Below are 109,980 nucleotides of genomic sequence, written 5' to 3'. Positions count from 1 at the left end.
CCGGGCTGTGGTGGCTGCTGCTGACCCCGCGCCAGGACCGGGTATGGGCCGACGATGTTGCCCAGCGCCTGCATGTGGTGTCTTTCGACGGCCGCCATGTGGTGCTGGACAACGTGCGTGACTTCACCTGGCGCAGCGAGACCGACTACGACGCGCGCTGGGTGCGCCGCGAGTACGATCTTGACCAGCTGCGCTCGGCCGACCTGGTGCTGTCGTACTGGATGGGCCCGGCCATTGCCCACACGCTGATCTCGTTCGGCTTCGACGACGGTCGCCATGTGGTGTTCTCGCTGGAGATCCGCAAGGAACGCGGTGAATCGTTCTCGGCGCTGGGCGGCTTCTTCCGCAAATTCGAGATGACCCTGGTCGCCTCGGAGGAGACCGACATCATCCGCACCCGCACCAACGCGCGTGGCGAGGATGTCTACCTGTACCGCCTGCATGGCATGGACCGCGCGCAGCTGAAGGAACTGTTCGCGGCCTACATCGCGCAGGCGCGCGAGCTGGATGCGAAGCCGGGCTTCTACAACACGCTGACCAGCAACTGCACCACCATCGTCTTCGACCTGGCCCGGCATATCGCGCCGCGTCTGCCGCTGGACTACCGCCTGCTCCTGTCCGGCTATCTGGCCGAGTACGCGCAGGAGGTCGGCGCGCTGACCCCGGGGGTGACGTATGCCGAACTGCATGACAAGGCCCGCATCACCCAGCGTGCGCTGGACCTGGGCGACGGCGCTCATTTCTCCACCGTGATCCGCCAGGGCGTGCCCGGCACCGAGCAGGACCCGCAGTAATGACACCATTCTTCCCCTTCCGCTGGCAGCGCCTGCTGCCGGCGTTGTTCGCCGCCTTCCTGCTGCTGGGCAGCAGTGGCTGTGCGATGGTCACCGTCAAGCAGGTCACCTCCAGCGATTCGCTGGTCAACAAGCGTGCCGACGTACTCAACACCGGCAAGCTCAGCCCCGCCGCGCGCGAGACGCTCAGCGCGGCGGGCCTGGATGAATCGCAGTGCGAGAAGGACTTCCTGGTCTGCCGCAGCACGCTGCTGATGACCGATGACCTCAACGTCGAGCAGCGGCTGTCGGCGCTGTCCGAGCTGTGGGTGAAGGCGGCGCTGGCACTGACCCCGAAGAAGACCGCCGCCGGCGATCCACCGATGAGCGACGCGGCGCTGGATGCCTGGCTGGAAGCGGCGCGTTACGCGTATGCCTACCTGTTCTACAGCGGCCGATCACCGTCCGACCGCGCCTTCGAGGATCGGCAGACCCAGGTGCGCGACTACTACAACTATGCGGCCGAGAAGGCCGCGGTGGTGCTGTTCGTGCGCGCGCGTGCGGCGGCATTGGCCGGCGAGGACTATACGAAGCCGCTCTCGGTCGGCAGCTGGTCATTGGCCTCCAACTATCAGCAGTTGAACCTGAAGAGCATCCCGGCGCAGCTGGTGCCGGCCGGCACGGTGAGCTTCGTTGGCCTGCGCAGCACCTATCGCCGCGACGGCTTCGGTGCCGAGCTGGTGATGGTGATGGATCCGCCGAAGCTGGTGGCACCGGTGATCGCACCCGATGGCCCCAAGGCCGATAGCGCGCCGGATGACCAAGACGATTCGCGCCGCGGTCGCCGCCATCGGCATGACGACTCGGTACCCGAGTTCAGCGAGATGTCTTCGATCAATGTCACCGCGCTGCTGCGCTTCGAGGGCAGCAACCTGGACGATGTGATGCGCACGCGCCGGGTCGAGCTGGATGCTTATTCGCCCGAAGCCACCGAGCGCATCACCCTGCATGGCGAACAGGTGCCGCTGGCCGGCAACTTCACCGCTGCCTACGGCCTGTGGCTGGCGCAGAGTGGCTTCGCCCGGCAGTCGCTGCGCACCCTGTTCGGCATGAGCGAGGGCATCGGCGAACCGCATATCTACCTGATGCAGCCGTGGGACCCGAACCGCCGCATCATCTTCATGCTGCACGGCCTGGCCAGCAGCCCCGAAGCGTGGGTGAACCTGGCCAACGAGATCATGGGCGACCCCGAGCTGCGCCAGCAGTTCCAGGTGTGGCAGGTCTATTACCCGACCAATGCGCCGATCGCACTGAACCGCTACGAGATCGCCAATGCGTTCAACGACACGCTGAAGCATTTCGATCCCAACGGCAGCACGCGTGCATCAAAGGACATGGTCTATATCGGCCACAGCATGGGCGGCGTGCTCGCGCGCCTGCTGGTCAGTGATTCCGGAGACGTGCTGTGGAATGACCTGCTGGCCAACTACGACCTGAAGGGCGAGCGCCTGAAGCGCGTGCAGAACAAGCTGGGGCCGCTGCTGCATTTCAAGGCGCAGCCGAACGTGGAGCGTGCGATCTTCATCGCTGCACCGCACCAGGGCACCGATATTGCCGGCAACAAGGTCGGGCGCCTGATCGGCCGCCTGGTGCGCCTGCCGCTGACCATCCTCGGCAAGTTCGAGGATGTGTTCCTGGCGCTGGCGCAGGCCGAACAGCAGGTCGACGGCACAGCCAAGCCGAAGATCCCCAACAGCATCGACAACCTCAAGGCCAGCGATCCGTTCGTGAAGGCGGCCGCACAGCTGCCGATCGAGGCCGGCCTGAAGTACCACTCGATCATCGCCCAGCGCAAGCCGGAATTGCCGGTGCAGAAGTCCGACGATGGGCTGGTGCCGTACTGGAGTGCGCACCTGCCGGGCGCGCTGTCGGAGAAGGTGATCATCTCCGGGCACAGCGTGCAGGAGACGCCGCAGGCGGTGCTTGAAGTGCGCCGCATCCTGCATCGGGACATTGATGATGTAGGCGCCGCCAGCACACCCTGACCGCTGCGTTCGCTGGGCGTGGCTCGCCTTCCGGTAGCGCAGGACCACGTCCGGCGGCGCTACACCCGTCTTGCGATCAGCGTGGCCAGCACCGCCAGGCCGAAGGTGATCGCCAGGCACAGCAGGTAACCGGTGTGCGGTGCGCTGTCCACGAACAACGCGAACAGCGCGCCGGAGACCGCCAGCGCGGTGGTCACCGACAATGCCTCGCTGAGTTGCAGCGCGGAAGTGTTGGCACCTTGCTCATGCGGCGCCGACAGCGAAAGCGTCAGCACCGACAGGCTGGCGTAGATCATGCCCATGCCGAAGCCGGTCACGGCCCAGCCAAGCAGCGACACCGGCAGGGGCACCACGTTGAACAGCACCGCCAGCGTGGCGGCGATGCCGACGGTCATCAATGACGTACCCGTGCGCAGCAGCTGCTGGCGCGACCAGCCGCGCTGCTGGTGGCCCTGCAGCCATGAACCGGCGAACCAGCCCAGCGCACCGAGGCTGAGCACGGCGCCGGCCCAGCTGGGCGACAGCCCGCGTTCGCGCTGCAGCAGCAGCGGCAGATAGGCCTCGCAGGCAAAGAACGCTGCAGCCGCGATGCCACGCAGCGCAATCACGCTGGGCAGGCCACGGCGCAGCATCAATGTGCCGGCCGGCAGCAGACGGTGCACGCAGAACAGCAGCGCCAGCATCGCCACGCCGATGCAGAGCAGGGCCGCTGATCCCTGCTGCTGGCCGCCGAAATACAGCAACAACGCCGCCAGCGAGGCACCGCTGGCCCAGCGCACCACCTTGCCGCCTCCATCATCGGCGCTGCCGGCAGGACTGGGCTGCATGCGTGCCAGCGCCGGGCGCAGCAGCAGGGCCGCCGGAACCGCCAGCAACGGCACCGCCAGGAACACCCAGCGCCAGCCAAGGTGCTGCACGATCAGGCCGCTCAGTGCCGGGCCGATCATCGACGGCACTACCCAGCCGGCGGAGAACGCCGCGAATACCTTCGGTCGCAGGTGTTCGGGGTAGCTGCGGCCCACCATCACGTACAGCGATACCGAGATCGCACCGGCGCCCAGGCCCTGCAGCAGGCGCCCGGCCACCAGCACGCCCATGCGCATCGCGAAGCCGGCCAGCAGCAGGCCCAGCACGAAGCAGGCCAGGCCGTACCACAGCGGGCGCGCCGGCCCATGGCGGTCAACCCAGCGCCCGGCCAGGGTCATGCCGATCACGCTGGTGGCCAGCGTGCCGCCAAAGGCCAGCGCGTACAGGCGCAGGCCGTCCAGCGCCTCGGCCACGGTCGGCATCGCTGCGGCCACCGCCAGCGCCTCGAACGCATGCAGTGCAACCAGCGCCACCATGCCGAGGGTGGTGGCGCGGTAGCGGGAGGACAGGATCGACATGGCGGCCGGCGGGTGCGTGTCGGCGGGCGAGAGTGTTGTGTTCATACCAGGCAGGGGCGGGCCGCGCTTGTCAACGAGCGGCGAAGATAGCAGCATGACACCTCAACCGTAGTTGAGGTCAAGGCATGGCATCCCAGGAATTGAGCGTGGGAGAGGTTTCCCAGCGCAGTGGCGTGGCCATTTCCGCGTTGCACTTCTACGAGCGCAAGGGCCTGATCAGCAGCCTGCGCACCTCCGGCAACCAGCGCCGCTACAACCGCGACGTGCTGCGCCGGCTGGCGGTGATCCGTGTGGCGCAGCGGGTGGGCATGCCGCTGGAGGCGGTCGCGCGGGCATTCGAGAGCCTGCCCGAGGGACGGACACCGACCAAGGCCGACTGGGCCAAGCTGTCCGCACGCTGGCGCACCGAACTGGAACAGCGCATCCATATGCTGCAGCTGCTGCGCGATGAACTGACCGGCTGCATCGGCTGCGGTTGCCTGTCGCTGAAGCGCTGCCGGCTGGCCAACCCCGAAGACATCCTCGGCGAACGCGGCGACGGCCCGATGCGCTGGGAATGAGCGAAGAAGAGGCCGGTTCCCGTTAGCGCCATGCCCGGCGGATCACCAGACGGTGAGGGTCTCGCCGCTCTGGATACCTTCCACCGCGCGCTGGTAACCCAGTGCCGCGCGCTGCGCGCTGACCGGTTCGAAACCGGGGAAATAGGGCGCGTAGTCGGCCATCGACTCGACCAGCACGTTGGGGCTGATCACGTTGATACGCAGGCCGCGCGGCAGCAGCTCCAGCGCGGCGGCACGCACGAAGCCTTCCAGTGCGGCATTCACCGCCGTGGCGTTGACGCCATCGCGGATCGGATGAGCACTGATGATGCCGCTGGTCAGGGTGATCGAGCCGCCGGCGCTGAGGTGATGCTGCGCGGCCAGCGCCAATCGCACCTGCCCCAGCAGCTTGTCCTGCAGGCCAAGGTTGAACTGCGCTGGCGTCATCTCCTGCAGCGGGCCGAAGTGCACTGCGCCGGTGGTGGAAATCACCGCATCGACCGTACCGGTGCGCGCGAACAGATCAGCGACGCTGGCATCGTCGGTCAGGTCGACGCGCAGTTCGCCGCTGTGGCGGCCGGCAGACAGGATCTGGTGCTGCTGGCCGAGCTGGCGCGCGACTGCCTGGCCGAGGGTGCCGTTCGCGCCGACGAGGAGGATCTTCATGGCCGTTCCTTGCGAGTGGGATGGGCGCAGTCTGCGCCGTCACAGCCAGGTTAGGTAAGTGGCGTATGCTTCGCAGATTCCTAACGGTGGGTTAGTAATGGATACCTTGCGCTGCATGCACGCGTTTGTCGCCGTGGCCGAGTGCGGCAGCTTTGCCGGTGCCGCCGAGCAGCTGCAGGTGTCGGCGGTGATGGTGGGCAAATACATCCAGCAGCTGGAAGCACACCTGGGCACCGCGTTGCTGCAACGGAACACCCGCCGCCAGCGCCTGACCGAAGCCGGTAGCGCCTACCTGGCCGGGTGCCGGCAGGTGCTGGAGCAGGTGCAGCAGGCCGAGGCCGATGTGGCCGGCCTGCAGGTGCAGCCGCGCGGCCTGCTGCGGGTCAGCGCGCCGACCACCTGGGGCAGCTGCGTACTGGCGCCGCGACTGGCCGGGCTGTTGCGCGCGCAGCCGCAGTTGAACATCGAGCTGGATCTGAGCAACCGGCGCGTGGACCTGATCGAGGATGGGTTCGATGTGGCGATCCGGGTGGGTCCGCTGCCGTCGCAGGAGGTGGTGGCGCGGCCGCTGCCGCCGTATGCGATGAGCCTGTGCGCGGCGCCGTCGTACCTGCGCCGGCGCGGCACCCCGCGCACACCTGCCGATCTGGAAGGGCACGATTGCCTGAGTCATCTGGCCTGGCGCGGTGGCCATGGCTGGCAGCTGGCCAATGGCGAGCTGGTCGACTGGGAAGCGCGGCTGACCTGCAATGATGGGTTCGCGTTGCGCGAAGCGGCCGTGGCCGGAGCGGGACTGGTGCTGCAACCGACCGCGCTGCTGGCGGGCGATATCGCCGCCGGGCGCCTGAAGCCGCTGCTGCGCGACTACCTGCCCGAACCGCGGCCGATGCATCTGATCTACCTGCCCGACCGCAGGCCGCGCCCGCGATTGCAGTGCTTCGTGGATTTCGTCATGACCACCTTGGGGCGGTAGATCGGGTCAATCATTGGCCGCAGACAGTTCCTGCCCACGCACCTGCGCGGCGCGCAGGGCGTTGTCCACCAGCGCCTCGAAACCTCCGGCCTGGAAGCTCTCGATCGCGGCCTGCGTGGTGCCGTTCGGCGAAGTGACGCGGCGGCGTAGTTCCGAGGGGCTTTCGCCGGCCTCATCGAGCATGCGCGAGGCGCCCAGCAGGGTCTGCACCACCAGCGTGCGTGCCGCCTCGGCCGGCAGTCCCTGGGCGATGCCCGCCGCTTCCATCGCTTCGGCCAGCAGGAACACATAGGCTGGGCCGCTGCCGGAGACCGCGGTGACCGAATCCATCAGCGCTTCGTTGTCGATCCACACGGTGCGCCCGGCACTGGCCAGCATCTGTTCGGCCTGGCCGTGCTGCGCCGCATCCACCGCCGGCGTGGCGAACAGGCCGGTGACGCCGGCGCCAAGCAGGGCAGGGGTGTTGGGCATCGCACGCACCACCGGCAGCTGGCCACCCAGCCAGCGCTGCAGCTGCGCGCTGGTGATGCCGGCGGCAATCGAAACCACCAGCGGGCGGTTGTCCTGCGCCAGCGCCTGCAGCGACTGGCAGACCTCGCGCAGCACCTGCGGCTTGACCGCCAGCAGCCAGGTGCTGCCCTGCGCGGCCGCGTCGGCGGCGTTGTCGTGCACCCGCACGCCGAAGTCGGCGGCCAGCGCCTGGCGCAAGGCCGCCACCGGCTCGGCCACATGGATGCGCGCAGCAGGCACGCCCTGGCGGATCAGGCCGGCGATCAGGCTGCGCGCCATGTTGCCGCCGCCGATGAAGGTGATGGAATCAGTTGCCATGGAGGTCTCCTTCGAATGTCAGGCCGGGCGCGGGCGTGCGCCGAACAGGGCGGTGCCGATGCGCACCAGGGTGGCGCCCTCGGCGATGGCTTCGGCGTAGTCACTGCTCATGCCCATCGACAGCGTGTCCAGCTGCGGGTGCTGGGCAGCCAGTGACTGGAAAAGTGTGCGCATGCGCACGAACGCGTCGCGGCGGCGCTCGGCCTCGGGCCACGGCGCGGGAATGGCCATCAGGCCACGCAGGCGCAGGCGGGGTTCGGCGGCAATCGCGGTGGCCAGTGCCGCCACGTCCTCCGGTGCGCAGCCGTGCTTGCTGGATTCGTCGTCGATGTTGACCTGGATCAGCACGTTCAGCGGGCCACGCGTCTCGGGGCGGTGCCGTGCCAGCGCGGTCACCAGCTTGGGCCGGTCCACGCTCTGCACCCAGTCGAAGTGGGCGGCGACAGCGTCGGCCTTGTTCGACTGCAGATGGCCGATCAGGTGCCATTCCAGCGCCAGGTGCTGCAGCGCCTGCATCTTGGCCAGCGCTTCCTGCACGTAATTCTCGCCGAACGCCTGCTGGCCCTGGTCGGCCAGCGCGGCCACGGCTTCGGCCGGTTGGGTCTTGGACACCGCCAGCAGGCGCGGGTCGGGCCGGCCGGCCGCTGCGGCGGCGGCATGCAGGTTGCTCAGGATCTGGGGCAGGGGAGTGGCCACGTAACGCGTTCCATTGAATCAGGAGGCTATACTGCCGCCCGGGGAAAGATCCTTCCAGTCGAAGCCGTTATTGGGGAGTAGCCGCTCATGGATATCGCCGAACTGCTGGCGTTTTCCGTAAAGAACAAAGCGTCCGACCTGCACCTGTCCGCAGGCCTGCCGCCGATGATCCGCGTGGACGGCGACGTGCGCCGGATCAACATTCCAGCCCTGGACCACAAGCAGGTCCATGCGCTGGTGTACGACATCATGTCCGACAAGCAGCGCCGCGATTACGAAGAATTCCTCGAAGTGGATTTCTCGTTCGAGATCCCGTCGCTGGCGCGCTTCCGAGTGAACGCGTTCAACCAGAACCGTGGTGCCGGTGCGGTGTTCCGTACCATTCCCTCCGAGGTGCTCACGCTTGAGGACCTGGCCTGCCCGCCGCTGTTCCGCGAGGTGATCCAGCAGCCGCAGGGCCTGATCCTGGTGACCGGTCCGACCGGCTCGGGCAAGTCGACCACGCTGGCGGCGATGATCGACTACATCAACAAGAACGAATACGGCCACATCCTCACCGTCGAGGATCCGATCGAATTCGTGCACACCTCGCAGAAGTGCCTGATCAACCAGCGCGAAGTGCATCGCGATACGCACGGCTTCAACGAAGCGTTGCGTTCGGCGCTGCGCGAAGACCCGGACATCATCCTGGTCGGCGAACTGCGTGACCTGGAAACCATCCGCCTGGCGCTGACCGCCGCGGAAACCGGCCACCTGGTGTTTGGCACCCTGCACACCAGTTCGGCGGCCAAGACCATCGACCGCATCATCGACGTGTTCCCGGCCGGCGAGAAGCCGATGGTGCGCTCGATGCTGTCCGAATCGCTGCGCGCGGTGATCTCGCAGGCGCTGCTGAAGAAGGTCGGCGGCGGTCGTACCGCAGCGTGGGAAATCATGGTGGGCACCCCGGCCATCCGCAACCTGATCCGCGAGGACAAGGTGGCGCAGATGTACTCGGCCATCCAGACCGGCCAGCAGTACGGCATGATGACCCTGGACCAGCACCTGCAGGACCTGGTCAAGCGCAGCCTGATCACCCGCAATCAGGCCCGCGAGTACGCCAAGGACAAGCGCCTGTTCGAGTAAGGCGGGACGACCACGGGCGGCGTGCGCCACCGCGCCGCCGTTGCCGTGCTGTTTCCTCCACCGACCGTTTCCTGGTCCATGCCCCATTGGGAGCCCGCCGTGAACACCACCGCGACCACCATCGATTTCACTTCGTTCCTCAAGCTGATGGCGCACCAGCGCGCCTCGGACCTGTTCATCACCGCCGGCATGCCGCCGGCGATGAAGGTCAACGGCAAGATCTCGCCGATCACGCAGACGCCGCTGACGCCGCAGCAGAGCCGCGACCTGGTCCTCAATGTGATGACCCCGGCGCAGCGCGAGGAGTTCGAGAAGACCCACGAGTGCAACTTCGCCATCGGCCTGTCCGGTGTCGGCCGCTTCCGTGTCAGCTGCTTCTACCAGCGCAACCAGGTCGGCATGGTGCTGCGTCGCATCGAGACGCGCATCCCGACCGTGGAAGAGCTGAGCCTGCCGCCGATCATCAAGACGCTGGCGATGACCAAGCGCGGCATCATCCTGTTCGTCGGTGCTACCGGTACCGGCAAGTCGACGTCGCTGGCGGCGATGATCGGCTATCGCAACCATAATTCGACCGGCCATATCATCACCATCGAAGACCCGATCGAATTCGTGCACAAGCACGAAGGCTGCATCATCACCCAGCGCGAAGTGGGCATTGATACCGACAGCTGGGAAGCGGCGTTGAAGAACACCCTGCGCCAGGCGCCGGACGTGATCATGATCGGCGAGGTGCGCACCCGCGAGGGCATGGACCATGCCATCGCCTTCGCCGAAACCGGCCATCTGGTGCTGTGCACGCTGCATGCCAACAACGCCAACCAGGCGATGGACCGCATCATCAACTTCTTCCCGGAAGACCGCCGCAACCAGCTGCTGATGGATCTTTCGCTGAACCTCAAGGGTGTGGTGGCGCAGCAGCTGGTGCCTTCGCCCGATGGTCGTTCGCGCAAGGTGGCGATGGAGATCCTGCTGGGCACGCCGCTGGTGCAGGATTACATCCGCGATGGCGAGATCCACAAGCTGAAGGAAGTGATGAAGGATTCGGTCCAGCTGGGCATGAAGACCTTCGACCAGAGCCTGTTCGAGCTGTACCAGGCCGGCGAGATCAGCTACGAGGACGCATTGCGCTACGCCGATTCGCAGAACGAGGTACGCCTGCGCATCAAGCTCAGCCAGGGCGGCGACGCGCGCACCCTGTCGCAGGGGCTGGACGGCGTGGAGATTTCCGAGATCCGGTGACCGCCAGGGCGCCTGCGGGCGCCTTCTGCTTCGTGATGACCACAACGCCGGCTGTATTCCGGCGTGAACCTGCCAGGAAGGTGTGCATGCGTGAAACGGCGCGCGTGATGTTGGCAATGGCCGTGCTGTTGCAGGTCGGTTGTGCGCGTACTCCCGAGTCCGCCGCCCCGGCCGGGGACTGCGACGATCCGCAGGCGCATGCCTGGTATCTACTGCCACCGCCTGCACAGAGGCGCAGCAGGGACCCGCTTCCGTTCATCGATTTCACCGGGTTTGCAAGGGCGTCATACCGCGACCGGTTGCGGGATCTCGATGGCTTGCCGGAGCCGTCGTTCCGCTGCGGCAGCGTACCGGTCCAGGCGTATCGCTTCGTCTGGGAACCCGCGTTCTTCCCGGGTGTGGTCATACGCGCGCAGCGCAACGCAGCGGGCCAGGCGTGGATCGTCGGGCGCAGTGCACGCGATTTCGAGATTCCCGCATCGCCGTCCGACGGCCCAGCCACCCTCATCAAGGGCGGGGCGTGTCCTCCACCGCGCGCGCTGAGTGCGGAAGAATGGAAGGCCATTGCCAGCGCGTTTGCGCTGCTGCAGGGCGAAGATTCGAGCGCTGGACTTGATGGCTCATCGTGGATTTTCGAGTCTGTGGTGGACGGCGAGCAGCGCTGGTTCGCGCGGTGGGTGCCGCGGGATCCGACGTTCCGCAATGCTGGCAGGATGATGGTGGAACTGGCGGGATGCGCCGATACCCTGCAGGCGATGGAATGACGGGCACCGCGGCTGATTGATGAATTCCAGTCATGACCGACTGCCATCCTGTCGGTTCAATCCGCCGCCCTTGCAGGCGTATCGTCAGCGCTCCCCCTCTGGAGCACGACGATGCAGACACGTGAACTCGGCCGCAGCGGCCTGAAGGTTTCCGCCCTGGGCCTGGGCTGCATGGGCCTGAGCCATGGCTACGGCCAGCCGGTCGAGCGCAGCCAGGGCATCGCCCTGCTGCACGCCGCTGTCGAGCGCGGCGTGACCTTCTTCGATACCGCCGAAGTGTATGGGCCGTACACCAATGAAGACCTGCTCGGCGAGGCGCTGGCGCCGTACCGCGACAAACTGGTGATCGCCACCAAGTTCGGCTTCAAGGATGCGCGGGTGGATACCGGCCTGGACAGCCGTCCCGAGAACATCCGCGCGGTGGCCGAGGCCAGCCTCAAGCGGCTGCGTACCGACCATATCGACCTGTTCTACCAGCACCGCGTTGACCCGAACGTGCCGATCGAGGATGTGGCCGGCACGGTGCGCGACCTGATCGCCGAGGGCAAGGTCGGCCACTTCGGCCTGTCCGAGGCCAGTGCCGCCACCGTGCGCCGCGCGCATGCAGTACAGCCGGTGGCGGCGGTGCAGAGCGAGTACTCGCTCTGGTGGCGTGAGCCGGAGCGCGAGCTGCTGCCGACCCTGCAGGAACTGGGCATCGGCTTTGTGCCGTTCAGCCCGCTCGGCCGCGGCTTCCTGACCGGTGCGATCAACGCCGACACCACCTTCGACGCCAACGACTTCCGCAACACCGTGCCGCGTTTCGAAGTGGAAGCGCGTCGCGCCAACCAGGCGCTGGTGGACCGCATCAGCACGATTGCGGCCGCACGCGCTGCGACCCCGGCGCAGGTGGCGCTGGCCTGGCTGCTGGCGCAGGCACCGTGGATCGTGCCGATTCCGGGCACCACCAAAGTCCATCGCCTGGAAGAGAACCTGGGCGCGGCCGCGCTGCAGCTGGCGCCGGAAGAATTGCAGCGCATCGCGCAGGCGCTGGAGGAAGTCTCGATCGTCGGCGAGCGCTACAACGCGCAGCGTGCTGCACAGGCCAAGGGCTGACCGCCCGGTGGGTGCAGAGTGTGGTGGGTGCGGACCGTTGGTCCGCACTCCTTGACCCTCACCCCATTGGCCCGCGCAGCGCATCCAGCACCGTGCGCATCGCCACCGTTACATGCCGGCGGGACGGGTAGTACGCGTAGTACCCATCGAAGTGCGGGCACCAATTGTCCAGCACCGACAGCAGCCGTCCATCATCAAGCATCGGTTGTACCTGGTCCTCCGGCAGCCAGGCCAGGCCGCTGCCGGCCAGTGCGGCGGCGCGGGTCATGCCCATGCTGTTGAAGATCCACTGGCCACTGACGCGTACGCTCAGTTCATTGCCGTCCTTGCCGAAATCCCAGGGCATCAGCCCACCGTGGGTCGGCAGGCGCAGAGTGACGCAGTTGTGCGCGGCCAGCTCGTCCGGATGCTGCGGCACCGCGTGCTGGCGGAAATAGCTGGGCGCACCGACCACGCGCATGCGCAGCGGTGGGCTGACCGGCACGGCGATCATGTCCCGGGCCAGCCGCTCGCCCAGACGGATGCCGATGTCGTAGCGCTCGGCGACGATGTCGGCCAGGCCGTAGTCGGCGGTCAGTTCCACCTTCAGGTCCGGGTACTGCTGCAGCAGGGGCGCCAGTCGCGGCCAGGCGATGTACTCGGCGGCATGGCCGGTCGCGTTGATGCGGATGGTGCCGGCCGGGCGCTCGCGGTATTCGGCCAGCGCGGCCAGCCCGTCCTCGATCTCGGCCAGGCGCGGAACCAGTGTGTCGAGCAGGCGGGCGCCGGCTTCGGTGGTGGATACGCTGCGCGTGGTGCGGGTCAGCAGGCGCACACCCAGGCGCTGTTCCAGCCCGCGCATGGCATGGCTGAGCGCGGACTGGGAAACGCCCAGCTGCGCGGCCGCCCGGGTGAAGCTGCCCTCGCGGGCGACGTGGACGAAGGCCTGCAGGTCGTTGAGGTTTTCACGGGGCATGCGCGAATGATACGGCCGGGCTGCGCCCGGCACCTGCCGAAACAACGTCAACGGCCACGTCAACTTCAAATGCTGGCTATCCCTTGGGGGGGCGGGGTGGGTCCGGTTGCAGGGGACGCCGTAAACCCGTCCATGGGGGCTTGGCCGCGGCATCCATGCCGCGGACACCCCTGCAATCGGACCCATCCCGCCTTCGACAGCTGGCTGCGGTCTGTCGGGCGAAGCGGGGGTCGGATCCCGTTGCTGCGCGACGGGCTCCGACCCCATTCTGTGTAGAGGTGTGGGGATGTCGATTTCAGGGACTGTGGTTCGTCGAATGAATGACTTCAACCGGAGCTGCACATGAGCACTGACACCAAGCCGAAAGGCCCGGCCTCGTACTTCCCCTCCATCGAGAAGACCTACGGCCAGCCGGTGGCGCACTGGTTCGGCCTGCTGTCGAAGCAGAAAGGGCGCAAGCACATGGAGCTGGTCAGCTTCCTGAAGAGCGAGCACGGCTTGGGCCACGGCCACGCCAACGCGCTGGTGGCGCATCATCTGGCCGGGAAAGGCTGATCGGCGGCCGGGACAGGATGGGGTGGGGCGCATTCAGCTGAACGATTTCATCTGCAACTGTCATGCAGATCGTGTCTAATACCGCTCCCCACCTGCTGTTCCCCCGCCCGTATGTCCCTTCCCTCCCATGGCCCCGCGCCGTGCGACGACGCTGACGGCCACCTGGTCACCGCCGGTCCGCTGACCCCGCCGCCGGACAGCGCCGGTACCACCGCCGATGAAAAAGCCTTGCGCCACTCGATCGCCGAGGATGTGCAGGGCATGGTGTTGGCCACCATGGTGGCCTCGCTGGGGCTGGCCATCTTTGCCAAGAGCGGGCTGATGATCGGCGGCATGGCCGGCATGGCCTTCCTGCTGCACTACGCGCTGGACTGGAACTTCGGCGTGGTGTTCGTGCTGGTCAACCTGCCGTTCTACTGGGTGGCGGTGCGGCGCATGGGCTGGGAATTCACCCTGAAGACCTTTGCCGCGGTCACCGCCTGTGGCGTACTGACCGACCTGCTGCCGCGCTGGATCGACTTCTCGCACATCCACCCGCTGTATTCGGCGATCGTCGGTGGCGCGCTGTCCGGCCTGGGCATCCTGTTCTTCATCCGCCACCGCGCCAGCCTCGGCGGCATCGGCATCCTGGCGGTGTACCTGCAGCGCACCCGTGGCTGGAGCGCGGGCAAGGTGCAGATGTCCTACGACGCCTGCCTGATGGTGGCCGCGTTCTTCGTGTTGTCGCCGTCGAAAGTGCTGTACTCGGCCATCGGCGCGGTGGTGCTCAGCCTGGTGCTGATGTTCAACCACCGCCCTGGCCGTTACATGGGGGTGTGATCGCGTTCGCCGGGCCATGCCCGGCGGATTTGCCTCAGCGGCCAGCCACCTGCACCCACGGCGGCGACAGCTTCAGCAGCCGCGCCTGCACCGGGCAGTCCTCGGCATGCGCGCCGGGCAGGTAGCCCAGGCTCATCAGGAATTCGCCGGTGATCTCGCCACCGGTGAAGCGGAACGTCTTCTTGAACAGCTTCACCCAGTCGGCCTTGCTGCGCGGATGGTGCGCGTCCAGCCAGCCGGCAAAGCTGCCGTGGCTGGCCCGCAGCTGCTGGATCACCTGCGCGTTGTGGATCGCGGCCAGTACCTTCAGCCGGTTGCGGATGATGCCGGCATCGGACAGCAGCCGCTCGATGTCCTGCTCGGCATAGGCGGCCACGCGGTCCACGTCGAAACCGTCGTAGGCCGCGCGGAAACCCTCGCGCTTCTTCAGGATCGTCTCCCAGCTCAGCCCGGCCTGGTTGATCTCCAGCACCAGCCGCTCGAACAGTTCGCGCTCGTCACGCTGCGGGAAGCCGTACTCGTTGGCGTGGTAGTAGTCGTGCACCGGATGGCCCGGGGCGATGAGGCAGTATCCACTCATGGTGCAGCCGCCTCCTCGCGGCCTTCGTCTTCATCAAGGGAAAGCTGTGCCGGAATGCCCTCCAGGCGCATTTCGGGCCAGCGTGATGGCCGTGTTTCCAGCCCGCCGCCGCGCAGTGCACGGGTCAGCGTCTGCGCCTGTGCGCTGCTGTGTCGTGGGAACGATACGCTTCCCGCCGAATGCCATGCACCCTCGTGCCGCACGTGCAATGTGCAGTCGGGCGGCAGATAGGGCGAAATCCGGCACAGCAGCACCTCGTCTTCGCCGTCCTGGTCGAGATCACGACGCACCGAGATGCATTCCTCATCGATGTCCAGGCAGCCATCGGCACCGATCCGGCGGGCATGCAGCAGCGCCTGCCACCAGTCGTCGGCAGGCATCGGGCTGCCCTTGGCCACGATGATGCGTGCGTGCAGCTGGTCCAGCGAACGTGGGGCGGAGGGCGCAGGCACATCGTGTCCTCCGGTGGGACGCGGCAATGCCTCGGCCAGCACGCTGCGCGCGTGCGGGTCGGCGATGACGCCCGGCTGCTGCTGCAGATTGTTCAGCGCGCGCACGCCGCGTATCCCCAGCTGGAAGCGCAGCATGCTGGCATCGCCACCGGTGATCTGGTCGGGCTGCGCGGTGAACCGCGGTACCTGGCTGGCCAGGGTCAGCCGGATGGGGTCGATCAGCGGCGAGCTGCCGAGTATCGCCATCGCCAGCACCAGCCCGCACATCCAACGGTTGACCGCTTCCAGGCCCTGCAGCCAGCGGCCCTGCCGGCGCAGCACGGCCAGCGCATATCCCAGCGCGTAGCCTGCCACCAGCAGTGCGGTCGCCAGGCCCCAGAACCGATCCACGGTCATGCCGTGCTGGCCCAGGCGCAGACCGATGGCAAACAGCGCCAGCGCCGCGTACACCGGCAGAGTCAGCAGGCCGGCGTCCACCAGGCGGCGCACCCCGCGCGGATACACCGCAGTATCGCTGTCGTGCTGGTAGACCGCGTTGGCGAACGCGACCAGCAGCAGGGCCATGGCCAGCAGCAGGCTGGCCGCAGAACGGGTGCCCCACAGCGGCGCCAGGCCGGTGAACGGCAGCGCAGAGACGAACAGCAGCGCAATCAGCGCCAGCAGCGGCAGCAACCCGCGGCAGACGGCAAACAGCACCTGGCGGGTGATCTGGATGGCACGGTGCTGGGTGCGGCCGATCAACAGGCCGAACCCGGCCAGCAGTCCGGTCGCCAGGGCCACAAAGGCCGGGTGCAGGAACAACTGCTGGAAAAAATCCACGCGCAGCAGGCTGAACAATGCGGCGCACAGCCACAGCAAGGCCCAGGTCAACCCGGTGAACGCGCCCGCCAGCGCCAGCGTGAGCCCGTTCTGCCAGGCGTGCTCGAACAGGGCCGTGTAGCTGGCATTCCAGTGCCCCTGCTGCAGGCGGAACTGCCACCACGGCAGCGCAATGAAGACGCCGATGCCCAGGCAAACGGACAGCGGCATCAGCACCGGTGTGGGGTTGAGTCCGGAGGCTCCCTGTAGATTCCAGGCGGCCCAGGCCCCCAGCCCGAGTACCAGCAGCGACGCCAGCCCGGCATGCTGCCAGAGGCGGCGGTCCTTCACCTCGACCACGGTCAGGGCCAGTGCGGTGGGAATGGTCAGCAGCCACGCATACGCGCAGTAGCGCCAGACGCCATCGCGGACCTGCCAGCGCTCGGCCAGTTCCTGCATCGCATACAACGCCAGGCCCTGCAGCAGCGCGATCAGCACGATCATGCGGCGCGTGCCCCGGGCCAACGGCACTTCCTGTTGCATTGTCCAACCTCCTTGCAAGGGCGCCATCCTAGCCGATCCCTTCGCGCCCGCGTCCCGGCCCCAGCGGGTAGAATGGGGCCATGCCTGTAACGCCGACCTCCCTTGCCGATCACCTGCTCGTCGCGCTGCCGTCGCTGCTCGACGCGACCTTTGCCCGCAGCGTCGCGCTGATCTGCCAGCACGACGAGAACGGGGCGATGGGCGTGCTGGTCAACCAGCCGTCCGAGTACACCCTGGGCGAAGTGCTCGCGCAGATGGACATCAGCACCGGTGATGGCGATCTGCAGGCACGCATGGTGCTCAACGGCGGCCCGGTGCATCCCGAACGCGGCTTCGTCATCCACGACGACGCACGGGCATGGGATTCCAGCCTGATCGTGGGCGAAGGCCTTTACCTGACCACCTCGCGCGACATCCTTGAAGCGATGGCACGTGGCGAAGGCCCGGCCAACGCCGTGGTCACCCTCGGTTGTGCGGGGTGGGGCGCTGGCCAGCTGGAAAGCGAGCTGGCCGAGAACAGCTGGCTGACCGTGCCGGCCGATGCCGAACTGGTGTTCCAGCTGCCGCTGGAGCAGCGCTGGCAGGGCGCGGCCTCGCGCATCGGCGTGGACCTGTTCCGGCTGACGGACTACAGCGGCCATGTCTGAGCCGGCCGTCATCCGCCGTGATGGCACCGTACTCGGCTTCGATGTGGGCTCGCGGCGGATCGGCGTGGCCATCGGCAGTGCTTTCGCCGCGCATGCGCGCGCGGTGGCCGTGGTTGATGTGCATGGCAACGGTCCGGACTGGACCGCGATCGAACGGCTGCTCAAGGAATGGAAGCCCGATGGCCTGGTGGTGGGCGACCCGCTCACCCTCGATGGCCAGGATCAGCCCAACCGCAAGCGCGCGCAGGGCTTTGCCCGCCAGCTGCGGGAACGTTTCAAGCTGCCGGTGGTGATGATCGACGAGCGCTCCAGCTCGGTCGAGGCTGCCCGCCGCTTCGCTGTCGAGCGCGCCGAAGGGCGCAGGCGCCGCCGTGACGCGGCCGCCCTCGATGCGGTGGCCGCGGCGGTGATCATCGACCGCTGGCTGTCGTCACCGGACGACGCCACTCCCATTCCCTGACTGCACGACTCCCGCCATGACCGCCCAGCAACTCGATGCCTCCGGACGCCTGCGCCACCTGCTGACCCTTGAGGGCCTGCCGCGCGAAACCCTGCTGCAGCTGCTCGACCGTGCCGGGCAGATCCGCGATGCCGCAGTCGGCCGCGTCGGCAACAAGCGCCACGTGCTGGCCGGTTCGGCGGTGTGCACGCTGTTCTTCGAGCCGTCCACGCGCACCCGCAGCTCGTTCCAGCTGGCGGCGCAGCGGCTGGGCGCCGACGTGCTGAACTTCGACGCCTCCACTTCGTCCACGCGCAAGGGCGAAACCGCCTGCGACACGCTGCGCAACCTGGAAGCGATGGGCGTGCGCGGCTTCGTGGTGCGCCACCCCGATGACGGCGCCGTGGCCGCACTGGCCGAGGCGGCGGGCGAGGGCACGGCGTTGATCAACGCCGGCGACGGCCGCAGTTCGCACCCGACCCAAGGCCTGCTGGACATGCTGACCCTGCGCCAGGCCAAGGGCCCGGATTTCTCGAAGCTGAAGGTGGTGATCGTCGGCGACGTGAAGCACTCGCGCGTGGCCCGCACCGACCTGCACGCGCTGCGCACGCTGGGCGTGGGTGAGATCCGCGTATGCGGCCCGCAGTCGCTGCTGCCCGACGATGAGACCCTGAAGGGCTGCGTGGTTGGCGATGACTTCGACGCGATGCTGGAAGGCGTCGATGCGCTGATGATGCTGCGCCTGCAGCGCGAACGCATGGAAGAAGGCCTGGTGCCGTCGCTGGAGCAGTACCACGCGCAGTACGGCCTGACCAACGCGCGCCTGGCACGTGCCGGCAAGGATGCGGCGGTGCTGCACCCCGGCCCGATCAACCGCGGCGTGGAAGTGACCGACGAGGTGGCCGACGGCCCGCAGTCGTGGGTGCTGCGCCAGGTCGCCAACGGCGTCGCCGTGCGCATGGCCGTGCTGGAAACCCTGCTGGGCTGATCCCCCGCTTGGTAGGTGTCAACCTTGGTTGACCCCCACTGCTTGGGTAGATGCCAACCTTGGTTGGCACTATCCACCGGTGCTCACGTCATCTGGCCGCTCACACAAGGCCCCGAGCTCCCATTCGCACCATGCATGGGGATACTGCCCCAGCCGAGTCGTCAGTCCGGCCCTGATCGGATTTCCCATCAGGTACATCGCATGCTGGTGCAACGATTCGTCAGAGCGGATCGCATGATCGTGATAGCAGGCCTGCCAGAAGCGACCGACTCGCCCCAGCAACCGGTTTGCCTGCAGGGCTGTGCGCGACTTGAAACGCTTCATGATGGTTTCCAGTGTCCCCGCGCGCAGTTCGACCAGCCAGTGGATGTGGTCGGGCATGACCACGTGCGCGATTGAGTGGGTGAAACCTTCCCGATCGAGTTGTTGGAATTCCTGGATCGCGAGGACGGCGACGGCGTCGATGGCAAACAGGGGAGCGCGACCGGTCACAACTGTGGTGAGGATGTAGCTGAGGCCGACGCTGGAATTGCGGCCGATCAGGAGTCTGGTGTTTTGCATGGAGCAAGCATGGGCGTGCCTGCCAGCTGTGAACATCGGGGAATGGTCTGGTTTTGGGTAGGTCTGTGCCAACCAAGGTTGGCATCTACCAGGCAGCGTGTGCCAACCAAGGTTGGCATCTACCAGGCAGCGTGTGCCAACCAAGGTTGGCATCTACCGGAAGCGGTGGCTCAGCGCTTCTGCGCGAACAACCACGCCCACATCGCCGGGTCGGCGTAGGTGGCGTCCCAAGCGTTGTGGTTGCCGTCGGGGTATTCGGTGTAGCGCACGTCGCGCGCGCCGGCGGCCTGGAAGGCGGTGTGCAGGCGACGGTCATCGGCAGGCGGCACCACGTCGTCCAGCGCGCCGTGGAAGATCCAGATCGGGGTGTGCCGCAGGCGTTGAGCGATGGTCGCGTACGGGTCGGCCTCGTGGGCGACCTGTTCGACGAACAGGGTCGGGCGCACCGCACGCGGGGCCAGTACCGCGCCGCATACCGGCACGATCGCCGCGAAGCGGCGTGGGTCGTCCAGCGCGATGTTCCAGCTGCCATAGCCGCCCATCGACATGCCGGTCAGGTACTGGCGCGCCGGGTCGGCGCCGAACTCGGCAATGGCGGCGTCCAGCGCGGCCAGCGCCACGCGGTTGTTGCGTCCGCTCCATTCCTCGCGTCCCGGCACCTGCGGAAACACCGCCAGCGCCGGAAAATCGGCCGCATGCGCACGCAGGTACGGCCCCAGTCCAGCGTGGGTCTGCTTGACGCCATCGCCGCCGCGCTCGCCGGATCCGTGCAGGAACAGCACCACCGGCAGCGAGCCGGGTGTGCGCGCCGAGGCCGCCGGAACGAACACCTGGTAGTAGGCCGTTTCGCCGTCCACCTTCACCGCGCGCGCCTCGAAATGTCCACGCGCGCTGTCCGGCATCGAGGTGCAGCCGGTCAACATCAGAACGGCCAGCGCTGGCAGCCAGCGCGAGATTGAACGGAGCATGCGGCTTCCCGAAGCGGCGAGGTCACTGCATGGTAGTCCGCTGCCGTCAGCGCGGCATCGTGCGCCGCGTCACTGCGGGCGTGGAAAGCTGGCGATGATCTCCAGCTGTTCCTGGGCTTCGGCATTGCCGTCGGCGGCCGCGGCCTGCACCTGCGCCAGGTCCGGGTGCAGGACCACCAGCAGCGGGTTCTCGCAGACCGGGCAGTCGTACTCGGTGGCATCCTCGTCCAGTTCCATTTCCATGGCGCGCGAGCTGCCTTTCCATTCGCAGGCCGGGCAGGTGTGCTGCTGGTCGCGCCAGCCGGGCTGGAAGTAGTTTTCGATCGTGGTTGCCATGAGAGGATCCAGTGGGGGTCGGGTCAGAGCCCCGCGCAGCGGGGATCGGACCCTGGGTTTGGAGCAGGTCGGGGATCTGACCCTGCAGGGATCAGTGCAGCAGCACCAGGGTGGCCAGGCCGAGGAAGGTGAAGAACCCCATCGAGTCGGTCACGGCGGTGAGGAAGATGCCACTGGCCAGCGCTGGGTCGAAACCGAAGCGCTTCAGGGTCAGCGGTACCAGCACGCCGGCCAGCGCGGCGAACAGCAGGTTGCAGGTCAGTGCGATGGCGATCACCGCCGACAGCCCCGGCGAGTGGAACCAGGCCAGCACGATCAGGCCCAGCACCGAACCGAGCATCACGCCGTTCAACAGCGCGACCCGGACTTCTTTCCACAGCAGGGTGCGGGCGTTGGAGGCGCCCACCTGGCCCAGCGCCAGGCCGCGCACCATCAGTGCCAGCACCTGGGTACCGGCGTTGCCACCAAGGCCGGCCACGATCGGCATCAGCACCGCCAGCGCCACCAGCTTGTCGATGGTGCCTTCGAAATGGCCGACCACGCTGGAGGCCAGGAAGGCGGTACACAGATTCACCGACAGCCACATCAGGCGGCGGCGCATCGCGCGCCAGACCGGGCTGAACAGATCCTCGTCCTCGTCCAGACCGGCGGCGCCCAGCGCCTGGTGCTCGGCCTGGCCGCGGATGATGTCGACCACGTCATCGATGGTGATGCGGCCGATCAGGATGTTGTTGTCGTCCACCACCGGCGCGGAGATCCAGTCATGGTCGGAGAACTGGCGGGCGACTTCCTGATCGCTCTCGCCGACGTCGATGGCCGGCTGCTCGTCGTCGATCAGGCGGTTGATCGGGGTGGTGTCCTCGTGGGTCACCAGTGCCGCCAGTGACACCCGGCCCAGGTACTGATGGCGGCGGCTGACCACGAACAGATGATCGGTGTGGTCAGGCAGTTCACCGCGCAGGCGCAGGTAGCGCAGCACCACGTCGACGTTGACGTCGGCGCGCACGGTCACCACGTCCGGGTTCATCAGGCGCCCGGCGCTGTCCTCGGGATAGGACAGCACCTGTTCCAGGCGCTCGCGGTTCTCCCGGTCCATCGACTTGAGGACCTCGTCGATGACCGTGTCCGGCAGGTCTTCGACCAGGTCGGCCAGATCGTCGATGTCGAGGTCTTCGACCGCGGCGATGATCTCGTCCGGGTCCATGTCGGCCAGCAGGCTCTCGCGCACGTCGTCGCCGACGTGGACCAGCACCTCGCCGTCATCTTCCGGATCGACCAGGCCCCACACCACCTCGCGCTTGCCGGGCGGCAGCGATTCGAGCAGGTTGCCGATCTCGGCCGGAGCCAGAGTGTTGACCAGGCGGCGCACCGGACCCAGGCGGCCACTGTCCAGTGCATCGGACAGCATCCGCAGTTGGCGCGCAGTCTTGTCGTGGCGTACAGCTTCAGCCATCGCAGCTCCCGCGGGGATAAGAAAAGCCGCGATCCCGGCAAGGATGCGGCAACAGGGGTGTTCAGCGCGTCATTATCGCAAGGGGATGTTTCAGCGCATACCCCGCTGGCCTGCGGCCACCGGGGGCCACGCATTCAACCTCATCCCCCGCCTGTCGACGCGCCCCTTGAACAACAAGGGGCAGTTTCTGCGGATCGAATCTGCGTCGGGCCAGCGGTCAGCGAGGTCCACATATTCCTCCGGGCCATGCCCGGCGGGCGCGTAGCGCGGAAATCAGGGCGTGTCGGCCACCAGCGCCAGCCAGCGCTCGATGGCACGGCGGTCGCGGGCGGCCAGCAACTTCGGTGCGCGCGCGCGCAGCGTGGCCAGATCAGCCTCGCGGATCGCGCGGCGCACTTCCAGCAGGGTGCCCGGATGCAGGCTGAACTCGGTCAGGCCCAGCGCCAGCAGCAGGGGCGTCATCCGTGCATCGCCGGCCATCTCGCCACACACCGCTACCGGAATGCGATGGCGCGCGCCGGTCTCGATCACCATCTGCAGCAGGCGCAGCACCGCCGGGTGCAGGGGCGAATACAACTCGCCGAGCGCTTCGTTGTTGCGGTCGGCGGCCAGCAGGTACTGCACCAGATCGTTGGTGCCAACCGACAGGAAGTCGACCAGATCGATGAAACTCTCCAGCGCCAGCGCGGCGGCGGGTACTTCGATCATCGCGCCCAGCGGCACATGCTCGGACACCATGTGGCCTTCGCCGCGCAGCTGCTCGGTCAGCTTCAGCATGCGCCGGCGCACCGCCAGCAGTTCCTCGCGGGTGCTGATCATCGGCAGCAGCACGCGCAGCTTGCCGTAGGCCGATGCACGCAGGATCGCACGCAGCTGGGTATCGGCTACCTTCGGCCGCGCCAGCGACAGGCGTACGCCACGCAGGCCCAGCGCCGGATTCTCCTCGTTGCTCAGGGTCAGGCCAGTGCGGTCGGCCTTGTCCGCACCCAGGTCCAGCGTACGGATGGTCACCGGCCGCCCGCTCATGCCCAGCGCGGCGTCGCGGTAGGTCTGGAACTGTTCTTCCTCGTCCGGCAGCTCGTTACGCTGCAGGAACAGGAATTCGGTGCGGTACAGGCCCAGGCCCTGGGCGCCCAGCGCATGGGCCTGGGTCACATCTTCCAGCGATTCGGCATTGGCCAGCAGGGCGATGTCGACCTGGTCGCGGGTGCGGCTGGGCTTGCTGCGCAGGCGCCCGAGCTCGCGCTGTTCGCGTGCGTGTTCCTTCAGGCGCGCGCGGTAGTCGCGCAGGTTGTCGGCCAGCGGGTTGGCGGTGATGCTGCCGTCGGCGCCATCGATGATCAGCACATCGCCATCGGCGACGCGGCTCAGCAGCTGCGGCACGTTCACGATCAACGGCAGATGCAGGCTGCGCGCCAGGATGGCGCTGTGTGACAGCGCGCTGCCGGCCGCCGTGACGATGCCGACCACGCCCTGTGCCTGCAGCTGGGCCAGCTCGGACGGGGCGATGTTGTCGCAGACCAGGATCTCGCCGGCCAGGCCCTTCACCACCGGCGCGCGCTCGGGTTGCAGGAAGGCATGGATGCGGCCGATCACGTGGTCCAGATCGTCCATGCGGCTCTTCAGATAGGCATCGTCCATGCCATCGAAGACCTTGGCCAGGCGGTCGCGCTGCACGCGCAGGGCATAGCCGGCGCTGTACGGACCGCTGCGGATCAGCTCATCCAGCCCGTGCAGCAGCTCGGGGTCGTCCAGCAGCAGGGCGTGCAGGTCGAGGAATTCGCCCACTTCCTGGCTCAGGGCACCGTGCAGGCGCTGGCGCAGCTCGTGCATTTCGGTGCGCGCGGCGGCCACTGCGTGGTGCAGGCGGGCCAGTTCGGCCTCCACCTGGCTGGGCGCCACCCGTTGTTCGGCTACCTCCAGCGCATGCGGCAGGCGCACCCGGGCGCGGCCCATCGCCGTGCCGCGTGCGGCGCCGTGGCCGGCCAACAGCTGTACCGGCCGCAGGCCGGAAGAAGGCTGGCCGGCGCGCGCGCGTGGCACGCTCAGCTGTCCTCGTCGAAGCGGCGTTCGAACAGGTCCACCACCGCATCCATCGCGGCCGACTCGTCCTCGCCGGTGATGCGCACGGTAACCGGAGTGCCCTGGCCGGCGGCCAGCAGCATCACGCCCATGATGCTCTTGGCGTTGATCTCACGGCCCTTGGCGGCCATGGTCACGTTGCAGCGGAAAGGCGCCAGGGTCTGCACCAGCTTGGCGGTGGCCCGGGCATGCAGGCCCAGGCGGTTGCTCACGGTGAGTTCTCGTTCAAGCATCGTCGACTATCGCTCCATTACGGGTACCCGCCGCGGCTGTGGCGGGCAGTTGATCCAGTCCCTGTTCCGGATAATTCATCACCCGCAGCAACATCGGCAGGCTCAGCGCCGACACCCGGCGAACCGGGGTCCCCAGCCGGGCCAGCTGCCCGGCAAGATTGGCGGGGCTGGCACCGTACAGGTCGGTCAGGATCAGCACGCCTGCACCACCATCGACCCGCCGCAGGGCGGCCGAGGCGAGCGGGAGCAGGGCGTCCAGGTCTGCGTCGAACGGTACTTCGAAAGCTTCGGTCTTCAGCGGCAATTGCCGCAGGAGCCGGGTCGCCACATCAAGCAGGGCGGTCCCGACCCCAGGGTGTGTTACGAGGAGAATGCCACAGGTCATTACTGCACGTTAACAGGTCAAGGTGAATCGGCGATAGCAGCAGGAGAGGGGCACTGTGTCCCGTATTCAGCGATGCCGGGGCCGGATCCCTTTTCCACGGGAAATGGGCTCTGACCCACCCCTGGGTTCCGATCCATCCACGCATGGTGTGGATCCACCGTGTCGACCAAGGTCGACACCTACCATCAGCGGCAGAACGCCGTCCCGACAGATGGCGGGAATCTGTCGAAGGCGGGGTGGGGCAGCAAGCGGGGGCGTGAGCCGCATGGATGCGGCGACCGAGCTTACAGGGATGTACTTGCAGCGTCCCCCGCTTGCTGGCCCGCCCCGCCATCCCACCAAATGCTGCTGTTGCTGTTGCTGTTGCCGGCCAGCGGCCGGCACCACCAGCGGGTGCCGGGCGCAGCCCGGCCGACGCCCTCAATCCTGTTCGCGGTGATAGGTCGCCACGTCTTCCCAGCCCATCTCGCGCGCATGCCGCGCCATGCGCTCGGCCAGGAACACCGAGCGGTGCTTGCCACCGGTGCAGCCGAAGGCCACGGTCACGTAGCTGCGGGTGCCGTCGCCCAGCTTCGGCAGCCAGGTATCGAGAAAATCCATCAGCTGGGCCAGATAGCGCTGCACATCCGGCTGCGCCTCCAGGTAGTCGCGCACGCCGGGTTCGCGCCCGCTGAGCGCGCGCAGGTCGGGATCCCAGTGCGGGTTGGGCAGCACCCGTGCGTCGAATACGAAGTCTGCTTCGGCCGGCACGCCACGCTTGTAGGCAAACGATTCGAACAACAGCGACAGACTGGTGGCATGGCCCATCGCGAACTCGGTGATGATGCGACGGCGCAGCTGATGCACATTGAGGCTGCTGGTATCGATCACCGCGTCGGCTTCGCGCCGCAGCGGCGCGGTCAGTTCGCGTTCGCGGGCGATCGCCTCGGGCAGGGAAAGTCCGAGCTGGCTCAGCGGATGCCGGCGGCGGGTGTCGGCATAGCGCTTGAGGACGGTCTCGTCGCTGGCCTCGAAGAACAGCACCTTCACTTCAACGCCGGCGTCGGTGGCCAGCTGCCGCCAGTCGCCCAGCTGGCTCAGGTCGGCCTGGCCGCGCACGTCGATACCCACCGCCAAGCGGCGCGGCGCGCGGCCGTCGTGGTTGTCCAGCAGGCTGCGCACGAAGTCCGGCAACAGGTGGATCGGCAGGTTGTCCGAGCAGTAGTAGTCCTGGTCCTCGAAGGTCTTCAGGGCGACGGATTTACCCGAGCCGGACAGGCCGCTGACGATGATCAGGGTCGGGGCGGTGGGAGTGACGGTGCTCATGGACAGGCTCTTGGCAGGGCAGGGCAGGGGGTCAGGGCGTTCGCCGTTCCAGCAGGTTGCTGTGGCGGGCGATGAACATCGCCGCCGGGTCGATGCCCTTGGTACGCAGGATGTGCAGACGGGTGGCCGCCTCGGTCAGCACGGCCAGGTTGCGGCCCGGCATCACCGGCAGGGTGATCAGCGGCACGTCCAGGTCCAGCACATGGCGGGTGCCCGAATCACCGGTCAGGCGTTCGTAGCCGTGCGGCGTGGGTTCGGTCATCGGCTTGGTCAGGTGGACGATCAACCGAAGGTACTTGTTCTTCTTTACAGCCGTGTCGCCGAACATCTCGCGCACGTTCAGCACGCCCAGACCGCGCACTTCCAGCAGGTCCTGCAGCAGCTCAGGGCAGGTGCCATCAAGCACGTCGGGGGCGATCTGGGTGAACTCGGGGGCGTCGTCGGCCACCAGCCGGTGGCCACGGCTGAGCAGCTCCAGCGCCAGCTCGCTCTTGCCCGAGCCTGCCTCACCGGTGATCAGCACGCCGATGGAGTAGATCTCCATGAACACGCCATGCAGGATCACCCGTGGCGCCAGCGTGCGCGCCAGGTGGTAGGACAGATGGTTGAGCAGCTCGTGGCCGCGCTTGGGTGACAGCCACAGCGGCGTGCCGGATTCATCGGCGGCGGCGCGCAGGTCTTCCGGACAGGGCTGGTTGCGGGTCAGCACCAGCGCCAGCGGATGCGACTGCATGATCTTCTCGATCGTTTCCCAGCGCTGGCGCGGTTCCAGCGCATCCAGCCAGGACAGCTCTTCGGTGCCCAGGATCTGCACCTTGTTGGGGTAGATCGCATTGAGGTAGCCGGCCAGCGACGGGCGCCGCGAGACCGTATTGCCGGCCTCCAGCTCGCGCTTTTCGCCGGACTGGCCGGCGGCCCAGCGCAGGCCGAGCCGCTCGCGCTGCTGTTCGAACAGTTCGCGTGCGGTGATGCTGGTATTCATGCGGCGCTCGCAGGTGGGGGCAGGTCCAGCGCCTGGCGCAGCGCCCGGGCGTCGCCGGCGTCACGCAGCGCCTGGCGGATGGCCGGCGCGGAGAACAGTTCGGCCAGCTCGGACAGCAGCATCAGGTGCTGGTGCGTGTAATGGGCGGGGACGGCGATCGCAAATACCAGGTCGACCGGTTCGTCGCCGCCGAAGTCGACCGGGGTGGCCAACCGCAGCAGGGCGCCGCGTGGGCGGTCCAGGGTCGGCGCGCGGCCGTGGGGGATGGCGATGCCGTGACCGATCGCCGTGCTGCCCAGCGCTTCACGCTGGCACAGGTTCAGGTAGATCTGTTCGGCGTTGGCCTGGCGGCAGGCCAGCAACCCGGCGGCGGCCTGCAGGACGCTGTCGCGGTCGGTGGCCGTGCAGAGCTGGGTCTGCACGGCCGCCAGGAGGTCATTCAGGGGCATGTCTGCGGGAAACGGTGGCGATCAGCCGCCATTGTCGCCCACCGGCAGCGGTGCGTGCTGCTGTTTTTTCTCCTTGTGCTTGATCACCAGACGGTCAAGCTTGTCCGCAAGCACGTCGATCGCGGCATACATGGTCTGGCCGCCGGCCTCGGCGTGCAGGGTCTGCCCCGGAATGTTGAGGCTGGCGTCGACGTGGTGCTCGGTCTTCTGCAGCTTGAGGGTCACCCGCGCTTCGCAGTGCTGGTCGAAGTGTTTTCCGATCCGGGCCAGCTTCTCCTCTACATAGGACTGCAGGGCCGGGGTGACTTCGACGTCTTTGCCAAACGTTTCGATGCGCATCGGGTTTCTCCTGTGTTCGGATGTGCCAATGAACCTCTCCGCCGGGCGCGGCGGTGCGTCAAGCGATTCTGACCCTTTCGTGCGAGGCGGAGATGTTCATGGCTTCACGATACTTCGCCACGGTGCGCCGCGCTACTGGAATTCCCGACGATTTGAGCAGGTCAGCCAGCTTGGCGTCAGAAAGCGGCTTGCGCGGGTTCTCATCGTCGATCAGGCGCCGGATCATCGCCTGGATGGCGGTGCTGGAGGCCTCGCCGCCGCCGTCGGTATCGATGCCGGAGGCGAAGAAGGCACGCAGCGGCAGGGTGCCGCGCGGGGTGCGCACATGCTTGCGGGCGATCGCGCGCGACACCGTCGATTCGTGCAGGCCCAGTTCGGCGGCGATCTCGCGCAGGGTCAGCGGGCGCAGCGCCTGTTCGCCGAACTCGAGGAATCCGGCCTGTTGCAGGATCAGGCTGCGCACTACCCGCAGCAGGGTCTCGCCACGCTGCTGCAGGCCCTTGAGCAGCCAGCGCGCTTCCTGCAGCTGGGCGCGCAGATAGCCTGCATCGGCGTCGCCACAGCGGCGGATCAACTGTTCATAGCCACGGTGGATCACCACCTTCGGCCCGGCATGCCCGGCCAATGCCGCGCGCCAGACACCGTTCTGCCGCCACACCACGACGTCCGGCACCACGTAGGTGTCCTGCGACAGCGGCGCGATCTGCGTGCCCGGGCGTGGGTCCAGCGAGCGCAACAGGGCCACGGCGGTCTCGACCTCGGCCAGCGGCTGCTTGAGTTCGTGGGCAAGCCCGGACACGCCACTACGCGGCAGTCGTTCCAGCGGGCCTGCGGCAATCTGCCGCGCCAGCGCCAGGCCGGGCGTGTCCTCGTCCAGCACCTCCAGCTGTAGCTGCAGGCATTCGCCCAGCGTACGCGCGGCCGCGCCCACCGGATCGAAACGCTGGATGCGGTGCAGTACCGCCAGGATCTCATCCTCGTCGGCATGGATCGCCGGCAGCAGGGTTTCGGCGATGGTTGCCAGCGGCTCGCGCAGGTAGCCGTCGTCGTCCAGTGCATCGATCAGCGCCGCGCCGATGCTGCGGTCACGCGCCGACAGATGCGACAGGTGCAGCTGCCACAGCAGATGGTCGGCCAGGGTTTCGATTTCGGCCACGCGCTCGGCGGCGCTGCCGGTGTCGTCATCGTCATCGAAGCTGCCGCCGCTGCCGGCGGCACTCCAGTCCAGCTCGGCCGGCGCCCAGTCGTCGCCGCTGTCGCTGCGTTCGGCCGGGGCCTCGCTGTCGCTGCCGTCGCTGCCCTCGTTGCCGTCGCTGCCGTCGCTGCCGTCGGCCCAGTCCAGCAGCGGATTGCTTTCCACCGCCTGGGCGATCTCCAGCTCCAGCTCGGTGGTGGACATCTGCAGCAGCTTGATCGCCTGCTGCAACTGGGGCGTGAGCACCAGGTGCTGTCCCAACGATGTCTGCAGCCGAGTCTTCATGCCTGTGCCGAACGGAAGGAAAGGGACCCGGCGCCTGCGATCACAGCTTGAAGGAATCCCCAAGGTAAACGCGACGTACGTCGGCGTTGTCCAGGATCGCCTCCGGCGACCCCTGCGCGAGCACGCTGCCCTCGGCGAGGATATACGCGCGGTCACAGATTCCCAAGGTCTCGCGCACGTTGTGGTCGGTGATCAACACACCGATGCCGCGCTGCTTGAGATGGGTGACGATGCGCTGGATCTCGCCGACCGAGATCGGGTCGACACCGGCGAACGGTTCATCGAGCAGGATCAGGCGCGGCTGTGCGGCCAGGGCGCGGGCGATCTCGCAACGGCGGCGCTCGCCACCGGACAGGCTGGCGCCGAGCTGGTCGGCGACGTGGCCCAGCTGCAGCTCGTCGAGCAGGCTGTTCAATTCGCGCTCGCGGCCGGCCGAATCCAGGTCTTCGCGCAGTTCCAGCACCAGGCGGATGTTGTCGGCCACGGTCAGCTTGCGGAACACCGACGGTTCCTGCGGCAGGTAGCCCACGCCCTGCTTGGCGCGGGTGTACATCGGGTCGCCGGTGATGTCCTTGCCGTCGAGCACGATGCTGCCGGCATCGGCGGCGACCAGGCCGACGATCATGTAGAAGCAGGTGGTCTTGCCGGCACCGTTGGGGCCCAGCAGGCCGACCACTTCGCCGGCGTCGAGGGTCAGCCCGAAGTCCTTGACGACTTCGCGCTGCTTGTACTTCTTGCGCAGGCCCTGGGCGACGAGCATTACTTCTTGCTCCCGGCCGGCGCCGCCGGCGTCTTGTTCTTGGGCGGGATGACGGTACGCACGCGGCTGCCGTCGCCACCGGAGTTCATCTCGCCGCTGCGGGTGTTGTACACCATGCGCTGGCCGGCATTGGTGCCGCGCGCGCTGGTGACCTTGTAGTTGCCGGTCAGGGTAATGATCTCGGTCTTGATGTCGTAGTCGATGCGGTCGGCCAGCGCGTCCATCCAGGTGCCGTCATCGAGCTGCTGCTTCATCTTGGCCTGCTTGCCGGTGAACACCACGCGTACCGCTTCACCGTCCTTGAGGTAGATCTCGGCCTCGGACGAGCGCAGGTCCAGCGTGCCCTGGGTGATGATCACGCCCTGCGACAGCACGGTCTTGCCGTCGCCGGTGAGCATGCCCGACTGTGCGCCGGAATCGATGTGCATGTCTTCGTTGCGGTCGGTGGACTTGGCGAAGGCAGCGCTGGGCACAAGAAGACCGAGCGCGAGTACGGCTGCAAAGGGAATCTTCATCGGGGTCCGTTCTACCGGTGGGGCCTCCCGGCGGACCGGGGGCGGGTGGGTGGGCTGTCCGCCTCGCGCCGGTCCGGAGACGTCGCAGGCGGGCGGCGGAATCAGCGTCGGGGCGTGTAACGGCCCTTGGACTGGCTGAGGAAATGATACGTGTTGTTCTTCGAATCCACCTCGAAACCCACACCGGACTGTTCCATGCCCGGACGGGTCATGGTGACCAGGGCATCGGTGCGGGCGCGGCTGTCCTTGGGGAACACGTCCAGGTGGTCGGTGCGGAAGGTGGTGGGCACCACGCCCGGGCCGGCCGGGCTGTCGCCGGCGACGTTGCCGCGCAGCTTCATTTCATCGCCCTTGGCGCTGAGCCAACCGGTTTCGGCACGCAGGGTCCAGTGCTTGCCATCCTTGTCGGGCATCTCGAACAACGGGGTTGCGATGGAGATGGTCTGGTCACCGCGCTGGCGCTCCAGCAGCGGCGCCCGCAGGGTGGTCGATTCCTTGCCCTGGTCATCCAGTGCCACGATCTGGAAATCGTGCAGCACGTAGTCCACGCCCAGTTCCTGGCTGTCGTTGGCCGGGCCCTTGTCGCGGTTGCGCAGGGCGGCCCAGCTGCTGAGCAGCGCCGCCAGCAGCAGGCCGATGCCCAGCACGGTGCGCCAGTTCAGTGTCGGCAGGTTCATGCGCCGAACCTCGCCAGTGCGGCGTCCACGTGGCCCTGTGCGGCCAGCAGGATGTCGCACAGTTCACGGGCCGCGCCACGACCGCCCTCGGCCCGGGTCTGCCAGTGCACGCGTTCGGCAATCCACGGGTGGGCATTGGCCGGGGCCACCGCCAGGCCCACCGCGCCCAGCGGCGCCAGGTCGGGCAGATCGTCGCCCATGAACGCCACCTGCCCCAGCCCGATGCCGTGCTTGGCGCACAACGTCTGCACGCTGGCCAGCTTGTCGCCCACCGCGATCTGGGTATCGATACCCAGGTCGGCGCCGCGCTTGAGCGCGGACTGGCTGTTGCGCGCGGTGATCAGCACAGGGTGGATGCCGTGCTGTTGCAGCAGTTTCAGGCCCAGGCCATCCTGCACGAAGTACGCCTTGCTCTCGTTGCCGTCCTTGTCGTAGTACAGCCGACCGTCGGTGAGGGTGCCGTCCACGTCGAAGCAGGCCAGGCGGATGCCGGCCGCCGTGGCGTGCAGGGGAGCGGGAAAGGCGGACAGGGGGGACCAGGGCATCAGGGCGACAGACTCGGTGGCGGCAGGAAGGGCATTACAGACTGAATGGGGTCTACGGACTGTCGGTTAAACCACCCGGGCCCGCAACAGGTCATGAATGTTCAGGGCGCCGACCGCCCGGCCCTGGCCATCGACCACGATCAGGCCGTTGATTTTCTGGGTTTCCATCTGCCGGGCGGCTTCCACGGCCAGCTGGTCGGCACCGATGGTGCGTGGGTTGCGGGTCATCACATCGGCGATCCTGGCGGTACGCACATCCAGCTCACTGTCCAGCGCACGGCGCAGGTCGCCGTCGGTGAACAGGCCGATCAGCACGCCATCGGCGTCCACCACGGCGGTCATGCCGAGCCGTTTGCGGCTCATTTCCACCAGCGCTTCGCTGAGGCTGGCGTCGGCCGGGACCTTGGGCAGGTCCTCGCCGCTGTGCATGACGTCGGTGATGTGCAGCAGCAGGCGGCGGCCGAGGCTGCCGGCCGGATGCGAGCGGGCGAAATCATCGGCGGTGAAGCCGCGGGCGTCGAGCAGGGCCACCGCCAGCGCATCGCCCATCGCCAGCGAGGCGGTGGTGCTGGAGGTGGGGGCCAGTGCCAGCGGGCAGGCCTCGGCCGGCACGCTGACGTCCAGGTGCACGTCGGCCGCAGTGGCCAGGCTCGACTGCGCGCGGCCGGTCATGGAAATCAGCACGTTGCCCTGGCGCTTGAGCACCGGCAGCAGCATCAGCACCTCGTCCGACTCGCCCGAATAGGACAGGGCCAGCACCACGTCGTCCTCGGTGATCATGCCCAGGTCGCCGTGGCCGGCCTCGCCCGGGTGCACGTAGAACGCCGGAGTGCCGGTGGAGGCCAGGGTGGCGGCGATCTTGCGCGCGATATGGCCGGACTTGCCCATGCCGGTGGCGACCACCCGGCCGCGGCTGGCCAGGATCGCCTGGCAGGCCTGCTGGAAGGCCTCGCCGAGGCGGTCGGCGACGGCATCCAGGGCCTGCTGCTCGATCTCGAAGACACGGCGGCCACTGGCGACCAGGCTGGCCGGATCGACGGAACGGGGGGGCAGGAGGGACTCGGCCATGCGGACGCCACGCAGCGGAAGTAGAATGAGCGCTCATTTTATTAGGAAAGCCCGTTGGACGCCGACACCATCCGCAACCTGATCGAAACCGGCCTGCCCGGCGCCCGCGCCGATGTGCGTGGCGACGATGGCGTGCATTTCGAAGCGACCGTGGTCTGCGAGGCCTTTGCCGGCAAGATGCCGCTGGCCCGCCACCGGATGGTCTATGCCACCCTGGGCGACCTGATGGGCGGCGCGATCCACGCGCTGGCGCTGAAAACCGTGACCCCGGCCGAAGCCGGCTGAACCGCAGAAGATCCCCAATACATGGCCAAGATCGTTGTGACCGGCGGCGCTGCGCTGCACGGTGAAGTGAGCATCTCCGGCGCCAAGAACGCCGTCCTCCCCATTCTCTGCGCGACCCTGCTGGCCGATGCGCCGGTGGAGATCACCAACGTGCCGCACCTGCACGATGTGGTCACCACGGTGAAGCTGCTGGGCGAACTGGGCGCCAAGGTCACCATCGACCAGGGCACCCTGTCGCGTGGCAGTGCGATCGTGGTCGATCCGCGCTCGGTGAACCAGCACGTCGCGCCGTATGAGCTGGTCAAGACCATGCGCGCCTCGATCCTGGTGCTGGGCCCGCTGCTGGCCCGCTTCGGCGCCGCCGAAGTGTCGCTGCCGGGTGGCTGCGCGATCGGTTCGCGCCCGGTGGACCAGCACATCAAGGGCCTGCAGGCGCTGGGTGCGGACATCGTGGTCGAGAACGGCTTCATCAAGGCCACCGCCAAGCGTCTGAAGGGCGGCCATTTCACCTTCGACATGGTCAGCGTTACCGGTACCGAGAACGTGCTGATGGGCGCGGTGCTGGCTGAAGGCACCACCATCCTCGACAACTGCGCGATGGAACCGGAAGTGACCGATCTGGCGCATTGCCTGATCGCCCTTGGCGCGAAGATCGAAGGCCTGGGCACTGCGCGCCTGGTCATCGAAGGCGTCGAGCGCCTGTCCGGTGGCCGCCACGAAGTGCTGCCCGACCGCATCGAGACCGGCACCTTCCTGGTGGCCGCGGCGATGACCGGCGGCAAGGTCACGGTCAACCGTGCGCGCCCGAACACCATGGACGCGGTGCTGTCCAAGCTGGTCGAGGCCGGTGCGAAGATCGACACCACCGAAGACACCATCACCCTGGACATGCAGGGCAAGCGGCCCAAGGCGGTGAACCTGACCACCGCGCCGTACCCGGCGTTCCCCACCGACATGCAGGCGCAGTTCATGGCGCTCAACTGCGTGGCCGACGGTGTCGGCGTGATCAACGAAACGATCTTCGAGAACCGTTTCATGCACGTCAACGAACTGCTGCGCCTCGGCGCGGACATCCAGGTCGAAGGTCATACCGCCATCGTGCGGGGCAGCGAACACCTGAGTGGTGCGCCGGTGATGGCCACCGATCTGCGTGCGTCGGCGTCGCTGATCCTGGCCGGCCTGATGGCCAGCGGCGATACCACCATCGACCGCATCTACCACCTTGACCGTGGCTACGAGAACATCGAAGAGAAGCTGTCTTCGCTCGGTGCCACCATCCGGCGCGTGCCATGATCCTGCGCGGGAAATTCAGCCCGCGTCGCAAGGCGCTGCTGGCGCTGGTGCTGATCGTGCTGGCGTGGCTGGGCTATGCCTGGTACGCCAACCTGGCCATCACCCAGGGCATCGAGCAGAAGGACATGGACTGGAATGGCGATGGCACGGTCAGCCGTGACGAGATCATCCAGTCGTTCTACGCGGTGGCGGTGAATGACAGCCAGGACGGCAACCGCCATTGCCGCACCTTCGTCTGGCGCAGCACCGGTGAGCAGATCCGCGTGGACTGCCGCACCGAGTTCACGCCGGCCGAAGCGAAACCGGCCGAACAGAAGAAATAAGGAAACGCCCGCGAAAGCGGGCGTTTTTCTGTGCGGGGTCCGGGGTCGGATCCCTTTCCATCGGAAAGGGCTCCGACCCCTGCGGTCAGTTCATCGCCTTGATGGTCAGGTCCAGCGCATCACGGCCACTCTCACGCTGCAGCATGCGCGCCGGCACCGGGAACTCCGGCACGATCCAGGCAATCAGCTCCTTGTTGCCGTCGGCACGCGAGACCTTGGTGGCGTCGTAGCTCTTGCCGCCCACGGTGATCGCTTCCTTGCCGATCACACGGTAGGTCATGTTCTTGATCCGTCCTTCGTCGACCATGCGGTAGGTCAGCGGCTTGCCGGCGGCCAGGTCGCGGGCGATCGCCAGGTTGATCAGCAGCGCATCCATGTCACCGCTCTTCAGCGCGATCGGGCCGGCGCGGTCCGGCTTGATGTCGCCGGTCCAGGTGGCCTGGTTGCTGGTCCAGTTGTAGTTGGCCTGCACGTTGCGCTTCTTCACCAGCAGGGCCGAACGGTCCTGGCTGCTGAGCGGGCGCAGCTGGCCGCGCACTTCCTCGAACACGGTGCTCTGGCTGAGGTCGGCCAGCTGGTTCTTCACCTGCAGGGTGTAGCGCCACTTGTTGGCGCCTTCGCTGCTCAGGGTCATGCTGCCGTTGGCCTGCATGCCCATGTAGCTGGCCAGGTAATCGGCCTTGAACGGCTGCAGGGCCATGGCCGGCAGGCTGGCCATCGACAGCGCGGCGGCCGCGATCCAGGTGAGGGGGCGGGTCAGGGTGCTCATGCTCAGACTCCTTGGTATTCGATCAGTCGAAGGTCGACGCGGTCTTCGCCGTCTTCGCGTTGCAGGATACGCACCGGGGTGGGAACACCGTTGGCGATCCAGAGAATGGTTTCATTGTTGCCGCCGTTGGTGCGGTACACCTTCAGCGCGTTGTAGGACAGGTCGCCGACCTCGACGTTCTCGGTCTGCGCTGCCGCCTGGTAGTCATGCTGGCGGACCTTGCCCATGTCCACGTAGCGGTAGTGCATGGCCGCGCCCGGACGCGCATCGCGCATGATCGCCAGGTTGATCAGCAGTGCGCTCTGGTCGCCCGGCTGCAGCGGGATCGGTTGCGCGCGGTCCTTCTTCACATCGCCGCTCCACTGCGCGGTGCCGGCCTGCCAGTTGTAGGTGCCGACTGCCTTCTTGCCCAGGAACAGGCCCTTGCGCACGGTGCTCTGGCTGAGCGGCGCGTAGGTGCCGCCGCGTTCCTCGAACACGGTGCTCTGCTCGATGTTCAGGCCCAGCACGCTGGCAAAGCCGCGGCGGCCGACCACCTGCATGTCCACCCGCCATTGGCTGCCGCCGGTGTGGGTGACCTGCATGCTGGCGTCGCCGGCCTCCTTGCCCTTGTAGAAGGCCTGGTAGGTGGCGCTGAACGGCTGCAACGGCGGCGGCTCCCAGGCCAGGGCCGGAGGCATCGGCACCGGCGGTTCGGCCGGCGCCTGCACCACGGGCACCGCAGCTGGTGCTGTGGCGGGCGCTTGCGCCTGTCCCCAGCCCGGGCCGGGGAACGCGGCAAGCGACAGCAACAATGAAGTGGACAGCAGGGTCGTGGTCTTCATGAAGGGCAGGGACCGCAGGAGGGGGCAGGATGCCAGCCGCGCAGTCAGCGGGGCGTGTGCAAGCCGGTTACCGGTTCAGGTTCCCGGCGGAATCTAGAGCCAACGGGTTAAACAGGGGGTGACCATCCAGCCAGGGTTGCCCGTCCCGTTCAGCCAGGCGGCCACTGCACAGCAGCTGCAGCGTGGCGATCAGCAGCGGATGCTCCACCGCCAGCACGCGTGCAGCCAGGCTGTTCGCGTCATCGCCTGGCAGCACCGGCACCCGCACCTGGGCCAGCACGGCACCGGCATCCAGCTCGGGAACCACCAGGTGCACGCTGGCGCCATGCTCGGCGTCACCGGCCTGCAGCGCCCGCGCGTGCGTGTCCAGGCCCTTGTGCAGCGGCAGCAGCGAGGGATGGATGTTGACCAGGCGGCCAGCAAAGCGCTGCACGAAGATCGCGCCGAGGATGCGCATGTAGCCGGCGCAGATGATCCAGTCCGGCTGCGCTGCGGCCAGCGCATCGCCCAGGGTCTGTTCGTAGGTGGCGCGGTCGCTGAATTCCTTCGGTGCGTGCGCCCAGCGCAGGCCCGGATCGACGCGTTGCAGCGCCTCGGCCGCGGGGCGATCGGAGAACACACCGACCACCTCGGCGCGCAGCCGGCCGCTGCCGATGGCGTCGAGGATGGCCTGCAGGTTGCTGCCACGGCCCGAGGCAAGCACGGCGATACGGGGGAGGGAAGCACTCATTACGGGGAACTCCGGCGGATCAGCGGCCCGGTGAGCAGGCTGCCCACGGTGGCCATCAGCATGTCGGCGTGGGCATCCCACAGGTCGCCCTGCTGGCCGTTGTAGGCCTCGGCGGCATCGGGGGAGAGGGCCAGCGCGATGGCCCATTCAAACCACTCGTAGACCAGGCTGGAGCACATGATGGTCATCACCGCCAGGGTGAAGGCGTGGCCCCGGCGCAGTGCCGGCCAGGCGTGGCGGGCCAGCTGCAGCAGTGCCGGGGTGAAGCAGACGCCGTACAGGAAGTGGATGAGGCGATCGAAATGGTTGCGCTGCCAGCCGAACGCCGCATTGGGCGACCAACCGGTCAGCGTCTGCATCCACGCGTCGTAGGGCACGTTGGAGTACAGCCAGCGCGCCGCCACGCAATGCAGGGCGATGAAGCCGCAGATGGCGATGAAGGCGCCATTGCCCAGCCAGCCACGGCGATCCACCCACAGCAGGACGACCAGCCCGAGCACGGTCAGCGTGCTGTGCAGGGCCTGTTCGGTGGGCCACAGCGGGCGGAACCAGCTGATCGCGAACACCGCCACCACGGCGGCGAACGCCAGCTTCTTGGCGCCCGATGCACGGTAGGCGGAGGCAGGGGGGGCGAGGGCAGGCGAGGACATGTCGGGTCGATCGGGAAGGGACGGGTATTCGCCGGTCGGCTCAGACGCTGAGATGGTCGCCGCGGTCGAACAGGACAGCCATCTCCGGTTTGGACAGGAACACCAGCGCATAGGCGGTCAACGCCATGCCCAGCGGCCCGGCCAGCACGGCCAGCCAGGCCGCACGCCGGCATGCGGCCAGACCGGTGCGGCGCGACAGCAGGCGGGCGGTATGCAGCTGCACCAAGCCCAGCACCGCGGCCAGCACGGCGATTGCCGCATAGACCGTGGCCAGCACGGCGCCGTCGTCGAGCCCGCGCGAACTGGCCACCAGGCCGATGAAGGCGGTGAAGGCCAGTGCGGCCAGCCAGTGGAACCCCGCCAGCGCGTAGAACAGCACTTTCAGCGTCTGCAGATGGCTGGCCAGCTGCAGCTGGGCCAGGGTCTGCTGCGGCAGCGGTGGCGGATTGCCTGCGGCGTTCACAGGGCAGCGCCCGGTGCATCGAAGGCGGCCTTGACCTGCGGGCGCAGCAGGGTGATCAGGCTCAACACGCCCAGCGCGGTGCCGATCGGGGCGACCAGACAGGCCAGGCCGGCCACGATCAGGCACAGCAGATGACGGCGACGGCGTGCCAGGCAGCGCCCGGCATAGGCGACGAACGCGCCCAGCGTGACGCCCCCGAACACCATGACGCAGCCGAGGATGGTGAACACCCAGCCCATCAGCTGCTGTTCGGCCAGCGAGGAGGGCTCGCCGCCAGACTTCATCGGCAGGCTGCCGGTCAGGGCGGCGATACCGATCACGATGTGCAGGATGAAGATCAGCGAGAACAGTGCGATCAGGCCACCGACCACGTAGTGCGCGATGGCCAGCATGCGCAGGTGGTCGGCATCCTGGGCGCTGAACGCCGGTACCGCCGCCAAGGGCGGCGGCATCGGCGCGGGCGATACGGGGGGCGTTGCGTCCATGCGGGCTCCTGGTTGCCGGGCTCAGCCGATGTGAACGCGCTCGGCGCCTTCGGCGCTGACCACCTGGCCGATGGTCCAGTGTTCCAGGCCCTGCGCCTTGACCGCCTCGGACACGGCCGCCACCTGATCCGGAGCGACGATCAGCACAAAGCCGATGCCACAGTTGAAGGTGCGCCACATCTCGCTGTCGGCCACCGCGCCTTCCTTCTGCAGCCACTGGAAGACCGGCGGCAGGGTCCAGGACGAAGCCTGGATGTCCAGGCCGAGGCCGTCGGGCACCACGCGGATGATGTTCTCGGTCAGGCCGCCACCGGTGATGTGGGCCATGCCGTGGATGGCCGCACCGTGCGACTTCAGCAGCGACAGGATCGGCTTGACGTACAGCCGGGTCGGCGCCATCAGCGCATCGACCAGCTTCACGCCGCCTTCCAGTTCCAGATCGGCCGGGCGGCCGGCGCGGTCGTAGATGCGGCGCACCAGCGAATAGCCGTTGGAGTGCGGGCCGGAAGAGGCGATACCGATCAGCACGTCGCCGTTGGCCACGCTGGCGCCGTCCTTCAGCTCGCTCTTCTCGACCGCCGCCACGGTGAAGCCGGCCAGGTCGTACTCGCCCGGGGCGTACATGTCGGGCATTTCAGCGGTTTCCCCACCGATCAGCGCGCAACCGGCCTCGGTGCAGCCGTTGGCGATGCCACCCACCACGGCCGCGGCGGTGTCGATGTCCAGCTTGCCGGTGGCGAAATAGTCCAGGAAGAACAGCGGCTCGGCGCCCTGCACCAGCACGTCGTTCACGCACATGGCGACCAGGTCGATGCCGATCGTATCGTGGCGGTTCAGCTGGTGGGCCAGCTTCAGCTTGGTGCCCACGCCGTCGGTACCCGACACCAGCACCGGCTCGCGGTACTTGTTGGACAGGTCGAACAGGGCGCCGAAGCCGCCCAGGCCGCCCATCACTTCCGGCCGGAAGCTGCGCTTGACCAGGGGCTTGATGCGCTCGACCAGTTCGTTGCCGGCGTCGATGTCGACACCCGCGTCTCGGTAGGTAAGGGGGGAGGGGGCGGAAGACGGGGTGTTGGTCACGGGCGTCGGCGCTGGCAGGGGTTGAACGGGCGATTTTAACAGGCCGCATTGGCGCAAAGTCCGTATTCGGGCAACAATTCCCCCCGGATACGTCGAGCCAATGGATGTCCTGATGCGCCGCAGCCTGATTCTGACCCTGCTCATTGCACTGAGCCTGCCGGTGGCCACGATGGCCCAGAGCGGCCTGCGCACCGAGGGTGATGTCGCCACCGCCACCGGCGCGTACGAGGCCGAAGTGCCCGTCAACAGCCAGGCCGAAGCCGATCGCAACGGCGCCCTGGCCCGCGCGTTGAGCGTGGTGCTGGGCAAGTTGTCCGGCGATCGCAGCGTGATGTCCCGCCCCGGCGTGGTGCAGGCGCTGCGCAACGCCAAGGATTACGTGGCCAGTTACGACTACAAACAGGACCAGAGCGTGGGCGCCAGTGGCGCGCCGAGCTTCCGCACCCTGCTGGTGGCCCGTTTCCGCGAGGATGACGTCGATTCGCTGGTCTCCGCCCTGGGGCTGCCGCTGTGGCCGCAGCCGCGACCGAAGCCGGTGCTGTGGCTGGCGGTGGATGACGGCAGCGGCCCGCGCTTGGTCAGCGTGCAGCAGGCCAATGCGGCCCGCCCGCTGCTGAACCGCGCCATCGAACGCGGTTACAAGCTGGGCCTGCCCAGTGGCGGTGCCGCCGAACAGGCGCTGGCTGGCGCCATCTGGCGCCAGGACAGCGCTGCGGTGGCCCGTGCCTCGTCGCGCTATTCGCCACCGATGCAGCTGATCGGCAAGCTGTACCGCGCCAATGGCGGCTGGCAGGCGGACTGGGTGTTCGTCGACAACGGCCGTGAACTGAACAAGTGGACCAGCAAGGACGCCAACGCCATGCGTGCGATGGCCGCCGGTGCCGATGGCGCCGCCGATGCGCTGGTCAAGCGCTATGCCAAGGCCGGCGTGGCTACCGGCCAGGCCGGGACCTACCGCGTGGTGGTAACCGGCATCAACAGCGCCGACGATTACCTGCGCCTGGCCGCTGGCCTGCGCGAGGTGCCGGTGGTGCGCAATGTCACCCCGCTGCACGCCTCGGCCGGCCAGCTGGAGCTGAGCCTGGAGATGACCACCGGCCTGGCCGGCTTCAACCGCATGCTGGGCGACAACGGTGTGCTGGTGCCGAGTGCCACGCTGCCGGCGCTGCCGACCCCGATCGATGAGACCAGCGGCGCCCCCGTGGCCGCGCCGGTCAGCAACGAGTACCGCCTGCGATGACTCTGACCCCGGAAGCGGAAATCGCGCAGTTCCTGCGGCGGATGAAGTACATCCTGTTCGCCGGCCTGATCGGCTGGATCGTCTGGCTGCTGGCGCCGATCCTGACCCCCTTCGTACTGGCGCTGGCGCTGGCCTGGCTGGGTGACCCGCTGGTGGACCGCATCGAGGCCACCGGCCGCTCGCGCATGACCGGCGTGGTGCTGGTGTTTGCGGCCATGGTGCTGGTGATCGTGGCCCTGCTGCTGGTGCTGGTGCCGATGATCGAACGCCAGATCACCACCCTGATCGCGGTCGCGCCGCAGGCGCAGGCGTGGCTGATGGAAAAGGGCATTCCCTGGTTTGAGCAGAAGACCGGCCTGGAAGTGATGCAGTGGCTGGACCCGGATCGTCTGATCGACTGGGTGCGCAGCCACTGGCAGCAGGCCGGCGGCTTTGCCACCACGTTCATGGGTTATGTCTCGCGCTCGGGCTTTGCGATGGTGACCTGGGTGGTCAACATCCTGCTGCTGCCGATCCTGGCGTTCTACTTCCTGCGCGACTGGGACAAGCTGGTGGAGCGGGTGGCGTCGGTGATCCCGCGCAACCACATCGGCACCATCAGCGCGCTGGCGCGCGAGTCCAACGACGTTCTGGGCGCGTTCATCCGCGGCCAGTTCCTGGTGATGCTGGCGCTGGGCGTGATCTACGCCGGCGGTCTATCGCTGGTGGGCCTCAAGCTGGGCCTGCTGATCGGCCTGATTGCCGGCCTGATCAGCTTCATCCCGTACCTGGGCGCGACCACCGGCATTGTGATGGCGATCGTGGCCGCGCTGGTGCAGTCACAGGGCTTCGACCTGAAGCTGCTGATCCTGGTCGGCGTGGTGTTCACCGTCGGCCAGCTGCTGGAGAGCTACGTGCTGACCCCGCGCATCGTCGGCGACAAGATCGGCCTGCACCCGGTGGCGGTGATCTTCGCGGTGATGGCCGGTGGCCAGCTGTTCGGTTTCCTCGGCATGCTGTTGGCGCTGCCGGTGGCGGCGGTGACCAACGTGCTGCTGCGCTACGCCCACCAGCGTTATCGGCAGAGCGAGCTGTACGTGGGCGAGAAGCCGGCAATCGTGCTTGATGGCGTGGTCGACCAGCCCCATATCATCATCCCGAATGACAAGGGCCCCGACCTGAAGTGATGGGTGTGCCGCAACTGCCGCTGGCCCTGCATTACCCGCGGGACCAGCGCCTGGAGACCTTCATCGGCGCGCCGGATGGCGCGCTGGCGCAGCTGCGCGCGATCGCAGTGGGTGCCAGCCACGATTGGGTCTACCTGGAAGGGGCGGCGGGGACCGGCAAGACCCATCAGGCGCTGGCGATGTGTTCCAGCGCCGAGCAGGCCGGGCGCCTGCCGACCTACGTGCCGCTGGCCAGCGCCGCCGGCCGCGTGCGCGCGGCGCTGGACGGGCTGGAGTCGCGCGAACTGGTGGCGCTGGACGGCCTGGATGAGGTGGCCGGCCACCGCGAGGACGAGATCGCGCTGTTCGACTTCCACAATCGCGCGCGCGCTGCCGGGGTGACCGTGCTGTACACGGCGCAGAAGGCGCCCGAAGCGCTGGGCCTGGTGCTGCCGGACCTGCGTTCGCGGCTGGGCCAGTGCGTGCGCGTGCTGCTGCAGCCGCTGGATGAGGAAGGCCGCGCGGCGGTGCTGCGCGAGCGCGCGCTGCGGCGTGGGTTGGCGATCGACGAGGCCGCCATCGAGTGGCTGCTGTCGCACACCGGGCGTGAACTGGGTGGACTGATCACGCTGCTGGACTGGCTGGACCGCGAATCGCTGGCAGCCAAGCGGCGGATCACCGTGCCGTTCCTGCGCCAGGTGCTGGAAGAAGGCCGGCCTCGATACTGAGGGTGGGGTTGTTTGCAGGGCTGCGCCCTGCACCCGCCGAAGCAACGTCAACTTCAAAAGCTGGCTTCCTGAGGGGAGGCGGGGCGCTGTGGGCTTGCGGGGCCGCCGTAAACCCGTCCATGGGGGCTTGGTCGCCGCATCCATGCGGCTCACACCCCGCAAGCCCACAGCGCCCCGCCTTCGATAGGTTCCCGCGGCTGTTGGTGGGTGTCGACCTTGGTCGACACCAGAGCAAGCGCAGCGCAGCGACCCGCTTTTGCTTTTCTTTCTTTCTTCCGTGGCTGGACGCGCACGGAAACTGTCAGAGGCCGGGCGGGGTGGGTTCGCGGGGGTGTCCGCGGCATGGATGCCGCGGCCAAGCCCCCATGGACGGGTTCACGGCGTCCCCCGCGAACCCACCCCGCCCGGCCAAGCGCGGCTTTTGATTGGAGCGCCCAGCCACGAGGGGCTCAGCCGTTCGCCGCCAACTCCGCGTCCAGCGCACGCAGGCGATCCACGGTGCCGACATCGGTCCAGCGCCCGCGATGGTGCTGCCCGGTCATCAATCCCTGCGCCATGAAGTGCTTCTGCAGCGGCACCACCGAAAATTTCGGCGGCACCCGCTCACTGCCCGGCGCATCGCCGATCACCGCGCGCCAGTCGGTCACGATCGAAGGGCGGTACACGCCGATGCCCGCATACGTCAGGCACGGTCCTTCGCGGTCGTGATGCAGCCCGCCCTGCGTGTCCAGCCGGTAATCTCCGTGTGGGTGCTGTGCCGGGTTGTCGACCAGCACCAGGTGCGCTTGGCCCTGCGGCTCGCGCGGCAGCGTGGCGAAATCGAAATCGGTCCAGATGTCGCCGTTCACCACCAGGAACGGCGCCTCGCCCAACACCGGCAGCGCGTTGAGGATGCCGCCGCCGGTTTCCAGCGGGGTCGCCCCTTCGTGGAGGAAATGCAGGTGCAGTCCCCATTGGCTGCCATCGCCCAGCACCGCCGGAAACTGCTCGGCCAGCCAGGCGGTGTTGATCACCACCTCGCGCACGCCAAGCGCGGCCAGGCGCTCCAGGTGCCACACGATCAGCGGCTTGCCGGCAACCTCCAGCAACGGTTTGGGCGTGTGCAGGGTCAGCGGGCGCATGCGCTCGCCCAGGCCCGCAGCAAAGATCAGCGCTTTCATCGTGTCACGCGCATCGGTGCAGCCAGTTCGGCCAGCGCCGGCTTGATGCGTGTCTCCAGCAGCTGCTGCAGCGGTGCCAGCTCGCGGTAACGCGGCAGTACCTCGTCCAGATAGGCGATGAAGCGCGGCACGTCGTCCAGATAGTGGCCCTTGTTGTCGCGGTAGCGCAGGCGGCTGAAGATGCCCAGGCACTTCAGGTGGCGCTGCACGCCCATCCAGTCGGCATCGCGCAGGAAGGTGGCGCGGTCGGGCACCGGCAGGCCGGCATCCAGCGCGCGCTGGTGGTACTGCGCCAGCCATTCGTCCACGCGCTGCAGCGGCCAGCTCAGGAACGCATCCTTGAACAGGCTCACCGCATCGTAGGCGATCGGGCCACGCACCAGATCCTGGAAATCCAGCACCGCGGGGCCGTTGTCGACCGGCATCAGGTTGCGCGGCATGTAGTCGCGGTGGGTCATCAGCTGGGCCTGGCCCAATGCGTTGTCCATCAACCGGCGATGTACCAGCTGCAGGCCTTCGATGTCGCCGCAGTCCAGTTCCAGGTTCAGATGGCGCTGCAGGAACCATTCGTCGAACAGCCCGGCATCGCGTTGCAGCAGTGCTTCACCGAACTGGCCGAAATCAGCTGGCACCGGGATCGCCTGCAGGCGCAGCAGCTGTTCGATCGAACGGTCGAACCATTCATCGGCATTGCGTTCGTCGAGGATCTTGGCCAGCGTCGGGCCACCGAGATCCTCCAGCAGCAGGAAACCGGCGTCGAGATCCTGTGCAAGCAAGGCGGGCACGCGCAGGCCATGGTCATGCAGCAGGCCACGCATGCGCAGCCACGGCCGCGGATCCTCCAGCCCCGGCGGCGCGTCCATCACGATGTGGCTGCCGCGCGTGCTGGTGGTGCGCCAGTAGCTGCGCATGCCGGCATCGACCGAGGCGCGCTCGGCCACCGCGTTGGCATCATCAAGCTGGGTACGGGCCCACTGCAGGCGCTGCGCGCTGCGCTGGGGGTCGGAGGCGGGTTCGGTCATGCAGGCAGTTCCGGGCGCGCCAGGCGCGCCACGCTCAGGAGAGAGAAAAGGGGGTGTCAGCGGCGTGGGCTGAACAGGCGCATCAAGGCCAGCACGGCCACCGCGCCGACCACCGCGCCGAGGAAACCGGCCGGCTCGCCGGGCCGGTACCAGCCCATGTACTGGCCAAACCAGCCGGCCACCAGCGCGCCGACGATGCCCAGCACGATGGTCAGCAGGCAGCCCATGCGGTTGTTGCCGGGCATGAAGAAGCGTCCGAGCAGGCCGACGAAGAAGCCGACCAGCAGGATGTACAGCCAGCTGCTGCTGCCGAACAGACCATTCATGCGCGCGGATTCCGCTTGAGTGTGGACGCAGCCTAGCAAGGCCAGGCTGCGTCCGTCACGGGTGCCGGATCAGCAGCAGCCGTGGTCGCCGTGGCGGGTGCCGCTGTCGGCAGCCACCGGCGAACCGCTGGTCTCGCCGCGCAGGCTGGCGGCGTAGTGCTCGCTGATCACCTTGGACACGCAGGCGGTGACCTTCTTGCCCATCGGGATGTGCAGGAACTCGTTCGGGCCGTGCGCGTTGGAGTGCGGGCCGAGCACGCCGGTGATCATGAACTGCGCACCCGGGAACTTCTCACCCAGCATGCCCATGAACGGGATCGAGCCGCCTTCGCCCATGTACATCGCCGGCTTGCCGAAGAAGGCCTGGCTGGCGTCGTCGATGGCCTGGGTCAGCCACGGCGCCATGGCCGGAGCGTTCCAGCCGGTGGAGGCCTTTTCCAGGTCCAGGGTGACCTGCGCGCCGTTCGGCGGGTCGCGCAGCAGCGCTTCCTTCAGCAGTTCGCTGCAGGTCTTGCCATCGGCGGTGGGCGGCAGGCGCAGCGACAGCTTCACCGAGGTCTGCGGGCGCAGCACGTTGCCGGCCGATTCCAGTGGGGGCATGCCACCGATGCCGGTGACCGACAGCGCCGGGCGCCAGGTGCGGTTGAGCACCAGCTCGGTCAGGTCTTCGTTCATCGGGCGCAGGCCGTCGACCATCGGGAACTTCTCGAAGATCTCGGTATCGACCACTTCGGCAGCACGCTTGGCCTGCTCCTGGCGCTCGGCGGGGATCTCCACGTTCATGCCGTCGATCAGGATGCGGCCGGTGTCCTGGTCCTCGATGCGCGAAAGGATCTGGCGCAGCAGGCGGAAGCTGGACGGGATCACGCCGGAGGCATCGCCGGAATGCACGCCTTCGTTGAGCACCTTCACGGTGAAGTTGCCGCCGGTCAGGCCGCGCAGCGAGGTGGTGCACCACAGCTGGTCGTAGTTGGCGCAGCCCGAATCCAGGCAGACCACCAGCGACGGCCTGCCGATGCGGTCGGCCAAGTGGTCGACGTAGGCCGGCAGGTCGTAGCTGCCCGATTCTTCACAGGCTTCGATCAGCACCACGCAGCGGGCGTGCGGCAGGCCCTGGGCCTGCAGCGCCAGCACCGCGGCCAGCGAGCCGAAAATGGCGTAGCCGTCGTCGGCGCCACCGCGGCCGTACAGCTTGTCGCCGCGCAGCACCGGGGTCCACGGGCCGAGGTCGTCGTCCCAGCCGGTCATTTCCGGCTGCTTGTCCAGGTGGCCGTAGAGCAGGATGGTGTCGTCGCCGGTCTCGGCGCCGGTAGCCGGAATTTCCAGGAAGATCAGCGGGGTACGGCCTTCCAGGCGCACCACCTCGACCTTCAGGCCGGGCAGCTGCTGGGCCTTGGCCCAGTTCTCCATCAGCGTGACTGCCTGTTCCATATAGCCGTTCTGCACCCAATTGGCGTCGAACATCGGCGACTTGTTGGGAATGCGGATGTAGTCGACCAATTGCGGGACGATCTCGCTGTCCCACTTGTCATTGACGAATTGGCCGAGCTTGGCGCTGTCCATCTGAAACTCCGGTTGCATGGGCTGTGATCCGGCCATTCTACGCCTGTGCCGAGGGTAGGGTTTTTCCTACATCACGTCGGGTATTTGGCTGGCTTACTGGAACGCGGGAAACCGATAGGCTGTGCACATGTGGAGACGGACACTGTTCCTGCCGGCGGGATTGCCGGAAGGGGCCACCCGAACCACAAGGAGATACACGTCGTGCCTTGGTTTGTCGTGTTGAGGGCACTGGTACTGGGAATGTGGATCGCAGGGGCGCACGCCGCCGCTCCGATCGACATCAACCGGGCCGATGCCCAGGCGCTGCAGCAGGGACTGACGATGGTCGGAGCCGTCAAGGCCGAGGCGATCGTCGAGCACCGGCGCAGACACGGCCCGTTTCACCGCGTCGAGGACCTGACGCAGGTGAAGGGGATAGGGAAAGCAATCGTCGAACGGAATCGACAGCGGATCACCGTTGGCAACAGGGCGTTGCCGGCGGATCCGGTACCCGGATCGGTACCGGTGCGAACCGTACCCAGGCGCTGACAGCAGGATCGTCGGAACCGGCAGGAGGCTGGTTCATCGGGCACGGGCAGGAAGGCCGTGCCCACCGACCGCCGCAGGACGCGGCACCAATCACCAGGACGGTGGCATCACAGACCTGTGGAAGGGGCTGAGATACAAGCAGGACGAACGCGGCCGCGTGCAGGATGCAACGCTGTCCCCACAGCGCAGGAAGCGAGGGGATGGCAGCAGGCCGACAGGGATGTAACGATTGCCCGGTACGACACAAGGCTGTGTCGCCGGGCAATTTCATTTGTGGCGTCCGTTCTTGCCGCGGCCACCACGCGCCGATGCGGTACGGTAACCGCCTCGCATGGAAAGGATCGCCGCTGGATGCCTCTGTACCGCCCCACGACGCTGATGTTCGCCCTGGCCCTGGCCCTGCCGCTCATGGCCCGTGCCGCCGCGCCCGCCAAACCTGTGGCTGTGTCCGCCAGCACGGCGGAGGTACGCGGTCCGACCGACCTCAAGCCGGGCGAGTACCTGTGGCATCCGGAAATCTCGCCCACCGGCCCGATCGTGCTGGTGGTCAGCCTCGACGAGCAGCGTGCCTACGTCTACCGCAACGGCATCGCCATCGGCCTGACCACGATCAGCTCGGGCAAGGCCGGGCATGAAACGCCCACCGGGGTGTTCACCATCCTGCAGAAGGACAAGGACCACAAATCCAACCTCTACAACAGCGCGCCGATGCCCTACATGCAGCGGCTGACCTGGGACGGCATCGCCCTGCACGGCGGCAGCCTGCCCGGGCATCCGGCCTCGCATGGCTGCGTGCGCCTGCCACAGGCCTTCGCGCAGAAGCTGTTCAGCGAAACCCAGCGCGGCGACACGGTGGTCGTGGCTGATGCCAAGAGCTCGCCGATGACGCTGGCCTACCCGTCGGTGCTGGCGCCGGTGAACGCGCGCGGCCAGGCGCTGCCGGAAACCGAGGGCGGCGCCAGCGCGCAGGCCTGGTGGAACGACAGCGCGGCCCCGGCCGGGCAGGTCGGCATCCTGGTCAGCCTGCACGACCAGCGTCTGTACGTGCTGCGTGATGGCGTGATGATCGGCGAGTCGCCACTGAAAGCTGACGCGCTGCCGGCGTTCCAGGGCACCACCCTGTTCGTGATGGGGCAGGGTTACAGCGACACGCCCAGCCCGCTGGATGTGAACCAGCGCCTGCACCAGTGGACGGCCTATCCGCTGCTGGGCCAGGACCGTGCCCAGGCCACCCCGGACCTGCTGGCCACGCCGTCGTTGCCGATGGCGCTGCCGGTCGATTTCGCCCGCCAGCTGTACCAGGTGCTGGTGCCGGGCACGACCCTGCTGGTGACCTCGCTGCCGGCGGTCCGCCCAAGCCCGGCTGAATCCGGAATGCAGCCGGTCTTGGAATCCGAGCCGCCAGGGTCCACCCTCAAGGGCAACTGAGCCCCCTCGTTGTGCCCATGACTGCATCCCGCCTGTGCCGGCTGGCCGCGTTCGGCCTGCTGGCGACCTCGGCCAGCGCCCCGGCGCTGGCACAGACGCCCGCCCTCGCCACCTCTGCCGATGATCTGGCTGCGCTGCTGTCGCGTAGTGCGCCCAAGGCCGACCGCCACGTGTTGCAGCTGGCGGCGCACGCCATGCGCTGCGCATTGCAGCGGCCCGAGCTGGGCATCAGCGGTGATCGCCTCAGCGTGATCGATTATTCGCGGCCGTCCACCGAGCCGCGCCTGTGGGTGTTCGACCTGGCCCACCAGCGCCTGCTGTTCGAGGAATGGGTGGCACATGGGCGCAACAGCGGCGAGAACCGCACCGAGCACTTCTCCAACCGCGATGGCAGTTTCATGTCCAGTCTCGGCGCGTTCACCGCGCAGGAGACCTACATGGGCGGCAACGGCTATTCGCTGCGCCTGGCCGGGCTGGAACCGGGCTTCAACGACCGCGCGCGCGAGCGTGCGATCGTCATCCACGGCGCGCCCTACGTGAACCCGGCGACCGCGCAGCTGCAGGGGCGGCTGGGTCGCAGCCTGGGTTGCCCGGCGGTGCGCCTGTCGGTGGCCAAGCCCCTCATCGACGCGTTGCGCGGTGGCACGATGGTGTTCGCGTATTACCCCGATCAGGACTGGCTGAAGCACTCGCAGCTGCTGGGCGGCGAGTGTGGTGGCCAGGGCACGCTCGCCACGCGGTGATGCACGACGGCGCGCGGCATGATGCAATGCGCCGATGAACGTCGACTCCCTGCTGCACACTCCGAGCCAGGTCATCTCCCGCCTGGACTACCGCCGCGAACGCTGGCGCAACGGCCTGGGCTGGACGCGCGAGATCCTGCGCCTGCCCGCGCAGGGCGACGACTGGGCGCTGCGCCTGTCGGTGGCCGAGATCGAACAGGATGCCGCGTTCTCCGCCTTCCCCGGTGTGGAGCGTGAACTGGTGCTGTTGCAGGGCAATGGCGTGCGCCTGCGCTTTGAAGACGGCCGCGTGGCCGAGGTGCTGCCGCCACATGGGCGCGTGCGCTTTGCCGGCGAGGAAACGCTGCAGGGCGAACTGGTCGATGGCACCACCCACGACTTCAACCTGATGTGGAAGCGCGATCTGCTGCAGGCCGAACTGCTGCATCGGCCGCTGGTGGGCTCGATGTTTTTCTTCTGCGAACCGGGCGTGGCCTGGGCATTGCACCTGTTGGCCGGGCATGCGGAGTTCGGTGCCGACAGTGGCCTGCCGCCGCTGCAGGCCGGCGATACCGCGTGGCTGTCGGCGGGTGAACGGCAGCGGCATGCGTTGCAGGGCGGTGGCCAGTTGTTGGCGATCCGGGTGAGTGCGGCGGCGTGATGATTCGTTGGCGCCGGTGGGCACGGCCAGCCGAGCATGGCTCGGCTCTACAGTAGATCCACGCCATGCGTGGATGCGGCGACCTCAATACACATCCCGCCGGTAACGCCCGCCCAGCAGCAACGCTTCCTTGCCGTCCGCTCCCAGCACCTGCTCGATCACTGCATCCACCGCCGGGGCCATGCCCTGCAGGCTGCCGCAGACCAGGATCGTCGCGCCTTCATCCACCCATTGCCGCAGCGTCGCCGCCTCGGCCAGCAACCGGTCCTGCACGTAACGGTGCGCGCCGCCGTCGCGGCTGAACACCGCGTCCAATCGCGCCAGCGTGCCGTCAGCCTGCATCGCCTGCAGTTCTTCGCCGAAGTGGAAGTCGTGCGCTGCGGTGCGCTCGCCGAACAGCAGCCAGGTACGGCGCGCACCACCGCGGGCACGTTCGTGCAGGTGCGCGCGCAGGCCGGCGATGCCGGTGCCGTTGCCGATCAGCAGCAGGGGCACCTCGGGCGCCACGCCATGGAAGTTGTCATTGCGGCGCAGGCGCAGCTGCACCGGCTCGCCGATCACGGCGTGGTCGCACAGCCAGCCGCTGCCGATGCCGGGCGTGCCATCGCTGCGCAGCTGGCGCCGTAGCAGCAGTTCAAGCGCGCCGTCGGCCATCACCGAGGCGATCGAGTATTCGCGATGCGGCAGCGGCTGTAGCGTCGCCAGCAACGCCGATAGATCTCCGGGGGGAACCAGCGAGGGCAGGTGCGAGCGTTCGACACGGGCCAGCAGTGTCTGTCCATCGTCCAGCACCGCATCTGCATCCAAGCCCTGCGCCACCAGCCACGCGCGCGCGGTGTGGCGTGCATGCTGCGGGCCGATCTCGGCGATGTCACCGGCCTGCCACTGCACATCGGCCGTACCCGGCGGTTGCAGGCGCAGCCAATACACCGCGCCACCGGGGCTGCCGGGATTCAGATGCGCGCGCTGCTGCAGCGTCCATGGCTGGTACTCGGCCGGGCTCCAGTCGGGCAGCTCGCTGGCGCCGCCACCGAGCTGGCCGAGCAGTTGCTGCCAGTGGCGCAGTGCGGCCGGATCGGCGTTGTCGACTTCGATCGCATCGAACAGGGGATGCGCGCCCTGCTGGCGCAACCACTGGTCGAGGTGATGGCCGAACCCGCAGAAGTGGCCATAGCTGCGGTCGCCCAGTGCGAGCACGCCGTAGTGCAGGTGCTGCAGCGAAGGCGGCGCGGCCATCACCCCGCGCAGGAACGGCAGCGCATGATCGGGTGGGTCGCCTTCGCCAGTGGTGCTGGCGATGAACAAGGCTCGCTGGCTGTCGGCCAGCAGTGCGGCGTCCACCTCATGCAGACCGCGCACACGCACCGGCACGCCGGCACCACGCAGAGCCTCGGCACTGCGTTCGGCCAGTTCGCGGGCAAAGCCGGTCTGGCTGGACCAGACCAGCAGCAGCGGCAGGGTATCGCCGGATGCGGCGTCGTCGCGCGGGCGGCCCCGCCACCACAGTGCGGCGCAGGCCAGCGCATACAGCGTGGACGCGGCCGCGGCGATCAACTGCTGCCGTCCCGGCGGCGCGCCCTGCCACCAGGATTCGCCGAGGTGCAGGCGCAGCAGCGCCCAGCCGATCACCGCCAGCGCGATCAGTACAAGCGTGTTGCCGAGCAGCGCGCGCGACGGCCGTGCGCTCATGCGTCCTGCTCGTCGAGCAGGCGCTGGAAGGCGCTGCTGAGGAACTCGCGCGGGCCTTCGACGGCCCGTTGCAGGTAACGCACGGCCAGGCCCTCGCGCTCGGCCAACGCCAGGCCCTGATCGTGGCCGAGCACGGTCAAGGCGGTGGCCCAGGCATCGGCGTGCATCGCGTCGTCGGCCACTACGGTCACGGCGGCGGCGACCTGGCGTACCGGCATGCCGCTGCGCGGGTCGAGGCTGTGGCTGAAAGCCTGGCCATCGGCCTGGTACTGGTGCCAGCGATCACCAGAGGTGGCGACGGCCTTGCCGTCCAGCGCCAGCACCCGTGGTGGTGTCTCGGTGTGTGCGTCTTCTTCCGGCGCCGATTCCACCAGCACGCGCCAGGGCTGGCCGTCCGGCTTGCGGCCGTAACCGGCCAGTTCGCCACCGACTTCGATCAGTGCAGCAGTGATGCCTTGGCTGCGCAGCCAGTCGGCCACGTGATCGACACCGAAGCCCTTGGCGATCGCCGACAGGTCCAGTTCCAGTCCGCCCGGCTGCAGCAGTGCGTCGTCCTGCCAGTGCAGGTGCTGCCAGCCGCAGCGTTTACGCGTGGCTTGCAGCGTCGCCGCGTCGGGCTGGCGGCGTTTACCGGCATGCGCACCGAAGCCCCACAGCGCAACCAGGGGGCCGACGGTGGGATCGAAGGCGCCGTCACTGGCGGCGGCGATGGCCTGTGCGCAGGCCAGCACCCGGCGCGTCTCGGCCGGCAGCATGCACCACTGGCCGGCGGCGGCCAGATTGAAGCGGCTGAGGTCCGAGCCGGCCTCCCACGTACTCATCTGCGCGACCACCTCATCCAGTCGCGCCTGGATGCCGGCGTGCAGCGGGTGCAGGTCGCGCTGGCGCGTTGCCACCAGCGACACGCTCCAGGTGGTGCCCATGGTGGTGCCACCGAGGCGGGCGATGTCGTGCAGGGAATCGGTCATGGCGGGGCGGGCGGGCGCGATGCCGGGATGTGCCCGGCATCGCGGTCCACATTACTGCGGCAGCACTTCCAGCGTGGCCACGTAGCTCAGGCGACGCTTGGCAGCTTGCTTGACCGAGGTCTTGTTGTCTTCGGTGCCGGTTTCCAGCCAGTACATGCCGGCTTCCGGCCAGGTCACCTTGATCTCGCCCTTGGCGTCGCTGGTCAGCTTCAGCTCGTCCTGCGCGTTGCGGTAGCGGGTGGCGCCACGCACGATCTCGAATTCCAGGCCGGCGGTCGGCTTGCCATCGACCAGCACGCGGAAGGTGGCTTCCTCGCCGGCGAACAGGTCGTTCGGATGGCCCACGGCGACCAGCTCGATGCCGTGGTTGGTCGGCTTCAGCGCGGTGGCGTTCGGCGCACCGTTGGTGACGAAGGTCTCCACGCGGCCAACCGACTGGCTCACTTCCAGCTTCTTCGCGTCCTTGGGCAGTTCGCCGAAGGTGGCGGCGGTACCGCGCCAGCGCTTGCGCTCGCCGTCCTGTTCGTAGGTGGCGAACAGGCCGTCGTTGACCGAGGCGATGCGGTAGGTGCCCGCCTGCTTCAGTTCGAGGTCGAACACGCTGCGGTACTTGCCGGTTGCCGCGTTCTGCGGCTGCACGCTGCTGCCGTCCGGCGCGGTGATCACCAGCGATTCCAGGCGCAGCGGCACGTGGTTGAAGTAGAACAGGTCGTTGGAGACCGCACCGTCGACGGTGATCCACGGCGCGTTGCCGGCGATCACGGTCTGCGAGGGCAGCAGCCAGGCCTTGTGGGCCAGGGCGGAGAAGGGAAGGGCAGCGGCCAGGGCGGCGGCGAGGACGAGCGTGCGCTTCATGCGGAAGACTCCAGGGACGTTGGGTGGGTGGGGTCAGAGCCCTTTCCAACGGAAAGGGATCCGACCCCCGCTCAGGCAGTTACGGCTTTACGGCGAGGGTGACCTGGCCCAGTTCGGTGGCGCCCTGCGCCTTGCCGTTCTGCGCGGCGGTGGCCGGCCAGGTGAAGGGGATCTTCAGCAGTTCGCGGCCGCCGACTTCGCGCACCGCTTCCACCACCAGGGTGTAGTTGCCCGGTGCCAGCCGCTTCAGCGCCGGCTGCTTGTCGTTGAACGACAGCGCGTGCTTGCCGGCCGGGCGGGTCGGACCGGTCACGCCGTCCACCGGCACCTGCAGGGTGCGGCCGCTCTTGCGCCACCACTGGCGCAGATCGGGCAGCCACTTGGTGCCATGGCCTTCGCTGTTGCTGGTCTGCTGGTACCAGACCGACAGGTTGGCCGCGACCTTCTGGTCGGCACCTTCCAGCCACACCGCCACATACGGGCGGTGGTATTCGGCCACGTTGAGCTTGGGCACTTCGACATTGATGTCGAGGGTGGTGGCATAGGCCGGCGAGGTGGCCAGCAGGCCGCTGAGGGCGATGGTCAGGGTGACGCGCATGGGGCGGCTCCGGAAACGAGGGAAAGTCAGTGGATCAGCAGCAGGGCGATCAGCAGCGGGATCATCAGGCCCAGGCCGACCAGCGGCCAGGTCATGCGCCGTTGCCGCGCATGCAGATGCAGCAGGAACAGGCCGGTGATGCAGAACACCAGGCAGGCCACGGCGAACAGGTCCAGGAACCAGCCCCACGCGGGGCCCGCATTGCGGCCCTTGTGCAGGTCGTTGAGGTAGGACACCACGCCGCGCGAGGTTGATTCGTACTCCACCGCGCCGGTTTCGCGATCGATGCTCAGCCAGGCGTCGCCGCCGGGGCGTGGCAGCGACAGGTAGATCTCCTCGGCCGACCACTCGGCGGGGCGGCCGCCGATGGCGATGCCCAGCTGTGCATCCAGCCATTGCCGCGCCGGGCGCGGGATCGGTGCGTTGCCGTCCTCGTGCGTGCCGAGCTGGCCGAGCAGTTCGGGCGGCAGTTCCAGGTGCTGGTTCTGCACCTGGGGCTTGGCTTCGATCTTCGCCGCGTGGTTGAGGGTCAGGCCGGTCACCGCGAACAGCAGCATGCCGATCAGGCAGACCGCCGAGCTGATCCAGTGCCACTGGTGCAGCGTCCGCAGCCAGAAGCCACGGCTCTGTTGCTGCTGCACGGTGGAGGAGGCGGGACGGCTCACGGCACGGTTCGGGGCGGACGGGGACTGCCCATTACATCATTGATGAGAATAGCTCGCAATTGCGTATCTTTCTGTATCCCGTGCAGGGGAGCCCGGGTAGTGCCGGCCGCTGGCCGGCAAACCCGCAATGCCGGCCAGCGGCCGGCACTACCAGAACGTGGTCAGAACTTCGCGTTGAGCGAGATCCAGTAGCTGCGGCGCTGATCCTTGGTCGCGTAGTCGTCCACGCAGTTGAACTCGCTCGGGCTGATCAGCAGGCACGACTGCGAGACGAAGTCCTTGTCGAACAGGTTGTTGACCCGCGCGTTCACCGTCAGCCAGGGCGTGGCCTTCCAGCTGCCACCGAGATGGAAGATCGTGTAGTCCTCGTAGTAGCGGGTCTGGCTGACGCCGTTGGCGTCCAGCAGCGTGTCGCGGTAGCGGTCGTAGCGGCCCTCGCCGATCAGCGACAGGCTGATGGCCTCGTTGAGCTGCCAGTTCAGGCTGGCGTTGGCCATGTGCTTGGCCGGGGTGGTGCCGGTGATCGGCAGTCCCTTCTGCGGGCCGCTGGTCTGCTCACTCTTGGTCCAGGTGTAGTTGCCGCGCAGCTGCAGGTTGTCGAGCAGGTCGACGTGGCCGGCCAGTTCGGCACCACGGGTCTCGGCCTTTTCGATGTTCACGCTCTGGGTGAAGGTGCTGTAGCCCAGCGCGGCCCAGCCCGGGCCGATGTCCACGCAGTAACCGCTGCCGGCCGGCGCCACTTCGCAGTTCGGGAAGGTGCCGCCGCTGGCGATCTTGTCTTCGAACTTGTTGATGAAACCGGTGACGTTGAAGCCCCAGCGCTGGCCTTCGTAGTAGGCGGCCAGCTCGTAGTTGGTGCTGGTTTCCGGCTTCAGGTTGGGCGAGCCCACCAGCGGCAGCACGCCCTGGCCACCGAAGCCGGTGATGCCCGGGAACAGCTGGTCCGGGCGCGGGGTCTTGTAGCCGGTGCTGACGCCGCCCTTGAAGGTCCACGCATCGCTGGCGTTCCACACCAGGTAGCCGCGCGGGCTGAGATGGCTGCCGAAGATGTTGTGGTCGTCGTAGCGCAGGCCGAAGGTGGCGGTGAGGGTGTCGGTCAGCGCCCAGTTGTCCTCGGCGAACAGCGCCCACATGCGGTGCTTCTGCTTGGTGTTGCTGCGGTAGCCGGCGCCGTCCATGCCGAACACGCCGTCGATCATGTCGGTGTCGTTGTACTGGCCGCCGACGGTGAGCTTGTGCGCGCCGAAGTCGAGGTCGAGCATCGTGTCGAGCACGTAGCCTTCCAGTTCCATGGTGCGCAGCGGACGCGGCAGGAACGCCTGCAGGCGGGCCTGTTCACTGGCGTTGAGTGCGGTGAGGGCATTGTTGCGGCCGGCGGCGCAGTTGTTGGCCGCGCCGGTGCGGCGGCACACGTCGTTCCACAGTGTCTGCAGGTTGGCGCGCTCGTCCAGGGTCAGCGGCAGCGAGCGGCCCAGGTTGCTGCTCTTGCTGTGGGTCAGCGAGGTCTGCCAGGTGCCGAAGCTGTAGCGGCCCTGGTGGGTCAGCGACAGTTGGTCGCGCTCGTAGCGCTGGTAGGCGGTGTAGCCCACGCGCGGCTGCACCACGCGGCGTGTGACCGTGCCGCTGCCGTTCGGGTTCGGAATGACCGCATTGCCGACGCGCCACAGGCTGGCCAGGCTGTCCAGGGTGCCGGTCTGGCCTTGGCTGTTGTCGTACTTCTGCCGCGACACGTCGTAGTCCAGCCACAGTTCGTGGTCATCGTTGACGTGGAAGTCCAGGCGCACGCCGGTGTTCCAGTTGGTGTTGGCCACCGACTTGCCGCCGCCACCGAAGCCGATGCTGCGCTCCCACAGCGTGCCGTCGGGCAGAGTCAGTGCATCCCATTCCGGGTTCGATGCCTTGGCGTCGTAGTAGCTGCCGCGCACCGCCAGGCTCAGGCGATCCTTCAGCAGCGGGCCGCTGAGATACAGGTCGGTGGTGCGTGCATCGCCGAACTGGTCGTCCTGCTGCACCGTGAAGCCCTGGGTCAGCGCGCCGTGCCAGCTGTCCTGGTTGCGGCGGGTGATGATGTTGATGACGCCGCCCATGGCGTCCGAGCCGTACAGGGTGGACATCGGGCCGCGCACCACTTCGATGCGTTCGATGGCATCCAGCGGCGGCAGGTAGGCGAACTGGCCGCCACCGAAGTTGTTCGGGTACAGCTGGCCGACGTTGCTCTGGCGGCGGCCGTCGATCAGCACCAGGGTGTACTCGGAGGGCAGGCCGCGCATCGAGATGGTGGCGCGGCCGTTCTTGTCGGTGGCTTCCAGGCCGACGTCGATGCCTTCGACATCGCGCAGCGCGTCGACCAGGTTGGTGTACGGGCGCTTGCTCAGTTCCTCGCGGCTGACCACGCTGATGCTGGCCGGTGCATCGACCACCTTCTGTTCGAAGCCGGAGGCGGTGACCACCACCTTGTCCAGCGTTTGCGGGGCGCCGGCGATCTCTCCATGTGCGAAAGCAGGGGCCGCCATCGCCGCCAGCACGGCGCTGGTCAGCAGGCGGCGGGACAGGGACGAACGGACACGATGGCGCTGGGCCATGGCAGTTACCTCGAAAGATGCAGAGAGGTGCGATGCCGGGCGAGAAGGGCGCGGCATGCACGGGAAGCCCGGTCAGGGGCGGCAGGGATGAAGCAGGCAGCGGCGTGCGGGCGCGACCGCGCAGGCGGTCACGTCGGGCCGTGGATCAGGCGAGCGGCGGCGCCTGGCCGCGTTGCTGGCGACGCCCGGGCGCATCGACCCAGGGCGTGTCCGGAGCGGCCAGCGGCCAGTCCGGGCGCACGCCGGGCATGGCCGGCGTGGCGGGTACGAGTTCAAGTTCGGTGCGCAGCCACTGGTTGGCCAGCAACAGCGGCGGCGGCGCCTTCTCGGCCGCTTTCACCGGGGTGGAGGCGCAGCGGCGCAGTTTGGCCGGGGCCTCTTCCTGCAACGGGCCTTCGCCACCACGTTCTTCCAGCGGTACCTGCACGGTCATCGCTGTGGCCGGATGCGGCAGCAGCGGCAGCGTGCCCAGCAGCAACGCCAGCATCGCCACCCACGCCAGCAGGCTGGCCAGCGCGGGACGCTGACCGCGCATGGCGGTGCCCATCTTGCGATGGATCAGTGGGCGAGGGCGGAGCGGGCGCAGCAAGCAGGAATCCCCGGGCGGTCGCCGGCAGTGGCCGGCATCAACGGGGCGTGATTGTAATGAGAGCTGTTAGCCGTTGCAAATGAGAATGATTGCCAAAAGATCGCGGGGCCGTCGGAAGCAGCTCAGACCTCGCTCCAGCGCCGCAGCAGGTTGTGGTACACGCCGGTCAGCTGCAGCACCGCCTCGGCGTCGCCACCGGTCTGGCGCAGGCGCTCGATCGAGCCGTCCATCTCCCACAGCAGGCGCCGCTGCACGTCGTCGCGGATCATGCTCTGCACCCAGAAGAACGAGGCCACGCGCGCGCCTTTGGTGACCGGCCGCACCTGGTGCAGGCTGCTGGACGGGTACACGATCAGGTCGCCGGCGGGCAGCTTCACTTCATGCTCGCCGTAGGTGTCGCTGATGATCAGCTCGCCACCCTCGTACTCGTCCGGATCGGACAGGAACAGGGTGCAGGAGATGTCCGAGCGTAGCTGTTCGCCGTTGCCCAGGTTCATCACCGCGCCGTCGACATGGAAGCCGTAGGTGCCGCCGCCGCTGTAGCGGTTGAAGCGTGGCGGCAGGTACTTCAGCGGCAGTGCCGCGCTGAAGAACAGCGGGTGCCGGGCCAGCGCGACCAGGATGATCTCGCCCAGCTCGCGGCGCAGCGGCGAGGCTTCCGGCAGCTGCTGGTTGTGCTTGGCCTGGGCGCCCAGATGGCCGACGGTTTGGCGGCCATCAGTCCAGTCGGCCGCGTCGAGGTGGCGACGGAACTCGGCCACCTGCGCGGCGCTGAGGATGTCGGGGATGTGCAGCAGCATGCGGAACTCCTCAGTGGGATGACGGCGCGACCAGCGCGCGCACCTGCGGATGCGGGGACGCCGCCAGCTGCGGCACGATGTGCGCCATGAACGCCGGGCTGCCGTGGGCCAGCGCCAGCTGCAGCCATTGCACGGCCTGGTCGACCTGGCCGGCCTGCAGCAGGATCGATGCGTAGTTGGCCTGGCCGCGGAAATCGCCGGTCTCGGCGGCGCGCCGGTACCAGTCCAGCGCGGCCTGCAGATCGCGCTCGATCTCCAGGCCGTCCTCGAGATGGCGGGCCAGCAGGTTCATCGATTTTGCGTGACCCAGGTGCGCGGCGCGGGTGTACAGCGCCAGCGCCTGCGCGCGGTCCTGCGGCACACCGCGGCCGGTGGCCAGCAGGTTGGCCAGGTTGTACAGGCCCCAATCCAGGCCGGTGTCGGCCGCGCGCCGGTACCAGACTGCGGCCAGCGTCGGGTCGGCGACGGTGCCCTGGCCCAGTTCATGGCAGCGGCCGAGCATGTTCATCGCCATCGGTGCGCCGTTGTTGGCGGCGGTTTCGTACCAGAGCAGCGCGGCCGAGGCATCCTGCGCGGTGCCTTTGCCTTCCATGTGCATCTGCGCGAGCAGCAGTTGTGCATCGACCTGGCCGGCCTGTGCGGCATCGCGGATGTGCGCGAACGCCGCTGCCGGGTCGTGCTGCAGCAGCTCGGCCAGGGCGTCGCTGTCGATGGGGGGGCGGTTGGCCATGCAGTGAGTATCGCCGGAAACAAAAACGGCGGCAGGAGATCCTGCCGCCGTGGTGGAGCAACGCTGGATCAGAACTTCACGTTCAGTGCCAGGGTGGCCGAGCGCCCCGGGGCGATGCTCGCGTAGTGCGAGGCATAGGCCTTGGTGAAATAGGTCTTGTCAGTCAGGTTCTGTACGTTCAGCTGCAGGCTGATGTTGTCCTGGATCGCGTAGCTGGCCATCGCGTCGAAGCGGGTGTAGCTGGCGATCCACTTGGTGTTGGCCACATCACCGTACTGCTTGTCCGAGTAGAACGCACCGGCGCCGACGGTCAGGCCGATCGGGAAGCGGTAGGTGGTCCACAGGTTGGCGCTGTGCTTGGCGGTGTTCGGGAACACGTTGCCGTTGTACGGCGAGGGCACGTACACGTTGGACGGGCAGGTACGGCCCGACACGGCGCACACAAAGCCGTTGTCCTTCAGTTCCGAGTCCAGGTAGGTGTAGCCGCCGTACAGGCTCCAGGCATCGGTCAGCTGGCCGTTGAAGCCCAGCTCGAAGCCGTTGATCTCCTTCTTGCCCGCGTTCTGGCTGGTGCCGTTGTCCACGGTCACGCGTGCGTTGTTCATCACGGTGTGGAAGATCGCCGCGGTCAGGTTCAGGCGGTTGTCCAGCAGGTCCCACTTGGTACCCAGTTCCAGGTTCTTGGTGTCCTGCGGCTTGAGGTCGGCCACCGCTGCGCTCAGGCCGTCCGAGCCGTCGCCACCGTCCATGCCCGGCGGGGTCGAGGAGGTGCCCCAGGACAGGTAGATGCTGCCGTTGGCCGCCGGCTTGAACACGACGCCGGCCTGGTAGTTCAGGAAGTCGTTGTCATTGCGCACGCGGGTCGGGGCCTTGCCCGCCACCGGGGTGGTCAGGGTGGTGCTGTAGTCGTCGTAACGCAGGCCGACGTTGAAGCTCCACTGTGCGTTGAGCTCGAGGGTGTCGAACAGGTAGGCCGACTTGGTCTTGGTGCGCTGTTCGACGTCCAGCGCCTTGTCGCTGCGGTACACCGAGTGGGTGGCCGCCCACGGATCGTTCGGGTTCGGGTTGGTGAAGCTGGTGCAGTTGTAGCCGGTGGCCGCGCCGGTGGTCGGGCACTTGCTGTTGCCGGTCAGCGGGTTGCTGGTGCCCGGGGTCATCAGGTAGCTGCCGCGGGTCATCTTCTCGTCGCTGTACTCCACACCCGCGCTGTAGCTGTGCTTGAGCGCGCCGGTCTGGAAGGCACCGGTCAGGCCCAGCTGGTCGGCGAAGCTCTTGACGTCGACCGCGCGGCTGTTGGTACGGCGCCACAAGGTGCCGTAGTTGTTCGGGTTGCCCTGGCTGTCGTCCGGCTGGGTCCACAGATAATCGTTGCTGGTGTTGCCCAGGCGCGCGATGTTGCGCAGCTTGTGGCCGCCGAAGTCGTAGCTGGCGTCCAGGGTGCTGATGTCGGCGCGGGTGCGCTGGAAGTCACGATCAACCAGGCCGTAGTAGTTGTTGCGGTCCGGCACCATCGGGCGGCCATCGACCCACTTCGCGGCCGGCGCGCCGTTCGGGTTGCCGTACGGGAAGCCACCCGCGTCCGGCAGGTCATCGCTCTGCATGTGGTAGTGGCTGGCGATCAGCTGCGCCGGGCCGTTCAGGCCGAACGCGATCGACGGCGCGATGCCCCAGCGGCTGACGTTGGCCGCATCACGACCGGCGATGTCCGACTCGTGCTTCATCAGGTTCAGGCGGGCAGCGATGCCATCGCCCAGCACGTAGTTGGCGTCCACGGTGCCGCGGGCGTAGCTGTCGGTGCCGATGCCCATGCTGGCGCTGGTCTCGTCCTTCAGCTTCGGCGTCTTGCTCACCAGGTTCAGGCTGCCACCACCGGAGTCACGGCCGCCGTAGGCCGAGCTCGGGCCCTTGACCACTTCCACCTGCTCCAGATCGAAGATTTCGCGGGTCTGCGAGCCGACGTCGCGCAGGCCGTCGACGAACACGTTGCTCTGCGAATCGAAGCCACGGATGAACGGGCGGTCGCCGGTCGGGTTGCCGCCTTCGCCGGCGCCGAAGGTGATGCCCGGCACCATGCGCAGCGCATCCTGCAGGTTGGTCGCGCCGGTCTCGGCGATCAGCTTCTCCGAGACGATCGACACCGACTTCGGGGTGTCCAGCAGTTCGGCGGTGAACTTCGGCGAGGACGGATTGAACCAGCTGCCGCGCACCTGCACCTTGTCCAGGTCGGTGGCCTTGTTGGCGCCGGAGGCGGCGCCGTCGGCGGCCTGTGCGGCCAGCGGTGCGAAGCCGGCGGCCAGGGTGGCCGAGGCGAGCAGGGAAACGCGCGGGGCGTACTTGCGGGTCTTGATATGGGTCATGGCGGTGGGTGGTGGCTTGGATCGGGAAAGGGCGCGGGCCGGCACGCAGGGGTGGCGGCAGGCAGGAAACGGGTGCTGTAGAGCCGAGCCGATGCTCGGCTACACGGTGAACGACTTCAGGCGCACGGCAACAGCCGCAGGGCGCCTCAGATGGCGTGCGGTGCGGGCGGTGCGTGGCCGGGGTTCAAGCGCAGCGCAGGATCGTGCAGCTGCCAACGCAGGGCGTCGGAGCGCCACAGCGGAATGTGCGCGACCAGGATGGCGCGCGGAGACGGTGTGCCGGTGCAGGACGTACCGGCCTCGCCATCGAGCGGCGGCTCGGGGGCAGGCGCGGCGTGCTGCGGGCAGTCATCGGCCGGTGAGTCCGGCAGCGGCATGGCCTGCAGCAGAACGTCCGCGTGTGCCTGCCAGCCGTGCGCGGCCGGGTTGCTGCCACGTCCTTCGTGCAGTGCCGACCAGCCCAGCAGCAGCGTCAGCAACCCGGCCACGAGCAGCGGCCACCCGTGGCGGGCGAGCTGGCACAACGTGGCGGTGGGCGCGGGCGAAGCCATGGCGCAGGGGCGGAGTCGTTACGAAGATGTTACGTAGAATAACATCAACGATAATGATTCGCATGTACGGAATGTGGCGGGCCGTCGGGGTGGCCCCGAAGCGCCCTGGGAAGGCCCTCACGGCATTTCTGTAGATCCACCCCACGGGTGGATGCCCACGGCTACGGGCGCGGCCTCAATCGCGGTCGTCGCGCGTCCAGACCGCGTCGTGCTCGCGCTTGACCGGGAACTTGGGCACCGGGGTATAGGCCGGGGCGCACAGGGCGCGGCCATCGCGCACGTCGAAGCGCGCGCCGTGCAGCACACACTCCACGCTGCCCTCAGTGGTGTTGAACTCGCCCGAGGACAGCTCGAACTCTTCATGCGTGCACTGGTCCTCCAGCGCGTACAGCTCGCCATCGAGGTTGAACACCACGATCGGGGTGCCGGTCACCTCGTCGAACACGCTCTTCATTTCACCCGGCAGCAGCTCGTTGCGGGCACAGACGAAGGTCCAGGTATCGCTCACGCAGCGGCTCCTGCCAGCGGCTTTTCCAGGATCTCGAAGCGCAGGTCGTCGCGCTTGGGGATGCCGAAGCGCTCATCGCCATATGGGAACGGCTTCTTGATGCCGGTGCGGCGGTAGCCGCGGCGTTCGTAGAAGGCGATCAGTTCGTCGCGCACGTCGATCACCGTCATCTGCATCACCGGCACGTTCCACTCGCGCGCGGCGTGCGCTTCGGCCGCGTCCATCAGCTGCTTGCCGACGCCGCCGCCCTGCTGGGCCGGGTCGACCGAGAACATGCCGAAGTAGCCCTTGCCGTCGACATCGGCGACGTGGGCGCAGGCCACCAGTTGGCCCTCGCGTTCGGCCAGCAGGATGGTGGAGCGCGGGCGGTCGAGGTCGCCCTGGATGCCTTCGGCGTCGATGCGGGCGCCGTCCAGCAGGTCGGCTTCGGTGGTCCAGCCAACGCGGCTGGCGTCGCCCCGGTAGGCCGAGGTGACCAGGGTGATCAGGGCGGGGATGTCGGCCGACGTGGCGGCGCGGAAGGTCAGGGTGCTCATCGGCCCATTCTAGGTGGGCGGTGGGCGGGCGCAAATGGGGGAGCGGCGTGGGGTCAGATCCCTTTCGCGGGGCAAAAGGGATCTGACCCCGTCTGCCGGGCTCAGCCCAGCAGCTTGCGCACCTTGGTCAGCGCGGTCATGAAGCGCTCGATCTCGGCGTGGGTGTTGTAGAACGCCAGCGAGGCACGGCAGGTGGCCGCCACCCCGAAGTACTGCAGCAACGGGTGCGCGCAGTGCTGGCCCGAGCGCACGGCCACGCCTTCCAGGTCGAGCAGGGTGGCCAGATCGTGCGCATGCGCGCCGTCGATCAGGAACGAGACCACCGCCGCCTTCTCCGGCGCTTCGCCGATGATGCGCAGGCCGTCAACGCGGCGCAGTTCTTCGGTGAAGTGCGCCAGCAGTTCGGCTTCGCGCGCTTCCACGTTGTCCTGGCCCAGCTGCTGCAGGTAGTCGGCGGCCACGCCCAGGCCGATGAAGCCGGCGATGTTCGGGGTGCCGGCTTCGAACTTGTGCGGGGCATCGTTGAACACGGTGCCGTCGAAGCTGACTTCCTTGATCATCTCGCCACCGCCGAGGAACGGCGGCATCGCGTCCAGGTGCTCGCGACGCGCCCACAGCGCACCGGTACCGGTCGGGCCGCACATCTTGTGGCCGGTGATGGCGTAGAAGTCGCAGCCGATCGCGGCGACGTCGACCTTGCGGTGCGGCACTGCCTGCGAGCCATCGACCACGGTGATGATGCCGCGCTTGCGCGCTTCACGGCAGATCTCGCGCACCGGGTTGACCGTGCCCAGCACATTGGACACATGGGTGACCGCCAGCAGCTTGACCTCGGGGGTCATCGCCGCACGCAGCGCATCCAGGTCCAGCGCGCCATCGGGGGTGATCTCGGCCACGCGGATGGTGGCGCCGGTGCGCTGCGCGACCAGCTGCCACGGCACGATGTTGGCGTGGTGCTCCATGCGCGAGACCAGGATCACGTCACCGGCCTTCAGTCGTGGCAGGGCCCACGAATACGCCACCAGATTGATGGCGAAGGTGGTGCCGCTGCACAGCACCAGGTCGCTGGGGCGCACGTTGAGGAAACGCGCCAGCTTGTTGCGTGCACCTTCGTAGGCGTCGGTGGCTTCGCTGCCCAGCGCATGCACCGCGCGGCTGACGTTGGCGTTGTAGCGGCGGTAGAACTCGTCCACCGCGCCGATCACCTGCACCGGCTTCTGGCCGGTGTTGGCATTGTCGAAATAGACCAGCGGCTTGCCGTGCACTTCGCGCATCAGCAGCGGGAAGTCGAGGCGGACGCGGTCCCAGTCGGGGGCGCCGCTGGGGGTTTCGATCGGGCGCGGGGTGGACAGGTTCATGCCACACCCGCCTCGGCCAGGGCCTTGTCCAGGCGGCGTGCCAGCTGCTCGCGCAGCGCGTCGGGCAGCACCTTCAGCGGTTCGTGGCAGAACGCGGCGCTCAGCAGCGCCTGCGCCTGGGCCTGCGGCAGGCCACGCGAACGCAGGTAGAACAGCGCATTGGCATCGAGCTGGCCGACGGTGGCGCCATGGGCGGCCTTCACTTCATCGGCGTCGATCACCAGCGTCGGCTGGGTATCGATCTCGGCGTCTGCCGACAGCAGCAGGTTCTTGTTGGACAGGTTCGCATCGGTGCCGTCGGCGCCTTCGCGGATCTGGATGCCACCATGGAACACCACGCGGCTGCGGTTGGCGGCGACGCCGCGCCACAGCAGTTCGCAGCTCGTATCGCGGGCGATGTGATCGATACCCAGGCGGGTCTCGACGTGGCGGCGGCCAGTGCCGAGCAGCACGCCATTGGCGGTCAGCTGGGCGTTGTCGCCTTCCAGGCGCACGTTCAGTTCATGGCGGCTGAGCGCGGCGCCCAGTTCCAGATCGACACGGTGGTACTGGGCATCGCGTGCCAGCACCGCGTCGGTACGCAGGAAGCTGGTCTGGCGCGCGCTTCCGGCCTGCACGCGGGCATGCTTGAGCACGGCATCGCGGGCGACATGGGCGTGCAGCACGGTGTTGTCCAGGTGCGCCGAATCGCCCACGCTGAAGCGGTGTTCGACCACGCCCAGGCTGGCGCCGGCACGCAGTTCGATCAGGTGGCGGTGGTGCCAGGCCAGGTCGGTATCGCCAGCCACGCTGGCGAACACCAGTTGCAGCGGCGTTTCGACCTGCACGCCTTCGTCCACGCGCAGTACAACGCCTTCATCGGCCAGTGCGGCGTTGAGGCGGGCGAAGATCTCCTCACTGCGCTCGTAGCGGCGACCGAGGAAACGCACGGCATCCTCGCCAGCAGCCAGCGCAGCCGACAGCGGCTGCAGCTGCACGCCGGCCGGCAGTGCCTGCACATCGCTCAGCGCGGCATCCAGGCGGCCGTTGACGAACACCAGGCGCGGCGCCGGGATGTCCTCCAGCAGTGCGGCATCCAGTGCCGGCGCGGCCAGCGGTGCGGCGGCGAATGCGCGGCGCTCCAGCTGGCGCAGCGAGGTGTACTTCCAGGCTTCGTTGCGGGCGGCCGGCAGGCCGTCACGCAGGGCCGCGTCGAGCACTTCGCGGCGCGCATCGCTGCCGCAGAAGGCCTGGGCCATCGAGTCGAGCAGCGCGCTCATCAGACCGCCGCCTCGCGCACCACGCGATCCTTGAGGAAATCGTAGCCGTGCGCTTCCAGTTCCAGCGCCAGTTCCGGGCCGCCGGTCTTGACGATGCGGCCATCGGCCAGCACGTGCACTACGTCCGGCTTGATGTAGTCCAGCAGGCGCTGGTAATGGGTGATGACCAGGAACGAGCGGTCGGCGGCACGCAGTGCGTTGACGCCGTCGGCCACGCTCTTCAGCGCGTCGATGTCCAGGCCCGAATCGGTTTCGTCGAGGATCGCCAGCTTCGGCTCGAGCACGGCCAGCTGGAAGATCTCGTTGCGCTTCTTCTCGCCACCGGAGAAGCCTTCGTTGACGCCACGGTGCAGCAGTTCGTCCTTCAGGTGCAGCACGGCCAGCTTCTGCCGTACCAGCTTGAGGAACTGCATGGAATCCAGTTCGTCTTCGCCACGCGCCTTGCGCTGCGCGTTCAGTGCGGCACGCAGGAAGTAGGTGTTGTTCACGCCCGGGATTTCCACCGGGTACTGGAACGCCAGGAACAGGCCGGCGGCGGCGCGCGCTTCCGGGTCCTGGTCGAGCAGGTCCTTGCCTTCGAACTGCACGCTGCCTTCGGTCACTTCATAGCCGTCACGGCCGGCCAGGACATTGCCCAGGGTGGACTTGCCGGCGCCGTTGGGGCCCATGATGGCGTGCACCTGGCCGGGCTTCACGTCCAGCGACAGGCCCTTGAGGATTTCCTTGTCGCCGATGCGGGCGTGGAGGTTTTCGATCTTCAGCATGGTGGGGGTTCCGTGGGGCGGGCCGTGGCCCGCCGGTAAAGAGAATGCGTTTGCGAGGGGGCAGGGGGCGGGCGATCAGCCCACCGAACCTTCCAGCGAGACTTCCAGCAGCTTCTTGGCTTCCACCGCGAATTCCATCGGCAGTTCGCGGAACACCTGCTTGCAGAAGCCGTCGACGATCATCGACACCGCGTCTTCCTGGCTGATGCCACGGGCGCGGCAGTAGAACAGCTGGTCGTCGGAAATCTTGGAGGTGGTGGCCTCGTGCTCGACGGTGGCGCCGGGGTTCTTCACCTCGATGTAGGGGAAGGTGTGGGCACCGCACTGCTTGCCGATCAGCAGCGAATCGCACTGGGTGTAGTTGCGCGCGCCATCGGCATTGCGGTCCACCTTGACCAGGCCACGGTAGGTGTTCTGGCCGCGGCCGGCGCTGATGCCCTTGCTGACGATCTTGCTCTTGGTGCGCTTGCCGACGTGGATCATCTTGGTGCCGGTGTCGGCCTGCTGGCGGTGGTGGGTCAGTGCCACCGAGTGGAATTCGCCCACCGAATCGTCGCCCAGCAGCACACAGGACGGGTACTTCCAGGTGATCGCCGAGCCGGTCTCGACCTGGGTCCAGGTGACCTTGCTGCGCGCGCCGCGGCATTCGGCACGCTTGGTGACGAAGTTGTAGATGCCGCCCACGCCGTTCTCGTCGCCCGGGTACCAGTTCTGCACGGTGGAGTACTTGATCTCCGCATCTTCCAGCGCGACCAGTTCCACCACCGCCGCATGCAGCTGGTTCTCATCGCGCATCGGCGCGGTGCAGCCTTCCAGGTAGGACACGTAGGCCTTGTCCTCGCACACGATCAGGGTGCGCTCGAACTGGCCGGTGTGGCCGGCGTTGATGCGGAAATAGGTGCTCAGTTCCATCGGGCAACGCACGCCCTTGGGAATGAACACGAAGCTGCCATCGGAGAACACCGCCGAGTTGAGCGCGGCGAAGTAGTTGTCGCCGACCGGCACCACGGTGCCCAGGTACTGGCGCACCAGTTCGGGGTGCTCCTTGATGGCCTCGGACATCGAGCAGAAGATCACGCCCTTCTCGGCCAGCTCCTTGCGGAAGGTGGTGCCGACGGAGACCGAGTCGAACACCGCATCCACCGCCACCCCGGCCAGCTTGGCGCGCTCATGCAGCGGCACGCCCAGCTTGTCGTAGGTGTCGAGCAGTTCCTTGGGCACGTCGTCCAGCGAGGCGTACTTCGGGCCCTTCGGCGCGGAGTAGTAGCTGAGCGCCTGCAGGTCGATCGGCGCGATCTCCAGCTTGGCCCAGTCCGGCATCGGCATGGTCAGGAAGTGGCGGTAGGCGTCCAGGCGCCACTGCGTCATCCACTCCGGCTCTTCCTTCTTGGCCGACAGGGCACGGATGGTGTCCTCGTCCAGGCCGGCCGGAAGCGAGTCCGATTCGATCTCGGTGATGAAGCCGGCCGAATACTTGCGGCCGAGCTGCTCGTGGATCTCGCGGTTGGGGGCGTCGTCGTGGGCGACGTTTTCGATGGTTTCGGTGGCCATGGGGGGGCTGCCTACGGATCAGGAGACGACGTCGACAGCGATGGTGCGGCGCTGTTCGTCATCGACAAGGGGAAGGGGGGGCAGAATCTGGGCCAGGCTGACATCGCGCAGGGCCTCGGATACCACGTCGTTGATCAGCCGCCAGCTGCTGCGCGCGCCGCACTTGGGCGCCATGCCGCACTGGTGGTGGTCGTGGCTGCATTCGGTCAGGGCCAGCGGCCCTTCCATCGCCTCGACCACTTCAAACAGCGAGATCTCCAGGGCCGGGCGGGTCAGGCGGTAGCCGCCACGCACACCCCGCAGGCCCTCGACCAGGCCGGCCTGGGCCAGCGGCTTGAGCACCTTGCTGACGGTGGGCGGTTCCAGACCGGTGAATTCGGCCAGTTCAGTGGCACTGAGCACCTCGCCCGGTCGGGCGGCGAGCACGGTCAGCACGACGGTGGCGTAATCGGTGAGCTTGGTGACGCGCAACATGGGGATGCGAGTGGTTCTTAAAGCGGACTGAAATTGTACGCTTTTCTTCGCCGCCATCCAACCCGGGTATTCAGCCGGCGCTGGGGCCTGGCCGGGAGTACACGCCGGGGCCGTTGCCGGGGGCGCAATGCTGCGCTACCGGGGTGATTTTCGCAATCACCCGGAATGGGCGAGAATCCCCCTTCCTTTCGCTGCAAACAGCCCGTGCCGATGCCGAAGAAGATCCAAGCCCGCAAGTCCGCCATCCATGGCAACGGCGTGTTCGCCGTGGCCCCGATCAAGCAGGGCGAGCGCGTGATCCAGTACAAGGGCCTGCTGCGCAGCCACGGCGACGTCGATGCCGATGACAGCGGCGATGTTGAAAGCGGTCATACCTTCCTGTTCACCCTCAATGACGACTGGGTGATCGATGCCAACTACAAGGGCAATGATGCGCGCTGGATCAACCACAGCTGCGACCCGAACTGCGAGGCGGTGATCGAGGAGGACGAGGATGGTGACAGCCGCGGTGACAAGGTGTTCATTGAGGCGCTGCGCGATATCAAGGCCGGCGAAGAGCTGACCTACAACTACGGCATCGTGCTGGCCGAGCGCCACACCGCGAAGCTGAAGAAGATCTGGGAGTGCCGTTGCGGCTCGCCCAAGTGCACCGGCACCATGCTGCAGCCCAAGCGCTGAGACCCCTGGTAGTGCCGGCCGCTGGCCGGCATGGGGCACACGTGATGCCGGCCAGCGGCCGGCACTACCCGTCGGCATCTGCACCTGCCGTGCACGGTCGGGTCACCCGCGTTCAATGGCGGATCGGCCACTCTGCGCACTCCCCCCGAACTGGAGTGCACCCATGGCAGAGCGGCTCAAGGGCAGGAACATCGCCATCCTCGCCACCCACGGTTTTGAACAGTCCGAACTGACCGAGCCCAAGCGCCTGCTGGAAGCGGAAGGGGCGCGGGTGAGCGTGGTGTCGCCGGCCAAGGAGGCCACCATCAAGGGCTGGAAGGACAAGAACTGGGGCGATGTGGTGGCCGTGGATATCCCACTGGACGAGGCCGATCCGGCGCGCTTCGATGCGCTGGTACTGCCTGGCGGCGTAATCAATCCCGATACGCTGCGCACTCACGAAACCGCGCTGGCCTTCATCCGCGCGCTGGATGAGGCCGGCAAGCCTGTGGCGGCGATCTGCCATGGCCCCTGGCTGCTGATCAACAGTGGGCTGGCCAAGGGCCGCGAACTGACGTCCTGGCCGTCGCTGCAGCAGGATCTGGCCAACGCTGGTGCGAGCTGGCGCGATGCCGAAGTGGTGGTGGATGGCAATCTCATCACCAGCCGCAAGCCGGACGACATTCCCGCCTTCAGCGAGGCGGTGGTGAGCGCATTGGCTGCATGATGGTGGGCGGCGGTGCCGGCCAGCGGCCGGCGCTACCTCATTTGCCGAGGATGCCGGCCGGGACCAGGTTGCCCAGGTTCTGGTTGAAGGTCACCACCAGCTTGCCGTTCTTGACCTGCGCCGACTGCACCTGCAGGGCGCCCAGCACCCCGGCCACGGCCGGGTCCAGCTTGTAGATCGGTTCGCGCTGGGCGTAGTCGCTCAGCCATGCGTTGAGCAGGCCGCGGGTGCGCGAGTCGAGGCGGCCGCCCTGGTTGGCCGGGGTGAAGTCATCCACGCTCGGCTGCTGCAGGTGGAAGCCCTGGGTCTGCGCGTCGTAGCGCAGGCCGCTGCTGAGCTTGACCGTGCCGAGCTTGGCCGGATTGCCGCCGGCGGTGGCCAGCGCCACGTCCATGCCCAGGTTCAAGCGTTCGCCGGCCGGCAGGCTCAGCTGCGGGTGGCTCATGGTCAGCGCGATCAGCCCCCCCAACGCGTCCTGGGTGCGCGGGAAGCTGCCGTCGAGGTACTGCTGCACATCGCTGGCGCCGACCGACAGTTCGCGGCCGGAAATCGAGGGCGCCGCCTGCGCGCCGATCGCCGCGGCGATCAGTACGGTGGACGCGGCGAGGCGGGTCATCAGGGAACGCAGGCGCATGGTGGTGACCGATGGCGGAATGGATGATGGACAGAGTAGTCCTGCTGGCTGAATCGTGCGTGCATGCCGTTGCAACGGTTCAGTCCAGCGATGGCCGCAGTTGCGCCGACTGGATCTGCCAGGCGCGCCCATCGGCGCTGGGCTGCACGCGGTACCAGCCGCCGAAGCGGAAGGTGCCGTTGGCGGTGAGTGCGCGCACCTGCACTGGAACTTCCAGCAGCCGCGATGGCTGCTGGCCGTCGCGGGCGATCGGCAGTTCGGTGCTCAGGCGCATGCTGCGCACGCCCTCCAGCTGGCGCAGCGCGGCATCGTCGGCACGGGCGTCGTCGCTGGGAGGGAACGTCCACGCGGCGTCGGCGGTGGCACGGTCGCGGTTGAGCAGCGCCATCACGTAGCGGTCCAGCAGCGCGGCCGGTGCCTCGGCATCCGCATCGACGGCGGCGAACAACGGCGCGACGGCCGGCGTCTGCAGCGCAGGCGGATCGGCTTCTGCGGGCGCGATGGCGCTGCCCGCGTCGGTGGCGGTGGCAGGTTTGCCCGCGGGATCCTGTGTGGTGGCGGGCCGGGAACAGCCCAGCAGCAACAGGGGTACGACCAGCAGCAGTTGACGGTACATGCCTGCCTCCTCCCCGAGGCAACCTGGAGGGCGGCAGTGTATCGATTCCCTGGCCGTCAGCGGGAGGAGGGCAGTTGCTCCAGCGCGTCCAGCGCGGCCAGCGTCTGCGCGGCAACGGCGGCCAGTGCGTGGCCTTCGCTGCCGGCATGGCGCTGCACGATGTCGCGCAGCAGCTGTGCTGCGATCACCAGGGTGGCGCGTTCGTCGCCGCCCAGCCCGGCCGCGCGCGGCGCGGCTTCCAGCAGGCGCATCAGGTCGCGGCTGGCGCGATGCTCCAGTTCGATGGTGCAGCGCCCGGTGCACTGCACGCCGTCTTTTTCGATGGGCGTCACCGAGATGCGGTAGCGGGTGGAGGGGCTGGCCATGGGGGATGCTCGCCGTAGCTGTGGAGGATGTGCCCACCATAGGCAAGCGCGCAGCCGGCGGCGACGACCGGCGCTGCACGCAGTGTTCCACCCGGTACGTTCCGCAGCTGCGGCAGGTGGGGCGCGGCCAGCAGTGGCGGGCCTGAGCAGGGGATGGCGCAGGCCGGGAAACGCTGTGTTGCGGCCGATGGAGCCACGCGCGGCGGGGTTCTGCGCAGCCGGGGCGCGGGCAAAAAAAAACGGGACGGCCAAGGCCGTCCCGTCGCGAACCAGCAGAAGGGTACGCGCTTACAGCGCGGCGTCCTTCAGCTTCTTCAGCGGGCGCACCTTCAGCTTGGTGGTGGCCGGCTTGGCGGCGAACCACTGCTCTTCCTTGGTGAACGGGTTGATGCCCTTGCGCTTCGGCTTGGCCGGCACATTGACGGTGGTGATCTTCAGCAGGCCCGGCAGGGTGAAGGAGCCAGCGCCCTTCTTGTGCACCGAGGAGGCGACTGCGCCTTCCAGCGAGGCCAGCACCGCGCGGACGTCCTTGGCGACAACGCCGGACGCTTCAGCGATGTGTGCAACCAGGCCCGACTTGGTCAGCACTTCCTTGATCGGCTTCGGAGCGGCCGGCTTGGCGGCTGCCTTCGTCGCGACTTTCTTCACTGCCTTCTTCGGGGCAGCCTTCTTAGCGGTCTTTGCCATGGTTTCCTGTTCCGTGAACGGTTGGTTGTTTGGTCGGCGCCGAACCCCGTCGGCAAGCGCAATGTAGGGCAACTCTCGGGCGCCGCCAATAGCCCGAAGTGCGGAAAGTGCATGTTTTTTCATATCCAGGCCGATTCAGTACATGGCCGGTGGTGGGGAATGGGGGCGCCCGGGTACGCCCGGCGGCTGCAGCCCGGAGCCGGGTGAAGTGCGCGAAACCACTGAAAACAAGGGGGAAATACGTGGCGGCCTGGTGAGCAGACGTCCATCCGCAGCGCGCGCGCCGGACGCCCTGACTGCGGCGGAGCGACGCAGGGCTAACGCGCCGCGTGCGAGGGTGAGTGTTCATTACCACCACGCAGGAGCCGCACGAATGGGAATCTCACGACACGCCACCGCGCACTGGGAAGGCGATCTGAAGTCGGGAAAGGGCCAGTTGAGCACGCCGCAGAGTGGCCTGCTGGACAAGACCCGCTACGGCTTCAACAGTCGTTTCGGTGAGGAAAAGGGCACCAATCCCGAAGAGCTGATCGCCGCCGCGCACGCCGGCTGCTTCACCATGGCGCTGTCGGCCAAGCTCGGCGAAGCCGGGTTCACCCCGACCTCGCTGGATACCGAGGCCAAGGTCGATCTGTCGCTGGAAGGGGGGCCGCAACTGTCGCAGATCCGGCTGAAGGTGAAAGCGGTGGTGCCGGGCATCGACGCGGCCGCGTTCCGTGCCATCGCCGATGACGCCAAGCAGAACTGCCCGGTGTCCAAGGCACTGAGCGCGGTGCCGATCAGCCTGGAGGCTGAGCTGGGTTGATAGACGGTAGCGCCGGGCCATGCCCGGCGAACGCAGCGGGAAGACGCCGGGCATGGCCCGGCGCTACCGCATACGGGCGATCACCAATCAAGGGTGCCGGTAATCACCGTCTGCACCTGGCCACCGGACCAGACCTCACCGTCCTCATCCACCAGAAGGGTCAGTCGCGCATCGTGGCCGACCTCGCGGCCCTGGCTGACTTCGAACGGCACGCGGCCGCGCGGCAAGGCATCGCGCAGATCCAGCCACGCGGCCAGCACGGCGTTGGCAGCGCCTGAGGCGGCGTCCTCGAAGCGGCGTCCGTTGCCGACGAAGGCGCGTACCGCCAGATCGAAGCCTTCTCGGCCATCGCAGAAGGCATAGGCGAACACGCCCATGCTGTCGGTTGATTCGGCCAGCGAGGCCACCGCGTCCCAGTCCGGGCGCAGCGCGCGCAATGCCGCTTCATCGGCCACCTGCACCACCCACCAGCTGCGGCCGCCCTGCATGCGTGCCGGTGGCAGTGGGCCCAGCGGCCAGCCCTTCAACGCCGCCTGCAGGCGCGGATCGCTGGCCTCGGCGGTCTCGGCCAACTGCGCGCGCGGGGTGCGGATGGCGATGCGCTGCTGGGCGCCTTCGCCACTGACGCGCAGCGGCAGCGCGCCGGCGATGCCGTCCTGCACCAGCACACCGTCCACCGGCATCGCCAGGCCCGCCTTAAGCACCGCATGCGCGGTGCCGACGCTGGGATGGCCGGCAAACGGCACTTCCTTCTGCGGGCTGAACATGCGCAGCCGGTAGCTGGCGCCGGGCGCCTGCGGCGGGAACACGAAGGTGGTCTCGGGCAGCCGCGTCCAGCGGGCGATGGCCTGCATCGCCGCATCGTCCAGGCCTTCGGCATCCAGCACCACGGCCAGCGGATTGCCGGCGCCGGCGCGCGGGGAGAACACATCGAGCTGCAGGAAACGGCGTGCGGACATCAGGGATAGCTCCAGCGAAATGGGGAAATGGTAGCGCGGGGCCATGCCCCGCGAGCGCGCAGCGCGGCGCGGTGATGCCGCCGGTCATGGCCCGGCGCTACCAGTGGATGTGGCCTTCGATGACCGGCTGCACCTGGCCGCCGATCCACACGCTGCCCTGCGCATCCACCTGCACCTGCACGCGGCCATCGCGGCCGACTTCGCGGCCCTGGCTGGCCACGTAGCGGCCCTCCTGGCCGGGCAGGGCATGGCGCTGCCGCAGCCAGGCGCCGATCAGCGCATTGGCGCTGCCGGTCACCGGGTCCTCAGGTACGTTCACCGCGTCGCCCGGGCAGAACGCGCGCACCACGCGGGAGTGGCCGCTGCCGGCTTCGTCGGCGAACACAGCTACGCCGGTGGCATCGGTGGCGAGGCTCCAGTCGCGCAGGGCGGCCATGTCCGGCACCAGGTCGCGCACGGCGGCGGCGTCGCGCAGCGGCAGCAGCCACCAGCGTGCGCCGTTGTCCCACAGTTCGGGCGGCTGCCCACCGGCGGCCAGTGCCAGCAGTGCTTCCGGTGCCGAATCCGCGGGCGTCGCCAGCTGCCGCGCCTGTGGGCTGGCCAGCTGGATCTCCGGTGCCTCGACCGGGCCGCTGACCCGCACGGGCAGCAATCCCGCCGCGCACTGCTGCAGCAGGGCGCCGTCGCGTGGTTGCGCCAAGCCGCAGCTCACTGCTGCCCAGGCCGCGCCGACGCTGGGGTGGCCGGCGAACGCCAGCTCGCGGGTCGGGGTGAAGATGCGGATGTGGTAGTCGGCGCCGGGTGCGCTGGGGCGCAGGAAGAACACCGTCTCGGACAGGTTCAGCCAGGCGGCCAGGGCCTGCATCTGGTAGCTGGAGAGCGTGTCGGCGTCCAGGAGGGCGCCCAGCGGATTGCCGGTGCCGGGGCGGGGGGCGAAGACATCGAGCTGCAGGTAACGAAGGACGGCCATCTACGGGGATATTGCGCTTAGAATCAAAGGTTCCGCCCCTGAGGGCGGCTTCCCCACATTCTACATAGCCAATCCATGTCAGCTTCCCCCCTTGTCGATCGTTGGATCGTACTGAAGTTCGGCGGCACTTCGGTGTCGCGTCGTCACCGCTGGGACACGATCGGGAAGCTGGCAAAAAAACGCGCGGAAGAGACCGGCTCGCGCGTGCTGGTGGTGGTTTCGGCGCTGTCCGGGGTCACCAACGAACTGACCGCGATCGCCGACGGTGCGCCGGACAGCCGTGATCGCGTGGCGGCGCTGGTCGAACGCCATGAAGGCTTCCTGGACGAACTGGGCCTGGGCCGCGAGGTGCTGGCCGAGCGCCTGGCCGTGCTGCAGGGCCTGCTGGACGACGCACGCGCGGCCGGCCGTCCGCTGGACTGGCAGGCCGAAGTGCTGGGCCAGGGCGAGCTGTTGTCCTCCACGCTGGGCGCGGCCTATCTGCGCGCCTCGGGCCTGGACATGGGCTGGATGGATGCCCGCCAGTGGCTGGACGCGATGCCGCCGCAACCGAACCAGAGCGACTGGTCGCAGCGCCTGTCGGTGAACTGCCAGTGGCGTGCCGATGCGGAGTGGATGCAGCGCTTCCGCGCACAGCCGAGCCGCCTGCTGATCACCCAGGGCTTCATTTCCCGCCACGCCGATGGCGGTACGGCCATTCTTGGCAGGGGTGGCTCGGATACCTCGGCGGCGTATTTCGGTGCACTGCTCGGCGCCAGCCGCGTGGAAATCTGGACCGATGTGCCGGGCATGTTCAGCGCCAACCCGAAGGACGTGCCCGACGCGCGCCTGCTGACCCGCCTGGACTATTACGAAGCGCAGGAAATCGCCACCACCGGTGCCAAGGTGCTGCACCCGCGCTCGATCAAGCCGTGCCGCGACGCCGGTGTGCCGATGGCCATCCTCGATACCGAACGCCCGGAACTGCCGGGCACCAGCATCGATGGCAACGCCGCGCCGGTGCCGGGCGTGAAGGCGATCAGCCGCCGCAACGGCATCGTGCTGGTGTCGATGGAAGGCATCGGCATGTGGCAGCAGGTCGGCTTCCTGGCCGATGTGTTCGGCCTGTTCAAGAAGCACGGCCTGTCGGTGGACCTGATCGGTTCGGCCGAGACCAACGTCACCGTGTCGCTGGACCCGTCGGAGAACCTGGTCAACACCGATGTACTGGCCGCGCTGTCGGCCGACCTGTCGCAGATCTGCAAGGTCAAGGTGATCGTGCCGTGCGCGGCGATCACGCTGGTGGGCCTGGGCATGCGTTCGCTGCTGCACAAGCTGTCGGACGTGTGGGCCACCTTCGGCCGCGAGCGCGTGCACATGATCTCGCAGTCGTCCAATGACCTGAACCTGACCTTCGTCATCGACGAGGCCGATGCCGATGGCCTGCTGCCGATCCTGCATGCCGAGCTGATCGACAGCGGCGCGATGCCGGTGGAAGAGACCGAAGTGTTCGGCCCCCGCTGGCGCGAGATCGCCGGCAGCGTGCGCCCGCGTGGCACGCCGTGGTGGCGTGGCCAGCGCGCGCACCTGCTACAGCTGGCCGATGCCGGCACGCCGCGCTATGTCTATCACCTGCCGACGGTGCGCGCCCGCGCCCGTGCGCTGGCGGCGATCAAGCCGATCGACCAGCGCTACTACGCGATCAAGGCCAACAGCCACCCGGCCATCCTGCAGCTGCTGGAGGCCGAAGGCTTCGGCCTGGAGTGCGTGTCGCACGGCGAGCTGAAGCACGTGTTCCAGCATCTGCCGGAACTGTCGCCCAAGCGCGTGCTGTTCACCCCCAGTTTCTGCCCGCGCAGCGAGTACGAAGCGGCGTTCGCGCTCGGCGTCACCGTCACCATCGACAATGTGGAAGCGTTGCAGCGTTGGCCGGACCTGTTCCGCAACCGCGAACTGTGGCTGCGCGTCGACCTGGGCCGTGGCGAAGGCCACCATGCCAAGGTGCGCACCGGCGGCAAGGAGTCCAAGTTCGGCCTGCCGATCGCCCGCGTGGACGAGTTCGTGCGCGCGGCCACCGAGCTGGGCACCCGCGTGGTGGGCCTGCATGCGCACCTGGGCAGCGGCGTGGAGACCGCGCAGCACTGGCGCCTGATGTGCGATGAGCTGGCCGGTTTTGCGCGCCGCATCGGCAGCGTGCAGACCATCGACATCGGCGGCGGCCTGCCGATTCCGTATTCCGCCGAGGATGAGCCGTTCGACCTTGAGGCCTGGGCCGAAGGCCTGGCCGAGGTCAAGGCGCTGCACCCGGCGTTCCGCCTGGCGATCGAACCGGGCCGCTACCTTGTGGCCGAATCGGGTGTGCTGCTGACCCACGCCACCCAGGTGGTGGAGAAGGACGGCGTGCGCCGCGTCGGCCTCGACGCTGGCATGAACGCGCTGATGCGTCCGGCCCTCTACGACGCCTGGCATGACATCGAGAACCTCAGCCGCCAGGGCGGTTACGCCGAAGCGGCGTTCGATGTGGTGGGCCCGATCTGCGAATCCAGCGATGTGTTCGGCAAGCGCCGCAAGCTGCCGGTGTCCACCGCGCCGGACGATGTGATGCTGATCGCCGATGCCGGCGCCTACGGTTACGTGATGGCCAACACCTACAACCAGCGGCTGTTGCCGCGCGAGGACGTGATCGAGTGATCCGCTCGCGCGCCCTGCACCTGCCCACCGACACGCCCCGCGCCAGCGCGCGGGCCGTGCCTGACCGCGCTTGAACTGGATCCACCATGACTGCTTTCGACAAACACCAGGTTTCCCGCTTCCGCTTCGTCCGCTGCGAATTTGCCGCGGATACCGGCGTGGCCCGACTGGTCTACGCCTTCGATGACGGCCCGGAGATGGTGGAGACCATCACCGTGCCCGGCGCACCGTTCGTGCTGGACGATGCGCGCGCCGCTGCCGTGCAGCGCGCGCTGCAGCTGCTGCACCTGATTGCCGGTGTCAGCTACTACAAGGCGGGCGTGCCGGAGACGGTCAGCATTGACAGCTATGCCATCGATGCCGATACCGCCGCCCTGGTGGAAACGATCTACCTCAATGGTCTGGGCGAATTCGCCTACCGCAACGGCCTGAACCTGCGCGGGCGTTTCCGCCTGCCGGTGCAGGGCCAAACGGTGCAGGCGCCGGTGCTGGGCCTGCAGCCGCACGCGCTGGTGGCCATCGGCGGCGGCAAGGATTCGCTGGTCAGCATCGAAGCGCTGCGCCGTGCCGGCGTGGACGAAACGGTGACCTGGATCGGCGGCTCGCAGCTGATCCGCGCCTGCGCCGAACGCACGGGCCTGCCGACCCTGAACCTGGGCCGCGCACTGGCCCCGGAACTGTTCGAGCTCAACCGCCAGGGCGCGTGGAACGGCCACATCCCGGTCACTGCGGTGAACTCGGCGATCATGGTGCTGGCCGCGCTGCTGCAGGGCGTGGACCAGGTGGTGTTTTCCAACGAGCGTTCGGCCAGCTATGGCAGTCAGATTCCGGGCACCGGTGAAGTGAACCACCAGTGGTCCAAGGGCTGGGCCTTCGAGCAGGCCTTCGGCAACTACGTGCAGCAGCAGGTGGCCGCCGATCTGCACTACTACTCGCTGCTGCGCCCGATGTCCGAGCTGGCGGTGGCCCGCCAGTTCGCCAAGACCGATTTCTACGACGCGCATTTCTCCAGCTGCAACCGCAATTTCCACATCCTGGGCGAGCGCCCGGTGAACCGCTGGTGCGGCGTGTGCCCGAAGTGCCATTTCGTGTTCCTGGCGCTGGCCCCGTTCATGCCCAAGACCCGTCTGGTGCGCATCTTCGGCCGCAACCTGCTGGACGATGCCGAGCAGGCCGGTGGCTTCGATGCGCTGCTGGAATTCCAGGACCACAAGCCGTTCGAGTGCGTCGGCGAAGGCCGCGAGTCGCGTGCGGCGATGGCGACCCTGGCGCAGCGCCCGGAATGGAAGGAAGACGTGCTGGTGAAGCGCTTCTGCAACGAGATCCAGCCGCAGCTGGAGGCGGCCGAACTGGAACTGGCACCGCTGCTGCAGCTGCAGGGCGAGCACCGCATTCCGGCTGCGCTGTGGGAACAGGTGCGTGAAGATTTCGCAGCTTGAAGGAAAGCGCGTAGCGCTGTGGGGCTGGGGACGCGAGGGCCGTGCGGCATTTGCCGTGCTGCGCGCTCGCCTGCCTGCGCTGGCCCTGAGCCTGTTCTGCCCGGCCGCCGAGGCCGAGGCGGCGCGTGCGGAAACGCAGGGGGTGCTGGACGTCCGCGGTGAACCTTCGGCCGAGGCGCTGGCGGCGTTCGATGTGGTGATCAAATCACCCGGCATCAGCCCCTATCAGCCGATCGCGCTGGCGGCGGCGGAGCAGGGCACCACCTTCATCGGCGGCACCGCACTGTGGTTCGCTGAACATGCCGGCGCTGATGGCATCGTGCACGACACCGTGTGCGTGACCGGCACCAAGGGCAAGAGCACCACCACCGCACTGGTCGCGCATCTGCTGCGCGCCGCCGGCCATCGCACCGGCCTGGTCGGCAACATCGGCCTGCCGCTGCTGGAAGTGCTGGATCCGCAGCCGGCGCCCGAGTACTGGGCGGTGGAGCTGTCCAGCTACCAGACCGGCGAAGTGGCGCGCAGTGGCGCCCATCCGCAAGTGGCGGTGGTGCTGAACCTGTTCCCGGAACACCTGGACTGGCACGGCAGCGAGCAGCGTTACATCGAGGACAAGCTGCGGCTGGTGACCGAATCGGCACCGCGCATTGCCGTGCTCAACGCGGCTGATCCGCATCTGGCCGTACTGTCGCTGCCCGACAGCAAGGTGGTCTGGTTCAACCAGCCGCAGGGTTGGCACATGCGCGGTGACATCGTGCACCGCGGCGAGCAGGCGGTGTTCGATACCCGCAACACGCCGCTGCCCGGCCGCCACAACCGCGGCAACCTGTGCGCGGTGCTGGCCGCGCTGGAAGCGTTGGGGCTGGATTCGGTGGCGCTGGCGCCAGCGGTGCAGGACTTCCGCCCGTTGCCCAACCGCCTGCAGCGCATCGGCGTGGCCGAGGGCCTGACCTACATCAACGATTCGATCAGCACCACGCCGCATGCCAGCCTGGCGGCGCTGGAGTGCTTCGCTGGCCAGCGCATCGCGCTGCTGGTGGGGGGGCACGACCGTGGCCTGGACTGGACCGATTTCATGCAGCACATGGCGCACGACGTGCCGCCGGTGGAGATCGTGACCATGGGCAGCAACGGCCCGCGCATCCACGCCATGCTGCAGCCGCTGGCCGATGCCGGCCGCTTCGGCCTGCACGCGGCGGGAGATCTGCCGCACGCCATGACGCTGGCGCGCACCGCGCTGGGTGCGCAGGGTGGGGTGGTGCTGCTGTCGCCGGGTGCGCCGAGCTTCGGCGCTTATCGCGATTACGTGGCGCGTGGCCGCCATTTCGCCGAACTGGCCGGGTTCGACCCGGACAGCATCAGCGCGATTCCGGGCCTGGGCATCGCCTGAGGGGTCGGCTGAGGGGGGCAGATCCCTTTCCGCAGGAAAGGGCTCTGACCCCGCCATGGAATTACCATGGGCCTCCCCGGACGGATCCGGACACCCGCATGTGCACCTTCATCACCCTGTTCCTGCCGACGTCGTTTCCACTTGATGAGGCCGCCGCGATCATGCAGCGCAGCGGCCGACGTCTGTTCGCCCAGGCATCGCCCAGCCTGCAGGCGGCGGCCGGACCCGGATGGCAGCCGTGGCTGAGTGCCACGCACTGCGATTGCGGGACGGCGCTGGCATCGGCAGGTGCGCCGCCGGAATGGAAGAGCGATGCCGAACGCTGGCGGAAGAAGGGCTGGAGCGAGGCGAAGATCGCCCGCGCGCAGGCAGAGCAGACGGCGCGGCATGAACAGGATCAGCAGATGGTTCGCGAGCAGGCGCTGGATGATGCCGGCCAATGGCTGCAGCGCATTGATGCGTTGCTGGGCGCGGGTGCGGCGCGCATCGGACTGCTGGTGCGGGACTACGACGGTTCGGTGGGTGCCCGGCAGGCCAAGCCGCCGGAGCGTCGCTGGTCGCGCGCGCGCCTGGCGGCGGCCGATCTGCTGGCGTTCGAGCCGGCCACGTTGCAGTGGATCGAGCGCGGGTAAGGCAGCGGGGTCGGATCCCCTTCCGCAGGAAAGGGCTCTGACCCCCATCCACGCATGGCGTGGATCTACTCGATGAAGCTGTAATCTCGGTCGATCAGGTCCTGCAGGTACGCATCGAAGCTCGGTGCGATCACCGCATAGCTGTCCGGATCGTGCAGGTAGCGCACCACCTGGCCGACGGTGCCGCCCGGCGCCGGATCGAAATCCAGGTACAGCATCGAGGTGCCGCCGTTGTTCATGCAGTGCGAGAAGCACAGGCGGCGGTTCATCGGCAGGTCGGCATCGATACCGTCGCCGAGGATCTCAGGTTCGTCATCCAACCATTCCTCGTAGATCGAGCGGATGCTGTCGTCCCACTGCTGCTGGTCCTCGAAGATCTGCGCCACCGAGCGCAGGTAGTACGGGTAGCCGCCGTCCTCCACGTCCGAGCCCAGCATCAGCACGCAGACCTCGCCACCGGGATACTCGCGGAAGTGCGTGCCATCGACCCGTGACAGCAGCGCCAGCAGGCTGCCCGGCACCTGCGGCCACTGCACGCGCAGGCGCTGCAGGTCCTCGCTGCTGGCGCCCTGCACATGGGCCCACTGCGGCGCGTCATCGGCGGGCAGGCGTGGGATCAATCCCGCCAGAAAGCGATCGACAAGGTTCATGCCAAAAAGGGGACGGAGGGGATCAAGTCGTATCCCACCACACCTGCGTCACGCCGCCAAGGCAGAATGCGACGCGAGAGGGGCGAATACGGCTTGATCCCCTCCGTCCCCTTTTTCTGCGGAGCAGGCGCATGAAACGTTGGCGATGCGGTGTGGCGATGGTGCTGGGGCTGGCGGCGATGCCGGCGTGGGCGGCGATGAAGACCCAGCCGGTGGAGTGGAAACACCAGGGCACGACCTTCAGCGGCGTGCTGGTCTACGACGATGGCGAGCGTGACAAGCGCCCGGGCCTGGTGATGGTGCCGAACTGGAAGGGCGTGAACGAATCGGCCATCGAAAAGGCCAAGCAGCTGGCCGGCGACGATTACGTGGTGCTGGTGGCCGATGTCTACGGCAAGGGTGTGCGGCCGAAGACCGATGCCGAGGCCGGGCCGGTGGCCAGCAAGCTGCGCAATGACCGGCCGCTGCTGCGTGCGCGTGCGCTGGAGGCAGTGAACGTGCTCAAGGCGCAGGCCGGCAAGGTGCCGCTGGATGCCAGCCGGATCGGCGCGGTCGGGTTCTGCTTCGGCGGCACCACGGTGCTGGAACTGGCCCGTGCCGGTGCGCCATTGGCCGCTGTGGTCAGCCTGCATGGCGGATTGGGATCGCCGTTGCCGGCACAGGCCGGTGGCACGCACCCGTCGGTGCTGGTGCTCAACGGCGCCGACGACAAGAGCGTGACCGCAGAGGACATCGCTGGTTTCCAGAAGGAAATGGACGCGGCCAAGGTCGACTGGGAGTTCACCAACTACAGCGGCGCGGTGCACTGCTTCGCCGAGCGCGATGCCAACAGCCCGCCGGGCTGCCAGTACAACGAGCGGGCGGCCAAGCGCGCCTGGAAGGCGCTGGATGAGTTCTTCGAGGAGCGCTTCGAGAAACATTGATCCGCGCAACGGTAGTGCCGGCCGCTGGCCGGCAACCTCATGATGCTGCGGACGTCATCGGAAATGCCGGCCAGCGGCCGGCACTACCGGATGCGGTCAATGCGAGCGGTCGGCACCTGCCGATGTTTTAGTGCCGACCAACGGTCGGCACCCACGGGAATGCCGGTTTGGTGGGTGCCGACCGTTGGCCGGCACGCCTCCCCATCAATGCGAGCGCTGCACCGCGTAGCGGGCCAGGCCGCGCAGGGCGGCCACGGCATCGTTGTCGCCCAGCCCATCAAGCGCACGCTCGGCGGCCTCAGCGTATTCCTCGGCACGCGCGCGGCTGTACTCCAGGCCGCCGGTGGCGCGGATCGCGGCCAGCACTTCCGGCATCGCCGAGGCATCGCCGTCCTGCACGATGGTACGCAGGCGCTCGCGGGTGGCGTCGTCGGAATGGGCCATGGCGTGGATCAGCGGCAGCGTCGCCTTGCCTTCGGCCAGATCGTCGCCCAGGTTCTTGCCCAGCTCGTCGGCGTTGGCCGAGTAGTCCAGCACGTCGTCGGCGATCTGGAACGCGTAGCCCAGGTGCATGCCGTAGTCGAACAGGGCCTGCTGGGTGGCCTCGTCCACGCCGCTGGCCAGCGCGCCCAGACGGGTGCCGGCGGCAAACAGTACCGCGGTCTTGCGCTCGATCACGCGCAGGTAGGCCGCTTCGTCGGTATCGGGGTTATGCACGTGCAGCAGCTGCAGCACCTCACCCTCGGCGATGCGGTTGGTGGCATCGGCCAGGATCTGCATCACCGACATGCGCTCCAGCTCGACCATCAGCTGGAAGCTGCGCGAGTACAGGAAGTCGCCGACCAGCACGCTGGGCGCATTGCCCCATAGTGCATTGGCGGTGCTGCGGCCACGGCGCAGGCTGGATTCGTCCACCACGTCGTCGTGCAGCAGGGTGGAGGTGTGGATGAACTCGATGATCGCGGCCAGCTGATGGTGGTCCGCGCCGACGTTGCCGACCGCGCGGCCGGCCAGCATCACCAGCATCGGGCGCAGGCGTTTGCCACCGGCGGAAATGATGTGATCGGCGATCTGGTTGATCAGCACGACGTCCGAGGACAGCCGGCGCCGGATCAGGGCGTCGACGGCAGCCATGTCGGCTGCGGCAAGCGACTGGATCTGGGGCAGGCCCAGGGCGGGGCGGGTGTCTTCGGTGATGGTCATGCGATCAGGCTTTCAGGCTCACCGCTGATTATAGGCGTTGGCCGTGAATTCGGGCGCAAAGCGTGCCGGCCCGGTCGGTCGGCCCGGGGCGGGCGGCCGCCTGCGTGAATACGTATGCAGGCTGCGCCATGCCCGCAAGGCCACCGCTAAGCTTGCCGGAACAGGATTTCGGCCCGCTTCCGGCGGGCCCTGCATGCCCGGAGGGGGGCTGTCGATGTCGCACTATCCATGGTGGCGCGGAGCCGTCATCTACCAGATCTACCCGCGCAGCTTCCTCGACGCCAACGGCGACGGGGTCGGTGACCTGCCGGGCATCATCGAGCGCCTGGACTACATCGCCGCGCTGGGCGTGGACGCGATCTGGATTTCGCCGTTCTTCAAGTCGCCCATGGCCGACTTCGGCTACGACATCGCCGACTACCGCGACGTCGACCCGTTGTTCGGCACCCTTGATGACTTCGATCGCCTGCTGGCCAAGGCCCACGGGCTGGGCCTGAAGGTGATGATCGACCAGGTGCTGAGCCATACCTCGATCGAGCATGCCTGGTTCCGCGAGAGCCGCCAGGACCGCCACAATCCGAAGGCGGACTGGTACGTGTGGGCCGACCCGCGCGAGGACGGCACCCCGCCCAACAACTGGCTGTCGCTGTTCGGCGGCTGCGCCTGGCAGTGGGAGCCGCGCCGTGAGCAGTACTACCTGCACAATTTCCTGGTCGACCAGCCGGACCTGAACTTCCATCACCCGGCGGTGCAGCAGGCGACCCTGGACAACGTGCGCTTCTGGCTGGACCGCGGCGTGGATGGCTTCCGCCTGGATGCAATCAACTTCTGCTTCCACGATGCGCAGCTGCGCGACAATCCGCCCAAGCCGGCGGAGAAGCGGGTGGGGCGAGGCTTCAGCCCGGACAACCCGTACGCCTATCAGTACCACTACTACAACAACACCCAGCCGGAGAACCTGCCGTTCCTGGAGCGCCTGCGCGCGCTGCTGGACCAGTACCCGGGCGCGGTCAGCCTGGGCGAGATCTCCTCGGAGGACTCGCTGGCCACCACCGCCGAGTACACCCGTGATGGCCGCCTGCACATGGGCTACAGCTTCGAACTGCTGGTGGACGACTACAGCGCGGCCTACATCCGCGACACGGTCTCGCGCCTGGAAGCGGCGATGACCGAAGGCTGGCCGTGCTGGGCGGTGTCCAACCACGACGTGGAGCGAGCGGTGAGCCGCTGGGGCGGCCATCCGGCCGATCCGCGCCTGGCGCGGATGCTGGTGGCGCTGCTGTGCTCGCTGCGCGGGTCGGTCTGCCTGTACCAGGGCGAAGAACTGGGCCTGGCCGAGGCCGAGGTGCCGTTCGAGGCGCTGCAGGACCCCTATGGCATCACGTTCTGGCCGAATTTCAAGGGCCGCGACGGCTGCCGTACCCCGCTGCCGTGGACCGAGGCGCCGCTGGCCGGCTTCACATCGGGCCAGCCGTGGCTGCCGATCCCGGCCGAGCACCGGGCGACGGCGGTGTCCGTGCAGGAAGCGGCCCCAGCGTCGGTGCTGTCCGCCTTCCGGGCGTTCCTGGCCTGGCGGGCCACCCAGCCGGCGCTCCAGCACGGCAGCATCCGATTCGTCGAAAGCGCCGAGCCAGTGCTGCTGTTCGAGCGTATGCTTGCAGATGAAACCCTCCTGCTGGCCTTCAACCTGTCGGCCGAGGCGGTGAGCCATCTGCTGCCGCCGGGCAACTGGCAGCAGGTGGCGGTACCGGGTCCGGATGCGGGCACGGTGCAGGGCAATGAACTCCAGCTGCCGCCGCGCGCGGTGATTTGCGCACGACGCAGCTGACCGTTTTCTCCGGTGGCGGTACTTGCGGGGACGGGGCCGAAGCGCCCCGTCCCTTTTTTGTGGGTGGGCGTTGGCGATCACTTTCCAACAATTGGAATGGCGACGGCCGGGAGGCGGTTCGACACTGGCTGTCCCCCTCTCTTACGTAAATCCCATGCGTTCCTTATCTACGCTTCTGCGTTTGTTGGCGCTTGCGGCAGCGCTGTCCGTTGCCCAGCCCGTCTGCGCCAACCCCGTCGTGATCGTCGGTCCTTCACTGGAGGATGCGTTCGAGGATTCGGATGTGGTGCTTCGCCTGAAGCGGTTGCTGGGGCCAGAGTACCTGGCATTCCGTCGCAACTTCGATGAGTCGGCGGTGCCGGTGCCGCTGAAGGATGGGGGGCTGCTGCTCGATGGGTGGAGGCTGGGGTTTCCATCACATCACGCAGCCGCCGTGGTGGTCTATCCCGATGGCGCGCTGCACGCGGCCTACTACAACGCTGAAGATCGAGCGGTGCGGTACTTTTCCACATCAGGTGGACGGCAGCACCGCGCACTGTTGATCTGGGCGAAGCGATTTGACCTGCCTTCGGATCATTCGCCCTCCCCGCACCGTTCTGTGGAAGGAAATCCCAGAGCATCTGCGCTGGCAGTGCCGACTGTGGAGGAGCAGGCGGCCATGCGATCGGTGGCCACCGCGATCTGGTCCGCCGAGCTGGCTTCGGGTTGGAACATGAACACCGAAGTGGGCCGCGTTCTCGGCGAGGCCACCAAGCAGATCATGGACTGCTCTGCAGCATTCGGCCTCGGGCCGAAGCCGGTGGGCTGGGTGCCTGGCTGGGCGTATGTTGCAAACACGTCAGTCCAGATCGTCGCTTACGTCACAGGTGCATCGGGGCATCGGGTCTATCGAACCTGTGTCATTGCCACCGCCAGTTGCCAGCGCTCATTCATCGAGTTTGCCTCGGGCGAGTTCTGAGCAGCGAGCGGGTCCACCATGTGGGAACTGCTGGGCCAGATCCTTTCCGTTGTCCTCAGCAATGCGGGCCAGGCGCTTGGCCGGTTCAGTGGACGTATCCTGCTGACGCTGATGCTGGTCATTGCGATCGGCTGCGCACTTCTGGTTTCCTGTCGAGCAGGCTGACGCTGTTTCGCATGGCCTGCGGCTGAGCCGGAGAAAAAATGAAAACCCGCTGCCTGCGCAGCGGGTTTCCGGTCCTGCTCCCTGTGGTGTCGCCAGGCGTGGCCTGGCGCTACCGACGGGATGGTTGCCGGCGCGAGGCCGGCACTACCGGGTCGTGGTCAGAACTTGTAGTTCACGCCCAGCATGTAGGTGCGGCCCCACTCGATGTACTCCAGCGGGCGGTCCTTGCTGCCGGCATAGGTGCGGTACGGTTCGTTGGTCAGGTTGCTGCCCTGCAGCAGCACGGTCAGGCCTCGCAGGGCGCTGCTGTCGCTGAAGGTGTAGCTGACCTGGGCATCGGTCACGTTCTCGCCCACCACGTAGCGCAGGCTGCGGTTGCCGTTGAAGTTGCCGATCTCACCGATGAAGTCCGAACGACGGCGCTGGCTGACGCGTGCCTCGAAGCCGTTGCGCTCGTAGTACGCGGTGAAGTTGTACACGCGCTTGGACAGGCCGGGCAGGCTGATCGGATCGGTGCCCACGCTGGATGCGCTTTCCGGATCCAGGATGGTGATGTCGCTCTTGTTGAAGGTGGCGCTGGCCTGCACGCCGAACCCGCGCAGGCTGTCGGTCAGCATCTCCAGCGGGAACGAGCCGGTCAGCTCCAGGCCCTTCAGCGTGCCGCCCTTGCCGTTCTGCGGCGCGGAGAAGGTGCCGGTAGTCAGTACCGGCGAGGTCATGCCCGGCGGCGGCACGTAGCTGCCCAGCAGCGCGGTGAAGTCGTAGTTGTCCACCGACTGGGTGTAGACGTAGCTCTTCAGGTCCTTGTAGAAGATCGCAGCGGCGACGTAGGCCTTCTCGCCGAAGTACTTCTCATAGGACAGGTCCAGCGCAGTGGCACGCCACGGGTCCAGCAACGGGTTGCCGCCACTGCCGCCGGGGCGGCCGGTGCCCGTATCCACGCCGAACTCCAGGCCGGCGCGCATCTGGTCCACGCGCGGGCGCGCGACCTGCTTGGCCGCGGCGAAGCGCAGCGTCTGCTGGTGCGGGAACATGAAGGCCAGGTTCAGGCTCGGCAGCCAGTCGTTGTACGTGCGGCCGTCGGAATAGGGCTGGATGTTGTTGCCAGCCGTTTGCGAGCTGTCCCAGTAGCGCGAATCCGAGCTCTGGTCGGTGTGCTGCATCTGCACGCCGATGTTGCCGCGCACCCCGACCACGCCGATGTCGGTGTTGATGTTCAGGCGCGCCCAGGCGGTGGTGATCTTCTCCTGCACCGTCCACGACTTGGGAATCAGGTAGTCCAGGTTGTCGACCGGATTGAAGGTCATGTAGCGAGCGACCGCGGCCGGTACATCCCACGCCGGAATGGTGCCCAGGCCGGCAAAACCGAGATTGACCGGGCGGTACTGCAGGTCGGCGGCGATGTTGGCATCGCCCTGCGCGCCGAGCAGGATGTTGCCCTCGGACTGGGTCTTGACCTTGCGTCGATCGGCATAGTTGACGCCGATGTCGATGTCCGGTGCCCACGAGGCGATCGCTTCGGGCAACGCAATCGTTGCGGCCAGCTTGCCACCCTTCAGGCGGTCTTCCACCTGCGGCACCTTGCCGTAGCCGGAGCCGTAGATGGTGTTGGTCAGGAACAGCGCGTCGGGGTTGGAGTAGTTCAGGCCCGGGCTGATCTGCGAGAAGCCGTTCTGGCGGATCGACACCCCGACCGTATCCAGCTGCGGCATCGGGGTCAGCTGCAGGTTGTTTTCCAGGTTCAGCTCATCGCGCGTGGCTTTGGAGTAGTTCAGGTCGGCGACCAGCTTGATGCCACTGAAGTTGAACTCGTTGTTCCAGCCGAACGCGTCGATCTTGTCCTTGCGCTTGTTGTACATGCCACGCACCAGCGGGTACACGCCGCTGGCGGTGCCGCCGGTGAACGAACCATTGGCGTTGACCTGCGGGTTGCTGACCAGCAGACCGGGTGTGTAGTTGCCGTTGTAGTTGCTGAGGTTCAGCTCGAACTGGTTGGCGGTGTCGATCTGCTCGGCTTCGGTGTGGAACGCATCGAAGGTGCTGGTCCAGCTGTTGTTCGGCCGGAACTGGATCGTGGCCATCACGCCGTCGCGCTTGTTGTTGCCGGTGCGGCGCAGCGCCTTGATGCCATCGGAGAAGTAGGTGCCTGCGCCCACACCCGGGCGGTCGCCCTTGTCGGTGTGCTCGGTGGTCCACGGCTCGTACAGGCCGACCTGGTTCTCCTGGATCGGCATGTCGCTGTGCGCGTAACCGATGGCGATGCCCAGGGTCTTGTCCAGGAACTGATCGATGTAGCTGGCACTGAAGCGGTTGCCGTAGGGATCGACGTTGGCGGCACGGCCGAGCGAGCTCTTCTGGTAGCGCCCACTGACCGCGATCACGCGCTCGCCGAAGCTGAGCGGACGTGCGGTCTGCATGTCGATGGTGCCCGACAGGCCCTGGCCCACCAGTGCGGCATCCGGGGTCTTGTACACGGTCACGCCGTTGACCAGCTCGGACGGGTACTGGTCGAACTCGACACCGCGGTTGTCACCGGTGCTGACCACTTCGCGGCCATTGAGCAGGGTGGTGGCGAAGTCCGGCGACAGGCCGCGCACGCTGATCACCTGCGCACGGCCGGCCACACGCTGTGCGGCCAGGCCGGGCAGGCGCGAGATCGATTCGGCGATGCTGACGTCGGGCAGCTTGCCGATGTCTTCGGCGGAAATCGCCTCGACCACCGAGGTGGCGTCCTGCTTGATGGCGATCGCGTTCTCGATGCCACGGCGGATGCCGGTGACCTGCACCGTATCCAGGTTGGTGGCGGCGGTGCCGGCCGGCGTGGTGGTGCTCTGCGTGGACTGTGCCGACGCCAGCGTCGGCGCCAGTACAACGGCCAGCGCCAGACTCAGCGCACTGCGCTTGTGGTTCAACATTTTCCCCTCCCAGGCAATGTTGCAGATCGATTCGTGAGCGTCCCGGAGTGCCCGGAGACGTGCGACGCGGTGGCCGCTGTCGTCGCCGCTATGGTAGGCAGCGCATTCTTCGCGGGAATCACCCTGCATACGTATTCAATGGCGTTTGCAGGGGTGTAATCGCTTTCAGATCCCCGCCGCGCTGGCGCCGGGGCATGCCCGGCGAACGTCGCGCGGGGGCGTTCATCATTTCAGTGGCGTGAAGCGGATGGCCTGCCCACCGCCCGGCGCCAGCACCAGCGTCAGTGCATCGGCGCTGGTCACCTCGCGGGTTTCGCGGGCGAACGCGAACGGGTTGCTGCGGAAGTCGGCACCGTCACCATCGCGGTAGATCTCGGCGCGGTAGCGCACCCCGGGTTCCAGGAAGCCCAGCGACACCGGCAGCACGCGGCCGTGCTCGTCGGTGATGCTGCCCAGGAACCAGTCACGGCTGTTGCGATCGCGGCGCACGATGGTCACGTAGTCACCCACTTCGCCCTCGAGCACGCGGCTCTGCTCCCAGTCCACCGCCACGTCCTCGATGAAGCGGAACGCCTCGCGATGCTGCAGGTAGTGTTCGGGCAGATCGGCGGCCATCTGGATCGGGCTGTACAGCACCACGTACAGCGCCAGTTGCCGCGCCAGCGTGCTGGGAATGGCCTGGCCGTGGCGGCCCTTCAGGCTGAGGATGCCGGGGGTGTAATCCATCGGCCCGGCCAGCATGCGGGTGAAGACCAGGTTAACCTCGTGCTCCGGCGGGTTCGGCGGCTGGCCCCAGGCGTTGTACTCCATGCCGCGCGCGCCTTCGCGCGAGATCCAGTTGGGATAGGTGCGGCGCAGCCCGGTGTCCTTGATCGGCTCATGCGGGTTCACCGACAGGTGCCGGCGCGCGGCTTCCTGCACCACCTTCAGATGGTGGCGGGCCATGAACTGCCCGTCGTGCCACTCGCGCCACAGCGGGCCCCCCGTGGGATTGCGGCGGTCGACCTGGCCGTCGTCGCAGACGTAGCCGGTCTTGAACTGGTCCACGCCCAGCCGTGCGTACAGGTCCAGCGCGGCGCCCAGCTGGTCCTCGTAGTGCTCGATGGCGCATCCGGTTTCATGGTGGCCGATCAGATGTACACCCTTTTTCAGGCCATACGCCGACAGCGCTTCAATGTCGAAATCGGGCGTGGCACGGGTGAAATCGAAGTCGTAACCATTGCCGACCCACATGCCGTCCCAGCCGGGGTTCCAGCCTTCCACCAGCACGCCACGGAAGCCGTGGGCAGCGGCGAAATCGATCACCTTTTTGGTCTTGACGGTGGTGGCTGCGTGCTGCGGCCCGGTCGCCCAGCTCTCGTTGTCCAGATGCATCGACCACCACACGCCCAGGTATTTGGCCGGTTTCACCCAGCTCACATCGCCCAGCGCATTGGGTTCGTTGAGGTTGAGGATCAGGTCCGATTCGACCAGGCCGCCGGCGCGGTCGGCAATCTGCAGCGTGCGCCACGGCGTGGCAAAGGGCAGGCTGCGGCGCACCTTCCATCCTTCGGCCGCAGGCGAGAGCTGCGCACGCAGGCGCTGGCCCTCGGTGCGGCGCAGCCACATGCCGGCGTAGTCCACCAGCGCGGCCTCGTGGATCGCCACGTGCAGGCCGTCACGGCTGCGCAGGGTCATCGGCGTATGCACCAGCGGCACTTCGCGCAGCGGGGTACGCTGGTACAGGTACTCGTAATGGATCGGCTCGCCGGCGGGAATCCACCAGGCGGTCGATTCCGGCGCGATGGCGAACTCGGTCAGCTCGTCATCGATGATCGCTTCGCGCAGGTTCGGCTGCTCGGGGAACACATAGCGGAAGCCGAGGCCATCGTCGTAGACGCGGAACACCACATCCAGCCGCCGCTTGCTGCCCGTGGTCTCGGCCAGCTGCACGGTCAGCTCGTTGAAGTGGTTGCGGGTGACCCGGCGCTCGCCCCAGGGCTGTTCCCAACGGTCATCGACGCTGCGTTGCTGCTGGCCGATCACCGCGAAATCACGATCCAGTCGGCCGTCGCGCAGGGTGAAGCCCAGCTTCGAATCCTCCACCACGGTCTCGCCGAAACGTTCGACGCGGTAGCGCGCGGTGCCGCCGTCCAGCACCAGGCTGGCCTTGAGCACCTTGCCCGGCGATTCGACGCTGACAACCTGCGGCGCGGCCTGCGACAGCGCCGCCATTCCCAGCAGCGCCAGGCCCAGCACATGCGCGAACAGCGCGCGTACAGCAGTGGGTGACATCGGCATTTCCCCTCCCAAGGCGCCGTTGGCAGACCCGGACCATAAGCCAGCGCGGCAGGCTCGCTACCGCGTGGCGCCATGAATACGTATGCAGCTGGACGCAGCCGACAGCCCCGCGTCTACCATGGGCCCAAGGCACCTTGAGGGAGGGGCCGCGCCCGCCCCTCGGCAACGATGGGGCGGACCTACAACGCGTGCAGAGAGGGAGGGAGGCCGACGGGCGCAAGCCGGTCCGCCGCTTCGATGCTGAAGATCATTTGCCTGACCGCTGCCCTGGGGGCAGCGCTGGGATCGACCGCGCAGGCGGCCGACCTGCAATTCGACGGCCGCCACGCGCGCGCCGAAGCCGCAGCCAACGGCAGCTTCGTGCTGCATGCGCCGACGGGCGAGGTGCGCATTGCGCCGATGCCGATGCGCAGCCAGACCGGCAGCGTGATGTTCGATGCGCTGTTCGCGCTGGCCCAGCAGGACATGGACCAGGACCGCGTGGATGCGATTCGTGACCCGGCCTTCGACGAAGGCAGGCCGGTGCCCTGCGACTGCTTCCAGACCGGCGCACGCTGGCCTTACGTGTGGACCCGCGATGTCAGTTTTGCCGCCGATCTGGCGCTGGCGAAACTGGACCCGCAGCGCACGCGGCAGTCCTTGCAGTTCAAGCTGTCGGCGGCCCGCGACGGGCACACGCCCGGCCTGTTCGTGGCGCAGGACACCGGTTCCGGTGGCAGCTGGCCGATCAGCAGCGACCGCGTGGTGTGGTTCCTGGCCGCGCGCCATCTGCTGGATGATGCGGCCTTTGCCGACCAGGTCTGGCAGGCGTTGCAGGGCACGCTGGCGCAGGACCGTGCGATGGTGTTCGACGCGCAGATGGGCCTGTACCGTGGCGAGACCTCGTTCCTGGACTGGCGCGAGCAGACCTACCCGGACTGGACCCGCGAGAATGTGCGTTTCATCGGCGATTCCTACGCGCTGTCCACCAACGTGCTGCACTACCAGGCCCTGCGCCTGGGCCAGCAGATGGCCGCGCAGCTGGGCGATGAGCGCGCCGTGCAGTTCAAGGCCTGGGCCGACGCACTGGCGGTGCAGATCGATGCACGCTTCTGGCGGGAGGACATGGGCCAGTACATGAGCTACATCGGCGAGGCCGCCCACCCGGTGCCTTATGCCAAGGTCGATCTGCTGGGCCTTTCGCTGGGCATCCTGGCCGACGTGCTGCCGGCCGGGCGCGCGCGCCGTGCGCTGGCCGCTTACCCGATGGGGCCGGCCGGCAGTCCGGTGGTCTGGCCGCAGGAAGGGCAGCAGCCGATCTATCACAACCGCGCCATCTGGCCGTTCGTCAGTGCCTATTCGCTGCGCGCGGCGCGCCAGCTGGATGATGCCCCGCGCATTGCCGCCGAGATCCGTTCGCTGATGCGTGGCGCCGCACTGGCCGGTTCCAACATGGAAAACTACGAGCTGGTCAGCCAGGCCGTGCACGTGGATGAAGGCGCGCTGAGCGGGCCGGTGGTCAATTCCGAGCGCCAGCTGTGGTCGGTGGCCGGCTATCTGGCCATGGTCACCGAAGGCGTGTTCGGCGTGCAGGACGATGGCCGCGTGCAGCCCAAGCTGCCGGCCGCGCTGGTGCCCGAACTGTTCGGCAAGCAGCGCCGCATCACGCTGGACGCCAACGGCAAGCGCTATGTGCTGGAGCGGCCGAAGCAGGTGGGTGATGGCCTGCTGGTGGCCGGCAAGGTGAAGACGCGCGGCACCACCACCACGGTGCAGCTTGTGACCGCGCCTTCGCGCGCGTTGCCCGCCAGCACCGCCGATGCCAACGCGCGCGCGCCGGCAACCCCGGCCGCACCGCAGGCGCGGCGCAGCGGCAAGGGCTGGACCGTGCCGGTGGCCGAAGGGCAGGTGCTGTGGCAGGACGGCCGCGCGGTGACGGCGATCAGCAAGGGCGTGGCACGCCTGGGCGATGACGGCCTGCAGCACTGCCTGAGCCTGACCCGCCGCGAGGGCGCGCTGGAATCGCTGCACAGCCCGACGCTGTGCGTGGGCCCGCAGCAGGTGCTGCGCGGTGCACGCCAGTGGCAGTTCACTGCCGCCAAGGCCGGGCCGGTGCGGCTGCGGCTGCAGTACAACAACCCCAGCGGCCCGATCAACACCGGGGTGACTGCCGCGGTGAAGCAGCTGGCGGTGCAGTGCGGCAGCCAACCCGCGCAGCGCCTGACCGTGACGCTGCCGCACAGCGTGGCCGTGCAGGATTCCACCGCCGCAACCTTCAGCGTGCCCAAGGGGCGTTGCACGGTGAAGCTGGAAGAGGGCTTCAACATGAGCGCGCTGCAGCACTTCGCGCACTACACCGGCGGCAAGGGCGGGCGCGATGGCGTGCTCAACCAGGCCCAGGTGCAGGCGCTGAAGGTGGCGCCGGTGGTGGCGGACGAGGGCGCACGATGAATCGTCCCGCCAAGCCACAGCTGTCGTTCTGGCAGATCTGGAACATGTGCTTCGGCTTCCTCGGCATCCAGTTCGGTTTTGCCCTGCAGAACGCCAATGCCAGCCGCATCTTCGAAACCCTGGGGGCCGACATGGAGGCGGTGCCGGGGCTGTGGATCGCCGCACCGCTGACCGGTCTGCTGGTGCAGCCGGTGATCGGTTACCTGTCCGACCGCACCTGGACGCGCTGGGGACGGCGCCGGCCGTTCTTCATGATCGGCGCGGTGCTGACCACGCTTGCCCTGCTGGTGATGCCCAATTCGCCGACGCTGTGGATTGCCGCCGGCACGCTGTGGGTGCTCGATGCTTCCATCAACGTGTCGATGGAACCGTTCCGCGCGTTCGTGGGCGACCAGCTGGCACCGCGGCAGCGGCCCACCGGCTATGCCATGCAGAGCTTCTTCATCGGTGTGGGCGCGATCGTGGCCAGCTTCCTGCCGTTCATCCTGGCCCACTTCGGGGTGGCCAACACGGCCGCCGCCGGCGAAGTGCCCGATACCGTGCGCTATGCGTTCTACTTCGGTGCGGTGGTGCTGCTGGCGGCGATCACCTGGACGGTGGTCAGCACGCGTGAGTATTCGCCCACCGAGCTGGCCGGCTTCGAGGATGCCGAGCCGCCGGCCCACCACGCTGCCGCCGCGGTGAACGGTCCGGCGCCGTGGTCGCAGGTGGCGCTGTGGCTGGGCGTGGGCCTGCTGCTGGCGGTGCTGATCGCATGGCGTCAGGGCGACAGGATGCTGTACGTGCTGGCCGGCCTGTGCGCGGGTTACGGCCTGCTGCTGGCGGTGGCCCGCTCATTGCCGGGCACGCACATGCTGGCGGCGATCGTCGACGATCTGCGGGCGATGCCCACCACCATGCGGCGCCTGGCCTGGGTGCAGTTCTTCTCGTGGTTCGCCTTGTTTGCCATGTGGATCTACACCACCGCTGCGGTGGCCGGCACCCACTTCGGCTCCACCGATCCGCAGTCGGCCGCCTACAACGAAGGTGCCAATTGGGTGGGCGTGCTGTTTGGTGCGTACAACGGCTTTGCCGCGCTGGCCGCGCTGGTCATCCCGTTGATGGTGCGTGCCGTGGGCCTGCGCTGGAGCCACCTGGTGAACCTGTGGCTGGGCGGCGCCGGCCTGATCTCGCTGATGTTCATCCGCGATCCGCACTGGCTGCTGCTGTCGATGGTGGGCGTGGGTTTTGCCTGGGCGTCGATCCTCTCGCTGCCGTATGCACTGCTGTCCGATAGCGTGCCGGCCAGGAAGATGGGCGTGTACATGGGCATCTTCAATTTCTTCATTGTGATCCCGCAGTTGGTCGCGGCCAGTGCGCTCGGCTTTGCCCTGCGCGCCTGGCTGGGTGGCCAGCCGATGCACGTGCTGGTGCTGGGCGGCTGCAGCCTGCTGCTGGCCGGTGTGTGCGTGCTGCGGGTTCCGTCGCGTTCGGAGGTGGTGTGATGCGTGCTGTGTTGCCAGTTGCTGTCTGTGTAGCCCTGTTTTCCGGCCAGGCCATGGCCGCGCCGCGCCCGGTGTATGTCGGCACCACCGAACCGTTCGCCAGCGATGCGGTGTACTTCGTGGTGACCGATCGCTTCGTCAATGGCGATCCGTCCAACGACCACCGTGACCAGGGCGGAAAGCACCGGACCTTCGATATTCCGGTGCCGTGCCCGGACAAGGTGGATGGCAACATCGGCTACCTGGGCGGCGACTTCCGCGGCGTACTGGACAACGCGCAGTACATCCGCAACCTGGGCTTCGGTGCGGTGTGGATCACCCCCATCGTCGACAACCCCGACGAAGCCTTCACCGGCAGCAAGGCGATCAGCTGCACCAGCACGCTGACCGACCGCGGCAAGACCGGCTACCACGGTTACTGGGGCATCAACTTCTACAAGCTCGATGAGCACCTGCCGAGCAAGGATCTGGATTTCGCCGGGCTGAACAAGGGCCTGCACGATGCCGGCCTGAAGGTGGTGCTGGACATCGTTGGCAACCACGGCTCACCGGCGTGGACCATGCCGAAGCGGCAGCCACAGTTCGGCCAGATCTTCGACAAGGATGGAAAGCTGATTGCCGACCACCAGAACCTGCCGCCGCAGAAGCTGGACCCGAAGCACAACCCACTGCATGCGTTCTACAACACCATCGGCCCGGTCGACAGCAAGAACGGCTCGATCTTCGATGGCAACCTGGCCGAGCTGTCCGACTTCAACCAGAACAATCCGGCGGTGATGGACTATCTGGTCGGCGCCTACCTGCAATGGACCGCGCAGGGCGTGGACGCACTGCGTATCGACACCATCGGCTGGCTGCCGCACCCGTGGTGGCATGAATTCGTCAGCCGCATCCGCGCCGAGCATCCGGGCATGTTCATGTTCGGCGAAGCGTTCGACTACGATGCCGCGCGCATCGCCGAGCACACCTGGCCAGCCAACGCCAACGTGAGCGTGCTCGATTTCCCCTTGCGTGGTGCGCTGGAACAGACCTTCGGCACCGCCGGCAAGGGCTTTGAAGCGCTGGCCGAGCCGCTGCACCTGAGCGGCGGGCCGTATGCCAACCCGTACGAGCTGATGAGCTTCTACGACAACCATGACATGCCGCGCCTGCAGGCCAGCGACAACGGCTTCATCGACGCGCACAACTGGCTGTTCACCGCACGCGGCATTCCGGTGGTCTATTACGGTTCGGAAACCGGCTTCATGCGTGGCCGCGCCGAACATGCCGGCAACCGCGCCTACTTCGGCCAGCCGCGTGTGGATGCGGCCCCGCAGAGCCCGATCTTCGTGCCGCTGCAGCGCATCGCCAAGCTGCGTGAGGCGACGCCGGCGCTGCAGCGCGGCCTGCAGGTGAACGAACGGCTGCAGGGCGATGAGGCAGTGTTCTTCCGCGTGCTGCAGCAGAACGACGTGACTCAGACCGCGCTGGTGCTGCTGAACAAGGGCGATGCGGCGCGCACCTTCGAGGTGGAGCGCTACCTGCAGGCCGGCACCTGGCGCGACGCGCTGGACGGTGGTTCGCAGACGGTGGACGGCACCCTGAAGGCTGAAGTGCCCGCGCACGGGGTGAAGGTCTACGTGCTGGATGCGCCGGTGCAGCAGCCGGCATTGCAGACCGAACTGGACAAGGCGATGGCCGACCAGCGGGCCCGCGACACGCGGTTGGGGCGCTGAGGGCGCCGCCGGGCCTGGCCCGGCGCTAGCGCCCGGGTGGCTGGTGCAACCGCTCTGGTAAGTGCCAACCTTGGTTGGCACGCTCTTTGGGCAGTCGAGCAAGCTCGACTCTACAATAGGGAACCCTCGCAGCCCGCCGTACCGCCATGACCGAACTCGCCCCGCAGACCCCGATTGAAACCCTGCTGAAGGCGGCGATGGACGGGGCCGTGCCGATCCGCGCCTTCATGGAAGCCTTCGTTGCCTCGGAGGTCGTGCTGTTGACCGGCAGCCTGGTCACCCCCGACGGCAGCGGCTTCGACCCGCTGCTGTTCGACAAGCAGGGCACCTTGCACGTGGCCGTGTTCACCGATCCGTCGCGCGTGGGCATCTACAGCCAACAGGCACCGCACCAGATCCGCTGGCTGATGCTGGACGTGCTGCGCCGCGTACCGGGTGGCTACGGCGTGGTGATCAACCCGGGTACCCCGCTGGGCTTCGAGATCTCGCCTGCGGGTATCGGCGAGATCCTGAAGGACTTCGCGCAGGGCTGAATGTCCCATCGGACGGTTTCGTCCGTGGCATGCACTTGCGGGGATCGGGGTGTTTGCTAGAGTCCGCGCACCGACAGGACGCAAGGAGCAGCGCCATGACAGCAGCGCAGGAAAGGCCCGCACGTGTCGTCGATCTGCACACCCATCTGTTCAACGCGCGGCATCTGCCGCTGGAAAGCATCATCGCCGGCGCGATGGGCGCGTGGTCGAGCCCCTTGGCCCGACCCTTGGCGAAGCTGCTGTATTTCCTGACCGACACAGGCGGCGAGCAGGCGGAGTTCTCCCGTCTTCAACAGCTGCATCCGCAGCGTCTTCATGGTCATGGCGGGCACGAGCAGATCGACTACATCGCGTCGATCAGCAACGTGGCCAGCCATGAGCTTCTGGCAGGCACTGCGGCAGCGCCGCTCGATGCTGACGGTCTGGCGGCGCTGGCGGTCGACTCACCGGAAGCACAGGCCATACGAGGCTCCGAGCTGATGGCGATTCTCCGCGAGCTGGATCAGGCCATTCCTGCGACCGGTGGGCCCGAGCCAGGCGCCTGGCCGCCCGTCGATTCCCTCGTGCAGGAAATGATGGCGCCGGCCGGTCTGGTCGATTGGGCACGCCGCACCGTGAAGCGCGCGCTGGAACGCTTCATGGCAATGGTGGTGCGTGATCCGACCAGTACGATCGGCAACTACGCCGAGTTCTTCTTCACCCTGCTGGGTTCGGAGGAAACGATTTTCCGTCGCCTGCAGGCGGCGTACGGCAGTTCCCTGCCGCCCATGGAGTACGCCCATCTGATGATGGACATGGAGCTGGCGTACCCGGGCGGGCCATTGGCCAACTATCACTTGCCGCAGCGCACCCGGAACATGCTGGAACTGCAGGCCAGGTTTCCTGCGCTGCATGGCTTCTTCGCATTTGATCCGCGTCGCGATGATGCGAAGGCGGGTGGCTGGCGACAGCTGCTCACATCTGCGCTTGAGGCGGGATTTGTAGGCTTCAAGTTCTATCCGGCGATGGGATACAGACCCGCCGGTGATGCGGTCCATGCCCGCCGGATCGACGAGTTCTACGATTTCTGCCTGGAGCACGATGCGCCGATCTTCGCGCATTGCACCCCGGTGGGGTTCCAGACCCCGCGCAAGGAAGGTGCGTTCGCGAACCCGGAGTATTGGGCCGAGGTTCTGGGCAGTCGCAAGGAACTGCGGTTGTGCCTGGGTCATGCAGGTGGGCAGCGTGCCCCCAGCGAGCAGCCGGTTTCGGCGGGCTGGGACGCCGAAGAGGTCGAGTGGAAGAAGGGCAACTACGCCTGGCAGGTGGTCGACCTGTGCGTCCGATACCCCAATGTCTACTGCGAGATCGGGCATCTGGAAGGTCTGCTTGATGGAGATATCGCTGCCTTCGAACGGAACCTCAGACGCGCCCGGCATACGCAGGCCGAGTACGGATTCATGAGCAAGATCGCCTATGGTTCAGACTGGCACATGCAGGCGATGGTCAACTCGGCCCGTCCCTACCTGGATCTTTTCCTGCAGCTGTTTGAAAAGGAGGAGTGGCGGGACTACAGGGAAGGCTTCTTCTGGCGCAACGCCTATGCCTACCTGCGGCTGCCGCGATAAGGTGGTTGCACACCGCAGTGATCCGCACTGAAGCAGAGGTCATGGATGGAGTTCAACGTACTTACCGGCGATGCGCCGGAACGGCAGCAGCTGGCGCAGTGGTACCACGCGCAATGGGGCCAGGAGGCCGGCCTGACACTGGAACAGGAACTGCAGCGGCTCAACCGGGCGCAGGATGCGGACGGTTTCCCGCACCTCATCGCGGCCTTCGATGGCGGGCAGGTAGTCGGCGCCGTGCAGTTGAAGCGGCGTGAGATGACGGCCTTTCCGCAGTACGAGCATTGGCTGGGAAGCGTGTTCGTTGCCGACAGCCATCGTGGTCGCGGCCTGGCCGGCCAGCTGGTCGAGCGGGCCGCCGAGCAGGCCGTGCGGATGGGCGTTGCCGACCTGTACCTGCAGACCGAAGCGGCGGACGGCGGGTTGTACGCGCGCTTGGGCTGGACGCCGCTGCATCAGGCCGACAACCAGGACCACCGCGTGCTGGTGATGGTGCGCAGGCTCGCCGCATGAGCGCCGCAACGGCCCGGCATTCCCGATCTGCACTGTTGTTCCTGCTCGGCGCCATCGTCGCCGCGCTGGCATCCATGCCGCTGCTGCGCGCGCTGGGCCTGGTGCAGTGGCCGGTGCTGGTCATCGCCTGGCTGATCAACCTGGGCGCAGCCTGGCATCTGGGGCAATGGGCGCGCCAGCAGGGGCGTCCGGGCTGGGCGTTCGGGGTAGCGGCGGCGCTCGGAACGGTCGCTTCCATCGTGGTGTACGTGCTGTTGGCGTTGCTGGGGCCGAAGGCCGCGCGCTGAGTCCGCGCGGCACGTCCGGCCCATGTGCCGAGCATGGCTCGGCACTACAGTGGAGCCGAGCCATGCTCGGCTGCACCCAGCGCAACGTTCGAAATTCCGCAGCTGCATGCCCCGCGCAACCGGGTGTCATGCAAGCGTCTGCGGGTAGTAGAGCAGAGCCGAGCCCGCTTCCAGGGCTTCTTCGTAGAAGACGGCAAAGCCACGGTAGGCGTCGCTGTTGAGTGCATCAACCTGCATGCGGCCACAACGCAGATCCTGTATTTCATCGAACCCGAAGCGGGTGCATTCGGCCAGCGCGAGGTCGAATGCATCGCGTTCGTCCTCCTGCAGCAGGAACAGCATGGCCCTGTGGCGTGCACCGATGCTGGGCGCGTCCCACTCGAACGCGCCGTTGCCGGTGTAGCGGCCGCTGAAGCCATAGATCATCACGACCATGCTGTTTGCCGAGCATGGCCCGGCACTGCCGTACCGGGGCTCACATCGTCACCTTGCGCCGGTTGTCGTCGCTCACCCGGTCGATCAGCTTGTTGTACGGGTCGAAGCCCGCCTCATCCGGCTTTTCATCCACGGTCACCGTGATCTTCGGTTCCGTCGTGGTGATGTGATGGCGCTGCAGGTACAGCACCTTCTGGTCGCGCTCCTTGCCGGAAGGGCCGTTGGCGAACACGCCGATCTCGACCCAGTCGTCCATCGTGCCAGTGCTCTCCTGGCCCTTGCCGTCGGCATATTGCTTGGCCGCGTGCAGGTCCAGGGTCACGTCGTAGCGGCCGTCATCGCGTTTGCGTGCACTGGCGGCCATCACCCGGTTGTCGTAGAAGCTGATCTTCTCGAACAGGTCGGTAACCAGCTGCTGGCGGTCGGCCGGGGTCTCGGCGCGGATGTAGGCCAGCAGTTCGCGCGAGGTGGTGTAGGGCGGTTGCTGGTAGCCCTTGTCCTGCAGGAAGCGTTTCAACGCGCGGTTCAGGGCCTGCTCGCCGATCTCCTCGCGCAGCCGGTAGAACACCAGCGAACCCTTCTGGTAGTGGATGTACTGCTGGTTCTCCACCCGCTCCAGTGGCTGCTCCTCGATGGCCTCGCCACCACGTCCGGACAGGTAGCCATCCAGCTCGCGCTTGAGGAACTGGCGCATGTGCTGGCGGCCGTACTCCTGCTCCATCACCATCAGCGCCGAGTACTGCGACAGCGACTCGGACAGCACCGTGGCGCCCTGCACGTTGGCACCGATCACCTGGTGCGCCCACCACTGGTGCGCGATCTCGTGCGCGGTCACGTAGAACACGTAGTCCACCTTGTTCGGGTCACGCAGGTCGGCGATGAAGCCGATCGCTTCGGAATACGGGATGGTGTTGGCGAACGACTGCGCGAAACGCGCATAGCCCGGGAACTCGATGATGCGCACCTGGCGATGCTGGTACGGGGTGAAGTTCGCTTCGTAGTAGGCCAGCGACTTCTGCACCGCCTCGATCATCCGGTCCACGTTGTAACCATGTGCCGGGTCGAAGTAGACCTCGATCGGAATGTCCTTGTACGTGCCCTTGCGCACCTCCCAACGCGCCGACAGGTAGGCGTAGAAGTTCAGCATCGGCCGGTCCATGGCGTAGCTGAAGCAACGCCGGCCGTTCACCGTGGTCTGGTGGCGCAGGTAGCCCGGGGCCAGCGCGACCTGGTCGGGCGCAGTGCAGACGGTGGTGCGGAAATCGAGCCAGTCGGCATCGTTGGAAATGTAGGTGTTGGCGCGTGCCGCTTCGTCTTCCAGCTTGGGCATGCGCCGCGGTTCGCCGAGATCACGCTTGCGCCGCTCGTTGCGGTCGGTGATCTCCGCGCCCTCGTTGTAGCCGAACGACGGCAGCACGCGGCTGTTGAAGAACGTGCCGTTGTCCACGAGGTTGCTCGGCGCCTGACCGGCGGTGAGGCCGTTGGGCTTCTGCGCCACCCGGAAATGGACACTACGGCTTTCGCCTGGCTGCAGTGGCGTGTCCAGCCGGTAGATGCGGTAGCCCAGATCCTTGTCATGGAAGGTCAGCTTCTGTCCGCCAAGGTCGGCCGCCAGCAGCTGCTTGTCGTCGCCCATCGTGACATGCAGGTCCTGGATCGGCTGCACGTGCAGGTTGCGGATCGTCCAGTTCGCATCGATCACCATCGACTGCGATTCCGGGAACAGGTCCACGCGGTTATCCACCGCCACGATGCGCGGCTGCGGCAGGTTGCGGTACTTGGACAGCTCACGCTCGTAGCGGGCCTGCAGGTCCAGCTGCTGGTCGGGCGAGAGGAACTCGTTGCGGATGTTGGTGCTCCAGTACAGCCAGCCGCCCACGCCGACGAACGCCAGTGCGGCCACGGCGGCGAGAACGCCGGTCGGGCCGCGCAGGCGGCGGCCGGCCAGGGCCAGGCGCTGGCGCAGACCCTGGCTGACACCGCGTACCCAGAAGGCCGAGGCCAGGCACATCAACGCGAGCAGGAACAACGCCCAGTAGCCCTGGAAGGCCAGCTGTCCGGCCAGGAAGTGGCCGTAGCCATTCATGTCCGAATAGGGGGCGATCGGCCAGCTGCCGAAGTTGTAGATGTTCTGCGTGTAGTCCAGCAGGCCCAGCACGCCCTGGCCGATCATCACCACGATCAGCAAGGCGTAGCCAATGAACTTGTTGTTGGTCAGCACCTGCAGCACCAGCGCCAGGCCCCCCATCAGCACGTACACCACCGAGTCCAGCGCCAGGCTGCGCAGGTACAGCAGCGGCTCCAGATGGGTGTAGCCCTTGGCCAGCTGTACGCCCATCGCGGCCAGCGCTCCGGCCGCCTGGAAGCAGACGATCACCGCCAGCAGCGCGGTGAACTTGGCCAGCAGCGGAACCCAGTTCGGCACCGGCATGGCATCGGTGACTTCATTGATGCGTGCACTGCGCTCCTTCCAGACCAGCTCGCCGGCGAAGAACAGCACGATGATCACCAGCAGCCAGCTGAAGGCGCCCTGCAGGGCCATGATCATCTGCGAGGTGACCGGCCAGATCGAGGTGCCGTACAGCGTCTGCCGGAACAGCGCGCTGGGCAGGAAGTTGGCCAGGCCCAGCACCAGCAGCACGATGAACGGCACGCTGCGCAGCACGCCGCGCGTGTCGAAGCGGACCTGGCGCAGGAACTGCTGCCACGCCGTGCTGGCCGTGAATGCCGGCACCACGCGCGGAAGCGTCGCACGCCGGGGACGGACGGCACTGGCATCGGCCACCGGCAACGCGTGCCTGCGGCCCCAGCGGCGGCGCCCGCTGCCGCTGCGTTCGGTACGGAACAACGCGAAGGTGGCGGCGAACAGCACCGCGGTCACGCCCAGCCACAGCGCACGGTTGGCCAGCAGGTAGCCGGTCAGCGCGGGAATACCACTGTTGCGCTCGGCGGTGGACCAGTAGCGGATGGTGCGGCCCAGCGCACGCATGCCCAGCGGCTCGCTCAGCACCGCGATCCAGGTGTTGTCGATGTCGCGCAGCAGCGCGGCGCTGGCACCGAACAGCACCAGATAGGCGACCAGGCCGATGTAGACCCACAGGATCGAGCGGGTCACCGCGGCCAGCAGCGACAACAGCGCGGTGCTGAACAGCAGGTTGGGAATGACGATGACCGTGAAGGTCCAGGCAAAGCCCTGCCAGCTGATCGGGCCCATGCGGTCGGGGTCGACCCAGGGCATGAACGGCGCCAGCCACAGGCCGAACGCGATCAGCACATAGACCAGCAGCCCGGCGGCCAGGGCTGCGCCAATGCGCCCGGCCAGGTAATCGCGGCGCTTCACCGGGCTGGCGAAAATCAGCTCGGCCGTGCCCAGTTCAAAATCACGCAGCAGCGCATTGCTGACAAACAATGCAGTGACCAGCATGCCGAGCAGGGTGAAGATGCCCAGCATCTGCGCGATCACCGTCGGCGCGTTGCTGTGCACGTTGCCGGTGCCACCACCGATCTGTACCGCGTCGCTGGAGGCCGCGGCGAAGGCAAGCAGGGCGAACAGTCCGGCCAGCAGCCACAGCAGCGGGGAACGCAGCTGCTCGCGCAGCTCGAAGCGGAAGAAGTTGAGGATCATGGTGTGCTCCGCTCAGGCTGCCGCGCGGGCACGGGCCTGCAGGCGCAGGCGCTGGAAGTACACGTCCTCAAGGTCGGGAGCCACGGCCGCGAAGCCATCGCCGGGGTCGTTGGTGCTGTGCACGTGGATCACCGGGCGGCCCCCCACCAGACGGGTCGACAGCACCACATAGCGCGCCTCGTGGTCGGCCAGCTCGGAAGGATCGACCTGCTTGCGCCAGACCTGCTGCTGCAGCGCGTCGATGGCATCGGCCGGGCGACCGGTCAGCAGCACCTGGCCCTTGTTCATGATCGCCATGGTCGGGCACAGGTCGGTCACGTCCTCGACGATGTGGGTGGACAGGATCACCGCGACGTTCTCGCCGATGGCCGCCAGCAGGTTGAGGAAGCGGTTGCGCTCCTCCGGGTCGAGACCGGCGGTGGGTTCATCGACGATCACAAGACGCGGGTCGCCGAGCAGCGCCTGGGCGATGCCGAAGCGCTGGCGCATGCCGCCGGAGAAGGTGCCCAGCTTGCGCTTGCGCGCATCCCACAGGTTCACCTGCTGCAGCAGGCCGTCGACCACTTCGCGGCGCTGCGCGCGCTGGGTCAGGCCCTTGAGCACCGCGAAATGCTCCAGCAGGTCCAGCGCACTGACCTTCGGGTACACGCCGAAATCCTGCGGCAGGTAGCCGAGCCGGCGCCGCACCGCATCCTTGTCGCGCAACACGTCGATCGGTGCTTCACCGGGGATGCTGAGCACGGCCGAGCCGCTGTCGGCCTCCTGCAGGGTGGACAACGTGCGCATCAACGAGGATTTGCCGGCGCCGTTCGGCCCCAGCAGGCCGAACATCCCGCGCGGGATGTCCAGGCTGACGTTGTTGAGGGCGTGCACGCCGTTGGCGTACGTCTTGGACAGCGAATCGATCTTCAGCATGCGACGTACACCTTTCCATGGGCGTGTCTGCGCGTTATCCGCGCATTGGCGCCGGTGCGCATCCGCCGTTGGTCATGGGGGGAGAATCCTGCGGTTGCGCGTTGGGGAGCGGCGGCGGTGAGGCCGCCGCCCCGATCGACGCCTCAGTCGGCCGTCACGTGCCTTCGCCAGCACAGCAGTGCACCGTCTTCGGCGTCGCTGCGTTGACCGACCACGGTAAAGCCATTGCGACGCAGCACCGCCTGCGAAGCGACGTTGCCCACCGCCGTTTCAGCGCTCAGGCAACGTACGCGCGCATCGTGCCGGGCCCAGTCCACCAGCTCGGCCAGGGCCCGGCCGGCAAGACCACGGCCCTGGTGTGCCGGCGCGATGCCATAGCCGATATCGAGCACGCCCTGCTCGGGTGCGCGGGTAATCGAGAACAGGCCGACCGGCATGCCGTCCTCGGTCACCAGCCAGGCGGCGGGCGCGAACACCGGTTCGATATGCCCGGCCAGATCGGCCAGCATCGTCAGCACGGCAGGCGGGGCGATGGCATGCTCCTCGGAACACGGGGACAACAGCAGCTCGCGCAGATCCTGCGCGGAAGTGGGAACCAGCATGGAAACCTCGACAGGTTGAGTGGCCCAAGGCGGGCATGACCGGTACGAGGACGGGCGTGGGCGTCAGTCTCGACGCAGCGTGCCCTTCGCCGCCGTTACCGGTGCGGTATGGGTGTGCTGGCGGAGGACAAAGGCCTTCTCCCGAAGAGGGCGTGCGATGCCGGGCCGGGCCTGGCGGTTGGGCGCAGCATAGCCGAAGCCGTGGCCTCAGCGCTGCGAGGATTCGCGCACCACCAGCTTCACCGGGATGCTCTGGCTGTCCACCGGCTGCCGGCCGATCAGCGCCAGCAGGCGTTCGACCAGCAGCTGGCCGGCCTGTTTGGTGTCCTGCTGCACCGTGGTCAAGGCCGGTGACACCGAGGCTGCCAGCGGGATGTCGTCGAAACCGGTCACTGCCACGTCCTGCGGCACGCGCAGGCCGGCCTCGCGCAGGGCGCGGATCGCGCCGATCGCGATCAGGTCGCTGGCCGCGCAGATCGCATCGATGGGTTCGCCGCGGGCCAGCAGCAGCTGGCAGGCTTCCTGGCCGGAGGCCTCGGTGGTGATGGCATCGTGCTGCAGCGCCGGTTCGGCGGCCAGACCGTGTTCCTGCAAAGCCGCCACATGGCCGCGGTAACGCTCCTGGAACTCCGGGTAGTGGCTGGAGGCATGGCCGAGGAAGGCGATGCGGCGGCAGCCCTGCTGCAGCAGGTGGGCGGTGATGTCATGCCCGCCCTGGAAATTGTCGCTGCCGATCGACACGCCGGGCTGGCCGGGCAGGGCGGCGCCCCAGCGCACGAAATGCGTGCCCTGTTCAACCAGCCGCTGCAGGCGGTCGCGCGATTGGTGGTAGTCGCCGTAGCCGAGCAGGATGATGCCGTCGGCCTTGTTGCTGTCCTCGTAATCGGCCTGCCAGTCGGTGGACAGCTGCTGGAACGAGACCAGCAGGTCCTGCCCGTGCAGGGCGCAGGCACGGGTGATCGAGCCGAGCATCGAATGGAAGAACGGGTTGATCAGCGAGTCGTCGTTGGTCGGGTCTTCGAAGAACAGCAGGGCCAGGGTGCCGGCATTGCGCAGGCGCAGGCTGGAGGCGTTCTTGTCGACCTTGTAGTTCAGCTCGCGGGCGATGCGCAGGATGCGCTCGCGGGTCTCGGCGTTGACCATCGGGCTGCCACGCAGGGCCCGCGACACGGTGGGCTGGGAGACCCCGGCCAGGTGGGCGATGTCCAGGGAGGTGGCTTTGCCTTTGATCGTCATGAGAACGGCTTGGGAACGTGCAGCCATCATGATGCCATGATGCCGGTCGCCCGCCGTCGGCGTGGTCCCGTCTGAATGAACAGAAGGCGTGTTCAAAAATGTGATGAATTTGTCACTTTGATCTGATTTGCACAAAAGCTCGTTCAGCAGGTGGACAGCTGACATGGCCCGGGCCTAGAGTCCGCGCACCAGGGGACAACAAGGCAGTTGACGTGGGCAGCAACGGATCAGGGATCGATCTGCAGGAGTCGCCGTGCGTGGATGATGGGGGCGCACTTGCCTGTTTTGTCGCCTTGCTGGGATTCCTTGATCGGCCGGCCGATCCTGACCAGCTCCGGCACCAGCTGGGCCATCCCGAAGGACGCATCGCCACCCAGGAGCTGTTGCGCCTGGCCAAGCGCATGGACGTCAAGGCGCGCGTGGTGCAGGCACGGGTTACCGCCCTGCGCGACCATCCTCTGCCGGCCATCGCCTGTCTGGCCGACGGGCGCTACACCCTGGTGCTCAAGGCCGATGCGGAAAACGTGCTGTGCTTTGACGCCTCGGCCGAGGGGCGTCCGGTCACGCTGACCCTGGGCGAATTCTCGCAGGACTTCGACGGCCGCCTGCTGCTGATGACCACGCGCGAAAGCGTGGCCGGTGCCGCCCGGCGCTTCGACGTCGGCTGGTTCATTCCGGCGCTGGTGAAGTACCGCCGCCTGCTGCGTGATGTGCTGGTGGCTTCGTTCTTCCTGCAGCTGATGGCGCTGATCACGCCGCTGTTCTTCCAGGTGGTGATCGACAAAGTGCTGGTGCACAAAGGCATCACCACGCTGGAGGTACTGGCGTTGGGCCTGCTGGTGGTTTCGGTGTTCGAAGTGGTGATGGGCGGGCTGCGGACCTACCTGTTCTCGCACACCACCAGCCGTGTCGATGCCGAACTGGGCTCGAAGCTGTTCTCGCACCTGACCCATCTTCCGCTGGCCTACTTCCAGGCGCGGCGGGTGGGTGATTCGGTGGCGCGCGTACGCGAGTTGGAGACCATCCGTGAGTTTCTCACCTCGTCGGCGCAGACCGTGGTGCTGGACCTGTTCTTCGCCATCGTGTTCCTGGCGGTGATGTGGTTGTACAGCCCGACGCTGCTGCTGATCGTGCTGATCACCCTGCCGCTGTATGCCGTGGTGGTGATGCTGGTGGGCCCGATGCTGCGCCGCCGGCTGGATGAGAAATTCGTGCGCGGTGCCGAGAACCAGTCGTTCCTGGTCGAGGCGGTGACCGGCGTGGAGACGATCAAGGCGCTGGCGGTTGAGCCGCAGGCGCAGAACCGCTGGGACAAGCAGCTGGCAGGCTACATCCAGGCCAGCTTCCGCGCCGGCATGCTGGCCAACTGGGGCTCGCAGGCGATACAGCTGATCCACAAACTGGCCACGGTGGCGCTGCTGTTCTTCGGCGCGCGGTTGGTGATCGACGGCAAGCTGACCGTCGGTGAGCTGGTGGCGTTCAACATGCTTGCCGGCCAGGTGGCCGGGCCGGTGCTGCGCCTGGCGCAGCTGGCCCAGGACTTCCAGCAGGCGCGCATCGCGGTGGAGCGGCTGGGGGACATCCTCAATTCCCCTACCGAACCGGCCAGCTCGCCATCACGGGCCAGCCTTCCGGATGTCGAAGGCCGCATCGCGCTGGAACATGTGTCGTTCCGCTACCGGCCCGAAGGGCAGGAAGTGCTGTCCGGGGTCAATCTGGATATCGCCCCGGGCGAGATCCTTGGCGTGGTCGGGCCCTCGGGATCGGGCAAGTCGACCCTGACCAAGCTGATCCAGCGCCTGCACACGCCCGAGCGGGGACGGG

General features: G+C 67.5%; 110 protein-coding genes (2 of these 110 cut by a window edge). 42 read left to right on the top strand and 68 right to left on the bottom strand.

Going from position 1 to position 109,980, the window contains the following annotated elements; genetic code table 11:
- Positions 1–794 carry the 3' portion of a DUF4105 domain-containing protein gene (locus tag LZ605_RS10960; protein WP_249844901.1) on the top strand. 181 nt of this gene lie to the left of the window's left edge, so the window shows 794 of its 975 coding nt (coding positions 182–975); its start codon lies beyond the left edge, outside the window; it ends in the stop codon at positions 792–794.
- Entirely contained in the window at positions 794–2,818 is a 2,025-nt protein-coding gene (locus LZ605_RS10955) for an esterase/lipase family protein (protein ID WP_249844836.1), read from the top strand. Before LZ605_RS10960 ends, LZ605_RS10955 begins: the two co-directional genes overlap by 1 nt.
- A gap of 59 nt (positions 2,819–2,877) precedes the next feature.
- Here the strand turns inward: LZ605_RS10955 and LZ605_RS10950 are convergent, their stop codons facing one another.
- Positions 2,878–4,299: an MFS transporter gene (locus LZ605_RS10950; protein WP_249844835.1), complete on the bottom strand. Its 1,422-nt coding sequence runs from the start codon at positions 4,297–4,299 to the stop codon at positions 2,878–2,880.
- 29 nt (positions 4,300–4,328) lie between these two features.
- Here LZ605_RS10950 and soxR point away from each other — a divergent pair, with 29 nt between their 5' ends.
- Positions 4,329–4,763 (top strand): redox-sensitive transcriptional activator SoxR, encoded by a 435-nt coding sequence (soxR, locus tag LZ605_RS10945; RefSeq protein WP_107230054.1) that lies wholly within the window; start codon positions 4,329–4,331, stop codon positions 4,761–4,763.
- Positions 4,764–4,805: 42 nt separating this feature from the next.
- Here the strand turns inward: soxR and LZ605_RS10940 are convergent, their stop codons facing one another.
- Positions 4,806–5,408 carry a short chain dehydrogenase gene (locus LZ605_RS10940; protein ID WP_249844834.1) on the bottom strand — a complete coding sequence of 201 codons (603 nt, stop codon included), beginning with the start codon at positions 5,406–5,408 and terminating at the stop codon, positions 4,806–4,808.
- A 97-nt stretch (positions 5,409–5,505) separates the two neighbouring features.
- On the opposite strand from LZ605_RS10940, the gene LZ605_RS10935 reads away from it, so the two are divergent.
- Complete coding sequence (locus LZ605_RS10935; protein ID WP_249844833.1) at positions 5,506–6,381, top strand: LysR family transcriptional regulator; 876 nt, start codon at positions 5,506–5,508, stop codon at positions 6,379–6,381.
- Between the two features lie 6 nt (positions 6,382–6,387).
- Here the strand turns inward: LZ605_RS10935 and proC are convergent, their stop codons facing one another.
- Both proC and LZ605_RS10925 read right to left on the bottom strand, forming a co-directional pair.
- Entirely contained in the window at positions 6,388–7,209 is an 822-nt protein-coding gene (gene proC / locus LZ605_RS10930) for a pyrroline-5-carboxylate reductase (protein ID WP_249844832.1), read from the bottom strand.
- 18 nt (positions 7,210–7,227) lie between these two features.
- Entirely contained in the window at positions 7,228–7,905 is a 678-nt protein-coding gene (locus tag LZ605_RS10925; protein WP_249844831.1) for a YggS family pyridoxal phosphate-dependent enzyme, read from the bottom strand.
- A gap of 87 nt (positions 7,906–7,992) precedes the next feature.
- Here LZ605_RS10925 and LZ605_RS10920 point away from each other — a divergent pair, with 87 nt between their 5' ends.
- From LZ605_RS10920 to LZ605_RS10905, 4 genes are all read left to right on the top strand, one after another.
- Positions 7,993–9,030 carry a type IV pilus twitching motility protein PilT gene (locus tag LZ605_RS10920; RefSeq protein ID WP_004147099.1) on the top strand — a complete coding sequence of 346 codons (1,038 nt, stop codon included), beginning with the start codon at positions 7,993–7,995 and terminating at the stop codon, positions 9,028–9,030.
- 147 nt (positions 9,031–9,177) lie between these two features.
- Positions 9,178–10,272, top strand: a complete 1,095-nt coding sequence (locus tag LZ605_RS10915) for a PilT/PilU family type 4a pilus ATPase (RefSeq protein WP_057497269.1) — start codon at positions 9,178–9,180, stop codon at positions 10,270–10,272.
- A gap of 86 nt (positions 10,273–10,358) precedes the next feature.
- Positions 10,359–11,036 carry a hypothetical protein gene (locus tag LZ605_RS10910; protein ID WP_249844830.1) on the top strand — a complete coding sequence of 226 codons (678 nt, stop codon included), beginning with the start codon at positions 10,359–10,361 and terminating at the stop codon, positions 11,034–11,036.
- A 111-nt stretch (positions 11,037–11,147) separates the two neighbouring features.
- The gene (locus tag LZ605_RS10905; protein WP_249844829.1) at positions 11,148–12,131 is read left to right on the top strand and encodes an aldo/keto reductase; all 984 of its coding nucleotides are present in this window, start codon (positions 11,148–11,150) and stop codon (positions 12,129–12,131) included.
- A 58-nt stretch (positions 12,132–12,189) separates the two neighbouring features.
- Here LZ605_RS10905 and LZ605_RS10900 read toward each other — a convergent pair whose 3' ends face one another.
- Positions 12,190–13,086 (bottom strand): LysR family transcriptional regulator, encoded by an 897-nt coding sequence (locus tag LZ605_RS10900; RefSeq protein WP_249844828.1) that lies wholly within the window; start codon positions 13,084–13,086, stop codon positions 12,190–12,192.
- Positions 13,087–13,428: 342 nt separating this feature from the next.
- On the opposite strand from LZ605_RS10900, the gene LZ605_RS10895 reads away from it, so the two are divergent.
- Both LZ605_RS10895 and LZ605_RS10890 read left to right on the top strand, forming a co-directional pair.
- A complete protein-coding gene (locus LZ605_RS10895; protein WP_249844827.1) occupies positions 13,429–13,641 on the top strand; it encodes a DUF4287 domain-containing protein in 213 nt (70 codons plus the stop codon).
- 111 nt (positions 13,642–13,752) lie between these two features.
- Positions 13,753–14,460, top strand: a complete 708-nt coding sequence (locus LZ605_RS10890; RefSeq protein ID WP_029379885.1) for a YitT family protein — start codon at positions 13,753–13,755, stop codon at positions 14,458–14,460.
- A gap of 34 nt (positions 14,461–14,494) precedes the next feature.
- On the opposite strand, the gene LZ605_RS10885 is transcribed toward LZ605_RS10890, so the two are convergent.
- Both LZ605_RS10885 and LZ605_RS10880 read right to left on the bottom strand, forming a co-directional pair.
- Entirely contained in the window at positions 14,495–15,040 is a 546-nt protein-coding gene (locus LZ605_RS10885) for a DNA-3-methyladenine glycosylase I (RefSeq protein ID WP_249844826.1), read from the bottom strand.
- Positions 15,037–16,833, bottom strand: a complete 1,797-nt coding sequence (locus tag LZ605_RS10880; RefSeq protein WP_249844825.1) for a DUF4153 domain-containing protein — start codon at positions 16,831–16,833, stop codon at positions 15,037–15,039. The genes LZ605_RS10885 and LZ605_RS10880 overlap by 4 nt, the downstream gene beginning before the upstream one ends.
- 80 nt (positions 16,834–16,913) lie before the next feature.
- Between LZ605_RS10880 and LZ605_RS10875 the strand changes: the two genes are divergently transcribed.
- The 3 genes from LZ605_RS10875 to LZ605_RS10865 are packed head-to-tail and all read left to right on the top strand — an operon-like array spanning position 16,914 to position 18,907.
- Positions 16,914–17,480, top strand: a complete 567-nt coding sequence (locus LZ605_RS10875; RefSeq protein ID WP_107230064.1) for a YqgE/AlgH family protein — start codon at positions 16,914–16,916, stop codon at positions 17,478–17,480.
- Positions 17,473–17,940, top strand: coding sequence for a Holliday junction resolvase RuvX (gene ruvX, locus LZ605_RS10870; RefSeq protein WP_107230065.1), 468 nt, complete (start codon positions 17,473–17,475; stop codon positions 17,938–17,940). Before LZ605_RS10875 ends, ruvX begins: the two co-directional genes overlap by 8 nt.
- A gap of 16 nt (positions 17,941–17,956) precedes the next feature.
- Positions 17,957–18,907: an aspartate carbamoyltransferase catalytic subunit gene (locus LZ605_RS10865; protein ID WP_107230066.1), complete on the top strand. Its 951-nt coding sequence runs from the start codon at positions 17,957–17,959 to the stop codon at positions 18,905–18,907.
- A 69-nt stretch (positions 18,908–18,976) separates the two neighbouring features.
- Here the strand turns inward: LZ605_RS10865 and LZ605_RS10860 are convergent, their stop codons facing one another.
- The 17 genes from LZ605_RS10860 to LZ605_RS10780 form a co-directional block, all read right to left on the bottom strand.
- Positions 18,977–19,468 carry an REP-associated tyrosine transposase gene (locus tag LZ605_RS10860; RefSeq protein ID WP_249844824.1) on the bottom strand — a complete coding sequence of 164 codons (492 nt, stop codon included), beginning with the start codon at positions 19,466–19,468 and terminating at the stop codon, positions 18,977–18,979.
- 170 nt (positions 19,469–19,638) lie between these two features.
- Positions 19,639–20,436 (bottom strand): prolyl oligopeptidase family serine peptidase, encoded by a 798-nt coding sequence (locus LZ605_RS10855; RefSeq protein ID WP_249844823.1) that lies wholly within the window; start codon positions 20,434–20,436, stop codon positions 19,639–19,641.
- A 69-nt stretch (positions 20,437–20,505) separates the two neighbouring features.
- Positions 20,506–20,772 (bottom strand): hypothetical protein, encoded by a 267-nt coding sequence (locus LZ605_RS10850; protein ID WP_249844822.1) that lies wholly within the window; start codon positions 20,770–20,772, stop codon positions 20,506–20,508.
- 91 nt (positions 20,773–20,863) lie between these two features.
- Positions 20,864–22,225: a magnesium transporter gene (gene mgtE / locus LZ605_RS10845; protein ID WP_005408383.1), complete on the bottom strand. Its 1,362-nt coding sequence runs from the start codon at positions 22,223–22,225 to the stop codon at positions 20,864–20,866.
- A gap of 273 nt (positions 22,226–22,498) precedes the next feature.
- Positions 22,499–24,268 carry a phosphoenolpyruvate--protein phosphotransferase gene (gene ptsP, locus LZ605_RS10840; protein WP_249844821.1) on the bottom strand — a complete coding sequence of 590 codons (1,770 nt, stop codon included), beginning with the start codon at positions 24,266–24,268 and terminating at the stop codon, positions 22,499–22,501.
- Positions 24,269–24,270: 2 nt separating this feature from the next.
- Positions 24,271–24,540, bottom strand: a complete 270-nt coding sequence (locus tag LZ605_RS10835) for an HPr family phosphocarrier protein (RefSeq protein WP_107230071.1) — start codon at positions 24,538–24,540, stop codon at positions 24,271–24,273.
- The gene (locus LZ605_RS10830; protein ID WP_057497257.1) at positions 24,533–24,925 is read right to left on the bottom strand and encodes a PTS sugar transporter subunit IIA; all 393 of its coding nucleotides are present in this window, start codon (positions 24,923–24,925) and stop codon (positions 24,533–24,535) included. The genes LZ605_RS10835 and LZ605_RS10830 overlap by 8 nt, the downstream gene beginning before the upstream one ends.
- 420 nt (positions 24,926–25,345) lie before the next feature.
- Positions 25,346–26,230: an RNase adapter RapZ gene (gene rapZ, locus LZ605_RS10825; RefSeq protein WP_057497258.1), complete on the bottom strand. Its 885-nt coding sequence runs from the start codon at positions 26,228–26,230 to the stop codon at positions 25,346–25,348.
- A 31-nt stretch (positions 26,231–26,261) separates the two neighbouring features.
- A complete protein-coding gene (gene hprK, locus LZ605_RS10820) occupies positions 26,262–27,212 on the bottom strand; it encodes an HPr(Ser) kinase/phosphatase (protein ID WP_057497259.1) in 951 nt (316 codons plus the stop codon).
- On the bottom strand, positions 27,209–27,661 hold the full coding sequence (locus LZ605_RS10815; RefSeq protein ID WP_107230072.1) for a PTS sugar transporter subunit IIA: 453 nt from the start codon (positions 27,659–27,661) through the stop codon (positions 27,209–27,211). Before LZ605_RS10815 ends, hprK begins: the two co-directional genes overlap by 4 nt.
- A 21-nt stretch (positions 27,662–27,682) precedes the next feature.
- Positions 27,683–28,000, bottom strand: a complete 318-nt coding sequence (hpf, locus tag LZ605_RS10810; RefSeq protein WP_057497261.1) for a ribosome hibernation-promoting factor, HPF/YfiA family — start codon at positions 27,998–28,000, stop codon at positions 27,683–27,685.
- 58 nt (positions 28,001–28,058) lie between these two features.
- Positions 28,059–29,480, bottom strand: coding sequence for an RNA polymerase factor sigma-54 (locus LZ605_RS10805; RefSeq protein WP_249844820.1), 1,422 nt, complete (start codon positions 29,478–29,480; stop codon positions 28,059–28,061).
- 40 nt (positions 29,481–29,520) lie between these two features.
- The gene (gene lptB / locus LZ605_RS10800; RefSeq protein WP_107230074.1) at positions 29,521–30,240 is read right to left on the bottom strand and encodes an LPS export ABC transporter ATP-binding protein; all 720 of its coding nucleotides are present in this window, start codon (positions 30,238–30,240) and stop codon (positions 29,521–29,523) included.
- The gene (gene lptA, locus LZ605_RS10795) at positions 30,240–30,755 is read right to left on the bottom strand and encodes a lipopolysaccharide transport periplasmic protein LptA (RefSeq protein WP_249844819.1); all 516 of its coding nucleotides are present in this window, start codon (positions 30,753–30,755) and stop codon (positions 30,240–30,242) included. Before lptA ends, lptB begins: the two co-directional genes overlap by 1 nt.
- Before the next feature lie 101 nt (positions 30,756–30,856).
- Positions 30,857–31,432 carry an LPS export ABC transporter periplasmic protein LptC gene (lptC, locus tag LZ605_RS10790; protein ID WP_249844818.1) on the bottom strand — a complete coding sequence of 192 codons (576 nt, stop codon included), beginning with the start codon at positions 31,430–31,432 and terminating at the stop codon, positions 30,857–30,859.
- Positions 31,429–31,977 carry a KdsC family phosphatase gene (locus LZ605_RS10785; RefSeq protein ID WP_249844817.1) on the bottom strand — a complete coding sequence of 183 codons (549 nt, stop codon included), beginning with the start codon at positions 31,975–31,977 and terminating at the stop codon, positions 31,429–31,431. The genes lptC and LZ605_RS10785 overlap by 4 nt, the downstream gene beginning before the upstream one ends.
- Before the next feature lie 66 nt (positions 31,978–32,043).
- Complete coding sequence (locus LZ605_RS10780; RefSeq protein WP_249844816.1) at positions 32,044–33,045, bottom strand: KpsF/GutQ family sugar-phosphate isomerase; 1,002 nt, start codon at positions 33,043–33,045, stop codon at positions 32,044–32,046.
- A 54-nt stretch (positions 33,046–33,099) separates the two neighbouring features.
- Here LZ605_RS10780 and LZ605_RS10775 point away from each other — a divergent pair, with 54 nt between their 5' ends.
- Genes LZ605_RS10775 through LZ605_RS10765 form a run of 3 tightly spaced genes read left to right on the top strand, consistent with a single transcriptional unit; the run spans position 33,100 to position 34,946 of the window.
- Positions 33,100–33,330 carry a BolA family protein gene (locus LZ605_RS10775; RefSeq protein ID WP_021202589.1) on the top strand — a complete coding sequence of 77 codons (231 nt, stop codon included), beginning with the start codon at positions 33,100–33,102 and terminating at the stop codon, positions 33,328–33,330.
- A gap of 21 nt (positions 33,331–33,351) precedes the next feature.
- Complete coding sequence (gene murA / locus LZ605_RS10770) at positions 33,352–34,623, top strand: UDP-N-acetylglucosamine 1-carboxyvinyltransferase (protein WP_249844815.1); 1,272 nt, start codon at positions 33,352–33,354, stop codon at positions 34,621–34,623.
- Positions 34,620–34,946: an EF-hand domain-containing protein gene (locus LZ605_RS10765; protein WP_249844814.1), complete on the top strand. Its 327-nt coding sequence runs from the start codon at positions 34,620–34,622 to the stop codon at positions 34,944–34,946. Before murA ends, LZ605_RS10765 begins: the two co-directional genes overlap by 4 nt.
- 85 nt (positions 34,947–35,031) lie before the next feature.
- Here LZ605_RS10765 and LZ605_RS10760 read toward each other — a convergent pair whose 3' ends face one another.
- From LZ605_RS10760 to purM, 7 genes are all read right to left on the bottom strand, one after another.
- A complete protein-coding gene (locus tag LZ605_RS10760) occupies positions 35,032–35,715 on the bottom strand; it encodes a DUF3108 domain-containing protein (RefSeq protein ID WP_249844813.1) in 684 nt (227 codons plus the stop codon).
- 2 nt (positions 35,716–35,717) lie between these two features.
- Complete coding sequence (locus LZ605_RS10755) at positions 35,718–36,539, bottom strand: DUF3108 domain-containing protein (protein ID WP_249844812.1); 822 nt, start codon at positions 36,537–36,539, stop codon at positions 35,718–35,720.
- A gap of 67 nt (positions 36,540–36,606) precedes the next feature.
- Positions 36,607–37,269, bottom strand: a complete 663-nt coding sequence (purN, locus tag LZ605_RS10750) for a phosphoribosylglycinamide formyltransferase (RefSeq protein ID WP_249844811.1) — start codon at positions 37,267–37,269, stop codon at positions 36,607–36,609.
- Positions 37,269–37,919 (bottom strand): DUF2238 domain-containing protein, encoded by a 651-nt coding sequence (locus LZ605_RS10745; RefSeq protein WP_249844810.1) that lies wholly within the window; start codon positions 37,917–37,919, stop codon positions 37,269–37,271. Before LZ605_RS10745 ends, purN begins: the two co-directional genes overlap by 1 nt.
- Positions 37,920–37,959: 40 nt before the next feature.
- On the bottom strand, positions 37,960–38,382 hold the full coding sequence (locus LZ605_RS10740) for a hypothetical protein (protein WP_249844809.1): 423 nt from the start codon (positions 38,380–38,382) through the stop codon (positions 37,960–37,962).
- Positions 38,379–38,867, bottom strand: coding sequence for a hypothetical protein (locus LZ605_RS10735; RefSeq protein WP_249844808.1), 489 nt, complete (start codon positions 38,865–38,867; stop codon positions 38,379–38,381). Before LZ605_RS10735 ends, LZ605_RS10740 begins: the two co-directional genes overlap by 4 nt.
- Before the next feature lie 21 nt (positions 38,868–38,888).
- The gene (purM, locus tag LZ605_RS10730) at positions 38,889–39,947 is read right to left on the bottom strand and encodes a phosphoribosylformylglycinamidine cyclo-ligase (RefSeq protein WP_249844807.1); all 1,059 of its coding nucleotides are present in this window, start codon (positions 39,945–39,947) and stop codon (positions 38,889–38,891) included.
- A gap of 112 nt (positions 39,948–40,059) precedes the next feature.
- Here purM and LZ605_RS10725 point away from each other — a divergent pair, with 112 nt between their 5' ends.
- From LZ605_RS10725 to hda, 3 genes are read left to right on the top strand one after another with little or no spacing between them, the layout of a single operon-like run.
- Positions 40,060–41,187 carry a DUF2066 domain-containing protein gene (locus LZ605_RS10725; protein WP_249844806.1) on the top strand — a complete coding sequence of 376 codons (1,128 nt, stop codon included), beginning with the start codon at positions 40,060–40,062 and terminating at the stop codon, positions 41,185–41,187.
- A complete protein-coding gene (locus tag LZ605_RS10720) occupies positions 41,184–42,353 on the top strand; it encodes an AI-2E family transporter (RefSeq protein ID WP_249844805.1) in 1,170 nt (389 codons plus the stop codon). Before LZ605_RS10725 ends, LZ605_RS10720 begins: the two co-directional genes overlap by 4 nt.
- Entirely contained in the window at positions 42,353–43,060 is a 708-nt protein-coding gene (hda, locus tag LZ605_RS10715) for a DnaA regulatory inactivator Hda (RefSeq protein ID WP_249844804.1), read from the top strand. Before LZ605_RS10720 ends, hda begins: the two co-directional genes overlap by 1 nt.
- Before the next feature lie 449 nt (positions 43,061–43,509).
- Here the strand turns inward: hda and murU are convergent, their stop codons facing one another.
- From murU to LZ605_RS10695, 4 genes are all read right to left on the bottom strand, one after another.
- On the bottom strand, positions 43,510–44,220 hold the full coding sequence (gene murU / locus LZ605_RS10710) for an N-acetylmuramate alpha-1-phosphate uridylyltransferase MurU (protein WP_249844803.1): 711 nt from the start codon (positions 44,218–44,220) through the stop codon (positions 43,510–43,512).
- Positions 44,217–45,242 (bottom strand): aminoglycoside phosphotransferase family protein, encoded by a 1,026-nt coding sequence (locus tag LZ605_RS10705; protein WP_249844802.1) that lies wholly within the window; start codon positions 45,240–45,242, stop codon positions 44,217–44,219. Before LZ605_RS10705 ends, murU begins: the two co-directional genes overlap by 4 nt.
- A 56-nt stretch (positions 45,243–45,298) precedes the next feature.
- Positions 45,299–45,568, bottom strand: a complete 270-nt coding sequence (locus LZ605_RS10700) for a GlsB/YeaQ/YmgE family stress response membrane protein (protein ID WP_108748822.1) — start codon at positions 45,566–45,568, stop codon at positions 45,299–45,301.
- A 69-nt stretch (positions 45,569–45,637) separates the two neighbouring features.
- Positions 45,638–47,131: a M20 family metallopeptidase gene (locus LZ605_RS10695; protein WP_249844801.1), complete on the bottom strand. Its 1,494-nt coding sequence runs from the start codon at positions 47,129–47,131 to the stop codon at positions 45,638–45,640.
- 201 nt (positions 47,132–47,332) lie between these two features.
- Between LZ605_RS10695 and LZ605_RS10690 the strand changes: the two genes are divergently transcribed.
- The 4 genes from LZ605_RS10690 (at position 47,333) to LZ605_RS10675 (ending at position 50,470) form a co-directional block, all read left to right on the top strand.
- Entirely contained in the window at positions 47,333–47,659 is a 327-nt protein-coding gene (locus LZ605_RS10690; protein ID WP_249844800.1) for a ComEA family DNA-binding protein, read from the top strand.
- 351 nt (positions 47,660–48,010) lie between these two features.
- Positions 48,011–49,087: a L,D-transpeptidase gene (locus tag LZ605_RS10685; RefSeq protein ID WP_249844799.1), complete on the top strand. Its 1,077-nt coding sequence runs from the start codon at positions 48,011–48,013 to the stop codon at positions 49,085–49,087.
- Positions 49,088–49,104: 17 nt separating this feature from the next.
- Positions 49,105–49,830, top strand: a complete 726-nt coding sequence (locus tag LZ605_RS10680; RefSeq protein ID WP_249844798.1) for a murein L,D-transpeptidase catalytic domain family protein — start codon at positions 49,105–49,107, stop codon at positions 49,828–49,830.
- Positions 49,831–49,864: 34 nt separating this feature from the next.
- Positions 49,865–50,470: a HutD/Ves family protein gene (locus tag LZ605_RS10675; protein ID WP_249844797.1), complete on the top strand. Its 606-nt coding sequence runs from the start codon at positions 49,865–49,867 to the stop codon at positions 50,468–50,470.
- 84 nt (positions 50,471–50,554) lie between these two features.
- Here the strand turns inward: LZ605_RS10675 and LZ605_RS10670 are convergent, their stop codons facing one another.
- The 18 genes from LZ605_RS10670 to LZ605_RS10585 all read right to left on the bottom strand — a co-directional run bounded on the left by LZ605_RS10670 (position 50,555) and on the right by LZ605_RS10585 (position 69,304).
- Positions 50,555–52,159, bottom strand: a complete 1,605-nt coding sequence (locus LZ605_RS10670) for a sulfite reductase subunit alpha (protein ID WP_249844796.1) — start codon at positions 52,157–52,159, stop codon at positions 50,555–50,557.
- Entirely contained in the window at positions 52,156–53,127 is a 972-nt protein-coding gene (locus LZ605_RS10665; RefSeq protein ID WP_249844795.1) for an FAD:protein FMN transferase, read from the bottom strand. Before LZ605_RS10665 ends, LZ605_RS10670 begins: the two co-directional genes overlap by 4 nt.
- Positions 53,128–53,178: 51 nt before the next feature.
- Positions 53,179–53,982: a DUF4198 domain-containing protein gene (locus tag LZ605_RS10660; RefSeq protein WP_249844794.1), complete on the bottom strand. Its 804-nt coding sequence runs from the start codon at positions 53,980–53,982 to the stop codon at positions 53,179–53,181.
- Between the two features lie 79 nt (positions 53,983–54,061).
- Positions 54,062–54,580, bottom strand: a complete 519-nt coding sequence (locus LZ605_RS10655) for a DUF2271 domain-containing protein (protein WP_249844793.1) — start codon at positions 54,578–54,580, stop codon at positions 54,062–54,064.
- A gap of 26 nt (positions 54,581–54,606) precedes the next feature.
- The gene (locus LZ605_RS10650; RefSeq protein ID WP_249844792.1) at positions 54,607–55,245 is read right to left on the bottom strand and encodes a PepSY-associated TM helix domain-containing protein; all 639 of its coding nucleotides are present in this window, start codon (positions 55,243–55,245) and stop codon (positions 54,607–54,609) included.
- Positions 55,246–55,406: 161 nt separating this feature from the next.
- Positions 55,407–57,827 carry a TonB-dependent receptor domain-containing protein gene (locus tag LZ605_RS10645; RefSeq protein WP_249844791.1) on the bottom strand — a complete coding sequence of 807 codons (2,421 nt, stop codon included), beginning with the start codon at positions 57,825–57,827 and terminating at the stop codon, positions 55,407–55,409.
- 145 nt (positions 57,828–57,972) lie between these two features.
- On the bottom strand, positions 57,973–58,374 hold the full coding sequence (locus tag LZ605_RS10640) for a hypothetical protein (protein WP_249844790.1): 402 nt from the start codon (positions 58,372–58,374) through the stop codon (positions 57,973–57,975).
- A 164-nt stretch (positions 58,375–58,538) separates the two neighbouring features.
- Positions 58,539–59,216, bottom strand: coding sequence for a Fe2+-dependent dioxygenase (locus tag LZ605_RS10635; protein ID WP_249844789.1), 678 nt, complete (start codon positions 59,214–59,216; stop codon positions 58,539–58,541).
- A 10-nt stretch (positions 59,217–59,226) separates the two neighbouring features.
- Positions 59,227–59,946, bottom strand: a complete 720-nt coding sequence (locus LZ605_RS10630) for a tetratricopeptide repeat protein (protein ID WP_249844788.1) — start codon at positions 59,944–59,946, stop codon at positions 59,227–59,229.
- 68 nt (positions 59,947–60,014) lie between these two features.
- Positions 60,015–62,303 carry a TonB-dependent receptor gene (locus tag LZ605_RS10625; RefSeq protein WP_249844787.1) on the bottom strand — a complete coding sequence of 763 codons (2,289 nt, stop codon included), beginning with the start codon at positions 62,301–62,303 and terminating at the stop codon, positions 60,015–60,017.
- A 146-nt stretch (positions 62,304–62,449) separates the two neighbouring features.
- Positions 62,450–62,854 (bottom strand): hypothetical protein, encoded by a 405-nt coding sequence (locus LZ605_RS10620; protein WP_249844786.1) that lies wholly within the window; start codon positions 62,852–62,854, stop codon positions 62,450–62,452.
- Between the two features lie 175 nt (positions 62,855–63,029).
- Positions 63,030–63,362: a non-heme iron oxygenase ferredoxin subunit gene (locus LZ605_RS10615; RefSeq protein WP_249844785.1), complete on the bottom strand. Its 333-nt coding sequence runs from the start codon at positions 63,360–63,362 to the stop codon at positions 63,030–63,032.
- Positions 63,359–63,898, bottom strand: coding sequence for a GNAT family N-acetyltransferase (locus tag LZ605_RS10610; RefSeq protein WP_107230108.1), 540 nt, complete (start codon positions 63,896–63,898; stop codon positions 63,359–63,361). Before LZ605_RS10610 ends, LZ605_RS10615 begins: the two co-directional genes overlap by 4 nt.
- A gap of 101 nt (positions 63,899–63,999) precedes the next feature.
- Positions 64,000–65,256: a cysteine desulfurase gene (locus tag LZ605_RS10605; RefSeq protein WP_106549258.1), complete on the bottom strand. Its 1,257-nt coding sequence runs from the start codon at positions 65,254–65,256 to the stop codon at positions 64,000–64,002.
- Positions 65,253–66,515 carry a Fe-S cluster assembly protein SufD gene (gene sufD, locus LZ605_RS10600; RefSeq protein WP_249844784.1) on the bottom strand — a complete coding sequence of 421 codons (1,263 nt, stop codon included), beginning with the start codon at positions 66,513–66,515 and terminating at the stop codon, positions 65,253–65,255. The genes LZ605_RS10605 and sufD overlap by 4 nt, the downstream gene beginning before the upstream one ends.
- Positions 66,515–67,279: a Fe-S cluster assembly ATPase SufC gene (gene sufC, locus LZ605_RS10595; protein ID WP_249844783.1), complete on the bottom strand. Its 765-nt coding sequence runs from the start codon at positions 67,277–67,279 to the stop codon at positions 66,515–66,517. Before sufC ends, sufD begins: the two co-directional genes overlap by 1 nt.
- 75 nt (positions 67,280–67,354) lie before the next feature.
- Complete coding sequence (sufB, locus tag LZ605_RS10590; protein ID WP_249844782.1) at positions 67,355–68,830, bottom strand: Fe-S cluster assembly protein SufB; 1,476 nt, start codon at positions 68,828–68,830, stop codon at positions 67,355–67,357.
- Positions 68,831–68,848: 18 nt separating this feature from the next.
- Entirely contained in the window at positions 68,849–69,304 is a 456-nt protein-coding gene (locus tag LZ605_RS10585; RefSeq protein WP_107230113.1) for an SUF system Fe-S cluster assembly regulator, read from the bottom strand.
- Between the two features lie 210 nt (positions 69,305–69,514).
- Here LZ605_RS10585 and LZ605_RS10580 point away from each other — a divergent pair, with 210 nt between their 5' ends.
- Both LZ605_RS10580 and LZ605_RS10575 read left to right on the top strand, forming a co-directional pair.
- The gene (locus tag LZ605_RS10580; protein ID WP_108748844.1) at positions 69,515–69,982 is read left to right on the top strand and encodes an SET domain-containing protein; all 468 of its coding nucleotides are present in this window, start codon (positions 69,515–69,517) and stop codon (positions 69,980–69,982) included.
- Between the two features lie 163 nt (positions 69,983–70,145).
- Complete coding sequence (locus tag LZ605_RS10575) at positions 70,146–70,688, top strand: type 1 glutamine amidotransferase domain-containing protein (RefSeq protein ID WP_249844781.1); 543 nt, start codon at positions 70,146–70,148, stop codon at positions 70,686–70,688.
- Between the two features lie 37 nt (positions 70,689–70,725).
- Here the strand turns inward: LZ605_RS10575 and LZ605_RS10570 are convergent, their stop codons facing one another.
- The 4 genes from LZ605_RS10570 to LZ605_RS10555 form a co-directional block, all read right to left on the bottom strand.
- On the bottom strand, positions 70,726–71,322 hold the full coding sequence (locus LZ605_RS10570; RefSeq protein WP_249844780.1) for a DUF1439 domain-containing protein: 597 nt from the start codon (positions 71,320–71,322) through the stop codon (positions 70,726–70,728).
- A 79-nt stretch (positions 71,323–71,401) separates the two neighbouring features.
- A complete protein-coding gene (locus LZ605_RS10565) occupies positions 71,402–71,938 on the bottom strand; it encodes a hypothetical protein (protein ID WP_249844779.1) in 537 nt (178 codons plus the stop codon).
- 56 nt (positions 71,939–71,994) lie between these two features.
- Positions 71,995–72,303: a DUF3861 family protein gene (locus LZ605_RS10560; protein ID WP_249844778.1), complete on the bottom strand. Its 309-nt coding sequence runs from the start codon at positions 72,301–72,303 to the stop codon at positions 71,995–71,997.
- A gap of 288 nt (positions 72,304–72,591) precedes the next feature.
- The gene (locus LZ605_RS10555; RefSeq protein WP_053516661.1) at positions 72,592–72,990 is read right to left on the bottom strand and encodes an HU family DNA-binding protein; all 399 of its coding nucleotides are present in this window, start codon (positions 72,988–72,990) and stop codon (positions 72,592–72,594) included.
- Between the two features lie 373 nt (positions 72,991–73,363).
- Between LZ605_RS10555 and LZ605_RS10550 the strand changes: the two genes are divergently transcribed.
- Positions 73,364–73,795 carry an OsmC family protein gene (locus LZ605_RS10550; RefSeq protein ID WP_107230118.1) on the top strand — a complete coding sequence of 144 codons (432 nt, stop codon included), beginning with the start codon at positions 73,364–73,366 and terminating at the stop codon, positions 73,793–73,795.
- Positions 73,796–73,875: 80 nt separating this feature from the next.
- On the opposite strand, the gene LZ605_RS10545 is transcribed toward LZ605_RS10550, so the two are convergent.
- The gene (locus tag LZ605_RS10545; RefSeq protein ID WP_249844777.1) at positions 73,876–74,754 is read right to left on the bottom strand and encodes a PhzF family phenazine biosynthesis protein; all 879 of its coding nucleotides are present in this window, start codon (positions 74,752–74,754) and stop codon (positions 73,876–73,878) included.
- A gap of 97 nt (positions 74,755–74,851) precedes the next feature.
- Complete coding sequence (locus tag LZ605_RS10540) at positions 74,852–75,724, bottom strand: PhzF family phenazine biosynthesis protein (RefSeq protein ID WP_249844776.1); 873 nt, start codon at positions 75,722–75,724, stop codon at positions 74,852–74,854.
- 75 nt (positions 75,725–75,799) lie between these two features.
- On the opposite strand from LZ605_RS10540, the gene LZ605_RS10535 reads away from it, so the two are divergent.
- From LZ605_RS10535 to LZ605_RS10520, 4 genes are all read left to right on the top strand, one after another.
- Positions 75,800–78,394: a bifunctional aspartate kinase/diaminopimelate decarboxylase gene (locus tag LZ605_RS10535; protein ID WP_249844775.1), complete on the top strand. Its 2,595-nt coding sequence runs from the start codon at positions 75,800–75,802 to the stop codon at positions 78,392–78,394.
- Positions 78,395–78,480: 86 nt separating this feature from the next.
- Complete coding sequence (gene murL, locus LZ605_RS10530; protein WP_249844774.1) at positions 78,481–79,833, top strand: UDP-N-acetyl-alpha-D-muramoyl-L-alanyl-L-glutamate epimerase; 1,353 nt, start codon at positions 78,481–78,483, stop codon at positions 79,831–79,833.
- A complete protein-coding gene (gene murD / locus LZ605_RS10525) occupies positions 79,814–81,223 on the top strand; it encodes a UDP-N-acetylmuramoyl-L-alanine--D-glutamate ligase (RefSeq protein WP_249844773.1) in 1,410 nt (469 codons plus the stop codon). Before murL ends, murD begins: the two co-directional genes overlap by 20 nt.
- A gap of 98 nt (positions 81,224–81,321) precedes the next feature.
- Positions 81,322–81,855: a hypothetical protein gene (locus LZ605_RS10520; protein WP_249844772.1), complete on the top strand. Its 534-nt coding sequence runs from the start codon at positions 81,322–81,324 to the stop codon at positions 81,853–81,855.
- Positions 81,856–81,920: 65 nt separating this feature from the next.
- Here the strand turns inward: LZ605_RS10520 and LZ605_RS10515 are convergent, their stop codons facing one another.
- Entirely contained in the window at positions 81,921–82,505 is a 585-nt protein-coding gene (locus LZ605_RS10515) for an SMI1/KNR4 family protein (RefSeq protein ID WP_249844771.1), read from the bottom strand.
- 131 nt (positions 82,506–82,636) lie between these two features.
- On the opposite strand from LZ605_RS10515, the gene LZ605_RS10510 reads away from it, so the two are divergent.
- Entirely contained in the window at positions 82,637–83,428 is a 792-nt protein-coding gene (locus LZ605_RS10510) for a dienelactone hydrolase family protein (RefSeq protein ID WP_249844770.1), read from the top strand.
- Between the two features lie 204 nt (positions 83,429–83,632).
- On the opposite strand, the gene LZ605_RS10505 is transcribed toward LZ605_RS10510, so the two are convergent.
- Positions 83,633–84,631 (bottom strand): polyprenyl synthetase family protein, encoded by a 999-nt coding sequence (locus LZ605_RS10505; RefSeq protein ID WP_249844769.1) that lies wholly within the window; start codon positions 84,629–84,631, stop codon positions 83,633–83,635.
- A gap of 214 nt (positions 84,632–84,845) precedes the next feature.
- Here LZ605_RS10505 and LZ605_RS10500 point away from each other — a divergent pair, with 214 nt between their 5' ends.
- From LZ605_RS10500 to LZ605_RS10490, 3 genes are all read left to right on the top strand, one after another.
- The gene (locus LZ605_RS10500; RefSeq protein ID WP_249844768.1) at positions 84,846–86,459 is read left to right on the top strand and encodes an alpha-glucosidase; all 1,614 of its coding nucleotides are present in this window, start codon (positions 84,846–84,848) and stop codon (positions 86,457–86,459) included.
- Between the two features lie 154 nt (positions 86,460–86,613).
- Complete coding sequence (locus tag LZ605_RS10495; RefSeq protein ID WP_249844767.1) at positions 86,614–87,417, top strand: hypothetical protein; 804 nt, start codon at positions 86,614–86,616, stop codon at positions 87,415–87,417.
- Positions 87,418–87,435: 18 nt separating this feature from the next.
- The gene (locus LZ605_RS10490) at positions 87,436–87,582 is read left to right on the top strand and encodes a hypothetical protein (protein WP_249844766.1); all 147 of its coding nucleotides are present in this window, start codon (positions 87,436–87,438) and stop codon (positions 87,580–87,582) included.
- Positions 87,583–87,740: 158 nt separating this feature from the next.
- Here LZ605_RS10490 and LZ605_RS10485 read toward each other — a convergent pair whose 3' ends face one another.
- Complete coding sequence (locus LZ605_RS10485) at positions 87,741–90,497, bottom strand: TonB-dependent receptor (RefSeq protein ID WP_249844765.1); 2,757 nt, start codon at positions 90,495–90,497, stop codon at positions 87,741–87,743.
- Between the two features lie 225 nt (positions 90,498–90,722).
- A complete protein-coding gene (locus LZ605_RS10480; RefSeq protein WP_249844764.1) occupies positions 90,723–92,777 on the bottom strand; it encodes a glycoside hydrolase family 97 protein in 2,055 nt (684 codons plus the stop codon).
- Positions 92,778–93,014: 237 nt separating this feature from the next.
- Here LZ605_RS10480 and LZ605_RS10475 point away from each other — a divergent pair, with 237 nt between their 5' ends.
- From LZ605_RS10475 to LZ605_RS10445, 7 genes are all read left to right on the top strand, one after another.
- Positions 93,015–95,207, top strand: a complete 2,193-nt coding sequence (locus LZ605_RS10475; protein WP_249844763.1) for a Six-hairpin glycosidase-like protein — start codon at positions 93,015–93,017, stop codon at positions 95,205–95,207.
- The gene (locus LZ605_RS10470; protein WP_249844762.1) at positions 95,204–96,691 is read left to right on the top strand and encodes an MFS transporter; all 1,488 of its coding nucleotides are present in this window, start codon (positions 95,204–95,206) and stop codon (positions 96,689–96,691) included. Before LZ605_RS10475 ends, LZ605_RS10470 begins: the two co-directional genes overlap by 4 nt.
- A complete protein-coding gene (locus LZ605_RS10465) occupies positions 96,691–98,406 on the top strand; it encodes an alpha-amylase family glycosyl hydrolase (RefSeq protein WP_249844761.1) in 1,716 nt (571 codons plus the stop codon). Before LZ605_RS10470 ends, LZ605_RS10465 begins: the two co-directional genes overlap by 1 nt.
- A 146-nt stretch (positions 98,407–98,552) precedes the next feature.
- A complete protein-coding gene (locus LZ605_RS10460) occupies positions 98,553–98,939 on the top strand; it encodes an SseB family protein (protein ID WP_249844760.1) in 387 nt (128 codons plus the stop codon).
- Positions 98,940–99,034: 95 nt separating this feature from the next.
- Positions 99,035–100,546 (top strand): amidohydrolase family protein, encoded by a 1,512-nt coding sequence (locus tag LZ605_RS10455; RefSeq protein ID WP_249844759.1) that lies wholly within the window; start codon positions 99,035–99,037, stop codon positions 100,544–100,546.
- Positions 100,547–100,591: 45 nt separating this feature from the next.
- Positions 100,592–101,056, top strand: a complete 465-nt coding sequence (locus LZ605_RS10450; RefSeq protein WP_249844758.1) for a GNAT family N-acetyltransferase — start codon at positions 100,592–100,594, stop codon at positions 101,054–101,056.
- Positions 101,053–101,343, top strand: a complete 291-nt coding sequence (locus tag LZ605_RS10445) for a hypothetical protein (protein ID WP_249844757.1) — start codon at positions 101,053–101,055, stop codon at positions 101,341–101,343. The genes LZ605_RS10450 and LZ605_RS10445 overlap by 4 nt, the downstream gene beginning before the upstream one ends.
- Positions 101,344–101,469: 126 nt before the next feature.
- On the opposite strand, the gene LZ605_RS10440 is transcribed toward LZ605_RS10445, so the two are convergent.
- The 5 genes from LZ605_RS10440 to LZ605_RS10420 all read right to left on the bottom strand — a co-directional run bounded on the left by LZ605_RS10440 (position 101,470) and on the right by LZ605_RS10420 (position 108,156).
- A complete protein-coding gene (locus LZ605_RS10440) occupies positions 101,470–101,778 on the bottom strand; it encodes a hypothetical protein (RefSeq protein ID WP_249844756.1) in 309 nt (102 codons plus the stop codon).
- Positions 101,779–101,818: 40 nt separating this feature from the next.
- Positions 101,819–105,403, bottom strand: a complete 3,585-nt coding sequence (locus LZ605_RS10435; RefSeq protein WP_249844755.1) for a M1 family aminopeptidase — start codon at positions 105,401–105,403, stop codon at positions 101,819–101,821.
- A gap of 12 nt (positions 105,404–105,415) precedes the next feature.
- Positions 105,416–106,318: an ABC transporter ATP-binding protein gene (locus LZ605_RS10430; RefSeq protein WP_249844754.1), complete on the bottom strand. Its 903-nt coding sequence runs from the start codon at positions 106,316–106,318 to the stop codon at positions 105,416–105,418.
- 143 nt (positions 106,319–106,461) lie between these two features.
- Entirely contained in the window at positions 106,462–106,920 is a 459-nt protein-coding gene (locus LZ605_RS10425; RefSeq protein ID WP_249844753.1) for a GNAT family N-acetyltransferase, read from the bottom strand.
- A gap of 207 nt (positions 106,921–107,127) precedes the next feature.
- Complete coding sequence (locus LZ605_RS10420; RefSeq protein WP_249844752.1) at positions 107,128–108,156, bottom strand: LacI family DNA-binding transcriptional regulator; 1,029 nt, start codon at positions 108,154–108,156, stop codon at positions 107,128–107,130.
- Between the two features lie 257 nt (positions 108,157–108,413).
- Here LZ605_RS10420 and LZ605_RS10415 point away from each other — a divergent pair, with 257 nt between their 5' ends.
- Positions 108,414–109,980: the 5' portion of a type I secretion system permease/ATPase gene (locus LZ605_RS10415; protein ID WP_249844751.1), read on the top strand. The gene runs 572 nt beyond the window's last position; the window shows 1,567 of its 2,139 coding nt (coding positions 1–1,567); it begins with the start codon at positions 108,414–108,416; its stop codon lies off the right edge, out of view.

This window comes from Stenotrophomonas maltophilia, assembly GCF_023518235.1.
GTDB lineage: Bacteria > Pseudomonadota > Gammaproteobacteria > Xanthomonadales > Xanthomonadaceae > Stenotrophomonas.
Note: the sequence above shows the minus strand (reverse complement) of the source record. Positions and strands in the feature narration are given on the sequence as shown.

Excerpts from the sequence above, each read along its gene's own strand:
- LZ605_RS10585 (WP_107230113.1), bottom strand. The coding sequence starts at position 69,304 with ATGTTGCGCGTCACCAAGCTCACCGATTACGCCACCGTCGTGCTGACC.
- LZ605_RS10935 (WP_249844833.1), top strand. The coding sequence starts at position 5,506 with ATGGATACCTTGCGCTGCATGCACGCGTTTGTCGCCGTGGCCGAGTGC.
- LZ605_RS10880 (WP_249844825.1), bottom strand. The coding sequence starts at position 16,833 with ATGCAACAGGAAGTGCCGTTGGCCCGGGGCACGCGCCGCATGATCGTG.
- LZ605_RS10905 (WP_249844829.1), top strand. The coding sequence starts at position 11,148 with ATGCAGACACGTGAACTCGGCCGCAGCGGCCTGAAGGTTTCCGCCCTG.
- LZ605_RS10435 (WP_249844755.1), bottom strand. The coding sequence starts at position 105,403 with ATGATCCTCAACTTCTTCCGCTTCGAGCTGCGCGAGCAGCTGCGTTCC.
- purN (WP_249844811.1), bottom strand. The coding sequence starts at position 37,269 with ATGAGTGCTTCCCTCCCCCGTATCGCCGTGCTTGCCTCGGGCCGTGGC.
- murU (WP_249844803.1), bottom strand. The coding sequence starts at position 44,220 with ATGAAAGCGCTGATCTTTGCTGCGGGCCTGGGCGAGCGCATGCGCCCG.
- LZ605_RS10850 (WP_249844822.1), bottom strand. The coding sequence starts at position 20,772 with ATGGCAACCACGATCGAAAACTACTTCCAGCCCGGCTGGCGCGACCAG.
- LZ605_RS10560 (WP_249844778.1), bottom strand. The coding sequence starts at position 72,303 with ATGGCCAGCCCCTCCACCCGCTACCGCATCTCGGTGACGCCCATCGAA.
- sufC (WP_249844783.1), bottom strand. The coding sequence starts at position 67,279 with ATGCTGAAGATCGAAAACCTCCACGCCCGCATCGGCGACAAGGAAATC.
- LZ605_RS10450 (WP_249844758.1), top strand. The coding sequence starts at position 100,592 with ATGGAGTTCAACGTACTTACCGGCGATGCGCCGGAACGGCAGCAGCTG.
- LZ605_RS10485 (WP_249844765.1), bottom strand. The coding sequence starts at position 90,497 with ATGTTGAACCACAAGCGCAGTGCGCTGAGTCTGGCGCTGGCCGTTGTA.
- LZ605_RS10655 (WP_249844793.1), bottom strand. The coding sequence starts at position 54,580 with ATGCGCGTCACCCTGACCATCGCCCTCAGCGGCCTGCTGGCCACCTCG.
- LZ605_RS10920 (WP_004147099.1), top strand. The coding sequence starts at position 7,993 with ATGGATATCGCCGAACTGCTGGCGTTTTCCGTAAAGAACAAAGCGTCC.
- LZ605_RS10720 (WP_249844805.1), top strand. The coding sequence starts at position 41,184 with ATGACTCTGACCCCGGAAGCGGAAATCGCGCAGTTCCTGCGGCGGATG.
- LZ605_RS10510 (WP_249844770.1), top strand. The coding sequence starts at position 82,637 with ATGAAACGTTGGCGATGCGGTGTGGCGATGGTGCTGGGGCTGGCGGCG.
- LZ605_RS10575 (WP_249844781.1), top strand. The coding sequence starts at position 70,146 with ATGGCAGAGCGGCTCAAGGGCAGGAACATCGCCATCCTCGCCACCCAC.
- LZ605_RS10645 (WP_249844791.1), bottom strand. The coding sequence starts at position 57,827 with ATGGCCCAGCGCCATCGTGTCCGTTCGTCCCTGTCCCGCCGCCTGCTG.
- lptA (WP_249844819.1), bottom strand. The coding sequence starts at position 30,755 with ATGAAGATTCCCTTTGCAGCCGTACTCGCGCTCGGTCTTCTTGTGCCC.
- LZ605_RS10670 (WP_249844796.1), bottom strand. The coding sequence starts at position 52,159 with ATGAGCGCACGGCCGTCGCGCGCGCTGCTCGGCAACACGCTTGTACTG.
- LZ605_RS10580 (WP_108748844.1), top strand. The coding sequence starts at position 69,515 with ATGCCGAAGAAGATCCAAGCCCGCAAGTCCGCCATCCATGGCAACGGC.
- LZ605_RS10890 (WP_029379885.1), top strand. The coding sequence starts at position 13,753 with ATGTCCCTTCCCTCCCATGGCCCCGCGCCGTGCGACGACGCTGACGGC.
- sufB (WP_249844782.1), bottom strand. The coding sequence starts at position 68,830 with ATGGCCACCGAAACCATCGAAAACGTCGCCCACGACGACGCCCCCAAC.
- LZ605_RS10490 (WP_249844766.1), top strand. The coding sequence starts at position 87,436 with ATGTGGGAACTGCTGGGCCAGATCCTTTCCGTTGTCCTCAGCAATGCG.
- LZ605_RS10515 (WP_249844771.1), bottom strand. The coding sequence starts at position 82,505 with ATGAACCTTGTCGATCGCTTTCTGGCGGGATTGATCCCACGCCTGCCC.
- LZ605_RS10620 (WP_249844786.1), bottom strand. The coding sequence starts at position 62,854 with ATGGCTTCGCCCGCGCCCACCGCCACGTTGTGCCAGCTCGCCCGCCAC.
- LZ605_RS10550 (WP_107230118.1), top strand. The coding sequence starts at position 73,364 with ATGGGAATCTCACGACACGCCACCGCGCACTGGGAAGGCGATCTGAAG.
- LZ605_RS10915 (WP_057497269.1), top strand. The coding sequence starts at position 9,178 with ATGGCGCACCAGCGCGCCTCGGACCTGTTCATCACCGCCGGCATGCCG.
- LZ605_RS10480 (WP_249844764.1), bottom strand. The coding sequence starts at position 92,777 with ATGCCGATGTCACCCACTGCTGTACGCGCGCTGTTCGCGCATGTGCTG.
- LZ605_RS10540 (WP_249844776.1), bottom strand. The coding sequence starts at position 75,724 with ATGGCCGTCCTTCGTTACCTGCAGCTCGATGTCTTCGCCCCCCGCCCC.
- lptC (WP_249844818.1), bottom strand. The coding sequence starts at position 31,432 with ATGAACCTGCCGACACTGAACTGGCGCACCGTGCTGGGCATCGGCCTG.
- murA (WP_249844815.1), top strand. The coding sequence starts at position 33,352 with ATGGCCAAGATCGTTGTGACCGGCGGCGCTGCGCTGCACGGTGAAGTG.
- LZ605_RS10605 (WP_106549258.1), bottom strand. The coding sequence starts at position 65,256 with ATGAACCTGTCCACCCCGCGCCCGATCGAAACCCCCAGCGGCGCCCCC.
- LZ605_RS10830 (WP_057497257.1), bottom strand. The coding sequence starts at position 24,925 with ATGACCTGTGGCATTCTCCTCGTAACACACCCTGGGGTCGGGACCGCC.
- LZ605_RS10695 (WP_249844801.1), bottom strand. The coding sequence starts at position 47,131 with ATGGACAGCGCCAAGCTCGGCCAATTCGTCAATGACAAGTGGGACAGC.
- LZ605_RS10955 (WP_249844836.1), top strand. The coding sequence starts at position 794 with ATGACACCATTCTTCCCCTTCCGCTGGCAGCGCCTGCTGCCGGCGTTG.
- LZ605_RS10660 (WP_249844794.1), bottom strand. The coding sequence starts at position 53,982 with ATGAAGCGCACGCTCGTCCTCGCCGCCGCCCTGGCCGCTGCCCTTCCC.
- LZ605_RS10565 (WP_249844779.1), bottom strand. The coding sequence starts at position 71,938 with ATGTACCGTCAACTGCTGCTGGTCGTACCCCTGTTGCTGCTGGGCTGT.
- murL (WP_249844774.1), top strand. The coding sequence starts at position 78,481 with ATGACTGCTTTCGACAAACACCAGGTTTCCCGCTTCCGCTTCGTCCGC.
- LZ605_RS10700 (WP_108748822.1), bottom strand. The coding sequence starts at position 45,568 with ATGAATGGTCTGTTCGGCAGCAGCAGCTGGCTGTACATCCTGCTGGTC.
- LZ605_RS10680 (WP_249844798.1), top strand. The coding sequence starts at position 49,105 with ATGACTGCATCCCGCCTGTGCCGGCTGGCCGCGTTCGGCCTGCTGGCG.
- LZ605_RS10745 (WP_249844810.1), bottom strand. The coding sequence starts at position 37,919 with ATGTCCTCGCCTGCCCTCGCCCCCCCTGCCTCCGCCTACCGTGCATCG.
- LZ605_RS10625 (WP_249844787.1), bottom strand. The coding sequence starts at position 62,303 with ATGACCCATATCAAGACCCGCAAGTACGCCCCGCGCGTTTCCCTGCTC.
- sufD (WP_249844784.1), bottom strand. The coding sequence starts at position 66,515 with ATGAGCGCGCTGCTCGACTCGATGGCCCAGGCCTTCTGCGGCAGCGAT.
- LZ605_RS10685 (WP_249844799.1), top strand. The coding sequence starts at position 48,011 with ATGCCTCTGTACCGCCCCACGACGCTGATGTTCGCCCTGGCCCTGGCC.
- LZ605_RS10780 (WP_249844816.1), bottom strand. The coding sequence starts at position 33,045 with ATGGCCGAGTCCCTCCTGCCCCCCCGTTCCGTCGATCCGGCCAGCCTG.
- LZ605_RS10455 (WP_249844759.1), top strand. The coding sequence starts at position 99,035 with ATGACAGCAGCGCAGGAAAGGCCCGCACGTGTCGTCGATCTGCACACC.
- lptB (WP_107230074.1), bottom strand. The coding sequence starts at position 30,240 with ATGCTCGTCGCCCAGGGCCTGCGCAAGAAGTACAAGCAGCGCGAAGTC.
- LZ605_RS10610 (WP_107230108.1), bottom strand. The coding sequence starts at position 63,898 with ATGAGCACCCTGACCTTCCGCGCCGCCACGTCGGCCGACATCCCCGCC.
- LZ605_RS10950 (WP_249844835.1), bottom strand. The coding sequence starts at position 4,299 with ATGCTGCTATCTTCGCCGCTCGTTGACAAGCGCGGCCCGCCCCTGCCT.
- LZ605_RS10640 (WP_249844790.1), bottom strand. The coding sequence starts at position 58,374 with ATGGGCACCGCCATGCGCGGTCAGCGTCCCGCGCTGGCCAGCCTGCTG.
- LZ605_RS10420 (WP_249844752.1), bottom strand. The coding sequence starts at position 108,156 with ATGACGATCAAAGGCAAAGCCACCTCCCTGGACATCGCCCACCTGGCC.
- hpf (WP_057497261.1), bottom strand. The coding sequence starts at position 28,000 with ATGCGCATCGAAACGTTTGGCAAAGACGTCGAAGTCACCCCGGCCCTG.
- LZ605_RS10910 (WP_249844830.1), top strand. The coding sequence starts at position 10,359 with ATGCGTGAAACGGCGCGCGTGATGTTGGCAATGGCCGTGCTGTTGCAG.
- hprK (WP_057497259.1), bottom strand. The coding sequence starts at position 27,212 with ATGAATACCAGCATCACCGCACGCGAACTGTTCGAACAGCAGCGCGAG.
- LZ605_RS10470 (WP_249844762.1), top strand. The coding sequence starts at position 95,204 with ATGAATCGTCCCGCCAAGCCACAGCTGTCGTTCTGGCAGATCTGGAAC.
- LZ605_RS10460 (WP_249844760.1), top strand. The coding sequence starts at position 98,553 with ATGACCGAACTCGCCCCGCAGACCCCGATTGAAACCCTGCTGAAGGCG.
- LZ605_RS10555 (WP_053516661.1), bottom strand. The coding sequence starts at position 72,990 with ATGGCAAAGACCGCTAAGAAGGCTGCCCCGAAGAAGGCAGTGAAGAAA.
- LZ605_RS10675 (WP_249844797.1), top strand. The coding sequence starts at position 49,865 with ATGAACGTCGACTCCCTGCTGCACACTCCGAGCCAGGTCATCTCCCGC.
- proC (WP_249844832.1), bottom strand. The coding sequence starts at position 7,209 with ATGGCAACTGATTCCATCACCTTCATCGGCGGCGGCAACATGGCGCGC.
- soxR (WP_107230054.1), top strand. The coding sequence starts at position 4,329 with ATGGCATCCCAGGAATTGAGCGTGGGAGAGGTTTCCCAGCGCAGTGGC.
- LZ605_RS10545 (WP_249844777.1), bottom strand. The coding sequence starts at position 74,754 with ATGTCCGCACGCCGTTTCCTGCAGCTCGATGTGTTCTCCCCGCGCGCC.
- LZ605_RS10885 (WP_249844826.1), bottom strand. The coding sequence starts at position 15,040 with ATGAGTGGATACTGCCTCATCGCCCCGGGCCATCCGGTGCACGACTAC.
- LZ605_RS10865 (WP_107230066.1), top strand. The coding sequence starts at position 17,957 with ATGACCGCCCAGCAACTCGATGCCTCCGGACGCCTGCGCCACCTGCTG.
- LZ605_RS10835 (WP_107230071.1), bottom strand. The coding sequence starts at position 24,540 with ATGCTTGAACGAGAACTCACCGTGAGCAACCGCCTGGGCCTGCATGCC.
- LZ605_RS10805 (WP_249844820.1), bottom strand. The coding sequence starts at position 29,480 with ATGAAGACTCGGCTGCAGACATCGTTGGGACAGCACCTGGTGCTCACG.
- LZ605_RS10755 (WP_249844812.1), bottom strand. The coding sequence starts at position 36,539 with ATGAAGACCACGACCCTGCTGTCCACTTCATTGTTGCTGTCGCTTGCC.
- LZ605_RS10495 (WP_249844767.1), top strand. The coding sequence starts at position 86,614 with ATGCGTTCCTTATCTACGCTTCTGCGTTTGTTGGCGCTTGCGGCAGCG.
- LZ605_RS10445 (WP_249844757.1), top strand. The coding sequence starts at position 101,053 with ATGAGCGCCGCAACGGCCCGGCATTCCCGATCTGCACTGTTGTTCCTG.
- LZ605_RS10855 (WP_249844823.1), bottom strand. The coding sequence starts at position 20,436 with ATGCTCCGTTCAATCTCGCGCTGGCTGCCAGCGCTGGCCGTTCTGATG.
- LZ605_RS10940 (WP_249844834.1), bottom strand. The coding sequence starts at position 5,408 with ATGAAGATCCTCCTCGTCGGCGCGAACGGCACCCTCGGCCAGGCAGTC.
- LZ605_RS10465 (WP_249844761.1), top strand. The coding sequence starts at position 96,691 with ATGCGTGCTGTGTTGCCAGTTGCTGTCTGTGTAGCCCTGTTTTCCGGC.
- LZ605_RS10635 (WP_249844789.1), bottom strand. The coding sequence starts at position 59,216 with ATGCTGCTGCACATCCCCGACATCCTCAGCGCCGCGCAGGTGGCCGAG.
- hda (WP_249844804.1), top strand. The coding sequence starts at position 42,353 with ATGGGTGTGCCGCAACTGCCGCTGGCCCTGCATTACCCGCGGGACCAG.
- LZ605_RS10630 (WP_249844788.1), bottom strand. The coding sequence starts at position 59,946 with ATGGCCAACCGCCCCCCCATCGACAGCGACGCCCTGGCCGAGCTGCTG.
- ruvX (WP_107230065.1), top strand. The coding sequence starts at position 17,473 with ATGTCTGAGCCGGCCGTCATCCGCCGTGATGGCACCGTACTCGGCTTC.
- LZ605_RS10860 (WP_249844824.1), bottom strand. The coding sequence starts at position 19,468 with ATGCAAAACACCAGACTCCTGATCGGCCGCAATTCCAGCGTCGGCCTC.
- LZ605_RS10535 (WP_249844775.1), top strand. The coding sequence starts at position 75,800 with ATGTCAGCTTCCCCCCTTGTCGATCGTTGGATCGTACTGAAGTTCGGC.
- mgtE (WP_005408383.1), bottom strand. The coding sequence starts at position 22,225 with ATGGCTGAAGCTGTACGCCACGACAAGACTGCGCGCCAACTGCGGATG.
- LZ605_RS10505 (WP_249844769.1), bottom strand. The coding sequence starts at position 84,631 with ATGACCATCACCGAAGACACCCGCCCCGCCCTGGGCCTGCCCCAGATC.
- LZ605_RS10765 (WP_249844814.1), top strand. The coding sequence starts at position 34,620 with ATGATCCTGCGCGGGAAATTCAGCCCGCGTCGCAAGGCGCTGCTGGCG.
- LZ605_RS10705 (WP_249844802.1), bottom strand. The coding sequence starts at position 45,242 with ATGACCGAACCCGCCTCCGACCCCCAGCGCAGCGCGCAGCGCCTGCAG.
- LZ605_RS10785 (WP_249844817.1), bottom strand. The coding sequence starts at position 31,977 with ATGCCCTGGTCCCCCCTGTCCGCCTTTCCCGCTCCCCTGCACGCCACG.
- LZ605_RS10875 (WP_107230064.1), top strand. The coding sequence starts at position 16,914 with ATGCCTGTAACGCCGACCTCCCTTGCCGATCACCTGCTCGTCGCGCTG.
- LZ605_RS10440 (WP_249844756.1), bottom strand. The coding sequence starts at position 101,778 with ATGGTCGTGATGATCTATGGCTTCAGCGGCCGCTACACCGGCAACGGC.
- LZ605_RS10725 (WP_249844806.1), top strand. The coding sequence starts at position 40,060 with ATGCGCCGCAGCCTGATTCTGACCCTGCTCATTGCACTGAGCCTGCCG.
- LZ605_RS10735 (WP_249844808.1), bottom strand. The coding sequence starts at position 38,867 with ATGGACGCAACGCCCCCCGTATCGCCCGCGCCGATGCCGCCGCCCTTG.
- LZ605_RS10500 (WP_249844768.1), top strand. The coding sequence starts at position 84,846 with ATGTCGCACTATCCATGGTGGCGCGGAGCCGTCATCTACCAGATCTAC.
- LZ605_RS10520 (WP_249844772.1), top strand. The coding sequence starts at position 81,322 with ATGTGCACCTTCATCACCCTGTTCCTGCCGACGTCGTTTCCACTTGAT.
- LZ605_RS10475 (WP_249844763.1), top strand. The coding sequence starts at position 93,015 with ATGCTGAAGATCATTTGCCTGACCGCTGCCCTGGGGGCAGCGCTGGGA.
- LZ605_RS10570 (WP_249844780.1), bottom strand. The coding sequence starts at position 71,322 with ATGCGCCTGCGTTCCCTGATGACCCGCCTCGCCGCGTCCACCGTACTG.
- LZ605_RS10425 (WP_249844753.1), bottom strand. The coding sequence starts at position 106,920 with ATGCTGGTTCCCACTTCCGCGCAGGATCTGCGCGAGCTGCTGTTGTCC.
- LZ605_RS10815 (WP_107230072.1), bottom strand. The coding sequence starts at position 27,661 with ATGCCCCTGAATGACCTCCTGGCGGCCGTGCAGACCCAGCTCTGCACG.
- LZ605_RS10900 (WP_249844828.1), bottom strand. The coding sequence starts at position 13,086 with ATGCCCCGTGAAAACCTCAACGACCTGCAGGCCTTCGTCCACGTCGCC.
- LZ605_RS10760 (WP_249844813.1), bottom strand. The coding sequence starts at position 35,715 with ATGAGCACCCTGACCCGCCCCCTCACCTGGATCGCGGCCGCCGCGCTG.
- LZ605_RS10430 (WP_249844754.1), bottom strand. The coding sequence starts at position 106,318 with ATGCTGAAGATCGATTCGCTGTCCAAGACGTACGCCAACGGCGTGCAC.
- LZ605_RS10665 (WP_249844795.1), bottom strand. The coding sequence starts at position 53,127 with ATGACCGATTCCCTGCACGACATCGCCCGCCTCGGTGGCACCACCATG.
- rapZ (WP_057497258.1), bottom strand. The coding sequence starts at position 26,230 with ATGAGCACCGTCACTCCCACCGCCCCGACCCTGATCATCGTCAGCGGC.
- LZ605_RS10895 (WP_249844827.1), top strand. The coding sequence starts at position 13,429 with ATGAGCACTGACACCAAGCCGAAAGGCCCGGCCTCGTACTTCCCCTCC.